Consider the following 115069-nt stretch of genomic DNA (forward strand, 5'->3'; position numbering starts at 1 on the left):
ATGACAGCGCCCCGCGTTTATGTTTTGGCGCCAGTTCAGATAAATAAAGCGGCACGATTGTCGTCGATGTTCCGACTGCAAGTCCCAAAATGATGCGAAACAGCACCATGACTCCCGTATTTGGGGCCAGTGCCACACCAAGACCGCCTATACAAAACAGCAGCGCGGCCGCCATAATTGCTTTTTTTCTTCCGAAACGGTCAGTCAGCTTACCAGCCGCTCCTGAGCCTAATATCGCCCCAACCAGTAAGGAGCTGACAACAAGACCTTCTGTAAACGCGTTTAAGCCTAACTCCTTTTTCATAAATAAAATAGCTCCGGAAATCACTCCGGTATCATAGCCATATAACGCGCCTCCAAGAGCTCCGAAAAAATAAAGCCATATATTTGACTGCTTTTTCATAAAGATGACTCCCTTTCTCCATCAGCTGCAATGACATTGTCTGTGGGATTTTTTTAGAAATCTTTTAGCCTCTTTTTCCGGCCATTAAACCTTTTTATTTTGCTGATCATAAGTTTTCCAATCATTTACTTGTATTTTTTTCAATGTCGCCGAAACATTTTACCTGCTGTGGCGTCCAATATAAGGTGATTCAGCACATCATCGTTATCAATTTTCAAAAACAAGAACTTATAAATATAGGAATATTTATCGAAAAATGTCTTTCGGGGAGTTGCCCCATGGCAAATAGAATGGTACGCTTCAAATATTAAAGAAACGTGAGGTATTGATATATGGAAGAACGATCACAGCGCAGAAAGAAAAAAAGAAAACTAAAAAAATGGGTGAAAGTCGTTGCCGGATTAATGGCTTTTTTAGTCATTGCGGCAGGCTCTGTCGGCGCCTATGCTTTTGTAAAGCTGAACAATGCTTCTAAAGAAGCTCATGTCAGCCTTGCACGCGGAGAACAATCTGTAAAACGGATCAAAGAATTTGATCCTGGAAAAGATTCTTTTTCTGTATTGCTCTTAGGAATTGATGCCAGGGAGAAAAACGGCGAGACCGTCGATCAGGCAAGAAGTGACGCGAATGTGCTGGTTACATTTAATCGGAAAGAAAAAACAGCTAAAATGCTGAGCATTCCGCGTGACGCCTATGTAAACATCCCAGGCCACGGGTATGATAAATTCACACATGCTCACGCTTACGGCGGCGTTGACTTGACTGTGAAAACAGTTGAAGAAATGCTGGATATTCCCGTCGATTATGTCGTAGAAAGCAATTTCACGGCTTTTGAAGACGTCGTAAACGAGTTAAATGGCGTCAAAGTAACTGTAAAAAGCGATAAAGTCATTCAGCAAATCAAAAAAGATACAAAAGGTAAAGTCGTCCTTCAAAAAGGAACACATACGCTTGATGGGGAAGAAGCGCTCGCTTACGTAAGAACACGTAAAGCGGACAGTGACCTTTTACGCGGGCAAAGACAAATGGAAGTGCTGAGCGCCATTATAGATAAATCAAAATCATTGAGCTCAATTCCGGCTTATGATGATATTGTGGATACGATGGGGCAAAATTTAAAAATGAACTTATCTCTTAAAGATGCCATCGGCCTGTTCCCGTTCATCACTTCATTGAAATCAGTTGAGTCTATTCAGCTGACGGGTTATGATTATGAACCTGCCGGAGTTTATTATTTCAAATTGAATCAGCAAAAGCTGCAGGAAGTTAAAGAAGAGCTGCAAAACGATTTAGGTGTATAATGAACGGGATGGCGATTACGCCATCCCGTTTTACATATTTCCTTATTGAAAATTATCAAAGTAACGATTAGCCTTAATTTATATGGATTATGTTTCACAGGCAAGCTGAACATACTACACGAAGCAGCTTCATTTTTAAGGAGGTTCCCCTACATATGAAATGTATTGCGATTGATCTAGACGGAACATTACTGAATAAAGAAAGCGTCATTTCTGCGGAAAACAGAGAGGCGATCAAGCGGGCCGTTGATGCCGGCATTCTCGTCACCATTTGCACGGGAAGAGCGACATTTGATGTAAAAGCGCTGCTGGATGACTTAGACATCCCTATCATTGCAGCTAATGGCGGTACGATCCATGACACGGGTTACCGTTTGATCAGCCGGACATTAATGGATCAGGAAGCCGGTAAAGCGATTGCTGATTACTTACTTTCAAAAAACATTTACTTTGAGGTATATACAGATGACCATCTGCTTTCTCCTTTTGACGGCGAAGCTAAGCTGCACGCGGAGCTTGACATTCTAAAGAGCGCAAACCCAAACGAGCAGACGGATGAATTGTGGCAAGGAGCCATGACTCAATTCAAACAGTTTGGCATTAAACCAATCCCTCATATCGAATCGGTTTTTGACGGCGGTGAAAACATTTATAAGCTTCTTTGCTTCTCCTTTGATATGGACAAGCTGAAACAAGCGAAGGAAGAACTGAAGCATCATAAAAAACTGGCGCAAACCTCTTCAGGAAAACATATTATCGAAATCCTGCCGGCCTCGTCAGGAAAAGGACGCGCGTTAACAAAGCTGGCTGATCTATACGGAATTGAAACACAGGATATCTATGCGATCGGCGATAGTCCAAACGATTTGTCCATGTTTGAAGTCGCCGGACACCGTATCGCCATGGAAAATGCGATTGATGAATTAAAAGAAAAAAGCACCTTTGTCACAAAAAGCAATGACGAAAATGGTGTGGCCTACTTTATAGACCAGCTTCTTTCAGGGCAATATGCATAAAGAAAAGACTCCAGAGATTGGAGTCTTTTTCTTTTATTGCACCCGTATACTTCCTGCGTATTTATCCTTCCAATATGTGCTCGTGTTCATATTGGTAATGGTCACGCCGTTTGATAATGTGACATGAACAACTTGTCCGTTTCCGATATAGATGGAGGGATTTAAACTTGTTGATTGAAAGAACACAATGTCTCCCGGCTTCAGGTCCGCCTTCTCAATCTTAGTTCCGGCATTGTACTGGCTTGTTGCGTATCGAGGCAGGGAAATGCCGGCTGCTTTCTGGTATACATATTGGACAAATCCAGCTGTATCAAATCCTGTCTCAGGTGTTACTCCGCCCTGTTTGTAAGGTACTTCACCGACATAAAGCGTCGCTTCGGAAACAATCGGATTTTCTTTCGGGATTGTCAGGTTGTCAAATCGGCGAATACCCGTCATCTTCGATTTCCAGTAATCTTCTGACAAATAGGAAATGGTTACTTTTTCTGACCGGCTCGCCTGAATGAACCTGCCTGCGCCCGCATAAATGCCTGCATGTGAAATTCCCGTTTTATACGTATTGCTGAAATAGATGACATCACCAGGCTTTATGTTCTGAGGGGCTACCTTCTCGCCCACTGCCCACTGCTGTTCGGCTGATCGCGGCAGATAAATGCCGAGTGCCTGTTGAAACACATATTGCACAAGCCCCGAGCAATCAAAGCCCTCTGACGGCGTGCTTCCGCCAAACACATATGGGACACCGATATATTTTTCGGCCTCCTGAACGACAGGAACATCAGCCGTTTCCGGATCGGCAGCGATTCGTCTCGCCCCGATATAAGTTCCGTTCCAATAGCTGCTTTTTTTGTAATTGGTGATGATAACCCCTTTTGACTGTGTACTGTGAACCATTTGGCCGTCTCCGATATAAAGGGCGTCATGTGTCGGAACAGTGCCGGTGCTTCCCTCTTTCTTGAAAAACAAAATATCACCCGGCTTCAGGTTTTCCGGTTTTACAGCTGTTCCGATTTTATACTGGTCGTTTACAGATCTCGGCAGATGAATATCAGCCTTACTGAACACATATTGTATCAATCCTGATGGATCGAAACCCGCTTTCGGCGTTTCCCCGCCATATTTATACTGATATCCAAGCAGTTTTTTTGCTTCACTGACAATCAATTCTGATGATGTATCAGCTTCCGCAATCTCCGCTTTTGTCATAATTGGAACCAAAAAACAAATGATAACCGCCACAAGCAAAAACTTCTTCCAGTTTGCCAGTGTGTTCACTTTTACTATCTCCTCCTCTTTTTGCAGTTTTAACATCGGTATTTTTTTGAATATGTTAAGAGACTTTTTAATATTTTTACAGAATGAATATGCTGGGCAAATAAAAAGAGAGTGTCTCATCAGACACTCTCTTTTTTGAATTATTTATTGGCGTTTACCGGTTCTTCCTGCTGTTGGATTTTATTCATTTCCATATCAATCTTCTGTTTTTCCTGATCTGTCAGCTGATCATTGAATTTAAAAGCTGACATAAACATGAACACGATGGCTACGGCAACAAACGGCCAGATGGCTTTGACAAATTTCATCTTTATCACTCCGTTTATTTAGATTTTAGTTTGTCACTATGATCAATATCAAACGTCAGTTTTCCGTCTTCTACTTTCCAAGCGAAATTAGAGTCTTTCGTCAGTTCGCGAATAATGGTTTTCTGTTTAAGGCTGTCTTTTTTCACAGGTGCAGGTGTCGCTTCATGGATATCGATCGGTGTCACTTCAAAGCGGCCTGTTCCATTTTTCTTCAGGTGATACTGAACCAGTGCACTGTCTCTTGTTCTCGTCCAGCCTTGGTCAAAGACAAAGTTGCCGAGGCTGTAGAAAATGACGGTTCCGTTATATACTTCAATCGGTTCTAAGACGTGCGGGTGATGGCCGACGATGATGTCAGCTCCCGCATCAGACATGGCTCTTGCAAGCTGGCGCTGGCGGTCGTTTGGATCATTGTCATACTCTTGGCCCCAGTGTGACTGCACAACAACGATGTCCGCATGTTTTTTCGCTTCTGAAATCATAGGGATGAAGATTTCAGGATCTGCGGGCAGCACGCCCGGCGTATTCTTTTTAGCCGCGAAACCTTTCCCGGACACATCGGTAAAGCCAAGCGTCGCAATCGTTACCCCGTTGACTTTCTGATACGAAATTTTCTTTTTCGCATCACTTAAGCTGTATCCCGCTCCAACGATATCAAGGTTTTGCTTCGCAAATTCTCCAAGCGTATCTTTCATGCCCTGAACGCCGTAATCCATTGCGTGGTTGTTTGCGCTGTTGAGAACCGTGAAATTCATATCCTTCAACACTTTCACTGATTCCTTATTCGTCTGCAGATGAATCTCTTTATCTGCTTGTTTATAATTCTTTTGATAGGTTACCGGGTTTTCAAAGTTTCCTGCTACATAATCCGAGGCTCTAAAGATCGGTTCAACATATTGAAAAATACTGTCTGCCCCTTTTTGCTCCGTTACTTTTTCAACATAGCGTCCCATCATAATATCGCCTACAAATGAGGCTGAGAGTACGTCGTCAGAATACGTTTTGACCTTCGGCGTTTCCGCTTTTCCCGCCCACATGAAAGCGAACATAAGGACAAAAACGATCGGAATGGCGATAAATACGTGCTTATTGGTTTTCTTTTTTTGCTGTTTTGTCAGCTTTAGCAGCTTTTCATGAAAGCTCAGTTCTTTTTTCATCGTTTGACACACCTTACATTAAATTAAGTAGTAAACAAACATGATAGCAAAGGTCGCTCCGCTCAATAGCAGCGTGCTTCCGAACGTAATGGTTAAACCTTGTTTCTGAATGGTATTGGCAATTAAACCTGGCACGATGATGCCGATTCCTCGAAATTCTGCGATTTCAAATGGTACAATCGGGTATAGAAAATCAAACGCGATTTTTAGGACGATCCCTGTTATCAGCATGGCAGCGAATTTTCTGCGTCCGTACAAAATCATAAATTTGGATAAACCGTATTTCACAATAACATAAGTGAGCAAGCTCACTAGCAAAACAAGTAAAATAAAGACCGGCTGATTAAACACAAGTCCTAAATATCCCGGTACAACAAGTCCTGCCGGCACGATCCCTGTTTTTTCCGCAAAAATTAAACTGAGTAGTACACCTAAAATTAGTGCGATGTATAAATCTGATCCGAACATGTCTGCATTTCCCCCTAGCTTACGAGCTGCTTAACCTTGTATTCGTGGATTTTTTCAATTAAAGGCTCTGCGGCACCATGAATATTGCCGACGCCATATATGACACGGTTGTGCATTCTTTTCTTTAACAATTCCATAATTTCATCTGTTGACTTATACTCTAGATCATGCAGTTTGTCTGCAGGAATTTTGCCTTCTTCGTAGGCTTTTACGATCGGTTCTGTTGTTTCACCGATTAAGATCAGTTCACTTGCTTCAATATAAGGCAATACGTCATTTGCGAATTGCTGTGTCCGATCGACACGGTCTGCGCGGCAGTTCATGATGATGATCGGATCATCGGTCGGGTAACCGATTTCTTTTACACGTTTCCATATATTCAAAGTAGAAGAAGCGTCGTTTGCGGCAAACCCATTAACAAAGTGCCCAGGCTCGCTCGGACTGATCAGCGGAAGAATTCTCATTGCTCCCGGATCTGGCGGCGCATTCAGCATTCCCTTAAATGCTGTTTCTTCGTCAATGCCGAGTGCTTGAGCCACACCCAGCGCCAGAGAAGCGTTATCAGGGAATACCATGTATTCAAATTTACGTAAATACTCATCTGTAATTTTTGAGTTATCAGCAATGATGACTTTTGTGTTTCGTTCTTTTGCTTTTTGTTTAAAGAACTCGGTATATTCACTATCTGTAATGACAAGATGGCCATTATAAGGAATTGTAGCGGTAAACGCTTCTGCAATTTCATCAAGCGTCGGCCCCATGACATCCATATGGTCTTCTAAAACATTCACAATGACGCCGATATTGGCCTGCAGAAGTTCTTCCTGAAAGATGATTTGATAATCTGGGTTAACAGCCATGCATTCGCTGACAATCGCGTTAGCCCCTCTATCTACTGTTTCTCTCATGACTTCTTTTTGCTCTCCGATATTCGGCCCCTGAGGTTTCCGTTTAATCGGCTTTTCCTCCGGTGTGTCCCAGTAAATCATTCTTGCATCTGTTCCTGTTGTTTTTCCAACAGTCTTGTAACCGGCTTCTATTAATATTCCGGTTGTCAGCCTTGTCACAGTCGATTTTCCTCGGATGCCGTTAATATTCACCCGAACAGGGAGGGCATCAATGTTTTTCTGATGTCGTCGTTTTTCTAATATTCCGATGACCAGTATGACAGCACAGGCTATAATGAGTAACCACATTGCTTTTCGACATCTCCTTCTATATTGTTGTAAATTCATTCATCAGTATATAGAATCACTATGAATTCTCAATCGGCATTATGTAACATAATCTTCCCTAATCGACTAAGCCAAACTTCTCGTTTGAAAGAGATTTTATACCTACAAACTGTTTTCTATTTTTGGAAAACAGCAGGACTTATACCTTATCACTTTTTTAAAAAATCGAAGAGAATGCGCTTTCATTTTTCTCCTGATATCCTTCTGGACGTATAGTCACATCCTGCTGTTTGTATTTAATATGCATTTCAAATCAATCTTTTTTTCAGCCTGTGTTATCAAGCATCTCCTGCTATCATGCGTGTTTCCGGTTCTTATGAACACAAAATAGTTTTATCCTGTTTCTTAAGGACAAGGTCATAATGTCATCCTTTCTGCATGGAATAAGCAATATTAGGCCCATTCCAAAATGACTAAGGAGGTTCGAGATGAAAACGCTAAACATACGAGTCCGAATTCTCTAACATAATTAAACATTTTCTGGGATGATAGTCTTTTCTGTTTCTCACCATTTACAGGTCTAAACGCATGACTTTGAAACAATTTTAATAAAACTTAATATTTGTTCATGAAATCTTCATCCATATTTGTGAAGACTTTGTCAAAAAAAGAGTGAAAACCTTAAATTTTTCAATTATATATACAATTTACAAGTAGATTTCTTTTGATATTTTTATTGCCAACTTCGGATTGTTCATGATAATCTATCTATGTAAACGGTTACATAAGCAAGGAGGAGCTGTTTTGGCTACAATTAAAGATGTCGCCGGAGCGGCGGGCGTTTCAGTTGCGACGGTTTCCCGCGTCCTGAATGATAACGGCTATGTACACGAAGAAACGCGAACGCGTGTCATAGCGGCGATGGCGAAGCTGAACTATTACCCGAACGAAGTCGCCAGATCTCTATATAAAAGAGAATCCCGACTGATCGGACTTTTGCTCCCGGATATCACAAACCCTTTCTTCCCCCAGCTTGCCCGCGGTGCGGAGGATGAATTGAACCGGGAAGGCTATCGCCTTATTTTCGGCAACAGTGACGAGGAATTGAAAAAAGAACTTGAATACCTTCAAACCTTTAAACAAAATCATGTCGCAGGCATTATTGCCGCAACGAATTACCCGGATCTCGAGGAATACAGCGGCATGAATTATCCAGTTGTTTTTCTGGACAGAACACTAGAAGGAGCCCCTTCTGTGTCCAGTGACGGTTATAAAGGAGGAAAGTTAGCCGCCAAGGCTATCATTCACGGAAAAAGCCAGCGCATTACACTCTTGAGAGGACCCGCTCACCTGCCGACCGCTCAAGACCGCTTTAACGGCGCTTTGGAAATCTTAAAGCAGGCTGAAGTTGAGTTTCAGGTCATTGAGACGGCTTCATTTTCAATTAAAGATGCACAATCGATGGCGAAGGAGCTGTTTGCCGCTTATCCAGCGACAGATGGTGTGATCGCGAGTAATGATATTCAAGCCGCTGCCGTTTTACATGAAGCATTGCGGCGCGGAAAAAACGTGCCGGAGGACATTCAAATTATCGGCTATGATGACATTCCGCAAAGCGGACTTCTGTTCCCGCCACTTTCTACAATTAGACAGCCTGCATATGATATGGGGAAAGAAGCTGCCAAACTGCTTTTGGGTATCATCAAAAAACAGCCGCTGGCAGAAACGGCAATTCAAATGCCTGTCACCTATATAGGAAGAAAGACGACAAGAAAGGAAGATTAAGATGCGTAATATTTGTGTGATTGGTAGCTGTTCTATGGATTTAGTGGTCACCTCGGACAAACGCCCAAAAGCCGGTGAAACGGTTCTTGGCACGTCCTTTCAGACTGTGCCGGGCGGCAAAGGAGCAAATCAGGCCGTTGCCGCAGCCAGACTTGGGGCTCAAGTGTTTATGGTCGGCAAGGTTGGAGACGATCATTATGGAACAGTTATTTTGAATAATCTAAAAGCTAACGGCGTTCGCACTGACTATATGGAACCGGTTACACATACGGAAAGCGGAACCGCTCATATTGTGCTTGCTGAAGGTGATAACAGCATTGTCGTTGTCAAAGGCGCGAACGATGACATCACCCCAGCGTATGCGTTAAACGCGCTCGAACAGATTGAAAAGGTCGATATGGTGCTGATTCAGCAGGAAATCCCAGAAGAGACGGTTGATGAGGTGTGCAAATACTGCCATTCTCACGATATCCCGATCATGCTAAACCCGGCACCGGCCCGCCCGCTCAAGCAGGAAACAATTGATCACGCCACCTATCTGACGCCGAATGAACACGAGGCATCGATTTTATTCCCTGAGCTTACCATTTCTGAAGCTCTGGCGCTTTATCCGGCAAAGCTCTTTATTACAGAAGGAAAACAAGGCGTCCGCTATTCGGCTGGCAGCAAAGAAGTGCTCATCCCGTCCTTTCCTGTTGAGCCCGTTGATACAACCGGAGCCGGTGATACGTTTAACGCAGCATTTGCCGTGGCCCTGGCTGAGGGAAAAGACATTGAAGCCGCATTGCGGTTTGCCAACCGTGCCGCTTCCCTTTCTGTCTGTTCCTTCGGTGCCCAAGGCGGAATGCCGACAAGAAATGAAGTAGAGGAGCTGCTGTCATGAAAAAACACGGTATGCTGAACAGCCATCTTGCCAAGATTTTAGCCGACCTTGGCCACACTGATAAAATTGTCATCGCGGATGCCGGACTGCCTGTTCCCGACGGCGTTTTGAAAATTGATCTTTCACTGAAGCCGGGCCTTCCGGCTTTCCAAGATACAGCGGCAGTACTGGCTGAGGAAATGGCGGTCGAAAAAGTCATTGCTGCAGCTGAAATAAAAGCATCCAATCAGGACAATGCGAGATTTCTAGAAAATCTTTTCTCTGAACAAGAGATTGAATACCTTTCTCATGAGGAGTTTAAGCTGCTGACAAATGAAGCAAAGGCAGTCATAAGAACAGGAGAATTCACACCATATGCCAACTGCATCCTGCAGGCGGGTGTGCTTTTCTAGAAAGGAGGATGAAACATGCAGATTGAAATGAAAGACATTCATAAAGCATTCGGAAAAAACCAGGTGCTGTCAGGCGTTTCCTTTCAGCTCGTGCCTGGCGAGGTACATGCATTGATGGGAGAAAACGGCGCCGGCAAGTCCACGCTTATGAACATTTTGACAGGCCTGCACAAAGCAGATAAAGGTCAAATCAGCATAAACGGAAACGAAACGTATTTTTCCAATCCAAAAGAAGCGGAACAGCATGGAATAGCCTTTATCCATCAGGAATTGAATATCTGGCCGGAAATGACCGTTCTTGAGAATCTATTTATCGGTAAAGAGATATCCTCCAAGCTGGGCGTTTTACAAACAAGAAAAATGAAAGCGCTAGCAAAAGAGCAATTTGACAAACTCTCCGTCTCTCTTTCTCTTGATCAAGAAGCCGGCGAATGTTCCGTCGGACAGCAGCAAATGATCGAAATCGCAAAAGCGCTTATGACAAATGCCGAGGTAATCATTATGGATGAACCGACCGCAGCGTTGACTGAACGCGAAATCAGCAAGCTTTTTGAGGTCATTACAGCGTTAAAAAAGAACGGCGTCTCCATTGTCTATATTTCGCACCGCATGGAAGAAATTTTTGCGATTTGCGACAGAATTACCATCATGCGTGACGGAAAAACGGTAGATACAACAAACATCTCAGAAACTGATTTTGATGAAGTCGTCAAAAAAATGGTCGGACGGGAGCTGACTGAACGATATCCAAAACGCACTCCTTCTCTCGGTGACAAAGTATTCGAGGTGAAAAATGCCTCCGTAAAAGGGAGTTTTGAAGATGTCAGCTTTTATGTTCGTTCCGGTGAGATCGTCGGTGTTTCAGGATTAATGGGAGCTGGCCGGACAGAAATGATGAGAGCGCTGTTCGGCGTTGACAGGCTGGACACGGGTGAGATATGGATCGCTGGGAAAAAAACGGCTATTAAGAACCCGCAGGAAGCCGTGAAAAAAGGTCTCGGCTTTATTACAGAGAATCGCAAGGATGAAGGGCTTCTGCTCGACACCTCGATCCGCGAAAATATTGCCCTGCCCAATCTGTCCAGCTTCTCACCAAAGGGTCTCATTGATTACAAGCGGGAGGCTGAATTTGTCGATCTGTTAATCAAACGCCTCACTATCAAAACAGCATCACCGGAAACGCACGCACGCCATTTATCAGGAGGAAACCAGCAAAAAGTGGTGATAGCCAAGTGGATCGGCATCGGACCGAAAGTGCTTATCTTGGATGAGCCAACCAGAGGTGTGGATGTTGGCGCCAAACGAGAGATTTATACGCTGATGAATGAGCTGACCGAACGCGGCGTCGCTATCATCATGGTGTCATCAGAGCTGCCTGAAATTCTGGGAATGAGCGATCGGATTATCGTTGTCCATGAAGGCAGAATCAGCGGAGAGATCCATGCACGAGAAGCAACACAAGAACGAATTATGACACTTGCCACGGGAGGGCGGTAATATGAAAACGGAGCAACTGCAAACAGAACAAAAACGGATTCACTTCGACGGAGTCATGCAAAAACTCGGCCCGTTTCTTGGTTTATTTATTCTCGTTATCATTGTATCTATTTTAAATCCCAGCTTTCTTGAACCGCTGAATATTTTAAACCTGCTTCGCCAGGTCGCCATTAACGGATTAATCGCGTTCGGGATGACCTTTGTCATTTTGACAGGCGGCATTGATCTTTCTGTCGGCGCTATTCTTGCCCTGTCCAGTGCTTTAGTTGCGGGGATGATTGTGTCCGGTGTCGATCCGGTTCTCGCGATCATCCTTGGCTGTATCATTGGTGCCGTACTAGGCATGATCAACGGATTATTGATTACTAAAGGAAAAATGGCGCCCTTTATCGCCACGCTTGCGACCATGACTGTGTTTCGCGGACTGACGCTAGTGTATACAGATGGAAATCCGATTACTGGACTTGGCACAAACTTCGCTTTTCAGATGTTCGGACGCGGTTACTTTTTAGGCATTCCTGTACCGGCGATTACGATGGTTCTTGCCTTTGTCATCCTTTGGGTGCTTCTTCATAAAACACCATTCGGACGCCGAACGTACGCTATCGGCGGCAACGAAAAAGCCGCGCTCATTTCAGGCATCAAAGTGACGCGCGTGAAAGTGATGATCTATTCTTTAGCCGGGCTTTTATCCGCTCTTGCAGGTGCCATATTGACTTCCCGCCTGCATTCGGCCCAGCCGACTGCGGGGGAATCGTACGAACTTGATGCTATCGCGGCAGTCGTCTTAGGCGGGACAAGTCTTTCCGGCGGCCGAGGACGCATTGTCGGCACGTTAATCGGGGTGCTGATCATCGGCACACTTAATAACGGACTTAATCTGCTTGGCGTCTCATCATTTTATCAGCTGGTTGTCAAAGGGATTGTTATCTTAATTGCGGTATTATTAGACCGCAAGAAGTCAGCTTAGGAGGGTTTTCACATGAAAAAGGCTGTATCCGTCATTTTAACGTTATCATTATTTTTGTTAACCGCCTGTTCGCTTGAGCCTCCCCAATGGGCAAAGCCGTCAAACTCGGGGAACAAAAAGGAATTCACCATTGGCTTGTCCGTCTCAACGCTTAATAATCCTTTTTTTGTCTCATTAAAAAAGGGTATCGAAAAAGAAGCTAAAAAACGGGGAATGAAAGTCATCATTGTTGATGCACAAAATGATTCATCGAAACAGACGAGTGACGTGGAAGATTTAATTCAGCAAGGTGTTGATGCATTATTAATCAACCCGACTGATTCTTCGGCGATCTCAACGGCAGTAGAATCTGCAAACGCAGTCGGTGTGCCCGTCGTAACAATCGATCGATCTGCCGAACAAGGAAAAGTTGAAACCCTCGTTGCTTCCGATAATGTAAAGGGCGGTGAAATGGCCGCGGCGTTTATTGCCGACAAACTTGGAAAAGGAGCAAAGGTGGCAGAGCTTGAAGGCGTCCCCGGCGCATCTGCCACACGGGAACGCGGCTCAGGATTCCATAACATCGCAGACCAAAAGCTCCAAGTTGTCACAAAACAATCAGCTGACTTTGACCGCACGAAAGGCCTGACTGTCATGGAAAACCTGCTGCAGGGACATCCTGATATCCAAGCTGTTTTTGCTCACAACGATGAAATGGCGCTCGGTGCTCTCGAGGCAATTAACAGTTCGGGGAAAGACATATTGGTGATCGGTTTTGACGGCAATAAAGATGCGCTCGCTTCCATTAAAGATGGAAAGCTGTCAGCCACCGTCGCTCAGCAGCCTGAGTTAATCGGTAAACTGGCTACAGAAGCAGCAGATGATATTTTGCACGGAAAAAAAGTGCAAAAAACAATATCCGCGCCTCTCAAACTAGAAACACAAAAATAATTGTCACGGGATCAGATTTTTATCTGATCCTTTTTCATGTTTAGGAACCTGCGATAACGTGAATAGGGATATAGAATGAATTATTTCTCTTACGTGAGGAGAGGAACGGCATGAACAAACCAACAAAAATATTTTCAACATTAGCACTTGCGGCTGGAATGACTGCGGCTACTGCAGGGGGCGCTGGAACGATCCATGCTCAACAGCCAGAAACAACGGTAAGCATTGATGATTTATACAGTTATCCGATTGATTCTTATTTGGTATCAGCAGAGGCTCTAAATGTCAGAACGAAGCCTTCCGCATCAAGCCAGAAAGCCGATACGCTGCACTTAGGAGATAGCCTAAAGCTGATTTCCTTCTCAAATGCTGACTGGGCAAAGGTTCAGTATAAAAACGGAAAGATAGGGTTTGTATCCACTCATTACATTGTAAAAGCAGCGACAACGGTAAAAACCAAAACAAAAACAAAAGTATATACATCCGCTGATGGAAAGTGCATTAAGACTCTTCCAGCAGACACAAGCGTTTCTTTTTTAGGCTGGAGTAAAACGAATAAAGGCGGTTTTGATTTTGATTGGGTATTCGTTGATTACGGCGGTGCGACAGGTTATATGAAAACAAAGGATTTACACATGACAAAATAACTGAGAGGGATTCCGTATTTATGCGGAATCCCTTTTATTATGAATGGATTTGTCACATTCCCAAGATATTTCTCAGGAAATATTGTCGTATGCTGTGTCGAAACCTTACATGATCATCGACATTTTTGTTCACGCTAAAAAGCGGAGGTGTAAATATGGATCAATTTGAAGCAGCATATGAATCGTATAAAGCCCGGCAAACAACTGTCGATCAAGAAAATGTTCCATCTGGAAAAGAAGAAATTATTGCGGTTAGAAGAAATGAGGAAGACAATATTATCGCAGTGAAAACCAATACAGGAAGAGAGCTCGACTACCCTACCGCGCTGTCAGAAGCAAAAGCAGGAAAACTCGCTCATGTTGATGTCTTCCATAAATACGGGCGTGACATTTTGCGAAGTGAACCGGACGGCATTAAGGAAAATAACCTGTCTGAGCTGCCGGATTTTTAAGCAAATACAGCCCTGCCGTATGTTGGACAGGGCTGTATTTTAAACAAAAGGCTGCTGGATGTATTCGGCTAACCGTTTTGCACTGAGAGAAATATCCTCTGCAGCTGCATAATTCACGCCATAGAACACATATGGAGGCAGATACTTCATGCCGATCAGATTACTCGTAGCCTGAAATGGTTTCAATAGCTCACTGATCGAGTAATGATTTGCTCCGCCCGCTTGATATTTTTCCGCTTCGCTCCCTGTTGATACAGCCAGCATCAGCTCCTTCCCATGCAAGGCATTTCCTTCTGAACCAAAAGCCCAGCCGTAAGTCAGCACAAGATCCTGCCATTTTTTCAAGAGCGGCGGAGAGCTGTACCAATATAGCGGGAATTGAAAGACAATCCGATCGTATTCCTCGCACAGCTGCTGTTCCTTCGCAACATCTATTTCTTCATCCGGGTATTCCTTATAAAGATCCCGTACTGTGATATTGTCATGTTTACTCAATTCCTCAGCCCACGCCTTATTAACAACTGAGGTCTCCATATGAGGATGCACTGCCAAAACCAATATTTTCATCAGACCACACCTTTACTGTTTTGATGTTATTTTATCTAAAATCAGGAAAAGAGCCAAATAAAAAGAAAGCCCTGCTAAAAGGGGCTTTCTTTTTTTCTTTTATTCAGGGCTTCCTTCAGTTGTTTCGATATCTTTCGCAAAATCAGGGTTATCCAGATTCGCATTAAAGAAATCCGCTGTGTTCGGAAGTCTGAGATTCATGTTCATTTTTTGAGAAATCGTAACCGTGCAATCCTCAAGCACATAGTCAAAAACGTGTCCGCCTGAATTGCGTCCTTCGTCAATGAAGTGCAGGTGATAGCCAGAAACGGCGATTCCGTTTGCATAAGCTGGTGTCAAGAAACCTACGATCGTTCCTCTCACGTTGTCGAAGTTGAAAATCGGCTGTGTTTTGACCGCTTCAACCATTGGCACGTAAGGTTTTTCTTGAATTTCTACCGTTCTTGTCTGCACCTTTTTAAACAATCCGTCAATACGAATTGCATAAAATAAGTTTCTGCTTGGCAGCATGCTGTTGATCTCTTTTTCAAAGTCTTCGCGTGTCATTTTCGCATCAATTTTGTGCGTCATGTCCGGTGTAAAGAACGTAAATGAACAGAACGGAGAACGATCCCCGTTTTGGACCGGTGTCGCAGTTCCATCTGAACGGAGACGGTAAAATTCGCCGTCAAACCCAATCAGCTCTCCGTCAAGCTTGTTAAAGGTTCCGATACCGAAGTCTCCATATTTCGGAATCTCTGACAGTTCAAAATCCCCGTCATATACTCCGTCTAATAGAGAAGTCATTGTTGATACTTGATAAATCTGGCTCACAGGCTGATCTTTTTGACCGCGGCTGAGCACTTGAATGTTGCTTTCTCGTTTCATATTCCCTTCACTCCTTTTATTTAGTGCTGTTCATAAAACAGTGTCGTGATGCGCAGAGTGCTAGAGAGCTTTCGTTTTCATGAGTTCACCGAATTCTTTCGGAAGCTTGTCACTTGCTAAATTAATGTTATCACTGTAGTCAACCGGGACATCAATGATGACAGGACCTTCAGCGTTCATGCCTTGACGCAGAACATCTGCCAGCTGGTCTGGTGATTCTACGCGCAAGCCAGTTGCTCCGAAGCTTTCCGCATACTTCACGATATCGATATTTCCGAAATCGACCGCAGATGTACGGTTATATTTTTTCAATTGCTGGAATGCAACCATGTCATATGTGCTGTCGTTCCATACAATGTGTACAATTGGTGCTTTTAGTCGAACCGCTGTCTCTAATTCCATTGCTGAGAATAAGAAACCGCCGTCACCAGAGACAGAAACCACTTTTTCTCCCGGTTTCACCAATGAAGCGCCGATTGCCCAAGGAAGCGCAACGCCGAGTGTTTGCATACCGTTACTGATCATTAATGTTAACGGCTCGTAGCTGCGGAAATAACGTGACATCCAAATGGCGTGCGAACCGATATCGCAAGTTACTGTAACATGATCATCGACTACATTACGCAACTCTTTAACGATTTCAAGAGGGTGCGCTCTGTCTGATTTCCAATCTGCAGGCACCTGCTCACCTTCATGCATATATTGTTTTAAATCAGAAAGGATTTTCTGCTCACGCTCTGCAAATTCCACTTTTACAGCATCGTGTTCGATATGATTGATCGTGGACGGAATGTCACCGATCAATTCAAGATCAGGCTGGTAAGCATGATCAATGTCAGCGATAATTTCGTCTAAATGGATAATTGTCCGGGCTCCATTGACATTCCAGAATTTCGGATCATATTCAATTGGGTCATAGCCGATCGTCAGAACGACATCTGCCTGCTCTAGCAGCAAATCGCCAGGCTGGTTGCGGAACAAACCGATACGGCCAAAATACTGATCCTCTAAATCTCTCGAAAGGGTACCGGCAGCTTGATATGTTTCAACAAATGGAAGCTGAACCTTTTTCAAAAGCTTGCGAACCGCTTTAATTGCTTCCGGTCTTCCGCCTTTCATGCCGACCAAAACGACAGGAAGTTTTGCTGTTTGGATCTTTGCAATGGCCGCACTGATTGCATCATCTGCTGCAGGACCGAGTTTTGGCGCTGCAACAGCACGCACGTTTTTCGTATTTGTGACTTCATTCACAACATCTTGCGGAAAGCTCACAAAAGCGGCCCCAGCCTGCCCTGCTGACGCTATCCTAAATGCATTTGTAACAGCTTCCGGTATATTTTTTACATCTTGAACTTCTACACTGTATTTTGTAATCGGCTGGAATAGCGCCGCATTATCCAAAGATTGATGTGTCCGTTTTAAACGATCTGCACGGATCACGTTTCCAGCAAGCGCAACGACAGGGTCTCCTTCAGTGTTCGCTGTCAGCAGACCTGTTGCCAAGTTCGAGGCACCCGGTCCTGATGTGACTAACACGACTCCCGGTTTTCCAGTTAAACGGCCGACTGCTTGGGCCATGAATGCTGCGTTTTGTTCGTGCCGGGCAACGATAATTTCAGGTCCTTTATCTTGTAAAGCGTCAAATACCGCATCAATTTTTGCACCTGGAATGCCAAATACATGTGTGACACCTTGCTCCACCAAGCAATCAACAACAAGCTCCGCCCCTCTGTTTTTCACAAGGGATTTTTGTTCTTTTGTTGCTTTTGTCAACACCCTCACTCCTTATTATGCATTTTAAACGTAAAATTTTAAATATCTTGTGATAAGTTTCACTATACACTCTTTGGAAATTGACCTCCAATATCGATTCGCCTTATGATTAATATGTAATACGAATTATTAACCTATGGAAAGGAATGCATATTGAATGGAGCTTCGCCATCTTCAATACTTTATCGCAGTAGCCGAAGAGCTTCATTTCGGAAAGGCTGCCCGGCGGCTGAACATGACGCAGCCTCCTCTCAGCCAGCAGATCAAACAGCTGGAGGAAGAAGTCGGAGTTACGCTTCTGAAAAGGACAAAACGATTTGTCGAGCTTACCGCAGCAGGAGAAATCTTTTTAAATCATTGCCGGATGGCATTGATGCAAATCGGACAAGGAATTGAACTGGCACAGCGGACGGCCCGCGGCGAGCAAGGCCTTCTCGTAATCGGTTTTGTCGGATCAGCTACATATGAATTTCTGCCGCCGATTGTCCGGGAATATCGTAAAAAATTCCCATCTGTGAAAATAGAACTGCGTGAAATATCCTCGTCTAGGCAGCAGGAGGAGCTACTAAAGGGCAACATTGATATTGGTATACTTCATCCTCCCTTACAGCATACAGCTTTACATATCGAAACCGCCCAAAGCAGCCCTTGTGTTTTAGCTTTGCCTAAGCAACACCCATTGACTTCTAAGGAATCAATTACGATTGAGGATTTAAGAGATGAACCAATTATTACTGTTGCTAAAGAAGCATGGCCTACTCTATACATGGATTTTATTCAGTTCTGTGAACAAGCGGGCTTCAGACCCAACATTGTCCAGGAAGCCACAGAATATCAAATGGTGATTGGTTTAGTCAGTGCCGGAATTGGTATGACATTTGTTCCTTCCTCAGCCAAAAAATTATTTAATTTGGATGTTACTTATCGAAAAATGGACCAAATACAGCTTAATGCAGAATGGGTTATTGCTTACCGCAAAGACAATCATAATCCGCTTATAAAGCATTTTATTCATATTTCAAATTGTCAGCAGACAAGAACTAAAGAGAGTGATGCAGGTACATGAACGATACTTGCAATCTCTTTTTTCTTTTGGGTTTCTTATGGAAATTTTATTAATTTAATATAATCGCTTAGTACAACTTTATATCAGTATACGTATACATACAGTACAAATAGTTGGCAAGGACATTAGTAAGCGCAGGACATTAGTTTGATTTTAAAAATGAAAGATAGAGAGGTGAAGTAAATTATTGAGTTCACCGGCATATTCACATTGCTCGCTTTTTTCGTAACAATGATTTTTATTTTCTGGAGACCAAAAGGACTAAATGAAGCTATCCCCGCCACATTTGGCGCTTTAATGGTTTTATTGTGCGGAAGTGTGTCATTGGCAGACTTAGGGGAAATCGGAACAAAAGTCACGGGTGCATCGGTTACAATCCTTGCCACTATGATTATGGCCATTGCACTAGAAAGCTTTGGTTTCTTTTATTGGGTGGCTGCAAAACTGCTCCAACAATCCAAGGGTTCAGGCATCAAGCTTTTTTGGCTAACCAATTTGCTCTGCTTTCTCATGACCATTTTCCTGAATAATGATGGGAGCATTTTGATCACAACTCCAATCCTTTTGCTTGTACTAAAATATTTAGGTTTAAAAAAACATCAAAAAGCCCCATATTTATTAAGCGGTGTTTTAATAGCCACAGCCTCTAGCGCACCGATTGGCGTAAGTAATATTGTTAATTTAATTTCTCTCAAAATAATTGGAATGGATCTATATCTTCACACTGCCATGATGTTTGTCCCTAGTATGATGGGACTCATTTTTATGACTTGTCTACTGTTTATGTTCTTTTATAAACGTCTTCCCAAGAACCTGCCAGATATACCGAGCCATTTTCAGTCTCTGCGGCATAGAAGGTACCATCCTCTTCATTCGCCATCAGCTCCTTTACCAGAACAAAATCAAACAAAAATCATGTTGTTTGTGCTTGCATTTGTTTTTCTCGTCAGAATGAGTCTATTTGCAGCATCATATACCGGTATTTCTGTTCCTCTAGTCGCTGTCATCGGATCTTTTATCCTGTTGAGCTGGAGATGGATTTATTTCAAAACCTCCCCAAGAGACTTGTTATATAAATCGCCTTGGCACATTTTTATATTCGCTTTTACTATGTATGTCTTAATTTATGGTCTGCATAATATTGGATTCACTGAGTTACTTGTGAATTATTTTGAACCCGTGGTTTCTGGAAGCCTCGCCCATGCAACTTTCGCATCAGGTATCTCTACTTCTGTTTTTTCTAATCTCTTTAACAATCATCCAGCGTTAATGATCAGTACTTTTACCTTAACTGAAATGACCCTGAATCCTTCAACAACAAAAATCATCTACTTGGCAAATATTATCGGCAGTGATATCGGTTCATTATTATTACCTATGGGAACCTTAGCAACGCTTATTTGGATGCATATATTAAAACAGCATGATGAAAGCATTTCATGGGGCGAATATATAAAAACGACCATTATCATCATTCCGCTGACTGTTCTTTTTACGTTAACATGTTTATATTTTTGGATCAGTTGGTTATTTCTTTAGCACAGTATGAAACGAAAAACTGCCTTCTGCTATTCAAGAGGGCAGTTTTGCATACACTAGGGAAGATGCATTGTCTTTAGATGATTTAACTTCCAAATGATTGGCTCTCCATTTGCGTTAATAAGCTCAATGATATTATTAGAGACATCCTTTAATAGACCAACTTTTTCTGGCACCTCTCCCATATCAAATATGACCAATTCACCAATATTTTTTTTGATCTGCTCCTCAAAATTACGCACAAGAGGAACTTTGGAAGGCACGACAGGCAATTGTGAGTTGTCAAGAGTGTACGGTGTTTGTTCAGTTGAATAAGGGGTAAACCATTTTAAATGATGCATAGATATAAAAAGTATTTTAAATACAGGTGAGAAAAATACAATATAATCGTTTAAAACATTTGTAACATACCCATGGATCGATCGACCCCCAGTTACATAAACTTCAATAAACTGGCCTTTGACCTTGTTTAATGTATTTCTATATGAAAAAGCTTGAGTTTCTGCCTCTATCATTGGATCTTCCGGATTGATCAAAAATGGCTTCTCAGTACTGGTCACTATTTTCGCCTTGTTCATTTGATGAAGATGCAACAAGGGAATATAAAGATAATTGCAGCCATCAAAAATAACAAAAATATCCTGTCCGATATCTATAAGGGTGCCGACAAACCTTGTATCTCCTGAAATGACAACCTCAACATCTGTGTTAAGGAATTGATTCAAACCTTTCACGATTCTCCTCCTTTAACTGAAAAAGGGCATCACTTAATCTGATGCTCCTCCATTATCTATTAATATTTACGTTTCCAGTGATAGTCTATCGTTCTGACAATCGTTTCATAGCTATAATCTTCCTTTTGTTTTCCTGAACTTTTTAAGGAACTTGAATAACCTGGTGATCTTGATGATTGATAATCTGAAGATCTTGGTGATCGTTTAGATGATTTTGATGAACTCTTTGAACCTGATGAGCTGTAAGATTTTGATGATTGATAATCTGATGATCTTGGCGATCGTTTAGATGATTTTGATGAACTCTTTGAACCTGATGAGCTGTAAGATTTTGATGATTGATGATCTGAAGATTTTGATGATCGTTTAGATGATTTTGATGAACTCCTTGAACCTGATGAGCTGTATGATTTTGATGACTGATAATCTGAAGATTTTAGTGATCGTTTGGATGATTTTGATGAACTTGATGAGCTATATGGCTTTGAAGAAATTAACGAACTGCTGTACACTTCTTCTTTTTGATCTGTATCATCGCTGTCTTCCTGATTTTGATGCTCATTCTTTTCATCCTCTTTTTTGTACGACCCTTTTGGGCCTAAGCTGATGCTTTTTATGTGAAAAGGATAGATGCGAAGCACCTCTTGATTTTTCACTATAGTATAATGGCCGTCGGCATTATCTACAAGGATACCCTCAATGGCTTCCGGACCTCCACGATTAATTGAAACCCATTTATGAGTCAGACTCTTAAAAACCTCGCTTAAATAATCAGCTTCCAAGACACCTGATGGCGTCTGTCCTTCTATTTTCAAATCGGGCTCATGTTTACTTATACTCTTTATGTGATGGATATTAAAATACACTACCCCATCCTCATTTGTGTTTAACGCAGCGTAATCATCTCCCAGCCAGACCAACCTTCCTTTTTTAGATTCCGGACCCCCTTGATTAAATTGAACTGATTGGTTCATTAATTGTCCGATTAAGCTATGAAAATCGTCAGCGTCGGGCATTTCCCCAGTCTCAATTGTTGTGGTGCTATTATTGGTATCCTCAGTAATACTTTTCACATGCTCCAACTGATAATAAATTATTTTTTTTTCAGCTTGTAAAGCAATATAATCTGATTTTACAGCAGTTAATTTTCCTTTTTTAGATTCCGGACCTCCACGATATACAGTAACAATTTTATCTTTCATTGAATGCAAAAAGTTATAATAAGATATTTCATCATTTGAATGATACTTCATTCTCCTCTTGCTCATTCAAGTTCCTCCTAGTCACTTATACATAGATGATAAACATATTGCATATATACGTGTCACGTTTATTTGTTGAACTAATTCAATAGCCTAATTGTCGCTTTTTCAGCAGAATACCTATTTTCACACATTCATAAAATACTTAAATTATTTTTGAGGTATTGTGAACGGTTTTTAATATATTCACAAATCACATCCGGCTCACGGTCAAAACGCTCAACATCATTCTTTTTATATGGGTCCATCAAGATAAAAGGCCTAATCCGCTCATACATAGCCATTATTTTCGGTTCCATATATTCTATCGTAAAAAGAGATTGAAGCGTTTTTTCTAACAGCCGCTTGTAGGACTTGCGAAAATCGGATTCATCCAATATCCGGGCGGTTAGTGTATTAAATCCTTGAATTCTTACATAATCGGCAGCCATCCGCTCTCCATGGATATCCCTGCCCCAGGTCGCATCATAATCCCAAGGAATCACCTCAAATAATCCGGTTTCCCCGCTTCTGTATAATGCGTAGTTGTGGACAAACCCGTCATAGTTCGAGGTGAATACAATACCGGCAAGCCAGCGCAAATACTTATCGACATCCACGTGTTTTGTCACTTCTGACTTAAACTGAGCTTTAGGGACAGTATTAATTTTAAAAATCATATCCTGTAAATAAAAATCATCTTCCACAGTCCCTGTCTTCTTTTCATATCCAAGCTCCAGCGACGTCTTCGTTTCCTTTTCCAAATCGCTCATCAGAGAAAAGTTAGCATCATCATCCACCGCGTAAAAAATCGCGCCATCAGCCAGCTTCCTTTTCGCCAAATAATATTCATCAACGGATTCAAGTTCAAGATAAACCCCTTCATTCTTCCCATTCACCTTTACAAACACAAACTCTGCTTTTGGTGACAGTGTCCCTAGCTCCGAGAAAAAATCCAGAGACAATTTGTTTCTCATCAAGGAAGGGTCTTTGTACTCCGCATTTAAGTGAATCTCTCGCGCGCCGCGGAATGTTTTCGGCTGATAAAAGGAAATATGGTATGACTTCTTTTTGAAGTCTCTGATATGTGATCCCCGATAAGCGATATCAATATCCAGCCTTTTTTGATTTACCTTCATCACAGCTGGCACCGGATCATCGTCCCATATATCCTTTTTTAATTCACGCAAATCTTTTGGATGAACAAACAGCTGATAAAGCGGTAAATTGGATTGATTCTTCATCCATAATCCTCCTTACAAATTTTAGGCTTTTATTTTTATAAGATCTCAGCGGAACACTTATACACTTTTTAAAACCGCGCGTACTATGAGGGTAGTAAGGATCTTCATCCTTAACATCATTTTTAAAAGGAGGATTTCAAATTGGGCCACTATTCCCATTCTGACATCAAAGAAGCGGTGAAATCCGCAAAAAAAGAAGGTTTAAAGGATTATTTATACCAAGAGCCTCATGGAAAAAAACGCAGTCATAAAAAGTCGCACCGCACTCACAAAAAATCTCGCAGCCACAAAAAATCATTCTGTTCTCACAAAAGATCTCGCAGCCACAAAAAATCGTTCTGTTCTCACAAAAGATCTCGCAGCCACAAAAGATCGTTCTGTTCTCACAAAAGATCTCGCAGCCACAAAAAATCATTCTGTTCTCACAAAAGATCCCGCAGCCACAAAAAATCTCGCAGTCACAAAAGATCTCGCAGCTTTAAAAAGTCATGCCGCACTCACAAAAGATCTCGCAGCTTTAAAAAGTCATGCCGCACTCACAAAAGATCTCGCAGCTTTAAAAAGTCATGTCGCTCACACAAAAGATCTCGCAGCTTTAAAAAATCATGCCGCACTCACAAAAAATCATATCGTTCCCATAAGAAACACTACAAAAAACACGATGATTATGACAGCAAAAAAGAATACTGGAAAGACGGCAATTGCTGGGTAGTCAAAAAGAAATACAAATAATCTAAGTTTTCATTGTTTCAATAGGCTGCCGGCGGAGGTACGGAAGCCTATTTTTTTATTTGCCCTGTATTAGATATATGTCATGACATAACATATGCAACCCGCATCATTTGGTTTCCTTTAAACCATTTCGTTATAATCAAGGTATCCTAACGATAAAGGCGGTTGTTGCTATGTACATATTTCAAGCTGATCAGCTTAGTGCCAAAGACACATACAAGCTATTGTCAGGTACCGTTATTCCCCGTCCCATTGCATTTGTAACAACACTTTCTTCAGGAGGAGCGGTCAATGCCGCGCCTTTCAGTTTTTATAACGTCGTCAGCTCAGATCCTCCGCTTCTCAGTATTTCTGTTAACAGGACGGAAGGACGCCAAAAAGATACAGCGCGAAACGCAGTGGAGAACGGAGAATTTGTTGTTCATGTCAGTGATGAAGCCATCATTGAAGATATCAATGAAACAGCTGCAAGCTTAAGGCCGGATGAAAGCGAGCTTACACGCACCTCGCTTCATCCTGTTGAAAGCAAAGCTGTTTCAGTTCCCGGCATTAAGGAAGCCCGCGTTCGCTTTGAGTGCAAATTAGAGCGGCATATTACCTTTGACAATGATCATGGCGTCACTACAGCAGATCTGCTCATCGGAAGAGTTGTCTGCTTCCACCTAGATGAAAAGGTGTATGATGCAGAAAAGGGATATATTTTAACGGACGAATTAAAGCCTGCCTCACGATTGGCGGGAAATCACTATGCCAAGCTCGGAGAAGAATTCACACTGATTCGTCCCAGCTGAAGAGAAGGACTATTTAAATAGAAGAAACTAGTCAAAAAGACCTTATGATTACAAAATATCGCCTGTAAAAAACTGAAAAAATATCAAAAAAAAGAACACCCAGAGTAAGCTCGGGTTGTTCTTTTGTGAAACGTTTTTCCTTTTTCTTCGTATAAAGGTAGATTAGGAGGAATTGGAATGACAAACTTTTGGATTTTAATGCTGATCGCTATTACCATCAGTCTCGTCTCTCAATTTTTTATAAAGAAAAAATACGGTATTGATAAATCCGGCTGGCGATATAAGCATGTCAGCAATACACACAAATGGATCGTAATCACTTTACTTATTTTGTTTGTGTTTTCACTCTCCTTTTTTCCAGTTGAATATTTGCTTCTTTTATTTTTTATTGTGATTGACTCAATACGAATTTTTATGGAGTGGCATTATAGACCTGAAGATAAACAGTATATGTACCACTTTGTAGAGGTCTCCCTTATGTTTGCGCTTTTGATTTATATTTGTATCCTCTAGTTATTTAAATCCCCACAGCCGCTCCGTCTCCCCGAGGATCGGCTCCGCCTTGGAGAAAGCCTTCTTCATCAACTTTGATTGCAGCCGCGTGTCCCATCAGCGGATCATAGTCACCGACAACCTCCACGAGATGTCCGCTGTCTTTCAGTTTTTGGATTGTTTTGTCTGTGAATCTGCCCTCAACTCTGAGACCTTCGTATTCCTCTCCCCACGTTCTGCCCCATACCCAGCGCGGTTCGCTGATTGCCTGCTGTGGATGCATTCCGTAGTCCAGCATTCGGGTAATGATGGCCGTCTGGGTCTGCGGCTGGCCTTCGCCGCCTTGTGTACCGTACAGAATTTTCGGCTTTCCGCCTTTACAGACCATAGCCGGCATCAGCGTATGGAAGGTACGCTTTCTCGGTTCAAGCATGTTGACATGATTTTCATCCAGTGAGAAAAATGATCCGCGGTTTTGCAGTAATATGCCTGTATCACCGGCAGTGATTGCCGAGCCAAATTCAAAGTACAGGCTTTGGATGAATGACACTGCGTTGCCATCCGCATCGATTACGGCCGCATATGCCGTATCACTTCCCACCGGCCTGCTTTCTGCCGGTACTGCGAGATAGCCGATTTCTTCTGCCAATTGTTTTGCATAACGTTTGTCCAAAAGCCTTTCAAGCGGAATGTCTGCAAACGCCGGATCAGTCAGGACGGCATCCCGATCTAGAAAACTCTTTTTCAATGCCTCCACAAGCACATGATAATACTTAAATGAACCGTGTTCGATTTGGGTGAAATCATAGTTTTCCAAAATGTTCAGTGTTAATAAACCGGTAAATCCCTGAGAATTCGGCGGCGCCTGATACACACTGTATCCTCGATAATCACTTGATACAGGCGCTGCCCACTCACCCCGATGCGCTTTAAAATCATCGATTGTCATGTAACTGCCGTTATTCTGTAAATGTGAGACAATCCGCTGAGCGAGATCTCCTTCATAAAATGCGCTTCTTCCTTTTTTAGCAATCAAGTTCAGACTGTCTGCAAGCTCTTTTTGCACAAACCGCTCTCCCGGGACAGGTGCTTTGCCCCTTCTCGTGAAGATGTCAGCCGTGTAAGGCGTGGAGGCCAGCAATTCAATATTCTTTTCTGTGTGACGACACTGATCAGCTGATACAGGAAACCCATTTTGGGCATAATCGCGTGCGGGTTCCAATACATCTGCAAGAGACAGACGCCCGTACTCCTTCAGGACCGCATCCCAGCTATCAACCATTCCCGGCACGGTAATGGCACTGTCAATTCCCCGCAGCGGAATCGCGCTTTTTCCCTTATATACATCTCTCGTTACGTTTTTTCCTGAACGGCCGCTGCCATTGTAGACTTTTACTGCCTTTGTTTGCTGGTGAAAGGTCAGCCAAAAGGAATCCCCGCCAAGTCCGGTCATATGCGGGTACACAACCGCAAGACAAGCACTCACCGCAACAGCGGCGTCAAACGCGTTGCCTCCCTTATCCAGTATGCGGTTTCCGGCTTGAGAAGCGAGGTAATGCGGACTGACGACCATTTGCTTTGTACCGATGACAGATTTGTTCATCACAAGTCCCCTTTTTTAAGAAATTTTCTTCAGTATAGGGAGCCTGATTTTTTACATCTACTGATCCGGCAGAAAAACTGACGAACTTTCTTCCTTTCGCAAATGATAAGATGTTTTTACATTCATTTCGAAAACAAATGAAAAATTATAATTTCGAAACGTAATTTTTATGGTAAAATGATGTCTAAAAGGCTACGAAAGCAGGTGGAGCAATTGAGTCATGAATATCAAATCCCCAACCTTGTACTTGATGAGACTGATAAACAAATTCTCACGATTTTGCATGAAGAAGGCAGAATTTCTTATACGGATCTTGGCAAAAGAGTCGATTTGTCACGGGTCGCCGTCCAGGCCCGTATCAACCAATTAATTGAAGCCGGTGTTATTGAAAAATTCACCGCTGTCATCAATCCCGCTAAAATCGGCATTCATGTTTCCGTGTTTTTCAATGTCGAGGTAGAACCGCAATTTTTAGAAGAGGTCGCTCTTAAGCTTGAGGAAGAGCCTGCGGTCACCAGCCTTTATCACATGACAGGCCCAAGCAAGCTGCATATGCATGGGATCTTTGCCAACGATCAAGAAATGGAAGAATTTTTAACAAAACGGCTGTATCCATTGCGAGGCGTCGTCAGTGTTGATTGCCAGATGCTGATCAAACGATACAAAAGCCGTATGGGAATGAAGCTGTAAAGGAGAGAAACGAATGAAAAACCATCCTTATCGGGATATGACGGCCGCAATGGTTCGCACCGGCATATTAGGGTTCGGCGGCGGACCTTCCGTGATTCCACTGATCCGCCATGAAGCGGTCAATAAGTATAAATGGATTGACGATGATGAATTCGGAGAAATATTAGCAATCGCTAATGCGCTTCCCGGACCGATTGCCACCAAAATGGCTGCTTATCTGGGCTTTAAGCTAAAAGGCACATTAGGTGCAATTGTGGCGACCCTCGCCCACATTCTGCCTACATGTCTTGCGATGGTGGGCTTGTTTGCGGCTGTAAATGTGTTAAGCCATTCAGCAATTGTTGCAGGCATGATTGGTGCCGTCACGCCGGTAATTGCGGTAATGCTCGGAATCATGGCGTACGAGTTTGGCCAAAAAGCGCTTAAAGGTTTCGGCTGGGTCACCGGCATCTTGTTTTTTATCATCGCTTTTATCGGCCTGCAAACTTTACAGATTAATCCCGGCCTTGTCATTATCATTTTCTTAGCGTACGGGGCGTTTCATTTTAAACTGAAAGACAAAATCACAAATAAACATTCAAAAGATAAAGGAATGTCAGCCTCATGATATCGATCTATTTATTTATGGCGTTTTTTATCGCAAACCTACTGGGATATGGCGGCGGACCTGCGTCTATTCCGCTAATGTTTGAAGAAGTCGTAAACAGATACAGCTGGCTCTCAAACGATCAATTCTCAAATATGCTCGCACTTGCGAACGCTTTGCCGGGCCCGATCGCCACGAAAATCGCTGCGTATGTCGGCTACAGCGCAGGCGGGTGGCCCGGCTTCCTAATTGCCCTGATCGCAACCGTCGTACCGTCGGCGCTCGCATTGATCGTCCTGCTGCGCATCATCCAGCGCTTCCGCCAATCACCTGTCATCAAAGGCATGACGCTGTCCGTCCAGCCTGTCATCGCGGTCATGATGCTCATTCTTACCTGGCAAATCGGCGCAGACGGCATCAAAGCGATTGGCTGGGTCCAATCGATCGTGATTGCGGGAATTTCGCTCCTTGCCATGACAAAATTCAAAATGCATCCGGCATTTTTGATTATCGCGGCGTTTTTATATGGGGGCCTTGTGATCCCTCATTTATAGAAAAAAGCACCTGGACAGGTGCTTTTTTATTTTGGCCCAGAAATGTCGTTTGATATATGGTTCCTCTCATTCACAGATTGTCCTGTATATAGAAATCATTAAAAAAACTTGCAGATTCCGGCCTGCAAGTTTTACACGTGATTTTTCTGATAAAACGTTCGCAAAACATGTGTTTCAAGGTCAGCCAGGCGGACAGGAATCGGCAGTCTGCTTTCTTGATTAAGCAGGCTCAACGTAATTTGATAACTGCTTTCTAAATCAATGTTATTTCCGCAAGACAAGAAAATAGGCTTCACATCCCGCCGCGTTCGCAGCGCCCGTCCATATACCTCGCCGTCAATGATAATATCAGTGTATTCACCTACTTCATTTTCAGGCGTCACGAAATCGCAGCCTTTGATTTTGAGATAGGTTTTCGCTATCCCAATCGTCGGCTTATTGAGAAAAAAAGCCGCATGGGTGGCAACGCCCATATGGTTGTAATGCAGATATCCGTTGCCATCAAACAAGAAGACATCCGGCTCCGTCTCCAGCTTTTTCGCCGCCTCGATGATCAAAGGCAGCTCGCGAAACGCAAGAAAACCCGAAACGTACGGCACGCTGATTCTCCCCATGCTGTGCACTTTTTCAATGACTTCTTTTGTATCAGCATCAATCACGATAATACTGCACACCCCGTACGGTTCTCCATCCTGCTCCCAATAGGCCAGGTCGACGCCTGCGCAGGTGTTGATGGAGTCTGGATGGATCGTGGGGGATAGGTTGATTTTATGGATAAGGGATTGTTGTGTTTTTACAAATTTTTCTCTGTTTAGGTTGAAAGAATGTATTTGTTTAACATGCATCTAAAATCAATCCTACCTCCTGTTAACTAGTGTCTGTTTTTCTTTGTATTCATTTTCACTTTGAAAATTGTTTGAAAACTTACAACTCCAGGTTCTACAAACTTTATTAATAGTTTTAATTAAATGTTTAACTACATTTCATTATTCGTAACTTTGTTTAATATAAATTCTATATTTTTAACTATTTCAATATGGCTATTTGTCTGAAATTCATACATGGGTTGATCCCAATCCTCATTTTGCATCATAACTAGTTGATAAAATCCATTAGCATCCGCATCTGGATACCAACCTAAATCAAGTAAGTAATTTTTACGAGAGTATGTTAATTGCATTAAATCTTGTGAAAAAAACAACCATTTTTCATCGTCTGGTGCTAGTTTTTTCGGATCAATTTCTCTAAAACTGTTTTGATTTATGGTCCATCCTTTTGGAATCCTTAAGGGTTGTAAACTTATTTCTGGCATTTTTTTTATCTTTCTCATAAAAGCCTCCTATTACTTATCAATACCAAGTTGCTTTAAATACTTATCTAATCGACTTCCAGCAATCGGATGACCATGATATTCACCACCAGAAAACTCCGCTCTAATCCAGCTTGTTGGTGTACCTAGATCATAACCGACTGTTTTTCCTGCATCATAAATGAAATAATAGTTGTTATTTCCATTATCAATAATATGACCTTTTAGAAGTGCCTCTTTTTCTAAAGCTTTATTATTCACATCTGGTAAGTACTGAGCAGCTTTTTTACCTGTCATACTAAAACGTTTTGCTTCTTCAGGTGTTTTAGCCTTAACATGTTTATGGCCATGCGGAGTAAACGAAGCATTATTAAGCATCGTTCTAAATTCTTTACGACCATAATATCCATCGTGCGCTACTTTATCGTATTTTCAGAAATGTTAGGACTATGAGATCTTCCCTTACGACTGCCATCACTAACCATCTTCACAATCCCAAGATCCTTAACAGCCGTCTTTTCCACATCTACACGAACTGTCGGAATTCCGAAAGTGAAGCCATCCGGAGTTACTGGGCGTTCTGCGTACACGCGGACGTTTGTTGGGACTTTGAATTGTTTTACTTTTTCTAGTGTCTTGTTAGCTGTTTGAACTTTTGAATGGGTTGCAAGCGGGATGCCTTTATCAATGTGTTTCGCCAATGCATTGGCTCCAACCAAGCTCAATGCCGCTTCGAGCGCCCCTTGCTTCCGCTTCTCCTCAGACACTTTGTTTCCAAACATATCCCGTCCCGTGACGGCTTCTGAGAATCCGTTTGACGCAACAAGGCCGTATGCGCCCATTTCTGTCATTTTGAGAATGTCTAAGGATTTGCCTGTTTTGTAGGCGTCTAATGCGTGTTCAGCAGCGATAGCTGCTTTTCCGGTTTTGTAGATGGCTTTTCCGCCTTTGAAGGCCCGGCCTGCCCAACCGACGACTGGTATAAACCCGGCTGCCATGGTGCCGACTGTGACGCGTTCAAAGCCTATACTTATTTACGCTATATAAAACAGTGGACAACAAACTAATAAAAAAACCTTGAAAGGCTTCAGTGCCAATCAAGGTAGAAAATCAAACCAACTCGAAGCGTTTATTTGTTTTTAATAATGCCTTAAGTTTTTTTAACAATACTATTAATTCCTTCAAATATAATATCTCTCATAACTTCATTATTACTGTTATAATTTCTTTCATTTCTAATTTTATTAAAAACCTGCTTTATAACCCCATCAATCATTATTGTTAATCCTTCTATATCTTCTTCACTACCCTCCTTTTTAAAACTTTCATTTATTATTACCAAGCTATCATCTTTTGACATTTTATTTTCTCCTTTACTCTCTTTCTTTCTCATTAAAAACTTTGTCTATATAATTTACATCATCAAAAATCCAGTATCTATCCTCTTCAGGAATATAACTAGTAAAGTCTTCCCGAACCCCTGTCCAATTATTAGGAACATAATTTTCAAAAGGTAATAACTCAGGATACAGCGAAAGAAGCATTTTTTGATTAAAGTCTATATATAATGATGGCCTTAATTCTAGAATAGTACTTTCATAATCCTGATGTTCAACTAACTTCTTTAATTCTGAAGACGGGATAATATAGTCAGTATATTCTTTTAAATAAAGACGATAATTATCTTCATTTACAACTGAAATGTTATTTCTTAGAGAAAGAGCAAAGTCCATATCAAAACTAAACCCGTTTTTTTCATAGGCTTCTTTATATTTTATGATATCTAGTATCCAAACATCTCTTTCTGTTAGATACCATGAGAATTGAGAAGAAGTCTTTACCCCGACTATTATATTTTGGGCATACTCCGGTTTTAATAACAACGAAAACACCACTTTCTCATTCTATTTTTTTGGCTGAATGCCCATATTCCTCTAACCACTCTATCCATGGTTCCGCCGGAAGTTCATAACTAACTCCCGGTGTCGTAGGATCAACAAGCTTTGGAGCAGTTCTCCCCTGGTTACGAGGGTTTTTAGTATATCCATACTGATCAATTACTGTCTCCTTGATTAAATCATCAACCTCTTTAGGTACCTTAAATTCTACAATTTCTCCGCCTGGTCTTGCTACATCTCGATAATATTTAGCGTGTTCTAAATTGTAAGCACTTATGTTTAAATCAGCATTTTTAATAGGAATAGCAATGCTTCCATCACTATTTACTTTAATTCTATACTGACTTGTTTTATTTCCCGCTCCTCCTCCTTGAACTCTGTAATAACTTACTGATTGTTCGACAGGATCGACAGATTTTTTACTTGATTGTAACTTATCATTATTTACTTTCTTCGTATATAATTGTTTCTTCTCTGGCTTTAAGTCAAATGTATGGCCAGTCGAAGTAACAATCTGTTCTTTATTTATATGACCACTTTGCTTAATTTTAGAAAAAGAATAACTCTTATCAAGATTTCTTCCCATCGATAGCGTATTGTCAACCGACTTCGCCAATGCACCAGCACCAACCAAACTCAATGCCGCTTCCAGCGCACCCGTTTTCCGCTTCTCCTCAGACACTTTGTTTCCAAACATATCCCGTCCCGTGACGGCTTCTGTGAATCCATTTGACGTAACAAGGCCGTATGCGCCCATTTCTGTCATTTTGAGAATGTCTAAGGATTTGCCTGTTTTGTAGGCGTCTAATGCGTGTTCAGCAGCGATAGCTGCTTTTCCGGTTTTGTAGATGGCTTTTCCGCCTTTGAAAGCACGGCCTGCCCAGCCGACGACTGGTATAAATCCGGCTGCGGCCATAGCTCCTGCTGTCACACGTTCTGCGGTGGAGAGTTTTTCTCCGGTAACCGGATCAACGCCTTCGGTTGCTCTTTTATAATCATAATAGCCAGTGACTTCTCCAGTAAAGTTGCAAACTCCATCCCATGTTTTTTCGTACCACGGTTTGTTTGCTTCTTCCTCGGCTTTTTCCTGGAGCCGTCTTGCTTCTGCTTGCTGGGTTTTTGCATCGATATAGGTTGTTCCTTGATTTTCTACTTCAATGACGCTTTTGTAGACTTCATTGTTGTGGAAGGCTTTTTTGTCATAGTACATAGGAGAAGCGCTCTTCCCGTTGCTGGTGGCCTGCATGAGAACGGAATATTTGGTGAGCACTGCGTTGTCCAGAGATTCTAAATTTTGATATTCAGTTGTCAGGGATTCATCAAGCTTATCGACTGCCGTAATCGTGTCACGTCTGATTTTTTGGGCATCGCCCATCTTATCTGCATAGTCGTCAAGCGTATACCTGTCGAGGTCAATAATATCGCTGATGCCTGACAAAATAGAATCGATTTCTTCTTTATGGGCGGAGACTATCTCTGAGGCTTTCAGGTCTCCATTGGGCAGCTCATGATCTAAAAAAGAAGTTTCTACATATGAATCATTCAGTTCTTGATCTTTAATATCTCCTGAAATGCCGTTTAAAAACGCAATTTGAGCAGAGACAAGCGTCAGCCAGCTGTCTACGATTTCCGCCTGCCCCTGAAAGAAATCTTTAATATTGTCCGCGCCTTTGCCTTTAAAATTATCGCCTAAATCGGCAACTCCCTGAAACGCTTTTTTCAGCGTATTCAGCTGCTCCTCAAGCGTCTCATATTGCTTTTTTCTGCTCTTCGCTTCATTGATTAACGACTGTGATTCAAATACTTTGCTCATCGCACTGCCCTTTCTTTTCTATTTTACCGCTATCGCCTCGTCCTGCTCTTTAAGTGAATCTACATTATCCTTTGTATCCTCGATATTTTTCTGTACCGCTTTTTTATAATCTCCGAGCATGGTTTTGATGTTCTCCTCACGCTCATGATATTTTTTCGTATAATCGAGTTTGTTTTTTCCATTGGACCCCGCGGCGCCGATTGATACGTCAGCAAGCGCATCTTTGACAGACTCTAATGTTTTGATTACAGCATCGTATTTCAATTTAATTTCTGACATAAAAAAGATCACCACAATTTAATAGATTTAATTTGATTAACAGCATCCTCCAAGAATTCTTCACCCTTAGCAAGAGTATGACCAGCAAAATTCGCTAGCTTTAATTCTTTGTCATAGAAAAATTTCATAGATTCCAACTGAATAATCTCCATCTGAATCGAAGCCATATACTCGTTATATTTATCATTCACAATCTTAGATGCTTCCGATTTCGCCTCTTCTCTTCCCTTGTCGAAATCATCGGCTTTTGTTCCCGTCCAATGCTTGCCCAATTCTGGTTTTACAATTTCTTTGATTTCAGTGATTGCCTCTTCTTGCAGCGTGTCTATGTCCTTTTTTGCTTTTTTCAGCTTTTCGATCTTGTCTTCCACGTCGGAAATTTTTCCGTTGAGCGAACTTTTGATATCCGCCAGCATACTTTCATAACCCATCTGAATCACCTCTTAATACTCAAAAAGTCGTATGGAGGGGCTGATGAAGATAGACTTTTCCATACTTTATTTCCATATATTATATTTTAAAATAGCCAGAAGGCGGCTTAAATAGGGTAAATGGCTTAATTTAGGCATATAACGCTCTTGAAATGTAGGTATTTGATCTTGTTTTTGTTCGTTATACAGTTAATGCAAACGTTTTATAAAATAAAATCACCTAAAGTCATAGTTAAAAAGGCACTTGAAAGAGACAGATGCTGTTGATCTGCCTCTGTTCTTGTTTATGTTCTTCATCGGTTCGGCCACGTCTGATTTTGTCATTTGGCTTATTTCATTTCCGCTTCTGATCAGGTGTGACCCTTTGGATCAAAAGCTTGTATTAGCTGCAGTCCCAGTTGTACAGAACGTTTGAAAAATCTTTTTCCCTTAGATCTTCAGGTGTGATGAAAAAATTGGCGATGCCGACGTCTCCCCACATTGAATCGATATCATCGTCTGAATCAATTTGTAAAAGCATGATAGTGTGTTCTTTATATGCGTATTCCCGCGGATCATGCTGGGTAAAAGAAGCGTATCCGCCGATCTTATGGCCAAATCCGTTTTCAGCCAGTTCATTATAAATGTCTTCTTCATCCTCGCCGAACTGACCAAAGAACTCCATTGTTTCCATGTCCGTATACTGCTCAAATTGAAAATCTGTAGGCAGCACCCATTCCGAAGATTTCACAGGCTCGACTGCCGCTTCTGATAAAATCGGAAAATCATATTCGCCTGTGCCAATAAATGAAAAATCTGAAACAAGCTCGTCTTCGTTTTCTATGATATTTTCAAAATAGATCACTCTGAAATTCTTTTGTTCACATCGATCGTCAAAATTCAGTCCATAGACGTCATCATGAAGAGAAATGTAGAACTGCAGGATACCTGAAGAAGGGTAGCCGTCAAGCTGGGGAATTTGCGAGAAATTAATCTGCGCCAGAAGCTTCATCGGCTGTCCATTTTCGTCAGTCGGATATGTTTCATGCTTGGGAAAATAGGGATCACCCGCAATTTTGCTGTCATATCGTCCTGTTTTCCCTGTTCGGACATTCAATTTCACGTATTCTTTCGCTGATTTCTCCAGCAAGTCGCGGTACGGTCTCATTTTTTCGGGCAGATGATTCATCAGATTCTCTCCTTTTCCGGCATCTCCAATTGACTTTAGCAGATCTTGTTCTCTAGTTTTTCTTTTATTCTTTAATGTTTTTTTCCACTTTCTCAAGCTATTGTTTACGGAAGCCCTACTTCTGTATAATTTTCCAAACAATAGTTAAATAGTAGCAAATGTATTCAGCACCCCGCAATAGATGAAAAAAAGACTGGTGCGCAACCAGCCTTTCTTGTTCAACTATTGAATTGCACCTGACGGAACAACTGCCTTCCGTCCGACAGAATAATACTCCACTCCTGCAGCCAAAGCCTCATCCAATGTGTAGCAGTTTCTGCCGTCAAATATGAGCGGCGTTTCCATCAAATCCTGATAAGCCGCTAACGGAAATTGTTTAATGTCAGCCCAGTCGGTTAAAATCATGACGGCGTCAGACCCTTTGACAGCTTCCTCGATCGTCTCTTTATATTCAACAGCTTTCGGGAGAACTTGCTTTGCATGACCAACTGCAATGGGATCGTAGGCTCTGATACGGGCGTCGAGCGCAGCGAGACGGTCTGCAATAACAATTGACGGCGCTTCCCTCATATCGTCCGTATTCGGTTTAAATGACAGGCCTAAAAGGGCAATCGTTTTTCCCGTCACCCCGCCGAGCCTGTTCAGCGCTTTATCAACCAGCATCGCCTGCTGATTGTTGTTGACTTTGATAACCGATTTCAGCAGTTCAAAATCATGCTCGACATTGCCGGCAATTTGCACGAGGGCGTTTGTGTCCTTTGGAAAACAAGAGCCGCCGTAGCCTATGCCCGCTTTTAAAAACTGGCTCCCGATCCGCTTATCCTGTCCCATCCCGTATGCGACTGCTTCAATATCGGCGCCGACCTTTTCACATATATTCGAAATTTCGTTTATAAAACTGATCTTAGTGGCCAGAAAAGCATTCGAGGCATATTTGATCATCTCGGCGCTTCTGATATCCGTTTGGTAAATCGGGATTTGAAACGGACGGAAGAGCTCCTCCAGCGTATTTGCTGTTTTCTCATCGGCCGTCCCGATCACGATCCTGTCACCATGAAAGGTATCATAGATCGCCGACCCCTCACGCAAAAATTCCGGATTGGATGCGACCGAAATACTGACAGGCTCCGCTAGATGTTCAGTGATCAGTCCATTAATCAAATCGTTTGTCCCAACGGGCACTGTGCTTTTCGTTACCACGACTGTATCTCGTTTGACATGCTTTGCGATGCGTTTGGCCGCATCTGTAATTTGCTCCAGATTGGCGTGCCCGTCGCTTTTCTGCGGTGTGCCGACCGCTATAAAAATGATGTCTGCCTGTGCCAAGCCTTTCTCATAGCTCGTTTCAAAGTTCAGCCGTCCATCAGCTGTATTTTTTCTCATCAGCTCTTCAAGACCTGGTTCAAATATGGGGGAAATGCCCTTTCTCATTTCATCAATCTTGTGAGCGTCAATATCAATGCAGGTTACATGATGTCCAATCTCAGAAAGAGAAACACCTGTCACAAGACCGACATAGCCTGTTCCGATGACTGTTATATTCATTGTTTCCCTCCAACAGTTAAATTGCTGCTTTGCAGCTTCCGTAATATCGTATGAGAACATCCTATCATGAATGCGAATGATCTCCCGCATAGCCTGTCGGGTACAGCCTGTACAGATTTCTGAAATGTGATTCAACCATACAATACACTATTATATCGCTCTCAAAAAGAAAGTGGTGAAATGAGAATCGGCTGTTAAAAAAGACCAAACAATTTTCTTCTTTTGACCGGTTGCGGAGGCTGTCTGAAGATGGTCTGATTCCGCAGGAGAAGCTCTGCATTTTCCGTCAGCATATAAGGAAGTTCCGAGCCGAATTCTTTCTCTAGAACATAAAGAGCCTCTTGAGTGTGAAAATTTCTCGTTTTCACATTATGGGCATCTGAGGCTACGAAATGGATCAAATTGGCTTCAACCAGCCGGAGAGAAAATGCTTTCAGCTGCTTGCCGAAGGTCCCCGCAAGACTTCCTGAAGTAATCTGAGATGCTGCTCCTTTTTCCACAAGATGATACAGCAAGGACGGGTTTTCGCGAATTTCCCTGTTGCGTTCAGGATGGGCGATAACCGGAATATATCCTTTCAGCTGCAAATCATAAAAAAGCTGCTCCGCATATCGGGGAACGTGATCAAACGGAAACTCAATCAAGATGTATTTTGTATCATTCAGCGAAAGCAGCTGCTGTTTGGCAAGGTCTTGTTCCACCTCGCCGTAGATTCTGATTTCCTGTCCCGCAAGCACATGTAAAGGAATGTTTTCTTTGATTAAACGTTTGTTTAACTGATCTGCTGCTTCTCTGACTGCGGCTGGCTCGTTTTTATACACACCGTTGTTATGATGAGGTGTCGCAATGATCGTCCGGATTCCCTGACGAACAGCGGCTCTTGCCATTTCTATGCTGTCGGCCGAATCACCTGCCCCGTCATCCATTGCAGGAAGAATGTGACAGTGAATATCGATCATGTCCTAGCCCCCCTTTTTTCGCAAAAATAAATAACGGGCACGATGCACGTTATTTATTTTGCATGAAATTGTCCTTGTTTCCGTAATATCCGTATTCAGAGTGCTTCGAAAGCTTTTTGCCGTTCATAATCGCCCCAAGGAGCTTGCTTTTGCACGTTTCAAGCGCCTCTTTCGCTTTTGCGGCTTGTTCTTTTTCTGTTTTCCCGCTTGAAATAACCAGAACAGAACCGTCTGCCACGTTGCCTAAAATCTGTGCATCTGCTACGGCAAGAATAGGCGGCGTATCAAAAATGACCATATCATATGCCGCACACGCTTCGTATGCAAGCTCCTTCATCCACTTCGAGGAGAGAAGCTCGGCCGGGTTTGGCGGGATCGGGCCGCTCGTCAGCACGTCAAGATGTTTTTCATTCGATGCTTGTACAGCCTGCTCCATAGAGCTTTTCTTTAATAAAACAGATGTTAAGCCAACCGTATTTTCAAGAAAAAAGGCTGTATGTACTGTTGGTTTTCGCAAATCAGCATCAATCAGGAGCACTTTTTTTCCCTGTTGGGCGAATACGACAGCCAGGTTGGCGGCCGTTGTCGATTTTCCTTCCCCCGGACAAGCCGATGTAATCATGACTGATTTCATTTGCCGGTCCACTGAAGCAAATTCTATATTCGTGCGAATCGTCCGATATTGTTCAGAGTTCAAGGATTTCGGCTCTGTCATTGCAATGACATTTCTCCGCATCCACGAGTCTCTGCTTTTTCTAAGCGCCAAAATGTCCACTCCCCGTTTTTTCAGATTGGAAACCCTGTAAGGTCTTTGTTGTTTTCTGCTCATTCGCAATGGTGGAAACTGTCCCTAAAACAGGTATGTCCAGCAAGGATTCGAGCTGCTCTTCCGATTTGATCGTATTATCCAAATGCTCAAGCAGGAAGGCCAGTCCGATGCTTCCCGCCAATCCGGCTGCAAACGCGATGGCAATGTTTAGAAGCGGCTTTGGCGATACAGGGGACGGATGTTCTGAAACCTCGGCTTTTGACAGAATGCTGACATTGTCAACATTCATAATGGATGTGATTTTGTCTTGAAAAACAGATGCTATAGTATTGGCAATATGAGCCGCTGTTTCCGCGTTTTCATCCCTGACTGATATGTTGACCACTTGGGAGTCCTGTTCGCTGGATACGGTAATTTTGTCATTCAGTTCTTGGGATGTCATCGACAGGCCCATTTCTTTAATGACTTCATCTAAGATGGCAGGGCTCTTAATGATGACATTGTACGTATTGATTAACTGAAGATTGGTTTGGACATCGTTAAATTGGACTTCTTTTCGTTCATTTTTCGATTGGTTGACCAGAATCTGAGTTGAATTTTCATAGATGGGTGTAAGTGCGAAGAAACTAATGAGTCCGCCGGCAGCAGTGGCAGCTGCGGTTACAATCATAATCAAAAGTATGCGTTTTGTTAACGTTGATAATATCTCTTTTAAGCTTGTAGATTCTCCCATGATACCTCCAAATCTCTTATAACATCCTTTTCCATCTACGATTATACAACGTTGAAACCGCATTTCTCCAGCTTTTCACGTGACATAATTCGACATTTTTTTACAATACGTTATGTTAGTACTTTTTATGTAAGCGCTATATTCACCGTGTTGACAGCGCTGTCTCATTTTCTCTTATTCGTGCAGTCACGTAATCTCGCATAAAAAAATCCCGCTAAAGGCGTGCGGGATTTTTATGTTGCATATCCATTTTTAATATGAGAAATCAAATTTTCAAGCATTTCCTTCGTCGTCATCTCAGATGACTGCTCACCAATTTCATGTGCATGCATCAAAATTTTCAGAAATTCTTCTTGATTCAATTTCTTTTCACTCATCTTTTTTTTCCTTTCAGCTTCCATTAAGTTGAAAACACGATTATTATATGATGCTGGTTATCAATTTGCAATCTCTAATACATCATTCGACACATTCCATTTTTTATGTCCTTTTTTAGGAAAAACTTTTTAAGGCCGATGTGTTGCGATATAATAGAGAAATTGGATCTTTTTATTACGTGACTCGGTTAGGAGCGATAATCATGCTTCAGAATATGATTTCCAAAGACGATGTGCTGGCGTCTGCTGAACAGCTAAAAGAACTTCTTCCTTACAATGAGGAAAATGTTCAGCTGATCAAAAAAGCCCTTATTTTATATCGGCAGGATTCAGTCTATCGTTTACAAGCAGTGAGTCCGACGGAAGTTACGGCTTACGTGCAGGATGTTGTGCCTGTGCGGGTCACATTGAACTTGTTTGTCATAGTCAAAAGCGGCTGTTCATGTCCGTCCGGAAGAATCTGCCGCCATATGCTGGCTGTGTTTTTATATGTATATGCAATGTTCGAGCGAGTGGGTACTTTTACAGAGTATTGGCTGGAGAGGGAAAAGCTTGAGGAAAGCAAAGAGCTCGTCCGCCGCCAGTTTCAGGAAAAGGTGCTGCCTAATGAAGAATCGCTTTCAAGCTGGCTTGCTTTTTTTGATTCAGAGTTTTCTCTCTGGCAGGCACGTACGCCAGAAGGCAGCCAAAACATGCAGGGCCTCTATTACGGCTACCTGTCCGCATTAAAAAAACATGCGCCGAACAAGCCGGAGCTGAAAAGCCTATACCAGATTCATTCCGCGATTGCGGTTTGGCTTCGCATGTTCACATTGATTGAAGCGGGCAAGCTGAACCCCGAGCAAGATTTTTATTCCCTCAATCCGTACGTTGAACAGCTGATGGATACAATCTACAGCTCTATTGATAAATTAAAAACATACGCGCTGTCTTTTGCGCTTGATCCGTTTTTGGATAAAACACCGGATGTTATCCGAAACTTGCTGTTGAAAGAAGAAATTTTTCAATATGAACGCATCCGCATCTTCGGTGAAATTTGGAGTGCACTTCTGCCACGACCAAAATGGGTGGCGCGCGAACAGGAGATTTTGAAAAAAGAAGCCGGACGGCGTTTTTCTCCTGAATTACAATTCGGCCGCCTGCATTTGGAATTCCTGCAAAAGAATGATGACGTTATTTTTGCGGAAGCAGATCAATTCCCGCCAGAAGCGCTCCCTTATACATTCCAATGGCTGAGTGAAATGACTGCCAAGAAGGACTGGAAACGGCTTAAAACATGGTACCAGCAAATTGAGCCAATTGCGATGGGTTATACGAAGCTGGATAAGCCGTTTAAAGAGATTCGCGATGTGATCGGCGAGCTGTTCCTTCTGTTGAATGCCTATGTGAAGCAAACCAATGATCAAGCGCTGTTTGAGCGCTTTGCCGCGGGCTGTCTGCCGTATACGTTCACAGAATACAGCCATCATTTATATGAAAAAAAACGCTATGCCGAGTGGATTGAAATTCATAGCCTTGTCGGCTTTTCCATCAATGAAATGGATAAAATGATGCTCAAGGAAATTGCAGCGAGCGACCCTGAGGCGCTTATACCGGCTTACCATAGAGAAGTGGCTTTTTTCATTGATCAGAAGAACCGCAGCTCGTACAAGGAAGCCGCCCGGTATTTGAAAAAATTGCGCACCCTGTACAAAAAAGCGAAAAAGCAGAAGGTGTGGGAGCGGTATATTCAGCTGCTGAGCTCGCATTACAAGCGCCTGCGTGCGCTTCAAGAAGAACTGCAGAAAGGAAAGTTGATTGATGGCGAGTCTTAAAGAAATTCTCATCCACGTCGAACAAATGGAAGAAGGGTCATTTACGCTCTCAGCCTTTGATGAAAATGAGCAGCCTCTTCCCTACAGCCATATGAAAAAGCATTTGTTCCAATGGCATGAATCCTCATTTTACGGAACCTTTCTAGAGGATGTCAGCTTCATCGGGACGACTGCTGTCCTGCTATCTCCATGGATGACTGTAGAGCTTCTCGGCAAAAACTCGTTCAACTCATTCAGCTCCGTGCAGCTTACAGAAGAAACGGAGCCGCTGATCGAGGCGGCATCGACCATCTATGAATTTATCGCGGACGGCGATTTTCTGCCTGACTATGACGCATGGACAAACGGTGTTTTTCGCTGGAAGGACCGCGATAATATACTGGAAGGCTTTACTGCGGAATGGTTTTCCGCTGCCGTACAGGATTACATCCAATACGACGATGACCTGCGGGAGAAATGGGAACATATCAAGGAGAAATCGCCTGCGGTTACGTCATTCCGCGGCCATTTTCTTGATGAAGAGGATTTTCTGGAAGGCATTGGCTGGATTGACGACCAATCTCCATTTACTGTCGGCTTGCGCTTAAATGAACCAGACTTTGACGGAGACGAATGGAAGATCGAGATGTTTTTACGCGATAAAAAGAGCGGCGCTGTAGAATTCTTTGACGGACTGAAAAGCCTCAAAAAATCGTGGCAGGCGTACAGCGATAAAATCGCGCGTGAGCAGGACCGCTTTCACAGAACGGTTCCGTGGCTGTCGTTTGATTCTGGGACAACGCTGATCTCGGAGGAAGAAGCCTGGATCTTCCTGTCAGAAGCAAGTGAGACGCTTGTCGATATGGGGGTAGAAATCCTCCTGCCGTCCTGGTGGCAGATTGTCAGAGACAGCAACATGATGCTGAAAGCAAAGGTGTCTTCCTCCCCGCGCGGCGAGTCATTTGTCGGCATGAATGCACTGCTTGATTTCAACTGGCGGTTTGCGACAAATGGAATTGAACTGACTGAGGCTGAATTTAATGAGCTTGTCGCCAGCAACAGGCGCCTTGTTAATATCCGCGGGCAATGGGTTAAAATCGATCCGCAGTTTATCAAACAGATGAAACGCCTGATGGAAAAAGCAGAATCAGAGGGACTCCACATGTCTGATATTCTGGCGCGCGAGCTAATGGATCAGCAAGAGGGCGGACTTGAGGATTCGGATCTGATTGATACATCCGCTTTCGCCGGCATTCAGTTTGATCTGTCTAAACAGCTCAGGTCACTGATTCGAAAGCTCACTGCCGCGGAAAACCTGCCGGAACACGAAGTCAGTCCTTCTTTCAAAGGAACGCTCCGCCCTTATCAGAAATACGGCATGAACTGGCTGTTGTTTCTGCGGGAAAGCGGTTTTGGCGCCTGTCTGGCTGACGATATGGGGCTTGGGAAAACGATTCAAATGATCGCCTATTTCCTTCACGTGAAGGAAAGCGGCCGGCAAAAAACGCCTCATTTGATTATTGCGCCGACATCCGTACTTGGCAACTGGCAGCGGGAGCTTCAAACCTTTGCCCCTGATCTGTCTGTCGCGCTCCATTATGGGCCGCGCCGGCTAAAGGGTGATGATTTCGCCGCGCATTATGAAAACGCAGACGTGGTGCTCACTTCATATGGACTGTCACATGCCGATACTGAAGAGCTTTCTTCTGTGACATGGAACACGATCTGCCTTGATGAAGCGCAAAATATTAAAAACGCGCATACGAAGCAATCACGCGCAATCAGGAAGCTGAAGGGGCTTCACCATATCGCGCTGAGCGGCACGCCGATGGAAAACCGACTGACTGAGCTGTGGTCCATTTTTGACTTTATGAATAAAGGCTACCTCGGCAGTTTGACCGGCTTCCATAAACGCTATGTGCTGCCGATCGAAAAAGACCGGGACGAAAAGAGAATCGGACAGCTTCAGCAATTAATCCGGCCATTCCTTCTCCGCCGGACGAAACGGGATGAAGAGGTCGCGCTTAATCTTCCTGAGAAGCTGGAAGAAAAAGAATTTATCCCGCTGTCAGCCGAGCAGGCATCCCTTTATGAGCAGCTCGTTAAAGACACTTTTGACCATATGACATCCCTGACCGGCATGCAGCGAAAAGCGCTGATCCTCAGCATGCTTGGACGGCTCAAGCAAATATGCGATCATCCCGCGCTTTATTTAAAGGAAGAGCAAACCGAGCTGCTTGCCGGCAGATCAGTCAAGCTCGAAAAATTGCTGGAACTGATGACAGCGATCCGCGCCCAAAACGAAAGCTGCCTAATTTTCACGCAATACATTCAGATGGGGAACATGATGAAGCGGCTGCTTGAAAAAACGTTCGGGGAACCTGTGCAATTTTTAAATGGGAGTCTCTCCAAGCAAGAGCGGGATACACTTGTTGAGAAATTTCAGAGGAAAGAATATCCGACACTGATTCTTTCACTCAAAGCTGGAGGCACCGGACTTAATTTGACCGCCGCCAATCACGTCATCCATTATGACAGATGGTGGAACCCGGCGGTTGAAAATCAAGCGACTGACCGTGCATACCGCATAGGCCAGGAGCGCTTTGTCCACGTTCATAAAATGATTACGACGGGAACAATCGAAGAAAAAATTGATGTCATGCTTGAATCCAAGCAAACCCTGAACGATCAAATTATCCAAAGTGAAAACTGGATTACCGAGCTTTCCACACAGGAGCTCGAAGAACTGTTTACATTAAGCGCTACAGCGCAATAATCATGACTAAAAAAGCTGGCTCTAAAAGAGCTAGCTTTTTTCCGTACATAGCCGTCACGCCGAATTTCCAAAAAATCCGTTACGCCGGTTATCAACAGGATGCGCTTTTGTGGCAGCACATATACTTACAACAAATGTTTCATCATATGTGCGACACCATGTTCGTCATTGGTTAAGGTGACAGCATCGGCTATCGATTTGATGTCTTCCCGGGCATTGCCCATCGCTACACCTTTTCCCGCAGCCTCCAGCATCGATTTGTCATTTAAACTATCACCTACAGCAGCGGTTTCCTCGAGCGGAATATTCAGCTGTTTTGCAAGCCTCTTCAGCGCCTGCCCCTTGGAAGCTTTGCGGGAAGAAAGCTCAAAGTTGTGCTCAGCCGAACTGACAAGCGTCAAATCTTCGGCATGCTCATATCTTTTCCAGCCTGCCTCAAGCTTTTCTTTAAAGAAAGAAAAGCCGAGAATATTATAAAAATCGATTGGCTGATCGGCTTCAAACAGCTCTTGAAAGGAGTTAATGTAAGCAAAGCCCGATTGGCTGTATTGCACCTCGGCCGCCTGCTTAAGGACAGAAAGATCCGCTTCCGGATTTGCGCTTCTGAATCTGTCCAGCTCAACATCAAGAAGTTCTCTGCCGTTTTGCGGAGTATAAATCGCTGAACCTGTGAATACCTCATAATAATAGTTTTCCGACTCAAGCCATGAGAGAATATCATACGCCCGTTTCTTATCAATCGTTTCGTGATGATAAAGCCTGCCGTCGGGATCGTGAATGACGGCGCCGTTTGCACTGATGACCCATGTTTTGATCCCCAGCGGTTCAAAAATTGACTTGACGTCAAAATGAGCGCGCCCAGTTGACACCACCACTTCAATGCCATCCCGCTGCGCCTGCCGCAGTGCGTTTTCATTTTCCAAGCTTACCTGATGCTTGCTGTTGAGTAAGGTTCCATCTAAGTCAATCGCAATTAATTTCACGTTTGTCAGTCCTTTCCTTCATCCTGCTCTGTCACGAGAAGCTCAACGCCGTTTCGGTCAAGCAAGTCACAAAATGCCTGATTCGGCAGCCTGTCTGTAATCAAGAGGTCGATTTCATTCAGTTCCGCATACTGATAAAAACTGGTGCTGCCCAGCTTCGAATGGTCTGCAAGCGCGATGACCTGCTTTGCCTGCTGTATCATTTTCCGCTTCACCATGCCATCCTCTTCATGCGCAATTGTAATGCCATGTTCGGAAATACCGACCACACCAATCAGCGCTTTATCAACATGGTAGCTTGAGAGTTTTTCAATCACAGAGGACCCGTACAGAAAGCGGTGCTCCTTTTCCAGCTTGCCTCCCAGCAGATAAATTTCAATTCCCTCTTTATCGGACAGCACATCCGCAAGATTAATCGAATTGGTGATTACCGTACAATCAACCGCATTCAAATGCTTTGCACATGCCTGAACAGTTGTAGAGGCGTCTAAAATCACCCGGTCACCATCATGAATAAGCGATGCTGCAAGCCTGCCGATCTTATTTTTTTCCTCAGACACTGTTTTCAGGCGGCCGGAATAGCTTTGAATTTTCTGATGCGCAGTCGGCAAAATGGCGCCGCCTCTTGTGCGGATGATGGCATTCTGTTCCTCAAGTTTCACAAGATCTCGTCGCGCTGTATCCCTTGACACTTGCAGGAGCGTACAGATCTGCTCCGTTGTAATTCGGTTATGCTGTTTTAAAAAATCCAAAATCGCTACTAATCTTTCTTCTTGGTACACGCCCTCATTCCTTTTCTCAGCAATCATTTATAAGCAATTATAAGTTTTTATCTAAATTTATTCAACATTAATAAGTGATTTTAAGTAAAAATGCGTCGAGAGAACCAATTTTTCCTAAGTGGACAAAAAGAAAGAACCAGTCTGGTCGACTGGTCAATTTTGAGGGGATGATGCGGAGATCCGGATAATAGTGAATGGATAGAAAACGGGAGGAGCAGGGGGTGTCAATCGGCAGCTTTTTCCCGGGGTTTAGGGTCCATAAAACGAACAGTGTCAGCCAACACTTCTGTTACATACACGTTAACGCCTTCCGCGTTTTCATAGCTTCTTGTCTGAATCCGTCCGCTTACGCCGATGAGAGAACCTTTTTGGCAATACAACGCCGTGTTTTCAGCTGTTTTTCTCCAAAGTCTGCAATTGACGTAATCAGCTTCAATTTCACCTGAAGCATTCTTGAAGCTGCGGTTCACCGCGAGCGTAACATGTGCAACTGCCGCACCGGCGGAAGTGTAGCGAAGATCAGGATCTTTTGTAAGACGTCCGACAAGCATGACCTGATTGAACATGCGATTCCTCCTCTCCTTGCGGTTGTATGTATTGTAAATGATGCAACAAGAAAAGAAAAACGCATAAAAATGGCTTTCAGCCTCTGTTTTTATCTTTCGTTTTCATTTTTCCTTCAGCTAAAAACATCTTTTGCTTTTTTCCTTTGAAGAAATATGTACTTTTTAAAAAACGGAAAAAGATTTGCTTTGTCAGCCAGTTTTGCGTATTCATGCGCACATAGGAAGAGCCATCCCACGCAAACCACTGAAAGCTCAATTTTTTTTCCGGCATTGACAGCTTGATTTTATACTGCTCCATGCCATCTTGTGTTTCGTATAAAAAACTTATTCTTCCTTTTTTGTTTAGATGAACCTCAAACACTTCTTTACGGCTTAACATGTATGTTACTTCCTTTTGAATCAAATGGCTTTCAGAAGGAGCGCCGTCAATATAAATTTCTTTTAAACGAAATTGATTCATACCACATCTCTCCGTAATCCATAGTCAGTTACAGTATAATGAAAAAATAGAAATTATTAAATGTTTCGCTCATACAAAATTCTTTAGCCCCAGCATTGCAGGATTTTTTCCTCGAAAACGTTTATGTTATAATGGAAGGCAAGAAAACTTTGGAAGTAATCGGGGTGAGAAGAAATGAAAACCTTTAAACTGGTTGACCTGAATGTGGAACGAGTGGACAAGGAAGAACAATCAATTGAACAGTTTCCCCTTATTGACGGACTGATTATAAATAAAGAAGACGGTGAAAATCACTGGCTGATTGAGGCGCTTGTACAGAAAGAACATATGTCTTTTTTTGAACAGCTTCAAAACAGCCAATCTGAAGCCAAAGTATTTGTAACGATCACGAAAAAAAGCAATCGCCCCGCCCAGCTGACAGCAGCAGTGAAAAATATCGTCAAGCTGGAAGAAAGCATCCAGGTTTTACTCTACGGACAAATGGTCACAAGAAAACAGCAGGGCACTGAAACCATTCTCGAGTCCCTTGTAAAAGAGGGCTATACAGGAACAAAACTCATTGAGGCATTTAAGCAAAAATTATAAGTATGAGGGGGCATGTTCCCCAAAACAGACACAGAACCGAAGAACATCACAATAGACATTTTGAATAGATATGTTCTGCATGAAAAAAGCTGCCGTTTTGAACGGCAGCTTTTCTCTTCGTGCTTTCACTCTTGCATATTTAATTTGTATGGCCAAAAGAATCAACCAATTCCCCTTTCACAACAAGGCGCCCTTCAGTTTTGACAGCCTTGTCACAGGTGATTAACGTAATCTCTTTTTTGTTTGTCTCCTCAATTACATCTGCATCCATTTCCGATATGATGTCTTTAGATGTTACAGAATAGATATAATCCTTTTTAAAATCCGTGATGACAATTTGGGCACCTGTTTTTATGTTTTCCAGAGGTCCGAACAGAAGACTCTTTTGCTTCAAATGATGGCCCGCCAACGGATAATTTCCCTCGCCCATTTTTTGATCCGGGCGCATTGTTGCCGCCCCTATTAAAAGATTTTCATTGGTTGTGCCTTTTACGATCGGAAGCTCCAGATCGACACTTTTAATTGTTATCCGACCGATAACCGCTTTTTGATCGTGATCAAAGCCGGCCTTTACAGCATCCATTAACTCAGGCGGCTCGATTGAATCAAATTCAAATTCCGCTTCTCTCTCATTATTTTTTTTCAGCTGCTCCACAGTTAAGGCCGATTCACTCTGGCTTTTGCTAAGATAAGCTATAATTCCACCTTTGATATAAGGAGAAGAGAGCAGCAGCAGTCCGAAAAGGATGAACACCGTAATGATCATTTTCTTGTACATGCAAAAAACCCTTTCTTATGCATCCTTCTAAAAACGCTTCGTGTCACTTTTCAAAAAAGCACCTGATCGATTCTTCGATGATCAGGTGCCTTCAACTTTATCCTTTTCTTTGTTTCTTTCTTGAGGCAACAGCTAAGCCTCCGCCTGCCATAAGGAGCAGGATACCGATCATTGCTGTCAGCATGCTGTCTGTATCTCCGGTTTTTGGGAGGGTTTTGTCTGTGTTCGACTGACCATCCGAGCTGCCATTTGTACCATTGGTATTCGGATGATCTCCATCGTCTTTTCCATTTCCACCCGGTGCAGGTTTATCAGGATGATCATGCTTATCAGGCGTTGGTGTTTTCACTTTTTGATTAGAAACAACGATCTCAACAGCTTTTGACTGTCCTTTTTCAATTGTGAATTCAATCGGTGTTTCGTCAAGTTGGTAACCTTCGGGTGCCTTCGTTTCAATCAACTGGTAGCTTCCCGGCACAAGGCCTTTTACAGTGAACTGCCCATTTTGATCTGTTTTCCAGAGTTTAGAAAGCTCTTTTCCATACCCGTCAGTTTTTACAGGCTTGCCGCTTTCGTCCAATAACTTGAATTCAGCGCCCTCCAAAACGGTATTTTTATCGTCTTGATCCACTTTTTTCACATTTACGTCACCTGGTGCCAATATGTTTTCCGCAGTGATTTCGACTGGTTTCGTGTCTGTATTTGTGATCTTGAACGATATAGGAGTTTGGTCCAACTCATAATCCTTAGGCGCTTTTGTTTCGACAAACTGATAATCGCCAGCTTTGAGGCCATGCACTGTGATTTGTCCTTTGTCATCGGTAACCAAACCGGACTTCAGCACTTTGCCGTTGGCGTCTGTCAAATTGAACTCTGCGCCTTGCAGAACTTTATGTTGATCATGCTGATCCACTTTTGTGAGGACAACCCGGTTCTTCGTATTAACCGCTGTTACTTCAACTTGTTTAGGTTTGCCGCCGTTTTCTGCCTTAATGGTGAATGGCACAGGGATGGCGGATAATAGATATCCGGCTGGCGCCTGTTTTTCGATAAATTGATAGCTTCCCGGCGCTAACCCGTCAACTTCAATTTTGCCGCCTTCTTTTGAGACTAGATCGTCTCTCACTGTTTTCCCATTGCTGTCCGTTATTTTGAATACCGCGCCTGCTAAGCCTTTTCCATCCTGATCTTCCTTCGTCAGCTGAACCGATCCTTGATAGTTCACGACGATCCCGGCATCCGCGGATTTTGGCTTTCCTGCTGCTGATTCAGAAATGGTAAACTCTTTTTTCTCCGTGTTTAGCACATAACCGGCTGGCGCTTTCGTTTCAACAAAGGCGTAACGTCCCGGCGCAAGGCCCGAAGCCTTTACTTTTCCATCTTTATCGGAAGTCAGCTCTTCTTGAACCGTATTTCCTTCCTCGTCGACAATGTTGAATACTGCACCTTCAAGCTTCTGCCCTTCAGCATTTTCCTTCGTCAACTCAACAGAGCCTTTATGATTAATGGCGATCCCGGCATCTGTAGCTTCAGGCTTTCCTTCAGAGGAATCAGAAATCTCAAACTCTATTTTCTCAGTGTTCAGCACATAACCGGCTGGCGCTTTTGTTTCCACAAAAGCGTATTGTCCCGGTGCAAGGCCTGAAGCTGTGACTTTCCCGTTTTTATCTGAGGTCAGTCCTTCTTGAACCGTATTACCTTCCTTGTCGATAATCTTAAAGACGGCTCCTTCAAGCTTCTGGCCATCTGCATCTTCCTTCGTCAGCTCAACAGAGCCTTTATCGTTAACGGCGATTCCGGCATCTGCGGCTTCAGGCTTTCCTGCTGCTGATTCTGAGATGGTAAATTCTTTTTTCTTTGTATTCAGCACATAGCCGGCTGGCGCCTTTGTTTCCACAAAGGCGTAATGGCCCGGTGCAAGGCCCGAAGCCTCAATTTTTCCGTCTTTATCTGAAGTCAGCTTCTCTTGAACGATCTTTCCATCTTGATCGACAATGTTGAATACTGCGCCTTCAAGTTTCTGGCCTTCAGCATTTTCCTTCGTCAGAGAGACTTTTCCTTGATAATTGGTCATTGCCCCCAAATTGACGTCAGACACTTGATTCTTTTCATTCTTTGCGATTGAGAAGTGAATCGCTTTTGTATTTACGATAAAGCCTTCAGGAGCTTGTGTTTCTGTCAAGCGATAGTAGCCCGCCGGCAAACCGTTCATTTCTACTTTTCCGTCTTTATCAGATTTTATATCTGTTCGTATGAGAGTATAGGTGCCGTCATTTGACTTTTTCTCCAGCTTGAAAACAGCACCCGCCAAAGGATTGTTTTGTTCGTCTTGTTTGATAAGCGTCACCTTGTTCTGTTGATTTACGACTTTGTACAGCGCTCCTGGCTTGGAGGAGTTGCTGTCTATCTTTACAGAGACTCCTTTTGCATAAGCATCACTGATGGTATATCCGTCAGGCGCTTTTACTTCTTTTAATACATAGGAACCGTAGCGAATATTTCCGAATGTAAGCTTCCCGCTGGCATCCGTCGTACCAGTGCGGAGGAGCTGTTTGGAGTCCTCAGACCATAACTGGAATTCTGCTCCGTCAAGAGCTTTATCGTCCACTCCAGTCTTAAAAATCGTCAGGCTTCCTTTTTCTCCGGATCCGGAACCGTCGCCGCTTGAAATGGCAACAAAGATCGAGCTGCTGTTTTCTTGAGTCTGCTCCTTCACATTTGTTCCTGAAATGGACACCTTATTTTTAACATGGCCGCTCGTGCCGGCTATGTTAATCAGAGACCGGTATTTGATTACATAGGCGCGGTCAATTTGCTTATAGCTGCCTATGAATCTCAGGACAAACGATTGTTCACCTGTTGTATTGTCCGTTTTGATGTCTAACGTGTAATCTTTGTCTTTTTGAAGCTCGAGATCGCCCGCGGTCAGATTTCCGCTGCTGTCTTTGACCACTCCGTTTTCATCATACTTTGCTTGATATACTTTAAAAGAATCTGCATCTAGTATTTGATTTTCATCCGGCGTATCAGTAACTTTTACGTCATCCAGCGTTGATTGGCTGGAGTTGACATTGATGTTCCAATCGATGTAGCTTCCATTTTGTTTGCCGCCTTTAAAAACCAGGCTTCCTCCGTTCGTAACTGAAACAGAGCCTGTCAACGTGCGGTCTGCATAACCGTCATTATAGTATGTTGCCTTGTTTGTATACTGATTCTGATCAATGACCTGTCCTTTGAATGATGTCTTAAACTCAATCAGATATGGTACAGAATCGCCTGTTTTAAGGTGTACCGTCAGCGTGCGTTCATTTTTCGCAGAAGGCTCTTCGACATCATACTTGGAAGGATCAAGCGCGTCTCCTTCTGTGATCGAGCCGTTTTTATTGATCGTATAACTCTTAACGACAACGGAACCTGGCACAAATTGCTGAGGATCTGTTATGGCATCTTTGATATAAGGGTTTTTCGTCGGCTCGCCGTTATAGTTGACACCGATTTTCCACGTGATTTCCTTTGAAACCGCGTTGTATGAGCCGTTTTTGAAACCATTATTTGAAGTCTGATGATTCGGCGTAAAACCGCTTGATACCTTATTCGTGCGCTCAGTGCCGTTTTGATCAGTCCATGTCGACTGAGCTGTATTCTTAACGCTTTCGTTAGAATAATCGGCATTGAATGTTGTCGTATAAGTGATCTTAAATTGACTGTCTGTTTTTGCATAATCTCCGATCAATGCCAAAGTAAAGCCTTTATGATCAGGTTTTTTTGTTAACGTGTAGTCTTTGTCTTTCTGTAATGTTTTGTTGTTCGTTGTGTCTTGAAGCTTGAACGATTCATCAAGCAGAACCATTCCGCCGCTTTCAAATTGGTCATCTAAAGTCCAATTGTTCATCAAGTATTTATTTTTATTAACTGTAATCGTCCAATCAACCGTCTTCTTCTCATAATCAACGTTTGAATATCCTTTGATGAGATTCTGCTGAATGGCTATTCCAGAAGCCTCTTTCGAATCCCCTGTTCCGGTCACAACGCTATTGGTGTATGTTGTAGATTTATCAATGATCACTCCGCTGTTGACCTTTGTTTGATATATGATTTTGTAAGCGCTCGTTACGTTTTTATTAAATTTGACTTCAAATCCGCTTCCATTATCGATGAGCGTGTAGTCCTCGCCTTCCTTTAAAGGCGTGCCCGCTTGCTCACTGCCATTCTGACCAAAGGTAATAGGAATAACCTTCAAAGAATCTTTCACAAGATGCAAATCACCAGTTCCAAAAGAATCTTTAATACTGGCCTTGGATTGGTCGATCTGTTTCTCACCGTAGTTGTATGCAAGAGCCCAGCTGAATGTTTGAGATTCTCCATCATAGCCGGTCGATGATTTCGCGATCATTTTTCCATACTTGGCTGCAACAGTGGCTTCTGCAGAAATGGGTTCCAGGTTGTCTCCGCTGAATGCCGCCTTATTCGTCAGCGTTATATTTCCGCCTTCACTCGGCTTCGCACTATTGTCAATGTCGGTTTCGTATACAAGGCGGTAGGCTGAATCAATTGTCCCGTCAAATGTGACATTTCCTTTTGAATCAACACTGTAGCCGGAAGAAACTTCATTTCCTCTGCTGACAGAACCATCAATGTTCACATTGAGTTCATACACTTTAACTGAACGGTAGATTACGCCATCTGGAAGGCTTTCCGTGAGTTTGGCATTTTTGACTTGATCCAACTTTTTATTGACATCGACCGTCCATGTTACTTTACCAGGGTTGATGCCTTTATCCAGCACACCTGATTTATCAATGGTTTTACTCACATTGGGTTTAAAATAAACTGTTGTTTCAGGAGTATCGGAATTTACAGGGAATGGAATCTTTTGTGTTGTCGAACCCGTTATTTTTTTCTCGTTGAACTGCGTATTGATAACCAATGTGCCTTTGACATTAGAACTGTCTTTTACCTCGCCGTTAAATGTCATCACCACATGTCCGTTCGTATTAATAGAAAATGTCCCGTAGGTGGTGTCTCCGGCGCCTAACGGCAGGTTCACAATGTCATTATGCATAATAAATTCTTTAGGCAAATCAAATTCATATTTATCGCCGGCATTGATCGTTTTTCCTAAATCGTCAGGAATAGCCCAATCAATTGAAATTTTCACCGGAGAATTCGTATTGGCGCGATTGCCCTTGTCATATGGCTTTCCGTTTTCGTCCGTCAATGTCACGCCGGTTAAAATGTTTTGCGTGATTTGTTTTTCTTCAGTTTGCAAGCTTTTGAAAGCTGATTGACTTGAGGATGACACTTTTTTTGAATCATCACTCTTAGAGGATTCGCCGCTCTTAGAGTCTGACGGTTGCTGTTCTTCCTCTTTTTGATCCTTGCTGACTGAAGGTGCAGGTTTGTCATCTGTCCCTTCCTGATCACCCGCAGTATCAGAAGAGTCATTTTTTGGATCTTCCGCCTCGGCATCTGGTGTCTCCTCTTTCTTAACAGGGATGATCACCTGCTGGGTTTTGCCTCCCCCTAGCTGAAAAAGGGCTGTTGCTGTATGTTCATCGTCTTTTACATCTGCAGTAAATTTAGCTGACAATGTAATGGTCCCCTTGGCATCAGGAGAATCCGCAGATGCAGTTGTTAATTTTACCTTCATGGTGCTGCTGCCCGCCGGCACTTGATAGCTGCCGATGACCTGATCAGCAGATTTGATCTCACCTTCTGCACCTTTATCAAATGTAAAACTTTTAGGTATCTCCACATTGATATCCTGTTCGCTATCTGCTTTTTTGTCTTTTTTCAATGACCATTCATATGTCAGTTTCACTTCGTCCCCCGGTGTTAGTGCCGGTTTGTTTCCTTTTGATCCGTCAACAATCTGGCCCTTGGCGTCCTTAACTGTTACCGAATCGAAGAATTGGCTGTCACTTGACGTTACGTCCACAGCCTGTGCTGTAAGAGTATAGCTGGCGATCTGGCTGAAGAAGAAAAAGATGGCAAGGCTTATGATCATAACGATCCGCCCGCTTTTTTTCAGCCCTAAGGGAAAACTCCTCGTTCTCAACTTTTCATTCCTCCCTTTCTTATCTATCTTTCACTTGCCGATTGATCCGCGAGACCATAACATCATGTCTCATCCCCCAAAAAGAACTGCTAATACCGAATGAGTTTCAAAACTAAGATTTGCCATCCGAACCAAACTACATTGTATGAAATGGAACTATACAATTTCTGTACAACTCAGAAATCATGTATGATTGAAGTGAATTGGAGAGAGTTGAAGTTTCACCCAGGAGACATATGGCGAGGGCCTTCCCTTTAAGTGCACAAAAAAACCAGTGTGCATCGAAAGGCAATCGACACATACTGGTTTGGAGTTCTTTAATTAATTTGATCCTTCATTTGTTTATAACGCTGATATTCTTTTATCGCCTCTTCTACCTTCCCGTTTTTGTTGAATAGCTGCAGCTTGTATTGCATAATTTTATGATCGCAAGGCTCAATTTTCTCCGCTTGCAGGCAAATGTCCATCGCTTGATGATCGTTCATTTCATGAATATGATAATCGATCAGTTCATAGGCCTTTCCAAGCCAAAGCTGGGAAAGACGCGTCTTTTCCGGTTCTGCCCAAAGATAACCGTGCTCCATTAGGTAATGATTTTGATAGGACATGAAAATATCCATGTGCAGAAGTAATGTAGCCGTATTGAGCGGCGGCGCCCCTTTTAGTGATTTTTCCCATTCGACAACATCGATTTTTGCGCCTGAAAGCCGAAGAATATATCCAGTATCAGTCTTCTCGATAGTTTGGCTGAAAGGGATCTGGCTGAATAATTTTCGTATTTGATAAATGGTTGAGTAAAGTTGGGTGCTTGCTTTTGAAACATCGTAATGAGGCCAAAAAAGATCGATTAGCATGTCTTTACTGACCACATGGCCTTGATTGTGAAGCAAAAATAAGTATATTTCACGTGCTTTCGACGTTCTCCACTTGACTGGAATGCTTGTTTTGACATCCTTTAAGGTTTGATGAAACTGCAAGCTCCCAAAACATTGGATGGAAAAATGCGCCTCGGTATTTTCTGCATTTTGTCTGAGCATATTATTCGTTTTGATTCGTTCAACAGTTGTCTCAAGCCGCTTGTATATGACAGGCTTCAGCAAATAATCAATGGCATTCAGCTCAAACGCTTTGATAGCAAACTCATTATAAGCCGTGATGAAAACGACTTGGATGTTTTCATTCATCGATTGAATCGCCTCAGCAAGCTCAATGCCGTTTACCCCCGGCATTTCAATATCAAGAAACACCGCATCTACAGCAGGAGTCTCAGGATGCTCTAAGGCCTCAACCGGATCTTGATACGCCATAATAGATTGAAAGGCGTTTGTTCGTTCAAGCATTTTCTTAAAATGAAGCAATGCCAAGTGCTCATCATCAACAATTAACGCTTTCACAAAACATCCCACCCTATATGTAAAATCGAGATATCAGTAAATAACTTCTATTATATCATGACAAATAACCCCTTTATCTGGATTCTTTTTCTTTCTATTGTAGTTTTTGAAATTTTACACTTACAATATTTATAAAAAAGTAGGAATTTAGAATGATCCTATTTGAATAAAGGAGCCATGATATGAAAGAGAAATTGATCTTCACTTCGATTATTTTCGGTTATGCTGCATTCTTTATGGGCTTCATAGCCATTGACCATTTTTCCGGATCAACGCTTCCTGCGGCAAGGCATGGGGTCATGAACTTGGAGAATTGGGATTTTCAGAAGGATGGGAATGTACAGCTGAACGGAAAATGGACATTGTATCCAAATCAGATTCTGTCACCAAAAGAGATTGCTTCAGCAAAAGGAAAAGATTCTCTCTTCGTTGATGTCCCCAGCAATGTGAAGCTAGCCAAGCAGGGTATCAATGTGGATTACGGAACGTACAAGCTGACCATCAGATCAAAGCAAAACAATCAGGTTTTTGGGATCAGCACGTCGTTTATTTACAGTGCCAATCGCATCTATTTTAATGGACAATTCATTGGCCAAAGCGGCAGCCCTTCAGATAAACCTGATTTTGCGGCACAAAACCGCCCATATACGAGCTTTTTTACGCTTCACAAGGGTGACAATGAACTTGTCGTACAATTTTCGAACTTCGGAAAAACGCCGGGATGGGGAATCGCAAAGCCAATTACTATTGGCACCCAGGAGCAAATAGTCCGGGAAAACAAAATTTCCTTTCTTAATGATACAATCATGATTACAGCTTTTTTCATTACCGGATTATATTTTCTGGGCTTTTTTCTGCAAAGAAAAAAAGATAAACATTTGTTGTTTTTTTCTGTTATGTGTCTTCTGTTTTCGTTCATTATTCTGATGATCGGAAAAGAGCGGATTATATTTCTCCTTTATCCGTCAATTTCATTTTCATTGCTAAATTCATTGAGGGCCATCTCTACAGTGCTTGTCAGCATTGCGGTTTTTCTTTATCTCTATTTTGCTTACAGAGAGATTGTTTCAAAGCGTTTTATTCGCATAGCCACCGTTTCTTCCGGGCTGGTCTTAGTCACAGATTTTTTAACTGTCGGTTTTATCGGCCATGCCTCGTACATCTTACATTCTGTGCTAGCCGTCTCGACCTTGGTTTATATTACATATATTTTTACGATTGCTGCGATCCGCAAAATGGAAGGAAGTCTGTATCTGACCATCGCCTCTATATCAATGAGTGCTTTTGTCATTTTAACCACCATTTCAGCTTACAGCGGCAAAACAGCCTTTTCTTTTAATTCGATTTATTCATTGCCAACAGTTATCGCTTTGCTGGCGATCGTTCTGCTGATGGCGCAGCAATTTGCCGGAGCATTCCGTGAAAATGAAGTGCTGTCGTGGAAATTGCTCAGAATTGACCGGCTAAAGGATGAATTTATTGCCAAAACATCACATGAATTTAAAACACCGCTGAACAGCATCATTAATATATGCCAGACCCTGCTGGCCGGCAAGGGAAAAAGAACGATAGAAGAAGAGAAAGAAAATATGCAGCTCGTCATCCGCATGGGCTACAGGCTGTCCAATCTGGTAAATGACATCCTGGATTTAGAAAAAATAAAGCAAGGCATGCTTCAAATCCACCCGGTTCCTGTTGATATTTATACTTTAGTTTGTTCGGAAATGAATTTCTACAACCTCTTATCGAGACATAAAAACTTAAATATCATGAACCATATCCCAGACGATCTTCCTTTGGTGCTCACAGATGAAAACCGCTTCCGCCAAATATTAACCAATTTAGTAGACAATGCAATCAAATATACAACAGAGGGCCAAATCACACTTTCTGCTTCAAGACTGAACGATAACATGATCAAAGTGACAGTAGCAGATACAGGAAGCGGCATTTCAGAAGCCGATCGCCAAACCATCTTTGAGTCTTTTCAGCAAGCCGAAAAGAATAAAGACGATGGTGCCGGTCTTGGCCTCAGCATTGTCAAACAGCTGGTTCAGCTCCAAAACGGAGATATTTGGGTCGAATCAGAAGAAGGAAAAGGTTCGGCATTCCATTTCACCTTCCCGATCGCCCAAAATGAATCACTCTCTGAAACAAAGAAACGTCTTCCTGAATTACAATCCGAGAGAGATCTATCAGATATCTCATTTAGCACGCCTTATTACTCTGAGAGTATTGACGCTCCAACCATTCTGATTGTCGATGATAACATTGACAGTTTAAAAATTTTAAACGATATGCTTGAAGGTGTGCCCTACAATGTGATTGCTGCGAAGAACGGAAAGGAAGCATTAGAAATCATCTCTTGCACGAAGCTTGATTTGGTTATTTTGGACTTGATGATGCCGGATATGACTGGTTTCGAAGTCTGTATGAAAATTCGCGAACGATTCAGCATGGTTGATCTTCCGGTTCTGATCATTACAGCTGCCATTATCGGCCATGACAAATACAAGGCTTTTCATGCCGGAGCGAATGACATTTTGCAAAAACCTTATCATTACTCTGAATTTATGGCGCGTATTCAAAATCTGATCATGATGAAACATACAGCAAATCAAGCCACAAGAATGGAAATGGCATTTCTCCAGTCGCAAATCAAGCCTCATTTTCTTTATAATGTATTAAACACAATTATTTCTCTCACTCATTTGGATATTGAAAAGGCCCGGGAGGTAACAGAGGAATTTACCAACTATTTAAGAATGAGTTTTGACTTTCAAAATACATCAGCCATCAGTTCCTTCAGACATGAGCTTTCGATTATCAATTCCTATCTTTCTATAGAAAAGACGCGATTCGGTAATCGGCTTGAGGTTCTTTTCGATATAGATGAAGATATTGACTTTATCCTTCCGCCTTTAATGATTCAGCCCTTGGTGGAAAATGCCGTTCTTCACGGTGTCAGCAAGAAAAGAGGCGGAGGATGGATCAAACTGACAGCTAAAAAACAATGCAAAAATGAGTATCACATCAAAGTAGAGGATAACGGTGCCGGGATGACTCCGGAAAAACAAAAAGACCTCTTATCAACGGATTTTGATCGCAGCGTCGGATTGAAAAATATCAATCAGCGGCTGAAACATTTTTGCGGCAGCGAGTTGATGATCAGCAGCACTCCGGATGCAGGCACCTCTGTCTCAATGCTCATTCATCTCGCTGAAACAACGGAAAGCCCCGCGGGACTGAAGGACATAGAACGAACTTAAACGAAAATTGAGATAAAAAAAGACGCCGTTTCTAACGGCATCTTTTTTATTCCGGCGACTTTGCTTGCTGCTTCAGCAGGTCTCTGATTTCTTTCAGCAGCTCCTCCTGCGCATCCACCGCTTCCTCCGCAGCCTCTTCTTCTGCTGCTTCTTTTTTGCGCCTTAACCCATTCAAAGTCCGAATGACGATAAAAATGGAGAACGATATAATTAAGAAGTTCACAATCGTCTGTATAAAGCTGCCATACTTCACTACAGCATCGCCAAACGTAAACGACAGGCCTGAAAAGTCAAGCCCTCCCAGCAGCAAACCGACCAAAGGCATAATGATATCATTTACTAGAGATGTGACGATCTTTCCGAAAGCGCCGCCTATCACAACACCAATCGCAAGGTCTACGATATTCCCCCGCATGGCAAAGGCTTTAAATTCATTCCACATACAATCACCTGCTTTTCTATATTTGTAAAGAAAAAAAGACAAATGTGCCGCTGGCCATCTGCCTTTTTTCAATTATTCTCCGAGGGCAAAAGTCAGTTCTACTTCGCAAACGACTTCGCCATCAACTGTGGCAACGCCTTTTCCGCGCCCGATTGTGCCGCGGGCACGAATGATTTCAACCTCAAGGTGAAGCTGGTCACCAGGCTTGACTTGTTTTTTAAAGCGGCAGTTATCAATTCCTGCAAAAAAAGCCAGTCTGCCGCGGTTTTCTTCTTTAATCAACATCGCAACAGCTCCGACTTGAGCGAGTGCTTCTACGATTAATACGCCGGGCATAACCGGGTACTGAGGAAAATGTCCGTTAAAGAACTCTTCATTAGCGGTTACATTTTTATAGCCTTTTGCCCGTTTGCCCTCTTCAACTTCCGTAATCCGATCCACAAGTAAAAACGGATAACGGTGAGGAATAATTTCTTTAATTTGCTGAGTATCAAGCATTGTCTTGACATCTCCTTCATCTGCATTAGTATGTATAGCAATCATCAAAGATCCAATCTGTACATTTGAAAAGTATATTATGAATTAATCTCTTTTTCAACCGCGCTAAAATGTAACCAACTGTCAATGAGAGCCGTCAAAAGTTATGATATGATAATTATAGATTTTACCAATAGCAAAGAGGTAGGAAAATGATTTCGAAGTTTATTGAAAAAAGAATGCTAAACATGTTAGACGAGTGGTATTCCGCAATGAGCAAACGCAAAATGAATCACGTTTGCACACTGAAAGAGAAAATTGATCAGCACCTTCCGAAGATCAAAAAGAACACAAAACTTTGGATGCGTTATCAATTGTTTCAGGCCCGCCATCAGCTGCTTTTTGAAAACCAGAACGGACTCGATTCATTGTTCGATGACCTATATGGCCTGGAAGACAAAATGGATGATGAATTGAAATATTATCTGTATTTTTTCTCTGGGTTATATGAGATGGTAAAAACAGCTCCGAAACATGCAGTACATCATTTTAAAAAAGCTGAACAGTACCTGGCCGCCATTCAAAATACGTTTGAAGCCGCTGATTTATATTATCAAACCGCCGGCGCCTATTACTTGATGAAATCACCGCCGCTTTCCATCCAATACGTCAAAAAAGCATTACACATCTATTTGCACCAATTCGGCTATATCAAAAAGGTAATCACCTGTAAGCTTTTGCTCGCCGTGAATTATATTGATCAAGAACGCTATGAAAAAGCTGAACAGCTTTTCAAAGAAATCATTAAGAAAACCCAGCAACTACATGACGAAAACCTGCTATGCCACGCTTTTTATAACCTTGGCTTTTTAAAAGCGACCGAGAAAAAAGACCAGGAAGCGCTTCTTTACTTTAGAAAAGTATTAAAGAATCAAGAATTTGAAATGAATTCACCAGTCTCATATCTTCATTGTGTGTACGAGTCTGTCAGAGCGCTTTTTAAAACAGGAAACATCACAGAAGCTAAAGCCGTCCTTCAAAAAGGAAAAGAATTATCTGAAAAGGTAGACATTCAAACCATTTATTTAAAATTAAAAACGCTTGAAGCCCTCTACACATCAGCCGAAGACCCCTATGAGCAGCTGCTCGAATATGTGCTTGAATTAGAAAATATCGAGGCGTGGGTGGATTTAGAAGTGCTGTTAGAAGATATTACGGAATACTACAAAAAAAAGGACGATTTCGAAAAAGCCGCTTTTTTTATCATGCGCGGCTGATTGAAAAACGCCCATTTTCTTATTATCTGACTGAATTGATTAAACCGAGCATTTGATCTCCCATTGTGATCGTTCTGCTGTTCAGCTGATATGAACGCTGGGACGTGATCAAATCTGTCATTTGTTCTGAAATATCGACATTGGACATCTCAAGTGAGCCCTGCTGCATGCCGATGTTTTGTCTATTAGCGCCGTTCAGCTCTTCAAAAGCTGCCGCATTATCAATAGAGAAAAGGTTATTCCCTTCGGATTTCAGCTCTTGAGGGTTATTCACTTGGACAACGCCAAGATTAAACCGCTGAACCGCGTTTCCGTCAGATGCGGTTAAGGTGCCGTTCTTATTGATGGTGATATTCTTCATTGAGCTGTTGATGTTCACTGTATTGCCGTTCTCATCAAGTACGGGATACCCATTTCCAGTGACGAGCTGCAGCTGGTTGGCATTCGCAGCGGACGGCGTTACATACAGCGCCCCGTCCCTCGTATACTGGCGGTTTCCATTTACATTTACCTGAAGATATTGGTATGGAGACGTAAATGCGATGTCCAGATCGCGATCCGTCTTCTGAATGCTCCCTTGATCAGAGACAAGGCGTGAATTCATCATCGCCCCGACGCCAAGGCGCAAGCCGGGCGGCGTTTTTCGGGCTTTTGCCACTTCCTCGTTTTTTTCATCAACCTGATCGAATTGCTGTCTGACAAGCTCAGAAAAATTCGTATCTTTTGCCTTATAGCCGGTTGTGTTGCTGTTTGAAAGGTTGCTGCTGATTGTGTCAATCTGCTGCTGCAGCTGGTTTAAGGTTGTTGATGCCGTTAGCATTGACCTGAGCATAGTTGATGTCCCCCATTTTTTCTTCCGTTATCTTAAATTTTCCCAATTTCATTTGCTGCTTTATCCATACTTTTATCGTAAGCCTGAATAACCTTCTGATTCGCCTCAAACGATCTGTACGCTTCAGTCATTTCTGTATAGGCGCTTGTCACATCCACGTTTGAAAGCTCTGAGACGCCTTGTTTTAATGAATAGGACACCTGATTGTTTCCGGCTGCGCTTGGCAGATCATTACCGTCCGCCGTGCTGTACAAATCATTTCCGTCCCGTTTGAGATTGCGGACATCTTCCGCCATTCTGACATCAATCTGGCCGGCTGTGCGTCCGTTCGTTGTCACAGTACCGTTTTCAGACACAGTGAAATTCTCATTATCAACAGTGATTGGCTGGCGATCCGTCGATAAAATAGGGCGTCCGTTGATCGTCAGCTGATTGTTCTCATTTAGTGAAAATGTGCTGCTTTTTGAATAACGGATTCCATCCGCTGTTTGAACCGGATAAAAAAGAGCAGCTTTTTCATTGGTTTCCGCATTCATCGGAACTTGATTTTCGATCAATGCAATGTCTGTAGGCTGGTCTGTGGACTTCAGGCTTCCCTGTGTAAAGAGAGGCTTGAGCTCCTGCATATATACTCCGGTATTCACGGAACCTATTTCCGTCCTTGATGTCCCGGCCGGAGATTTTGATTCTATTCTGCTGAGCAGCATCTCAGGGAACGCGCGCATAGAGCCTTGATCAGCTTTATATCCTGATGTATTTGCGTTAGCAATATTATATGAAAGCATTTCCGTTCTTCGCTGCTGGGCAATCATTGCGGATGTTGCTGTATATAATCCTTTTAACAAATTTCCCACCTCTAAAAATGGCATTTTTTCCAGTTGTCATATAGGAACGTTCGTTCTATAATAAAAACTCAGTATTTTATCCTATTATCGTCATTTAACATCTTTTCGTGAAGGCTTTTTCATAAAAAAACCTCATTCTTTTTCAGAATGAGGTTTGTGAAATCAGCTTAGTTTGCGTTTAGGAAGCTTGTCCATATTATCAAGCATGACACCTGTGCCGATGGCTACGCAATCCATAGGATTTTCAGCAACGAGGACCGGTACCTTAAGCTCTTCGGCAAGCAGCTGGTCAAGGCCGTTTAAGAGTGCGCCTCCGCCGGTAATAATAACGCCGCGGTCAATAATATCAGCAGAAAGTTCAGGCGGTGTTCTTTCAAGCACTTGTTTCGCAGCCTGAACAATAACAGCGACAGATTCACGAAGGGCTTCTTCAACTTCTTTACTGTTGACTGTAATTGTTCTTGGAAGACCGGAAACCATGTCCCGTCCGCGAATGGAAATTTCCTCGTGACGTGCGTCTGGGAAAACAGTTGCGACTTTAATCTTAATATCCTCCGCAGTACGTTCGCCGATCAGCAGCTTGTACTCGCGTTTGATATAATTTAAGATTTCCATGTCAAACTTGTCCCCAGCCATTTTAATAGAAGAGGAGGTGACAATATCGCCCATTGAAATAACCGCGATATCCGTCGTCCCGCCTCCGATGTCTACAACCATGTTACCGCTTGGCTGGAATATTTCCATACCCGCGCCGATAGCGGCAACTTTAGGTTCTTCTTCAAGGTACACATGTTTCCCGCCGCTTTTTTCTGCAGCTTCTTTAATTGCTTTTTGCTCAACGGATGTAATATTCGTCGGGCAGCAAATGAGCATGCGCGGCTTTGAGAACAGGCCTTTTACATTCAGCTTGTTAATAAAATGTTTCAGCATTGCTTCTGTTACTTCAAAGTCAGCAATAACTCCGTCTTTCAGCGGGCGAATCGCAACAATATTCCCAGGTGTACGTCCAACCATTCGTCTTGCCTCTTCGCCAACCGCCAGCACTTTGCCGCTGTTTTTATCAAGTGCAACAACGGAAGGTTCATTCAGAACAATTCCTTTACCTTTAACATGGATCAGTACATTTGCAGTACCGAGGTCAATACCAATATCCCTTGCAAACATCTATTTATATCCTCCTTGAAAATCTGTTTCACAGTAAATATCCACATTGTGCCCTAATTATATATATTATCATAAAATATAGAAAAAAAGTTGGAAGCACAATAAGTTCTTTACAAATTTTTGCGGATGTTTTATGAACGATTTCAAGAAGGCAATGCCAGGTGATTACGATTGCTGAACAGGCTCTCCTTCGAGAATTTCATCTTTTTTATATTTGAGCTTTGTCGCTTCTCCTCCTCTTAAATGCCTGATGGATTTATGATAATCGAGTATTTCTTTCACTTCGTTTGCCAAGTCGGGGTTAATTTCAGGCAGACGCTCTGTTAAATCCTTGTGTACTGTACTTTTGGAAACACCAAATTCCTTCGCAATGACACGAACGGTTTTCTTTGTCTCCACGATGTACTTCCCTATCTTGATTGTTCGCTCTTTGATGTAATCGTGCACACCACTCGACCTCCCTAAAATGGATGTGAGAAGTGTGAAATGAGATCCGTATTCTGTAAAGAGTCGTTCATTATGCCGCTTCTTCGTTGTATGGTTTTAAAAGTAAGTTTGTGAAATATGCCCACGATCCCTCACCTCAAACACTCTCTTTGTTAGGTTTGTAACAGTGTATTAGCATTCTTTTGGGAATATGCTAAAAACTCAATAAGGACAAGGGGTGAAACGAACTTTTTCAGATTCAGCAAACTATTTCGCGTCACTAAATTTTCATCTTTACAACTATTGATCGCTCCTGTAAAATGAAATAAGCAATTAGTTACTTAGGTAAGTTTTTTAGAAGGAGACCGACATGTCCTACGTCAACAGACACCTCATTCATCAAATCAACCAAAGCGCCCGCCTGATTGCCAAGAAAGCCAATGAACAGCTAGAGCCATTCGGCCTTTATTCATCTCAATGGTCAGTTTTATATTGTTTGCGTACGATCGGACCAATGACTCAAAAAGAGATTTGGTCCTATTTAAATGTGGAAGCGCCGACTGTGACTCGGACGATCAAACGCCTGGAGGAGAACGGCTGGGTTCAGAGACGGCAAGGTGAAGACAAACGGGAAAAACTTGTTGTCCTCACAAAAGAAGCCGAGAAAAAATACGAAGAAATCAATGTGAAAATGCTGAAATTCGAGGAAGAGCTGCTTGCAGATTTCCGAGATGAAGATAAAGAAGCTTTTTCTCATTTATTCCGCATGTTTTTACAACAATGAAAATAAGGAAGTGACATACATTTGAAAAAAGCGGATGCGATATGGACCAAGGATTTTATTATGGTCCTGCTTGTCAATTTATTTGTGTTTGTGTTCTTTTATACATTTTTAACTGTATTGCCGATCTATACACTGCAAGAACTTGGCGGCACAGAATCACAAGGCGGGCTTTTAATCAGCCTGTTCCTTCTGTCTGCGATCATTACACGGCCTTTCTCCGGAGCCATCGTTGAGCGTTTCGGGAAGAAAAGAATGGCGATTGTATCAATGGCGCTCTTCGCCCTATCATCTTTTCTGTATATGCCGATTCATAACTTTTCCCTGCTGCTCGGATTGCGGTTCTTCCAAGGGATTTGGTTCAGCATTTTAACGACTGTTACAGGTGCAATTGCCGCTGATATTATTCCAGCCAAACGGCGCGGTGAAGGGCTTGGATACTTTGCCATGTCTATGAACCTCGCTATGGCGATCGGGCCTTTCCTTGGTCTGAATTTGATGAGAGTGGTAAGCTTTCCTGTATTCTTTACAGCCTTTGCGCTGTTTATGGTTGCGGGCTTACTTGTTTCGTTCTTGATAAAAGTGCCGCAAAGTAAGGACAGCGGCACGACTGTATTCCGTTTTGCGTTCTCGGATATGTTTGAAAAGGGCGCACTCAAAATTGCGACGGTCGGTTTGTTTATTTCTTTCTGTTATTCAACTGTCACATCATATCTGTCTGTATTCGCCAAATCAGTTGACCTTTCGGATATCAGCGGATATTTCTTTGTTTGCTTTGCGGTGACAATGATGATTGCACGCCCGTTCACAGGGAAATTGTTCGACAAAGTCGGACCGGGCATTGTCATTTACCCATCAATCCTGATTTTCTCTGTGGGACTCTGTATGCTGTCCTTTACACATAGCGGCTTAATGCTTCTGCTTTCAGGTGCGGTTATCGGTCTTGGCTACGGATCAATCGTTCCTTGCATGCAAACATTGGCGATTCAGAAATCTCCGGCTCACCGCTCCGGCTTTGCAACGGCAACGTTCTTTACCTTCTTTGACAGCGGAATTGCTGTAGGATCGTATGTATTCGGATTGTTTGTAGCATCTGCCGGCTTCTCTGCCATTTATTTAACAGCGGGGCTGTTCGTTTTAATTGCCCTGCTTCTCTACACGTGGAGCCAGAAAAAACCTGCAGAGGCTGAAGGAAAAGTGTCTATTGCAGAATAAATTTCAGGCTGCCGGGAAATCCCGGCAGTCTTTTTTACATATAAAAAACGGCGCCCCTCTCGGTTGAACGAGCGAACGCCGCTTATGGCATATTATTCAATGACTTTCCGCGCAGGTGAATCAGGATCTAACGAAAAATCATAGGACGCTTCATCACGAAACATCGGATCGGCATAAATGGATTGCTGATCGTTTTTTGTTGCTTTTCGATACGAAGAAAATGAATCATATTCTTTCTTTTTCCACATCCATATGCCGTCTTGATCCGCTTCCTTGTGGTACACGTTATGATTGACCGTATTTCCTTCATTTTCTGTAAAATCGTTTCCGATAAATAATCTGGAATCACCGGCCGTCAATATATTCTTTTCAATTGTGTTGTTTTTCGTATCGTACTGCAGCAGCAGCTGTCCGCCGTACAGTCCCTTTGTGTCATTCCGGTACATAATATTGCGGGCAATCAGAGAATTGCTGGTGCCGCCCCGCTTTTTGTCATATCCTCCGATTGAAATACCGGTGTAAGCATTGTTGTACACTTTGTTGTCTGTGATCTGAATGGCATTTGCATACTTTCCTTTGTGTTCAGACGTTGCTTCAATCCCAATATCGTTATCGTAAACTGTGTTGTTCTTAATTTCGATATCGTGTCCTCCATCGACATAAATCCCGCCCGCTGAGTATTCATCTCCATAAGCAGGATTGCCGTAAGTCGAGTTTTGATAAACTGTATTGTTTTCTACGACTCCGTTTCGCACATAATCGTTTTTATCCGCGGTTCCCTCATAACCAATAAGATCGATCCCGATGTTGTTATTGTTGCGGACCAGATTGCCTGCAACAGTGAACCCGTCGATATTACCGTTTAGCACAACTGCTTCACTCGCTCCAAGCGTCAGATTCTCAACTGTATTGTCCTCGATTTGGATGTCTTTCATGCTGCCAGTCCCATAAACTGCGATTCCGTGAGCATTTCCTTCATCCGCTGTTGTCTTAATACCCCGGATGTGATTATCCTTAATGGCGATATGACTGCTGGACCCTGATACATAAATCCCTATAGCAGTTGCTTCCTCAGATGAAACAGAAAGATCTTGAATTGTTAAACCGCTGATGGCAATGTCATGTTTATCGTGAATACGAATAAGAGGTGTTTCATATTCAGCGCCCGTAAGGGATTCACCGCTAATCACGACGTTTTCATTTTCATAGTTTCGGAATGTGATAGGCTTTCCGTCCGTACCGCTGTGCTTTACATCAAGGATTTCATGATACGTGCCCTCCCGAATCATGACAGTTGTGCCGGCAGCAGCCTTCTCAGATGCGTGTGCCAATGTACGAAACGGTTTTTCTTTTGTTCCTTCATTTTGATCACTGCCATTTGGAGAAACATATAAGCATTCTTCGCATCCTTCCTCATTTGCCTTTGTCTTATCAAAAACACAAGCGAGGATGCCCAACGTTACAATACCTGCCAAAAGGATAAAATACCATTTTCTCATTTTCGATTCCCATTTCGTTTTAGAATAGATTTCTAAAACCATTATAAATGCTCTATTTATGGAAAACCATTTCAAAAATATGAAAATATACCGGCAGATACCTTATTCAGCCTGGCGGACCTGCGCGTGTTCAACCGTTTCAATCGCCGACGATGCAGGCGGGTGAACACGCATCAGAACAATATAGAAAAGAAAGGAAATCAGCACACCTACAAACCAAGAAATATCGTATAAACTCTTCAATACAGGAACATACATGCCAATCAGCGAAATCAGCGCTCCTAACATTGTGGCTGCAAACGCACGGTAATTGTAGCCCTTCCAATACACATACCGTCCTGTTTCGGAATACAGGTCATCTACCGAGAGCTCACGTTTGCGAATGATAAAATAGTCGGCCATCATCACGCCTGCCACCGGTCCAAGCATGCCGCCTATTAAGCCAAGAAACGCATACACGCTTGTCGCGCTCTCCATCAGCTTCCATGGAACCGTAAATAAAGCGAGCAACGCTGTGATAAAGCTGCCACGTTTGAAATTGATATATTTCGGAAGGGCATTCGCTATATCATAAGCGGGCGATACGATGTTCGCCGCGACATTTACAGAGATCGTGGCGATGCAGAGCGTGATCACGGACAAGACGATGACATAAGGATTATCAAACCGCGCCAAAATATCGACAACATCCCAAATCGGCTCTCCGAACGCGACCTGCGAGCCGGAGGTCACCGTAATACTTGCGAAGGCGAACAGCGCAAATGTTCCCGGCAAACCGTAAAATTGCCCTTTGATTTGCTCTTTTTGTGTTTCAGCAAACCGTGTAAAATCAGGTATATTTAAGATCAATGTCGCCCAGATGCCGATGATGCCAGTAACTCCGGCAGCAAACGGCCAGAATGTTTCTGAAAACGTATGAAACTTTCCTGGTTGAGAGTATATCGGGCCCAATCCTCCGGCAATATCAACGGCCCACCATACCATGCCGCCAAATACCAGATACACTAAAGGCCCTGCCCACACCTCAAAACGTTTAATCGACTCCATGCCGTGATGCAATACGAGTAAATGAATGGCCCAAAAGAATACAAAGGAAAGCAAACCAGATAAGTGAATGCCGAGAATGTTCCACTCGCCGCCAATTTCTCCCCAGCCCGGCCACATATTCAAAAGCAAAATGTTCAATGCCGTGCTACCCGCAAAGGTCTGGATGCCAAGCCACATGATAGCTGTAAACGCCCTTAGAAGCGCGGGGATATTCGCACCGTATATCCCGTAAGAAGCCCGAATGATCACTGGAAACGGCAGCCCGTATTTTGTCCCCGCATGGCCGTTTAAGGCTAGAGCGCCAAATAGGATAAGCGATGCCGTAATAATGATCGCCAGCACCTGCCAAGGCGAAAGGCCGATCGCAATTAATCCTCCCACCGTCGCGTAGGTCGGTATGTTATGTATACATCCCATCCAAATGGAGGCAAAGTTCATTGCTTTCCACGTCCGTTTTTCCTGTCCCAAAGGCACCAGATCTTCATTGCTCAGCCTGTTGGATTGCTGCTGACTCTCTTTTAATTTCATAGCCGGCTCCCCTTTCCATATTGTCTATATGTCGTCACACGTTATGTTTTTTGACATTAGATGTCACTTAATATAACTGAAGAGTCAGACAATAACACTGGCTATGATATACAATTTTCCCATTTGTATTTGAACAGCTTAAACAAGAAAAAGAGACAGACCTCAGAGTCTGTCTCTTTCTCAAGTTGCAGCTTTCATTAATGCAGCAAATCTAACAGCCATTAACAGGCTTGCTCCGCCCGCTATGATCATAATGATTCCCATCATATCAAAATGGGCTGCCGTGATTTCTTTACCAAAAAGAACGCCAAGGATCACCGAAGACAAAATCGATCCTAGGTAACGGCAGGTTTGAAACAGGCCTGAAGTCGTTCCTACCATGTTGGAAGGACTCGTTTTCAGCATCGCTGCCTGAAGCGCGACATTGCCCAGTCCGTAGCCTATACCCAAGAGCGACAGAATGAGCCCTTTACCGATGGTCTGGACATTGATAAAAAAGATGGTTAAGAGCACGGCTCCAGCCGTCATCAAAAGCGCTCCCGCAAAGATCGGCTTGACGACACCAGATCGGTCGATCCATTTGCCGGTTAGAGGTGACACAACGATGCTCATTCCAGACATAAACAACATAAACAGGCCGCTCGTTTGAACAGAAAGATGCATTTCATCCTGAAAGTAACTTGGCAGACCAAAAAATAAACAATAGAAGAAAACATTCAATAAAATAAACTGAACATACACGGCTGACAGGTTTCGCTGTGTTTTAAACAGACGGACATCAATAAACGGCTTATCCGTTTTCAGCTCGCGCCAGACAAACGCACAGAGCAGAAGCAAGCCAAGCACACCTTCAACCGCATGCGGCGACGTGCTGAACGACAGCAAAAAGGATAGAAGGAAAATGATTCCCCCGGCAAATAAAACAATTCCAAGAATGTCGAGCTGCCGAATAATGGTTTTGATTCCTGCCCCTTTTTTCTGATCTTTCGGGAACATATACAGGCCCAATAAGAAGCTGAAGATAATAAACGGCAAATTAACGATAAAGATCGCCGGCCAGCCTCCCCATACAATCAAAAACCCGCCGACTGTCGGCCCTAGCGCCGTCATGGCGGACGCAAAAATAGAGAGTACAGCCAAGGCTGAAGCTTGGCGCTCATGAATATGATTCCGAATCAAGCCAACACCTGACGGATAAATCGCACTGCTCCCCACCGATTGAAACAGCCGCATGACCAATAATGTCATAAACGTCGGCGCAAACGGCGCCCCGATGGCAGAAACCGCAACAAGAATAAGCCCGAATAAAAACAAGCGTTTCCGCCCAATCAAATCACCGAGCTTTCCCGTAACCGGCTGTGCCACGGCACTCGCCAAGTAAAACGAGGAAATCAGCCAGGAAACCGTTGTAAACGAGAGGTGAAACTCATGCTGGATGCTATGGAGCGCAAGAGAGATCATAGACGAGTTCAGCGGATTCAGCATTGTTCCCGAAGCCACCGCTGTTAAAAAAATAGCCCGGCTTTTTTTCGATAACATCATTTCACTTGTTCCAGAAATTCTTCCGTTGTCCGCGATTTACCGATTCTCGGGAAAATAAAGCGCAGTGTGGCTTCATGCTCTTCATCGCTAAATGTGGACATGGCATCTGTAATAAAAATCTGCTGATAGCCAAGCTGAAATGCCTCCCGTGCTGTGCTTTCCACCCCGATATTCGTTGCGATGCCGCACAATACAATCGTATCAATGCCGCGGCGTCTCAGCTGCAAGTCTAAATCTGTGCCAAAAAAAGCACCCCATTGCCGTTTTGTCACAGTATAATCGCCATCCTTCACACCGATTTCCGGAACAAATTCGGCCCAGTCCGCCGGCATTTCCCCTGAACCTCCCTGCGCAGGCTCATCCGTTTGCGGCTTCAGGGCGTCCGCTCCATCATGAAAGGCTACATTTACAAAGCTGATGAACCCGTTATGTTTCCGAAATTCATCTACGAGCTTTTTCGCGTTCGGGACAACCTGGCCGCTTTGATCAATCGGCACAATTCCCTTTTGTAAATCAATGATAATCAATGCTGTTTTTTGAAAATCAATGTTGAGTGTATTCATCATACGTCTCCTCCTGATACTGTTAGTGTTTCTCACATTGCATATTTTACTCTTCACACTGCCTAGGTTCTTTTATGATGCTTGTGAAATTCTCAGAAGGAGCGTTTTCTCATGATTTTTCTTTTATGTAGTAGTAACAGGTTGTGCATACGAACAAACCGGCCAGCACTGTAATCATAAGGGGCGTCATCGCTTCATCACCTGCCTGCTGTCTATCGGTTCCTGCCTGAAAATGCCTATGAATTTGCGGCGGTCCATCCAAAGCAGGATGAGACACATAACCATTAATATCGTGCTAAGATCCTGCACGCCAATATCAAAACAATAGTTAATCAAGACGATGTTCACAATAATGGGCATAAAAATAACCGCCCCTAATGCAGCTGTTCGCGGAATCAGTAATAAAACAGCTGCCAGGATTTCACCAAAACCTATAAACAGTTCATAGACATGAGAATAACCGAAAAATGTCCACGCGATCGTAAACCCCTTCCCGGCAGCCGCCTCGATTTCAGGCGTCACCTCGCCAAACTGGCCAATCACCACTTTCGCCAGACCGTACACGAAAAAATTAAAGGCTAAAAACAATCGGAACGTCGCAGGAATCGACTTGCGTACCGCTTTCCTCAGCCTGCCGCCTTTATTCATCTTACATCCCCCTCAGTGTATCATTTGATATAGTACACTTAATACAGTATAGAGTATTCTAATTAATGTCAATTCCCTTTTCCGCTCATATGAATAGCTTCTTTTATAGATATAAAGTCTTATATCGTAAAAAATGCCGTTCTCCTTTCTTTCTATCCCCCGATAACACTCCTTAAAAACCATGTTAGGAAATCTTACATGAAAATGTTTTATCATTCTTTTTTCTCTATAATGAAGAAATATAATAATTGCTTTTTATTCTGAAAGATACGGAGGAATGAGACATGCAAATGGGCGATACAGTTTTTATGTTCTTTTGCGCTTTACTCGTGTGGCTGATGACCCCGGGATTAGCGTTATTTTATGGAGGAATGGTAAAGAGCAAAAATGTGCTGAGCACTGCCATGCACAGTTTCTCTTCCATTGCCATCGTTTCCATCGTTTGGGTGCTGTTCGGATATACACTTGCCTTCGCACCAGGCAATTCAATCATCGGCGGACTGGAGTGGGCCGGCCTCAAAGGGGTCGGATTTGATCCGGGAGATTACAGCGATACCATCCCCCACTCGTTATTTATGATGTTCCAAATGACGTTTGCCGTTCTGACTACAGCGATTATTTCCGGGGCTTTCGCAGAGCGGATGCGATTCGGCGCTTTTCTTTTATTCTCGGTTTTATGGGCCTCTTTGGTTTACACACCCGTAGCGCACTGGGTATGGGGCGGCGGCTGGATCGGCCAGCTTGGAGCGCTCGATTTCGCTGGCGGCAATGTTGTTCATATTTCCTCCGGTGTGGCAGGACTTGTTCTTGCTATTGTGCTTGGCAAACGGAAAGACGGCACAGCGTCTTCTCCGCATAACCTCATTTACACCTTCTTAGGAGGAGCTTTGATTTGGTTCGGCTGGTTCGGTTTTAACGTCGGCAGCGCTTTGACTTTAGATGGTGTAGCCATGTACGCCTTCATCAACACAAACACCGCGGCGGCAGCCGGGATCGCCGGATGGATCTTAGTAGAATGGATCATTAACAAAAAACCGACAATGCTCGGAGCGGTATCTGGAGCAATCGCCGGGCTTGTCGCAATTACGCCTGCTGCCGGATTTGTCACACCGTTCGCTTCCATTATTATTGGCATCATCGGCGGGGCAGTTTGTTTCTGGGGAGTATTCTCGCTTAAAAAGAAATTCGGATACGACGACGCGCTTGACGCCTTTGGCCTGCACGGGATCGGAGGCACATGGGGCGGAATCGCAACAGGATTATTCGCAACAACCTCTGTTAACTCAGCGGGCGCAGATGGGTTATTTTACGGTGATGCAAGCTTAATCTGGAAACAAATCGTCGCCATCGCCGCCACTTATGTTTTTGTATTTATTGTCACTTTCGTTATTATTAAAATTGTAAGCCTCTTCCTTCCCCTTCGCGCAACTGAAGAAGAAGAGTCACTTGGGCTTGACTTAACGATGCACGGGGAAAAAGCATATCAAGATTCTATGTGAGGAGTGACGCTATGAGCGGTCAAATGTTCAAGGTAGAAATTGTAACGCGTCCGGCAAATTTTGAAAAGCTGAAGCAGGAACTCGGAAAAATCGGAGTGACCTCTCTGACTTTCTCCAATGTACACGGCTGCGGCCTTCAAAAAGCACATACGGAGCTCTATCGAGGGGTAAAAATAGAAAGCAATGTATACGAGCGTTTAAAAATAGAAATTGTGGTCAGCAAGGTTCCTGTTGATCAAGTGACTGAGACCGCTAAAAGGGTGCTGAAAACGGGATCACCGGGTGACGGTAAAATATTTGTCTATGAAATCAGCAATACGATCAACATCCGCACAGGCGAAGAAGGACCTGAAGCACTTTAATATCGGTACGAGATTCGGACACTCCGGATCTCTTTTTTTGTGCACAGAATCCCCCCAGAAACCGCGATTCCTCTTCGAATTCTCTTCAAGCGCCGTTATTTCAGACAATCTCTATTTTTATTTGAAACTTTTCATGAGTAAGATTAGTCTATTAAATATAAAAATGTAAAAGGTGATTATTTGAACTACGAAATTTTTAAAGCAATCCATGGACTATCTCATCACAATTCGATTCTCGATTCCATTATGGTCTTCATCACGGAATATGCCATTGTCGCCTATGCCCTTATCCTATTGGCAATCTGGCTGTTCGGGAACACACAAAGCAGAAAACATGTGCTATACGCAGGCATCACAGGAATTGCAGGCCTTGTGATCAACTATTTGATTACGCTTGTTTATTTCGAACCGCGCCCGTTCGTTGCGCATACAGTGCATACACTGATTCCGCATGCTGCGGATGCTTCATTTCCAAGTGACCATACGACAGGTGCATTAGCGATTTCTATTGCGATGCTTTTCAGAAACCGCAAAATCGGCTGGCCGCTTGTCATTTTTGGGCTTTTGACAGGCTTTTCGAGAATTTGGGTGGGACATCACTATCCGGTAGATGTATTGGGCAGCCTCGTTGTCGCCATCATTATCGGGTTCCTTTTCTTTAGATTTTCAGATCTGCTTCGCCCGTTCGTCGATTTGGTCGTGAGGATCTATGAAGCCATTATCAATAAACTGACGAAAAAACCAACCGATCAAAATTTCTAAGAAAGACAAAAGCCGGCGTCTTTAACCAAGACAGCCGGCTTTAATATTTCTCATACATCTCTTGTTTTCTTCGCTTCGCCAACACATATAAACCATAAAACAACCCAATTCCAACAGCATCGATGAGCACATCCCGGATACAACCATTCCTGCTGAAGAAGAGCTGAAGAACTTCTGTGAAAAAAGCAAACGCAAATGAGCCGGCTGCAGCTGATCTTATGCTGCCCCGCTGTTTCCACAGCAAATATGTCAGCACAAAGAAGGAAAACGCGTGTCCGATTTTTTGAATAAACGCTTCAGGTACAGTAAGCTCAGTAAAATCCATAACTAAAAATTGAGACAGATCAGGGTGCGGCTGAAAATGAAAAGCCACCGTTTGCGATACGACCATGCCGCTGAAGCTTTCCGTACAGACAGAAAGCAGGATAAAAAAGATCCAGCCTGCGAGCAATAGGCGGTTCATGACATAACCTCCTTTATAGCGTACGTGTTTACATGTAACTACATAGACGGTAAAACAAAGCAAAAAGCAACAGAAAAAAACGCCCATCACAAGGATAGACGTTTTCTTCATTAAGACTGTTCAGTGTCTTCTGTTGTGCTGCTTTCTTTGGAACCAGATTTGTCAGTTGAATCATCCTTTTTCTCACCGGATTTTTCTTCTGTTCCTTTTTCAGTTGATCCGTCCTTTTTCTCGGAAGATTGCTGAATGGATTCTTCTGTTTCTTGGGTGGCAGCTTTTTCTTCAGCAGCTGCTGCTTTTTCAATAGAAGAAACTGGTTTGTCCATAAAGTTTAACGGATTCATTGCGACCCCATCTTTACGGATTTCAAAGTGCACGTGGTTTCCGCTGTCTTCACTGTAAAGGTTCTTGCCAGATTTTCCGATCACTTGATTTTGTTTTACTTTGTCACCTTGCTCAACGCTTACTTCGGAAAGAGATTGATACACAGTCGATAAACCGTCGGCATGTTCTACTTCCACAACATATCCCAGCACTGGATCTTTTTCAGCTTTAACAACCGTACCGCTCAGAGAAGCAGAGACATCGAAATCTTTTCCGTCTTTCTCAGCTAAGTCAATTCCTTTGCTTAGGCTGTACGTGTTATTATAGGTAACGAGTGCTGCTTCTTTCTCTTCTTTTGCGGCATCGGTTTCATAGAACTTTTTCACAACAGAAACGTTTTCAGAATCAACAACCGGCATTGCGACATTTTCCATTGACTTTCCTACTTCAACTGCATCGTCGTTGTTGTCATATGCGGCGTTTCCGCCGTTATCAGCCAACTGATCCTTTACCTCATCATTTGATACTGATTGATACCAAAGGACAGCTGTTAAAATGACGGCCGCACTGACTAAGTAAATTGCAGGGAACACCCAGCGTTTACGAAAAAACTGCTGAAGTTTTTTGACTTGAGAAGTTTTCTTTTCTTCCTCTCTCATTGTTTCATCACCTCAGCAACATTCTGAACACTTTTCTGAAAATATATACACCTATCCAAAAAACTTTTTTAGATGTAGTTTGCGCAGACTGTTACGAAAATATGTCATTTTTTTTTGAGAGGAGTGCCAAAAACGTATGAACATGACATTGCGCCTTGCTGAAAATAAAGATCTGGAGGCTGTTGTTGCGATTTATAATTCAACGATTGCCTCTCGAATGGTAACAGCCGATACCGAACCGGTAACTCCTGAAGACCGGATAGAATGGTTTTTAGGACATACAGAGGCACGTCCGCTCTATGTGGCCGAGGACGAAAATGGAAACGTCGCTGCCTGGATCAGCTTTGAAACATTTTATGGAAGGCCAGCCTATAATAAAACAGCGGAGGTCAGCATATACATTGACGAAGCATGCCGCGGCAAAGGTGTTGGATCATATTTGCTTCAAGAAGCGCTCCGCATTGCCCCGAATCTTGGCATCCGCTCACTTATGGCCTTCATTTTCGGGCATAATAAACCAAGCCTGAAGCTGTTTGAAAAGCACGGGTTTGCAGAATGGGGACTATTCCCCGGCATCGCCGAAATGGACGGGAAAAGATACGATTTAAAAATTTTAGGGAGAGAGCTTTCATGATTAGTCTGGATAAAGATGAAAACGAAATTGAAAATCATAATGAAGAAAATAGCCTCGTTGAAGAGGAGACTGCACCTGTTGAGGAGACCCGCCAGCTGAGTGCCTCTGCTGTCAAGTCGCTATCCGACATTGCCAAGTGGGGCAAAATTTCTGGCATCTTGTTAATCATTATGGGATCGCTTGTCACTCTGTCTGTTTTGATGACAGTGATTGGCGCCATCCCGGGCGTACTGCTCATTATATCAGGCGTATTTTTGATGCGCTCAGCAAAAGCAGCCGCGGAAGCCGAAGGAAATCTAGCCGGCAGCGCTGGCGAAAGCATGCTTGAAAATTACGGGACATTTATAAAAATGCAGCTGTTTTATGCAGCATCTAGTATCGTTACTGTCCTGATCGGGATCATTGTAGCCATTTTCGTGCTGGTGGTAATCGGCATTGCTGCTTTTGAGAACACGCCTTCGTATGATGATCCGGATTCTTATTATTATGAGGATGATCCGGTGTTTGAATAATGATGAAACAGGACAGGGCATGAGTTCGGGATCAAACGGAACCATGCCTTTTTTATTTGTCTATTTTCCGTAAAATTATCAGTCAAAACAGGCTGGCATAAACACCAAGTCTTGAAGCAAGCATACAATAGACATCTCTAGTAGAGGAAATCAACAAAGCAACGCTGTTACCCAGAAATGAATATCAAAAAAACGGATGAAGTCGGAATCAATCCGAAACCGCACTTTTTATTTCGGGTGTCTGCATGCAAAAAAACACACCCGGATCGTCTGGAAAATCTCAACAATCCGGGTGCAGATCTTCTTTAATACATTTTTTTGCGTCTGTCTTCCTCAGTCAAAAATTCAACAAAACTCCGCATCGCAAAAGGCTCTTCCTTTATTTGTCGTGCGTAGGAGCTTTTCCGCTCTTCTGAAAGGATTTCGCTCTTTTTGATCCTGTTCAGCATATAGATGTGAACCGTTTTTTGGATTTGTTTATGCTGATAGCCTGCCTCTTTAAAAAATGCGAGCCCGAACGCCGCCAAAAGGGCGAATATGCCTGCACTGATCAGGGACTCCCTGTCAGCTGAAGCATGAAATAGAAAAGCAGCTAAATTAAAGAGAGAGAATGCAGCAAGCGGAATAGCAAGAAAACGGTAAATGACGGTTTTTTTCATGAAAGGCTGTACGGCCTTTTGAATTTTTTGCATTTCTGTTTTGATGAACCCCGGCATTTGTTCGATTCTGTAAAAGTTCATATAATCCTCCCCCTTTATTTGATGTTTCAAGCTTCACGAACGTTATCATATGTGTTTATTTTAACGCAGGTGCAAGCTGGTTTTAAAGAAATCTGCCCGTATTTTTCACGAAGAATCTGGATCGCCGCTCTTTATTCTTTTAAAATGTGAGTGTTATAATTTGTAATGGGAATCAGATCACTGTTATTCATGGAATACTAATGGCAATCTTCTTGATAAATATGAATGAGCGGGGTTACAAAGTGAGTATTTCTTCCATCCTTTTATCACTTTTTTTCATTTTAAATATTCTTTTGGCCATCATTGTCATCTTCAAAGAACGGCGCGATGCCAGTGCATCTTGGGCGTGGCTGCTTGTTCTTTTCTTTATTCCCGTTTTAGGCTTTATTTTATACTTATTATTCGGCCATAATCTCAGACGCAAGCATTTGTTTCAATGGGAAGACCGGAAAAAGATTGGAATTGAAAGGCTGCTGAAGCATCAGCTTGAAGATTTAGAAACCAAGCAATTCCAGTTTAACAACCGGGCAACCTTTGATAACAAAGATTTAATTTATATGCTGATTATGAATAACCATGCTGTGTTTACAGAGGATAATTCAGTTGACGTCATTACAGATGGACGGGATAAATTTCAGCGGCTGCTGAGTGACATTTCAAAGGCTAAGGATCATATCCATTTACAGTATTATATTTATAAAGGCGATGAATTAGGCAAAAAATTGCGCGACGCTCTCATCCAAAAGGCGAAAGAAGGTGTTCAGGTCAGAGTGCTTTATGATGAACTCGGGTCCAGAACGCTGAGAAAAAAGTTTTTTAAAGAGCTTCGCGAGGCTGGCGGGCATGTGGAGGTCTTTTTCCCGTCAAAGCTCAGGCCGATTAACCTGCGGCTGAATTACCGGAACCACCGAAAGCTTGTGATCATAGACGGTATGACCGGTTATGTCGGAGGTTTTAACGTCGGAGATGAGTATCTAGGGCTTAATCCGAAATTCGGTTATTGGCGGGATACGCATATCCGGCTGCAAGGAACGGCCGTGCACGCCATCCAAACACGGTTCATCCTTGACTGGAACCAAGCTTCTCATCACCATACGCTGACATATATTCCAAATCACTTTCCTGATTACGGCCCAAAAGGCAACGTCGGGATGCAGATTGTCACAAGCGGCCCTGATTCGGAATGGGAACAAATTAAAAATGGCTACATCAAAATGATTTCAAACGCCAAGCGTTCCATTTTGATACAAACACCTTATTTTATCCCAGATGCAAGCCTGCTGGATGCTTTAAGGATCGCTTGCCTTTCGGGCATTGACGTTAACATTATGATTCCGAACAAGCCCGATCATGCCTTTGTATACTGGGCGACACTTTCGTATATCGGCGATCTGCTGAAAGCCGGAGCCACTGTCTATATTTACGATAACGGCTTTATTCACGCGAAAACCATCGTGGTGGATGACGAAATCGCTTCAGTCGGTACAGCGAACATTGATGTCCGAAGCTTCAGGCTGAATTTTGAGGTTAATGCATTTATTTACGATATCACCATTGCTAAAAAACTGGTTTCAACTTTTAAAGAAGATTTGCTAGTATCCAGAAAATTCACCTATGAGGAGTATCTGCAGCGCCCGTTGTGGATTCGAATAAAAGAATCCGTCTCGCGGCTGTTGTCGCCGATCTTATAAGATGCGCCAAAAACCCCCAGCCTTTACGGCCGGGGGTTTTCCTGATGGTCACAGTAAATGATGATTGCCTCCCGCAAAAAAGCGGCAAGACCTTCTCCATATTGATTGATTGAATCGGTAAATCGCTCGTCAGTGATATACACTTCCCCGAGTCCTCTGAAAATGTCGAGTGTGCAATCGTAATGATATTGGCAAATATGATCGCGAAATGCCCCCACTGCGGCCTGAACCTCTGCATCATCGGGCCCATGCTTCATTCGCGCCGCAATTCGTCTGTAAATCGAATCAAATTCAGCCATGATCGTGCGCCAATCATCTGCCGAGTATGCAGATGTCCTTTTCTCTGTTTCTTCTGCGATTTCCTTTCCATACAGCTTTCTGACTTCATCAGCGTATGTCTGCTGGTGCTCTTCAATGTCTTTCATGCTTAATCCGGCAAATAAATCCCTCTTATTCATCGTTTCCCCTCCATCAACGGACAAAAGCGTCCTGTCAATTGTTTGAATCATCTCATCCATTCTTTGTTTTTTCTTCATCAATATCTCCTTTTGCGACTGAAGTGCCGCTTTCCGGTCAAAATTCGGATGATCCAGCATCTCCTTAATTTCATCCAAACGAAACCCGATTTCCTTGAAAAATAAAATCTGCTGCAGTCTTTCCAGGTCTGCGTCACTGTACAAACGATACCCAGCATCAGTAAGCGCTGAAGGATTCAGAAGCTCAATATTGTCATAGTGATGAAGCGTCCGAATGCTGACGCCTGATATCTCCGCCACTTGTTTAACTTGATATTTCATACATAACACCTCCTCTTTTTTATCGTAAACAATCACGCAACGTTAGGGTCAATCCCCAAAATGTTATTTTCTATATACAAAACTTCTCACAAATAGTGTATAAAAGAAAAGTGAGTATTTTTTTGTAAAGGGGAGCCAGTATACATGAATCCTGAAACAATGAACAAAACCCTCATCAGCATTTCGAAATGGGGAAAAGCTACAGGCATTTTATTTATTATTATGGGCGCAATTACCGCGCTTTCAGGCGCGTTCTTTTTTCTAATCGGTGCCGTGCCAGGCGTACTGCAAATTATTTCCGGTATCTTTTTGATGAGGTCAGCTAGGGAAGCAGGCCAAATGGCTGAACACAATAGCGGACAGTCTGAAGACTTAATGCTGGAGAATTACGCGAAATTCGTAAAGATGCAAGGGATTTATTTGATTGTAAGCATTGCTGTATCCATTCTTGCGATTATCGCCTTCTTCATCTTTTTAATGCTTGGGATTGCTGATGGCCTTTTCAGCGATACGTACAGCACTTATTAATGAGAAAAACCCGGAGCTGGCTCCGGGTTTTTTATTATTCCGCTTCGCTTACCACTGTGAAGCGTTCATTTTTGTGTTCAGGATGTTCAAGCTCATCCAACACGGCAATGGCATAATCTGCATAGCTGATATAGCTGTCGCCTTTTGCATTTACGATGACATTGTCTTTTCCTTTTTGGTAAGAGCCAGTCCGTTTTCCTGCTGGATCAAAAAATGCCGCAGGACTGAGGAACGTCCAGGAAATGGAGTCTGTCTGCTGCAAATCTTTCAGATTCTCGCCTTGATTTGATGCAGTTGGCAAATATTCTTTCGGAAATTCCGGCGTATCCATTAAACGGGTTGTTTTGGCTTCATCAACAAACAGGCTTCCCGCTCCGCCAACAACAAGCAATCTTGTGTGCTTCGCGTCCTTTAAGATGCTGATGAGTGCTCTTCCTGCTTCAACATGAAGATGTTCTTGGCCGGGTGCTGCTCCAAAAGCGTTTACGACTGCGTCGAAAGGCTTGATGTCTTCCGCAGTCAGTTCAAACACATCTTTTTCCAAAACCGCTACGTCCTGCTCCTGCACTTTTGAAGCGTTTCTGACGATGGCTGTCACTTCATGGCCTCTTGTTTTCGCTTCTTTCAAAATCTCGTTTCCCGCTTTCCCGCTTGCGCCTATAATACCAATTTTCATTTTTCATTTCCTCCTCATTTGTAACAATTTTAGTTACATGTTAACGGTGAGAAGTCATCCCTTTTGATTAAAAGAGATGATTCATAACATCTTTTAATGACTTGCTCGCCAGTTCATTTTCCATCGCTCTTTGCACACTTTCAAACGTTTCATCCAGAGCGTTCTGAATTTTTTTCCCTACCGGACATTTCGGATTCGGGTTTTCATGAACCGCAAAGAGTTCTTCTTGCTTTTGGACAGCCCGATACACTTCTAAAAGAGAAATATCAGCAGGATCTTTTTTGAGGCTTGCACCCGGCACCCCGGCGCGTGATGTGAGAATATCAGCTTTTTTCAGCAGGCTGATCATTCTTCGCACAACTACCGGATTTGTGTTGACACTGTCAGCAATGATTTCTGAAGATGTTTTTTCATCCATCGAGATGAGGGATAAAATATGAATGGCAACAGCAAGACGGCTGTTAATCATGTTTTTTCACCACCGTTGTAACTATAATAGTTACATTTGATTCGTTTGTCAACATCTAATATACACTAAATACACGGGTTTTGTGCACCGTTTTTAGTCAATAGATCGGCCGGATGCACTCCGGCCGCGTCTTATCAGAATAAGAAATATCTTTGTCCAAGGGGGACATAATCGACAGGCTGGCAAGACAACTCCTCCCCGTCAGCAAAGACCTGATAGGTTTTTGGATCAATCTCAATCTTCGGCAAAGCCGAGTTCAGCTTCATATCCAGCTTGCTCAGCTTTCTGATATTTTTGACTGGAGAAATCCTTTTTTCCAGCCCTAAGCTTTCCGCTACACCACGCTCTATGCTTGCCTGAGACATAAATGTAATCGATGTTGAGCGGTTGGCTTTTCCGTAAGACGCATACATTTGGCGCATGAAAACCGGTTCAGGAGTCGGGATGGACGCGTTCGGATCTCCCATTTGTGCACGTGCAATCATGCCGCCCTTTAAGACCAGTTCCGGTTTTACGCCGAAAAATACCGGGTCCCACAGAACGAGATCAGCAAGCTTCCCTTTTTCCACCGAGCCGACTTCATGGCTGAGCCCGTGCGTAATTGCCGGATTAATCGTGTATTTGGCAATGTACCGTTTTGCGCGCACATTGTCATTCCCGTTTTCGCCGGCAAGAGCGCCGCGCTGTTTTTTCATTTTATCGGCTACCTGCCATGTTCGGATGATCACTTCACCGACCCGCCCCATCGCTTGGGAATCCGATGATGTCATGCTGATCGCACCGATATCATGGAGAATATCCTCCGCGGCAATCGTCGCCGCCCTGATTCTGGAATGGCTGAACGCCACATCTTCAGGCACTTTCGCATCTAAATGGTGGCAGACCATCATCATGTCAAGATGCTCATCCATCGTATTAACGGTATAAGGAATGGTTGGCGTTGTAGATGACGGCAGAATGTTCGCGTAAGAGGCGAGCTTCATAATATCCGGGGCATGGCCGCCGCCTGCCCCTTCTATGTGATAAGTATGAATGACCCGGTCCCCGATCGCGTCGAGCGTGTTTTCCAAAAAGCCCGCTTCGTTAATCGTATCGGTATGGATGGCAACTTGAATATCAGCCTCGTCCACAACTTCCATACACGTTTTAATGGCGCTTGGCGTCGTGCCCCAGTCTTCATGAAGCTTAAGGCCGATGGCGCCCGCTTCCACCTGCTCGATCAGCGGCGCTTTATCGGATGCATTCCCTTTTCCTAAGAAGCCGACATTGATCGGAAACTCCTCGGCCGCTTCCAGCATCCTCGCCATATACCACGCCCCGGACGTACATGTTGTCGCTTTGCTTCCTGTAGCAGGTCCTGTTCCGCCTCCCAAAAGGGTCGTCACACCTGAAGAAAGCGCAACTTCCATCTGCTGAGGACAAATAAAATGAATGTGCGTGTCCACTCCCCCGGCTGTTAAAATTTTGCCTTCACCGGAAATTACCTCTGTCCCCGCTCCGATGACCATGTGCGGATCGACTCCATCCATGATATCAGGATTTCCGCTTTTTCCGACACCGACAATCCGGCCGTCTTTCACACCGACATCCGCTTTGACAATGCCTGTGTAATCCAATAGCACGACGTTGGTGATAACCAAATCCAAAGCGCCGTCCTTCCCTGTGATTCTGCCGTTTTGGCCCATGCCGTCGCGGATTGTTTTTCCGCCGCCAAAGATCATTTCTTCACCATATACTGTGAAATCCTTTTCGACTTCGATCCATAAATCCGTGTCGCCCAATCTGATTTTATCGCCCGTTGTCGGGCCAAACAGTTCCGCATATTCCTCCCGTGACATTTTCATCGGATTACACCCTCCATCCAGCCGGCTTGTTTTAAGTTGGCCAACGTTTTTTCTTTGCCGCGTTCATCGATAAACGTGTCGGCCATTCCGTTCAGCCCTCTAATTGTCTTGCGCCCTCTGATTTCCACTAGTGAGACCGTTTTCTGCTCACCCGGCTCAAAACGGACCGACGTGCCTGATGGAACATCAAGACGCATGCCGATCGCCAGCTCACGGTCAAATAATAAAGCCCCGTTGGCCTCCGCAAAATGAAAATGCGAGCCGACTTGAATGGAGCGTGATCCGGTGTTTTTTACCGTTACCTCCCGTATCTCACGGCCTTCATTAATCGTAATGGTTCCCTCAGCAATTTGAAATGCTCCCGGCTTCATGACTTCACCTCCGCAGAAATTGGCTGATGTACCGTAACAAGCTTTACTCCATCCGGAAATGTGGCCTCCACCTGAATGCTGTCCAGCATCTCAGGCACACCCTCCATCACATCTTTTTCCGTTAATACATGGCGACCGGCTTCCATCAGCTCTGCTACTCCCTTCCCATCACGTGCGCCTTCCATAATAAAGCAGGTGATATAAGCAGCAGCCTCAGGATAGTTCAGCAGAACGCCCCGCGCCTTTCGCTGTTTGGCTAATTCCCCCGCTGCAAAAATGAGCAATTTTTCTTGTTCAACCGGTGTCAGTTTCATCTGTAATCCTCCTTCTTTTGTCATATAAAGCGGATGCGGTTACTACGAATTTGTGGAGCATGCAGGCGGGACATCACCTCCCTTTCTTCGAGAATGGGGGTCATACGGTAGGGTGCCTTTCAAAGCGGCATGCCGATTCTTCATCAGCCTTGCCATGGTCAACAACCGTTCCCCTGTCGATTACAGAAAGATAGTCAGCACAGATTAACGCGTTTTCCAGACTGTGCTCGACTAAGATAACAAATGTCTTTTTTTCTGGAAATTTCTATAATAACTTGTCTGACTAGTTCGACAATTGAAATCTGAATTCCTTCCAATGGTTAATCAAGTAAAATATTTTTCGGATTTACCATCAGCGCTCTGGCGATTGCAAGCTGCTGCTGTTGACCGCCTTTTCGTTTTGAACAAACGTTTGATTAAAACAAATAGCCCCCCTGTTTAGCCGGAAGCAGGCCTATGAAGTGGATTGGCCGACTCCATTTCGGCCTAATACAGCGACAATCTGCCCCGGGTGAACCTCCATGCTGAGGCTGTGCTAAACCATCGATTGATCATAACCAGACGTTACATTCCTGATGGCAGCCCGTTGTTTTGCTCCGCAACCGGAAGCATGGCATGGAGGCCAGTCTGAGGCGCCGTCCTCTACGATACCGAGAACCCGACTATTGCCATTTACTCCGTATCATGGACGGTCACTTCGCTGATCGCCACCGTTCCTCTTAACGAGTGAAGAATTCCGGCCTTCATTGAATGAATCCCCGCTTGTGTCGATATCAACTGTTTTTTCGCACTCCCGTGGCTTCCGACACTTTCTTCGGTCCAGTACATTCCGTCATCAAAACCCCTTTGTTTGATTTCTCCAAATGATGTTATAAAACTTTACAACTTATGTCATTATTATATAGAAGAGGCCTATTAATTCAAAGAATATTTAAAAAATTTAGTTACCTTGACCAAATCAGTTTCTTTTTTTGTTATATTTATTCACATCAGAAAAAGCGAACAAAAAAAGACAAGAAACATTTCGTTTCCTGCCTCTTCCGTACGATTAATCTTTATCTGAAAATTTATCCTTGGCTTTCCCGATACCCTTTTGGATTTCGCCTTTCGCCTTATCTTTTTTGCCTTCAGCCTGCATGTCCGTTCTGTCAGCCATATCTCCGACTTTATCCTTCACTTCTCCTTTGGCTTTATTGAAGCCGCCCTTCATTTTGTCTTTTACACTATCGTTACCCATGTTAATTCTCCCCTCTCAATTATGTGTGTACTTGTTACCTTCCCGATCTGAGAGGCAATAAACATTCTAATGTTATTTATCGATTTCGTAGCGCTCTCCGTAACGGAGCACCTTGTATATCGCCAACCCGTCTGATGACTTTTTCTCCGAATATCGGACCGGCAGCAGGGCAAAAAACACATAATACGTAGAAAAATAGACAAACTGATAGAAAAACACATTCGGCTTTAATACACTGTGTAAAATCAGCAGATTGATTGCAAAAATCGTGATGAGGTTAAACAAGCAGCCCCCTGCATACACGAGTGCATGTGAGAATCGATTGTCAATTTTCAACTCCCCGTACCGGCAAAAAGAATCGATAAAATAAATCGTTCTGAACCGTATGGGTCCAATTTTAAGCAGCGTTTTTCCCATGCCTATATCCAACGATCCTTTTCCGCCAAAAATAAAAGCCATAAAGCTGTGCCCTGAAACATGTATAATCTGTACAAGCGGCAGAACAATGAGGAAAGACCACAGAAACTTCACCATATCATTAAAACCAAACATTGAATTCCCCCTCACGTGCAGATCTGCATCCCAAAACGGCTTTTGTTCAAAAAACAGTGCTGTACCGATTTTTCCTGTTCTCTCCGGAAATAAACGTTCCGATGCTCCCCTTTTTTTGCATAAAAAAAAACCATCTGCCAGCAGATGGTTTTGTCTCATACTTCATATAAGCAATCGTTCCTTTGAATCATCTCTCTCATGCTGACCGCTTTTTCATAAAAATACACCGCTTCTTTATATTGTTCGCGATGACTGAAATAGGAGGCAGCATCTAAAGCAAATTCTTCAATATATACATACAGGCCCTTTTCTTCCATATAATTAAATACTTCTTGAATCATATCCAAATTGACAGATTCCACATATAATGCCTGCAGAAATTTGTATTTTGCCAGACTGAAGAAGTCGTTTCGTTTTTGGGCAATGGCAATCCCTTTTTCATAGTACCGCATCGCGGCTTCGCTATCTTGTTTTTTGAAAAGAACGCGAGTCAGGCTGAAGAGCGCTTTTGGAAGCTGTTCCAGCTGATAATCCTCGAAGACAGGAAGCGCTTTTTCAAAGTATTCGGCGGCCTGATCCAGCTTCCCCTTGTCATCATAGCAATTCCCAATATTATAAAGGGCTGATCCGATCAAGCGGGGCTGTCCTTCCAATAAAGCAAGACGATACGCGTCATCTAAATGTTCAAGCGCTTTTTCATAATTTCTGTAGTCAATGTAGTTTCCTGATATGACGAAATGGCATTGAATTCTTCTGACTCTGTAAAAATCATTAGCCTTATACGTCTCCAGCGCCTGTACGGCATGGTTCATGGAAAAGTGCGTCTGCTTCATAATATAAAAGACTTCCGCCACTTTAAAATGAAATTCCGCTCTTTCAATTTCATCTTCTACAAACGCAAGCATCTTCTCAGCTTTCCGATAAAAGGATATAGCCGAGATGTAATTGTTCTGTTCAAATTCGTACATTCCTCTAAACAAGTGAAAATAATACTCAGATAATCCGGAGATGCTGTCCTGATTGCTTTCCAGCGTTTTGATCAATTCACGATATTGAAGCTGAGATTCCTCGTGCAGGTCAGGCTTTACATAATCCAGCATAATTTGGTGACGGTAGCTGATCAGCTGATAATACAGGAGAAGCAGCTGATCCTCTTCCATCTGTTCGATATCTAGATCAATTTCTTCTTTCAGCTTTACGGCATCAGCCACTTGAAATGCTAAAATGTGCTTATACCACTTATTGATTTTCACTCCTACTTGAGATGACGGGATCTCGTACGCGGCCATGCCCCTCCAACCCTTTCTATTTTCTAATTGGTTATATTTTATCATAATGTATGGCTTTGGAATTAAATTTTCTTACAATGATTCCTTCTTTATGCCTATCCTTATATATTTCGGTTTTTATACGTATTTTTTGCACTCGGATTCTAATAAAAAAAGCTTATCGGACAGTGCCGATAAGCTTTTGACTTCAAATTAACCGCCAATATAAGACATTTCCACTTTCTTTTTGCCAGATGCTTTTGATAGCGTACGATCGACTGAATACTGATCGATCCGATTTTTCCATACTGTCCCGATCATTTCTGATAGTTCGTCATCACTTAATTCCTGGCGAACCGGAGCTCTGAGGTCAAATCCGCTTGAAGCGAATAAGCAGGTAAACAGCTCTCCTCTCGCAGAAAGACGGGCTCTGTTGCAAGATCCGCAGAACGCATCAGATACAGATGATATGACGCCGATTTCTCCGGAGCCGTCCAAGTAGCGGAATCTGGAAGCCACTTCGCCTATATAATTAGGCGCTATCGGCTCAACCGGCATGTGTTCATTGATCAAATCTATGATTTCCGCCTTTGTCATGACGTCTTTCTTTTCCCATTGGTTGGTGTTGCCTACGTCCATAAATTCTATGAATCTCAGGATATGCCCTTTTTCTTTAAAATAACGGGCCATAGGCAGTATATCTTTTTCATTGACGCCCTTTTGAACGACCATATTGATTTTAACACCGAGCCCCGCTTGCTTCGCCGCTTCAATGCCTTCCAGCACCTTGCTGACAGAAACACCGCGCCCGTTTATCTTCTTAAAACGCTCGTCTTCTAAAGAATCAAGGCTGATCGTAACCCTTTTCAGCCCAGCCTCCTTGAGCCTCTTTGCATAAACAGGCAGCAGTGATCCGTTTGTCGTCATCGCGATGTCACGAATACCCGGTATGCGGGCCAGTTTTTTGATTAACTCCGGCATATCCTTTCTCATGAGGGGCTCTCCGCCGGTCAGGCGGATTTTTTCAACGCCAAATCTTGTGACAAACAATGTCGCAAGCCGTTCCAGCTCCTCAAATGAAAGCAGCTCCTCTTTCTTTAAAAAAGGATAATCCGGACCGAATAATTCGGCGGGCATACAGTACGTGCATCGGAAGTTGCAGCGGTCTGTAACAGAAATGCGAAGGTCTCTCAGCGGTCTGTTTCTTTTATCCAACATCTGACGCGACTCTGTAATCATAGCTACAGCCCCTTCCTATCCCCTGATTCTCTCAGGGTGTGTATATACATTAAATGATCCGTTTCTGACAAATCCAATCGCTGTGATATTCAATTCTTCAGCCATTTGAACCGCAAGCTCCGTCGGGGCCGATTTGGAAATGACAATCGACACGCCGATTTTGGCCGCTTTTAACAGGACCTCTGATGAGATTCTGCCGCTGAACACAATCAGTTTGTCACGTACGGACATCCCGTTTAGAAGGCAGTGTCCGTATAGTTTATCAAGTGCGTTGTGCCGACCGATATCTGTGCGCATCAACAGAAGCTTCTCTGTGTCGCAAAGCGCCGCATTATGGACGCCTCCCGTATCCTGAAACGTCCCGCTCCCTTGCTGCATGTCTTTCATAAGCGCCAAACATGCCTCAGGCGATATCTTGATTTGGCTGACAGCCGTCTTGGCTGTTTTGACATCCTGCTGAAAATAAAAATGACGGCCCTTTCCGCAACATGAGCCGATCACCCGTTTCGTATAATCCTTTTGATCCAATGTCTCAGGGTGAACGAGGTCGACATATACAAAACCGAGACTTTCATCTATTGTAAACCTTTTAATTTCTTTTTGAAATCGTATAACACCCTCTGATGCGAGAAATCCGATGACAAGCTCTTCGATATGCTCAGGCGTACAAACGAGCGTCACAAATTCACTGCCATTCAGTATCACTGTCAAAGGGAATTCCGTCACCATCCGGTCTTCTACTTTGCTTATTTCCCCTTGTTCATAGCGCCATACATCCCTGACCGCAGTTACTTTATCGTTCAATGTCTCTTCCCCTCCGCAATGTTCCTGCCTTTATATTTTTTCACACTCCTCGGATTTTGTCGAATTCTGAGACACAAAAAGAGCCCTCTATATAAAGGGCTTTCACAGGATGTGATGACGGCGGTGTTTAGGCAGGGCGCCTAAGCATTTAGCCGCCGTTCCTTTTATAACACGTGAGCACCAATGTGCATTGACAACGAACGCGGGGTTTGTCGACACGCTGAGACACCTCTGTATAAAGGACTCTATGTTTGATTATGCTGATTCTTTTTCAGAACCGTAAACAGCACAATAGCTGCGATCAAGGTGAGAATGCTGACAAAAAAGAAGGCTGCCAGTTTTAGAAGAACACCAAGCAATATGAATGCAACGGTGGCTATAAGAAAAATCATTCCGAATAATTTCATATGTTCAACCCCTTTTTAGGGTATCATTCCCGCCCAAACTGTTTTTAAACCAATAAAAAAAGGCGCCTGGGGGAGCGCCTGATCTTTAGGTTCCTTACTCAGTAAATTTTTGTGCTTCTTTTTCCCAAGCCTGTTCGAACTCATCCGCACTGTTCGCTGAAATATATTCTCCGCCGCCAGCGACAGCTGCTTGTTTCATCTCTTCATTACCCTTGACATCAAAGTTGAAGCCAATGATGTTTACAATCGTATCCACATTTGATGCACGGAGCTTTTCGATTTCTGCCGCAGGGTCTCCGCCGCACGTTTCTTCACCGTCAGTGATTAAATACACCACGTTTTTCCCGTCTGCGTCAAATGCTTCAAATTCTTTTCTTGTGTCTGCAAGTGCTTTGGCAATCGGTGTCCATCCAGTCGGCTTGAGCTCACTCAATGAATTGTCAAACAGAGACTCTTCATATGGATGAAGGCCGTAAATGGTTTCCGTCGTACTGCACGAAAGGGCTTTACCGGACAGTTTATTATTCCCTGCATGCCCGAAAACGCGAAGCATAAGATTTGTATCCTTCGGAAGAAGTTCGGCAAAAGATTTTACTGATTTTTTGGCAATGTCTATTTTGCGCTCTCCTCCTGTTTTTTGAACCATGCTTCCGCTTCCGTCAAACAAAACAGCTACATTTGTATCAGCCTGTTTCTCAGCGGCAAAAGACGGGGAGGCAATGGAAACAGTCAACAATCCAATGATACCGGCAGCCAGCAACTTTTTCATATGATTACTTCCTTTCTTTTTCATATTTTCCAACTATATGTTGGATTCTTCTTTATGCTAGAATACGAAAATGCAAAAAGATATAGGACATGCTGCCTTTTGTGCTGCTTTCACGATCTGTCCAAAATCGCTTGAAATGCCGTTCATTTTTAGCCATTTCCACCCAGAAAGCATAAACAGATTGTGTGATCATTCATTCTTTTTTCGCCTTGATTATGACAGAAAAACGGAAATCTGCTACTATGCTACAGGCAGACAGCTAATTAGTTTTGAAGTTTTTGTTACATACAAAAAGAGGCTGACCATCACCAGCCTCTTTTTTCTTATTTAGATAACATTAGTGATTGCTGAGTGAAAATTTTCTCAACATCTTTTTGGGTATAAGCCGGGAAGTATTCACCGCCGCCTACTTTCGCAATTGCGTTCAGCTGGCCTTTGTATCCCTCTTTATAATCAAAGCCGATCACATTAACAGTGATATTGTCTTTTTGCAGTTCCTTTGCTGTTTTAATCGGGTTTCCTCCGCACGTTTCCTCACCGTCTGTCAACAGATACACCACTTTTTCCCCTTTTGCATCAAGCTGGTCAAAAGAAGATTTCGCCTCGTTCAGCGCTTTGGCAATTGGCGTCCAGCCAGTCGGCCCAATTGTATTGAGAGAATTGAGGAAGCTTTGCTCGTTAAAGCTTTGGAAGCCGTATACGTTGCGAATGGCTTCACATGACTGAACTTTTCCGGAATTTTTATTGTTTCCTTCAGAGCCAAACACGCTCATTTTCACCTGAGTTCCTTCTGGCAGTGAGCTCGCAAACTTTGAAATTTCTTTTTTGGCTGAATTAAATTTAGATACACCGTCTATTCTTTTCGCCATACTTCCGCTGGCATCAAGCAAGACCGCCACGTTCGCCGGCGCTTTAGCCTCCGTTTCTGTCTTTTCAGCTGCAAAAGCAGGTGAAGTTAATCCAAAAAGCAATCCTGTCATCATGATCAGTGAAAATCTTTTCTTCATGTTCGTACCCCTTTACCAATTTGTTTCTGCGTGCAGATGTTCAACGCTGAACATAATCTATCGTAATCAACAAAAACCGAGAAATAAATAGGGCGGGCTTCCCCATTGCTGTTGTTTACTTTTGCATAGAAACCTATATTTTTATTAGTGATTTCCACCTAACGCCCCTATGAAAAGAGAAGATTGTCCGCCTTTCGGCTTTCGTTATATGAGTCTGTCGAAGTCTGTCGACAAATGTGGATGACTTTACCACAATCTCAAAGCCTGAAATCAGGAAAAAAGGACTGATCCTTAAAGACGGTCAGAAGCTCCTCTAAACCGTTTCAGCTGCTCTTAGATTAAAAGATATTCAGGAACAGAAAAAGACGCCCAATGAGCGTCTTTTTCTACTTTTTCGCCATATATTTATTCAAAAACGCATCTGCCTCAGAAATTTGTGTGCCTTGGTAATAGTACTTTACAATGTCATCAACCGTTTTGCCTTCTTTGGCCATAAAATTCGCTCCGTATTGGCTCATCCCCACACCGTGGCCAAATCCTCTCGTCGTGACTGTAATTGTGTCTCCATTCCGCTTCCATTCAAAATCGGCGGAGTTGAGACCCAGCTTTTCACGTATGTCTCTTCCTTTCAGCGTCTTGCCGTTAATGACGGCAGTTGCGACCTGGTGGCCCGGTGTCTCGCCGGTAATCTTCCCTACTGCGCTAGATCCATCCAGCTTGACGCCAAGCTTTTGCTGAAATTCTGCCGCTGTAAAGGTTTTCGTTGCCATATATTTCGGAGACTTTTTATCCCAAGGGCTTTTGACGCTTTTTAAATATGGGATAGCACTTGTCCAATAAGCTTCTGCATTCTCTGTGTAGCCGTTGCTTGTGGAGAAAAAGGAGGCTTCAATCGGCTGGTTGTTGTACGTTAAGATTTTGCCTTGCGTACTGGCTACCGCAGCTGTGATTTTCTTCAGTTTTGTCTCATAGCTTGTGCCCCACTGTTTTTTCAGCTCCGCTTTGTTTTTATACACCTGGAACATCTGTGTATCATCCACCAATGAGCCTTTAGGAGCCTCAACCGCTGAATTCGATACCATCAGTCTGACAATAAATGTTCTGGCGGCGAGGGCCTGGGCTTTCAGTGCTTCAGATTCAAAGGTTGCCGGCATTTCGGAGGCGACGACTCCAATCACATACTCTTCAAGCGGAATGTCTTCTACGGATTGATTTGCGGTTCGATAGACGGGAATAGAAACAGGTGATGCTTTCAATGTTTCTGCTCCTTTCGATGCTGGTTTCGTGCTGACTGCTGTCTTTTCTGATTCTACGCTGGCCCCCGCTTCCTTATTATGCTGGAATGGTATAACCAAGAGTGTGGGAACCAAGAGAATCAATGCACATAGTACGGATAGTGTGATTGCGAATTGTTTCATATTCAGCTGCCTCCTGCTCGGGATTCGACTCTAGTCTAGTCTATGGGCAGGGACAAGCTAATATGACTCTCGTTTTGGACAGAAACTTTATTTGTCATTTACGTATTCTTTTTTGCTATTTTGCGCATAATGATGATAATACACAAAAAATAAAAAACCAGTATGCCAGAGTGACATACTGATTTTCAAGTAAGTTTATGCATTTAAGTCAGAAACGACTTCTTTATTCTCTTGCTCAGAAGCAGACTCATCATTTACACGTTCGATGTCTGCGCCCAGAGCTGCAAGCTTCTGATGGAAATCAACGTAACCGCGGTCTAAGTGCTTCAATTCAGTAACACGTGTGTGACCTTCAGCCACTAACCCCGCAAGAATCAGCGCTGCACCTGCACGCAAATCAGTCGCTGCAACTTCAGCTCCCTGAAGCTGTACAGGACCGTTAATGATGACAGAACGTCCTTCAATCTTGATATCACCATTCATACGGCGGAATTCTTCCGCATGCATAAAACGGTTTTCAAAAACGGTTTCTGTAATCATGCTTGTGCCGCTTGCACGAAGCAGAAGCGCCATCATTTGTGATTGCATATCAGTCGGGAAGCCCGGGTGAGGCATTGTTTTGATGTCAATCGGTTTAAGTTCTTTCGGGCCGATGACACGCAGACCTTCACCTTCATCCTTAATCGTTACACCCATCTCTTCCATTTTTGCAATTAAAGAGGTGAGGTGTTCAGGAACCGCTCCTTTTACTAATACGTTTCCTTCAGTGATTGCAGCAGCAACCATAAATGTGCCCGCTTCAATGCGATCAGGAATAATATGGTGTTTTACGCCGTGAAGCTTTTCGACTCCTTCAATTTTGATGGTGCCGGTGCCAGCTCCGCGGATTTTTCCGCCCATGCCGTTGATATAGTTTGCTAAATCAACGATTTCGGGTTCTTTTGCCACGTTTTCCAGCGTTGTTGTTCCTTCAGCTAGAGCGGCTGCCATAATCAGGTTCTCTGTAGCTCCTACACTTGGGAAGTCCAGATAAATTTTTGCGCCTTGCAGTCGGCCTTTTACTTCAGCTTCAATGAAGCCATTACCGACTTTGATTTCTGCGCCCATTGCTTCAAAACCTTTTAAATGCTGATCAATCGGTCTGGAACCAATTGCGCATCCGCCCGGAAGTGCAACTCTTGCATGACCTGTACGCGCAAGAAGCGGCCCCATGACAAGCACAGACGCACGCATTTTACGAACATATTCAAAAGGTGCTTCAGTTTGCAAAGCGTATGAAGCATTTACAGTCACTTCATTATTTTCAAAATGCACATCTGCTCCTAAATGACGCAACACTTCGTTAATTGTATATACATCGGAGAGCGTAGGTACATCACAAATTACGCTTTTTTCTTCACTTGCTAATAAAGATGCAGCGATAACAGGTAAAACGGCATTTTTAGCGCCTTCAACTTTGACTGTGCCGTTTAACTTCTGACCGCCGCGGACGATGATTTTTTCCAAGGTATTCCCCTCCGCGTCCCTAAATTCTCTATATTAATATTCAGTCGTAACGATTGGTGTGCCAACCGTAACGGTATGTTTTCCGCCCATTCCTGCACTTCTAAGTGCAATTTGCAAATTCATTTTATGTTTCGAGGTCATAATGTACTCTTCCCACTCATCTGTAAACGCAGAAATAGAAACGAAATTTGGCTCAACTACATGTTCTACTGATCTTGCTTGAAATTCATTTAATAACTGATTTGCTTTTTTTTGCAAAACAATATTCATATTATCATCTAAGTGACCATTTAGACAAGTAAAAATAACTACTTTTTCTTGGAATATCCCAAGTGTCTCCCGTTCAAACTGTTCATATGTATCATTCCAGCTATCCGGTGTCTCTAGACTCATTTGCTCATATAATAAATACGAAGTTGGATTGTGTTTTTTGAGGGTTGTGACAAGCTGCAGTCTAAAAGAAGTACGATTTTTTTTGTCAGTATATGTGCCAATTGCCTTTATCATTTTATCTTCCCGTGCAATCACCCAATCATATTGACGATACTCTGATTTTAAACGTTGCACTTTTTGATAAAATTCTTTTTCGGTCAGTGACATGTTTTGTTTTGCATGCAATGTCCACTTATCTATTGACACATCTTGGCGTTCCATCCCCTCTGCCATTTGTGCTAACGGCGTTAATTCACTCGCATGAATGGTATGGAAAACAGCAATGACGAAGCTTAACATGACGGAAATGATAATAGCGTGGCTTACTTGTTTTTTCTTCATGTTCATCTCTCCCCCTTATCCCCAGTTTTACCGGAGGCAAGAGGCGCCATACGTAAAAATCTTCGTCAAAACTCGAGCTATTCGCTTCAACCCGCTTCTCCCAACCATTTAATGATAATAATGTTCAAAACCTATTAAAATAGATAGGGAAGCTGCTGTGAATAATTGAGATAATCTAAAAAGAAATTGGCAACGGCCGTTCCAATGGCAATTGTCAGCAAAATCATCAGGAGTCTTGCCTGCACGACTTTGCCTTTTTTGATTAACGGATCTATATTGACGGCTTGCAACGCCCACCAAGTCACTGCTATAAAAATCAGGTGAACGACAATGCCGATTGCAGCCTGCTGTCCCAATACACTCATCTATTACACTCCTTTCTCTGCGTTCATACCCTTTCTTATTATATAAGAAGCACAGATAAAGATGATACATTTTATACAGAACGGAATAATCACCCAAATCTAGGGCTAATCCCCGCTTAAAGTGCGATTCTTTTACATGGTATACTTTATTGGAAAGGAGCTGGCAAATGTGAATCATTCTTTTTTTCAGCCTGAAAAGCAATATGGTGAGGACCTGCCAATTTTTGATCAGGAATGGGAAGCAATTGCATTCTATTATGATTATAGACAGTCACAGATTGAAGAACTGAATGAATTGTGTCAGTTTTTTAACATTTCTCTTACCTATACGAGAGAAAGCCTTGAAGAGCTTGAAAACCTTTATTTTCAAAGTATACAAGAGCTTTTGCTTGCTGATTGGAATCTTCCTATTGAAGAATTCGAGAAAATGATCAGTGTTTATCTTATAGATTGCGTGATTGCCCGCCATGAAGATGCTGAATGGGTTGTAAAACCTTATCCCTATAAAGACGGCGCTTATACACTTGGCTTTAGAAGACATCGCAAATCGTGGCATACAATGAATACCTGTGATGGTTTATACCTGCGCCAAAAAGAGGATCGCCCGCTGTTGTCGCTGTTTGATTCTCTTGTGCGTTCATAAAAAAAATCCTTCTCATAAAGAGAAGGATTTTTTCTTATTTCCCTGCTACATCCAATCTGTTCAAAGCCCGCTGTAACGCAAGCTCAGCCCGACGAATGTCAGTATCATCTGATTGAGTATTCAAACGCTCCTGCGCCCGCTGGCGTGCAGCTTCAGCGCGCTCTTTATCGATGCCTTCTGCTGTCTCGGCAGCCTGGGCAAGGATGGTGACATGATCAGGACGGACTTCGACAAATCCGCCGCTGACGGCAACCATTTCAGTCTGCCCGTCTTTTTTCAGACGGACAGCGCCGATTTTAAGAGGAGCCACGGTTGGAATATGGCCTGGCAAAATACCGAGATCGCCGCTTTCGGCTCTCACACTCACCATTTCGATATCCGCATCGTATACTGGGCCGTCGGGAGTAACGATATTGACTTTAACGGTCTTCATGCTTTTACCCTCCTAGGACCAGATTAAACTTCTACACCCATTTCTTTTGCTTTCTCAACAACTTCTTCGATACGGCCTACAAGACGGAACGCATCTTCTGGAAGATGGTCGTATTTACCGGCTAAGATTTCTTTGAAGCCTTGTACCGTCTCTTTTACAGGCACGTAAGAACCTTTTTGTCCAGTGAACTGTTCAGCCACGTGGAAGTTCTGAGAAAGGAAGAACTGGATACGGCGTGCGCGGTGAACGACAAGTTTGTCTTCCTCGCCTAATTCATCCATACCGAGAATCGCAATGATATCTTGAAGCTCTTTGTAACGCTGAAGCGTTGATTGTACTTCACGTGCAACCGCATAATGCTCTTCTCCGACAATTTCAGGAGCAAGGGCGCGTGATGTAGATGCCAACGGATCAACCGCAGGGTAAATACCCATTTCAGTTAATTTACGCTCAAGGTTTGTTGTCGCATCCAAGTGAGCGAACGTTGTCGCTGGCGCCGGGTCAGTGTAGTCATCGGCAGGCACGTAGATCGCCTGGATAGATGTAACTGATCCAACGTTCGTAGACGTGATACGCTCTTGGAGCTGACCCATCTCAGTTGCAAGCGTCGGCTGATAACCAACCGCTGAAGGCATACGGCCAAGAAGGGCTGAAACCTCTGAACCCGCTTGTGTGAAACGGAAAATGTTATCGATGAAGAACAGTACGTCCTGTCCTTGTACATCACGGAAGTGCTCAGCCATTGTAAGGCCTGTCAAAGCAACACGCATACGTGCGCCCGGCGGCTCGTTCATTTGTCCGAATACCATGGCTGTTTTGTTGATTACGCCAGAGTCACTCATTTCGTAGAAAAGGTCGTTCCCTTCACGAGTACGCTCTCCTACGCCGGCGAATACAGAGATACCGCCGTGCTCTTGCGCGATGTTGTTGATTAATTCCTGGATTAATACGGTTTTACCTACACCGGCACCACCGAACAATCCGATTTTACCGCCCTTAATGTAAGGAGCAAGCAAATCAACAACTTTAATACCTGTTTCAAGAATTTCAACTTCTGTTGAAAGCTGATCGAATGAAGGCGCCTGTCTGTGAATCGGATCCTTTTTCGCATCCGCAGGAACCGGCTCATTCAAATCAATATTTTCTCCGAGAACGTTAAATACACGTCCAAGTGTTACATCACCAACCGGTACTGAGATTGGCGCTCCTGTATCTACAGCTTCCATACCGCGCTGAACACCATCCGTAGATGCCATTGCGATTGTACGGACTGTATCATCACCTAAATGAAGAGCGACCTCAAGCGTCAAATCAATACCTACTTCGTTTTCACTTGCAGCTGGCTGTGAAATTTTAATCGCATTATAAATTTCAGGCAAGTGACCGTCTTCAAAACGCACGTCGACGACCGGTCCTAATACCTGGCTAACGCGTCCTTTCTTCATCGCTATCCCTCCTGACAAAATCTTTCTATTCTAAAGCGGCTGCTCCGCCGACAATTTCCGTAATTTCTTGTGTGATGGCTGCTTGGCGAGCGCGGTTGTAAGAAAGCGAAAGTGAATCGATAAGTTCCTTCGCGTTGTCTGTCGCATTTTTCATCGCCGTCATTCTTGCAGCGTGCTCACTTGCTTTACTGTCAAGAAGCGCACCGAAGATTAAGCTTTCTGCATATTGAGGAAGCAAAACCTCCAGAACCTCCTCTTCAGATGGTTCAAATTCATAAGACGCCGTTCTTTTTCCGCCGCCGCTGCCCAAATCAGATAACGGCAGAAGTTTTTTCTCCGTTACTTCTTGAGTTATGGCGCTGACAAAATGGTTATAAACAAGGTGCAATTCATCAAACGCACCGTCTATAAACATTTGGATCGTTTGACGGGCAAGATCTTTAATTTCTGTAAACGTTACTTCATCCCCAAGTCCTGTTAACTCGGAAATGATCGGAATCTCACGTTTCTTAAAGAAATCACGGCCCACTCTTCCGATGGCAATCACCGCATACTCGTCCTTAGACTGATGACGTTCTTGCATGGCCTGATAAGCACTCCGTAAAACCGAACTGTTAAAAGCGCCGGCAAGACCGCGGTCAGACGTAATGACAAGGTATGCCGTTTTTTTCACTTCTCTGCTGAGAAGCATCGGGTGCTTCACGTTGCCGGAAACTCTTCCGACGTTTGACACAACCTCTTGGATTTTATCCATATATGGCACAAATGATTTTGCATTGTTTTCAGCACGATTCAGCTTAGCCGCAGATACCATCTGCATGGCTTTTGTAATCTGACTTGTTTTTTTCGTTGACGTGATCCTTGACTTAATATCGCGTAATGAGGCCAAAGATTTCACCACCTTTTCTCTTCATCTGCGTAAAAAGAGAGAAAAAGAGAACCTTTTTCTCTCATCAGCATTCGAGTTAGTTGCTTGGTGCAAATGTGCGTTTGAAGCCTTCGAGTGCAGCTTTGAAGTCTTCATCAGCAGGAAGGTTTCCTGTTTTCGCAATTCCGTCAAGCAGGTCTTTATGGTTTTGGTCAAGGTACATGTAGTACTCTTCTTCAAAACGTCTGATATCCGCCACAGGAATATCATCGAGATATCCTTTTGTCAGCGCATAAAGAATGGCTACTTGCTTTTCAACCGGAAGCGGCTTGTTCAGATCCTGCTTCAGCACTTCAACTGTACGCGCACCGCGGTTCAGTTTTGCCTGAGTCGCTTGGTCGAGGTCAGAACCGAATTGAGCGAATGCTTCCAGCTCACGGTATGACGCAAGGTCAAGACGCAAAGTACCTGATACTTTTTTCATCGCTTTGATTTGCGCTGAGCCGCCGACACGGGATACAGACAATCCGGCGTTGATCGCTGGACGTACGCCTGAGAAGAACAAATCAGATTGCAGGAAGATCTGTCCGTCAGTGATGGAAATGACGTTCGTCGGAATATAAGCAGAGATATCTCCGGCTTGTGTTTCTACGAACGGCAGAGCTGTAATTGATCCTGCGCCTTTCGCGTCGCTAAGCTTTGCTGCACGCTCAAGCAGACGGGAATGAAGATAGAATACATCCCCAGGGAACGCTTCACGGCCTGGCGGACGGCGAAGAAGCAAGGACAGCTCACGGTAAGCAGCCGCTTGTTTAGAAAGATCATCGTATACAACAAGAACGTGCTTGCCGCTGTACATAAATTCTTCTGCCATTGTAACCCCAGCATACGGTGCCAGGTACAGAAGCGGTGCCGGCTGTGACGCAGACGCCGTTACAACAATTGTATAATCAAGCGCGCCGTGTTTACGCAATGTTTCTACTACGCCGCGGACTGTTGATTCTTTTTGACCGATCGCAACATATACGCAGATCATGTCTTGGTCTTTTTGGTTCAGGATCGCATCGATCGCAACAGATGTTTTACCTGTTTGACGGTCACCGATGATCAGCTCACGCTGGCCGCGGCCGATTGGAATCAGTGCATCAATTGCTTTGATACCGGTTTGAAGCGGTTCATGAACGGATTTACGGTCCATAACGCCTGGTGCAGGGCTTTCAATCGGGCGAGTTTTGCTTGTAAGGATCGGGCCAAGTCCGTCTACCGGCTGGCCTAACGGATTTACAATACGGCCGATTAACTCTTCACCAACAGGAACCTCCATGATGCGGCCTGTTCTTTTTACTTCGTCTCCCTCACGGATCTCACTGAAAGGTCCTAAGATGACGATACCTACGTTTGATTCTTCAAGGTTTTGAGCCATACCCAAAACACCGTTTGAAAATTCGACAAGTTCACCGGCCATACAGTTGTCAAGGCCGTGCACACGAGCAATACCGTCACCGACTTGGATGACTGTACCTACGTCTTGAACTTCAATATCAGATTGATAATTTTGTATTTGCTGTTTTATCAGCGTGCTAATCTCTTCAGCTTTGATGCTCACTTAGGTTTCACCCCTTCTATCGATTTTCCCCGGCTAATTGACGTTCAATGCGCTGAAGCTTCCCGCTTACGCTGCCGTCATAAATCCGGTTTCCAATGCGGACTTTAATGCCGCCTATTAAATCCGTCTGCACTTCATTTCTGATTCTCAGCGAAGCGACTCCGGCTTTTTTTGCAAACACTTGTGATAATGGTAAAATTTCCGCATCCGTCAGCGGTTTCACTGAATATACGATTGCGTCTTCTGTTTGACGGGCCTCGTTTGCGAGTTTGATAAACTCATCTGTGAGCTCAGGCACAATCGCGGCACGATGGCGGTCAATCAAAAGAAAAATCGTATTAAGCACGGGCTGTGACAAAGAGCCAAATGCATTTTGAATCAGCTCTTTTTTCTTCGCAGCCGGCACCTTCGGATGGTTCAACACATCATTAAGCGCTTTTTCATTTTGAAATACTTGTTTTACAACAGTTAGCTCTTCTTCTACTTGATTCAGCTGAGCGGAATCATTGGCTATATCAAAAAGAGCTGATGCATATCGTTTAGAGACAGCTGATCCACTCATCGGCTTTCTCCTACCTCTTTAAGATAGTCCTGGATCAATTTCTCTTGAGCTTGTTCATCCAGTTCTTTTTCGATCACTTTCGACGCAATCATGACAGAAAGAGACGCTACTTGCTCACGGAGAGCAGAAACCGCCTGTTCTTTTTCCTTCACGATTTCAGTTCTTGCTGCTTCTTTCAGACGTTCAGATTCTGCACGTGCAGCCTGAATAATCTCTTCTTTTTGCTTCTCTCCCAGTTTCTTTGCGTTTTCGATAAGAGTTTGGGATTCCTGTCTTGCTTCTTTTAAAAGAACGCGCTGCTCTTCAATCAGCTGCTGCGCTTCTTTATTTTTTTCTTCAGCAGACGTAATTTCTCCAGCGATGTGGTCTTCACGCTGTTTCATTATGTTTAATAGCGGCCCTAAAGCGTATTTCTTCAGAAGCGCTAATAAGATTAACATAGCTAACAGTTGGAACAGGATATCTCCGCCGTTAAACGACAATCCTAGTTCAAGTGGTAATTGAGACATCTACTACGGCAACTCCCTTCTGCAGGTTTTTCTTTGCTGATCCAGCAGCCGCACTTGTCTCTTTTCAGCCGGCAAGGCGGGGTGCTTATCAGACATAAAGCAATGGCGAAGGTTCTCTTGGAATGATCTTCGCCATTTTTAGTTCATATAAGGCTTTTATGCTTAGCCAAAGAACGCTAAGAATGCGATAACGACAGCGATAATAGGAAGGGCTTCAACTAATGCGATACCCATGAACATAAGAGTTCTCAGTTCTTTACCTGCTTCCGGCTGACGGGCAATCCCCTCTACCGTACGTGAAACAATCAAACCGTTACCAATACCTGCACCAAGTGCGCCTAAACCAATTGCAATCGCAGCTGCTATTAAATTCATGAAAAAGTTCCTCCTTTAAAATGTTATCCGTTTGGATATAATGTTTTAATGATCATGACTGATTTTATGAGACATGTACACCATCGTCAGCATTGTAAAGATAAATGCCTGGATAGCACCAATAAATAAACTGAATGCTTGCCATGCCAGCATCGGCAGAATGGCACCGATTGTACCGACAAGACCGAGAGCCACGCTTTGCGAATAATGGCTTGTTGCTAATCCCGCAAGCAGGCCGAGAAGAATCTCACCGGCGAAGATGTTACCATACAGCCGCAAACCTAGAGTCAGCGTATTCGCAAACTCTTCGATGATTTTCATCGGGAGCATGAATGGAACAGGTCTTAAATAGTCTTTGGAATATTCCTTGAGCCCTTTCATCTTCACACCATAGTAGTGGGTTAAAGCAACAACCATCACGGCTAGCGTTAATGTAATGGCAGGATCGGCTGTCGGAGACTTCCACCAGAGCTCATGTCCGATTGTAATAGAGAACGGCAGCCCCAGCATATTCGACACAAATATGTACATCAGCAATGTGACACCAAGTGCCAAGAAGTTAGCCCCTGTTTTTAAATCCATTGTACTGCCAATAATATTGCGGACGAAATCAACAATCCATTCCATAAAGTTCTGGGCTTTTCCGGGACGGATCGAAAGCGTTCTTGTCGTCAATATAGCAATCAATAAAACAATCACACTCGCCACAGTAATCATCAGAATGTTTGTCAGATTAAAAGTAAGACCTAGAAATTCTATAGTTCTGTAACCATGATTCAAAGGGTTTTCACCTCTCTTCCATTGATGAACGTTTAAGCTGGATAAAGGAATCTATCATAATGACAGGGTATATTGTCATTAATCCAATAACTGTACTTGCCATATGAAAATATTCGGGATTTTTATAGGCAACAGCCACAGCAAGAATCGCATTGCACCACCGCGCTGCGCTCCCGAGAGATCGTATGGACTTTCCTTTCTCAACAGCTCTGTCAAAAGCATTCATTCTCCTGACGAGCAGTAAAAAATTAAACAAACTGAAAACAGTTCCCAGAATAAGGCCTAAAAAAACGGTTTTATACGCTGTTAAACCATAACCCAGTACATACACTGCCAAAATGAACAATAAATATTTGCGTTGTCTGCTAAATGTAAGCTTGGGATCGTCCATCAATTATCTGTCTCCTGATGAAAAAATAATGTATAGCTTGGATACGGCAAAAATCAGCGGTTAACCCTTAGTAGAAGACCTTTTTTGACCGGCAAAACGGGCCTGTTCGAAAAAATCATTCATCCGCAAGCCTTGCAGGGATGCTGTTTCATTCGCTTAAATAAATCCTCATAATACGGGTTTGCTGAGAGGATTTACATTGAGGATGAGGACTATAATGAAAGCTATGAAAACCTTCTCATAATACCCTCGTTTAGCATACAATAGCCCCTAACATGTGTCAATCTGTTTAAAGTTAAAAAACTTTTTATACTTTACGTCTCCACAGAATGTTCACATTTTCACCTATAATTGTATACAGATTCACCGAATAGCAAAAAACTGGATAAAAAAATGAAACCCCCTTTTGGGGATTTCATTTTTTATTTTGTTCCAAACATGCGGTCACCCGCATCTCCGAGACCTGGAACAATATAACCTTTTTCGTTTAATTTTTCATCTAACGCCGCAATGTAAATATCAACGTCCGAATGATGCTTCTGCAATTCTTCCACACCCTCCGGCGCTGCTACAAGACACATGAAACGGATATTTTTCGCACCGCGTTTTTTAAGGCTGTGAATGGCTTCAACTGCGGAACCGCCTGTAGCGAGCATCGGGTCAACCACGATGAATTCACGCTCTTCCACATCAGAAGGAAGCTTGACATAGTATTCCACGGGTTTTAAGGTTTCTGGATCACGGTAAAGGCCGACATGTCCCACTTTTGCCGCAGGAATCAGCTTTAAAATGCCGTCAACCATTCCCAATCCTGCTCTGAGGATAGGAACCACTCCGAGTTTTTTCCCTGAGATGACTTTCGATTTCGCAGCCTGAACCGGTGTATTGATATCCACCTCTTCCAGAGGAAGATCGCGGGTAATTTCAAATGCCATGAGTGTAGCCACTTCATCTACTAGCTCTCTAAAATCCTTCGTACCTGTATTTTCATTCCGTATATATGTCAGCTTGTGCTGAATTAAAGGATGATCAAATACATAAACCTTTCCCATACTGTGTTTCAGCTCCTTTTTTATTGTCCCATCAACAATTACACACTTCTATTGATTCTACAAAAAAAGACATTGAGTTTCAAGAACATCGTCAAAAAACCCGCCGGGCATAAGCCCAAGCGGGTTTTAGGATCTTAATAATCTAATTCTTTATATAAAGGAAACTTATCAGTCAGAGCAGCTACACGCTGTCTTGCTTCTTCAAGTTTTCCTTCATCTTCGTGGTTTTTCAATGCAAGCGCAATGATAGCACCGACTTCTTCTAATGCGTCTCCGTCAAAACCGCGGCTAGTTACAGCAGCTGTACCAAGACGGATGCCGCTTGTTACGAAAGGTTTTTCAGGATCATATGGAATCGCGTTTTTGTTAGACGTAATACCGATTTCATCAAGTACATGCTCCGCAACCTTACCAGTCAGTCCGAGCGAACGAAGGTCAACAAGGATAAGGTGGTTGTCTGTTCCGCCTGAAACGAGCTGGATACCCTCTTTCGTTAAGGCTTCAGCCAGACGCTTCGCATTTGAAATGACGTTTTGTGCATATGTTTTGAAATCGTCCTGCAATACTTCACCGAATGAAACAGCTTTTGCGGCAATAACGTGCATTAGCGGACCGCCTTGAATTCCAGGGAAGATCGATTTATCAATTTTCTTGCCAAACTCTTCACGGCAAAGGATCATACCGCCGCGAGGACCGCGAAGTGTTTTATGTGTTGTTGTTGTAACGAAATCAGCGTAAGGAACCGGGTTTGGATGAAGGCCTGCCGCAACAAGTCCTGCGATATGTGCCATATCCACCATGAAGTAAGCGCCGACTTCATCAGCAATTTCACGGAATTTCTTAAAGTCGATTGTACGAGGATACGCACTTGCTCCTGCTACGATAAGCTTCGGTTTATGAGCGAGGGCTTTTTCACGCACGTCATCGTAATCAATATATTGAGTTTCTTTATCTACGCCGTACTCAACAAAGTTATATTGAACACCGCTGAAGTTGACTGGGCTTCCGTGTGTTAAATGGCCGCCGTGGGAGAGGTTCATCCCAAGTACAGTATCGCCTTGCTCCAAAATCGTGAAGTACACTGCCATGTTTGCTTGTGCGCCTGAATGAGGCTGAACGTTTACATGCTCCGCTCCAAAGATTTCCTTCGCGCGGTCACGGGCGATATCTTCAACGACATCGACGTGCTCGCATCCGCCGTAGTAGCGTTTGCCCGGATATCCTTCTGCGTATTTATTTGTCAAAACAGATCCTTGTGCTTCCATAACCGCTTCACTTACAAAGTTCTCAGAAGCAATCAATTCGATCTTAGTCTGTTGGCGTTCACGCTCATTTTTAATGGCGTTAAACACTTGTTCGTCTTGCGCAGGTAAATGTTTCATCAGCGAGATCCTCTCCTATCCGTATCCTGTTCTTTGTTTTTACCATCACTATTGTACATGGTTTTTAAGCTCGATGTAAAAGATTATTTTTAAAAAATCTAAATTTTTATTGGTAAAAACGAATATTAATAACTTAAATTTAATTTAAAGTTCGGAATTTATTCCACTGTCTTAAAATAAAAGAAAAGACTGGCTATGCAGTCCTTTCATTCGCACTCATAAACCGCCCGCACTCCGCCGATTAGTTTCGGACGTGTACGCGCCAATGTCACATGAGCTGAACCGAGGCTGTTTTGAGAGACACGCACAGGGACAGCCACCGGCTTCAGATGCATGCCGATAAACGTATCGCCTATATCAATTCCGGCGTCAGCCTGAATGGTTTCAACAAGAACAGGAGACTTCATCTGCTTAAACGCATAAGACGCCATCGCGCCGCCCGCTTTTGGAACGGGCACGGCAGAAACGGTTGGAAGCCTGAACAGCTTGGCTGTTTCTTCTTCGACGACAAGCGCTCTGTTCAAATGCTCGCAGCATTGAAACGCCAGATGGATTCCCGTTTTTTCCCGAAGCTCAGCAAGTCCGCTGTAGATGCTTTCAGCGATATCTACACTGCCCGATGTTCCGATCCGGCTGCCGGCCACTTCGCTCGTGCTGCATCCAAGGACGAAGAGATGATCTTGTTTCAATTCCGCTTGGTCCTGAAACTCAGACAGCATCGTCTTCCACGTTTGTTTCAACTCATTCATTAAACAGCACCCCTACAGGTTTTTCTCTTCATAATCTGAGATTTTTCCAATACGCGTTTGGTGTCTTCCCCCGGTAAACTCAGTGGTCAGCCAGATTTTTGCGATTTCCCGAGCCAAACCAGGTCCGATCACCCGTTCACCCATCGCAAGGATGTTTGTGTCATTATGCTCCCTCGTCGCCTTCGCGCTGAAGGTATCGTGCGCCAGCGCGCAGCGAATCCCTTTTACTTTATTAGCGGAAATGCTCATGCCGATGCCTGTCCCGCAAATTAAAATGCCTCTGTCAACTTCGCCGCTAACCACTTTTTCGGCCACCGGAAAAGCATAATCCGGATAATCGACAGAGCCGCTGCCGCAGTCACAGCCCATATCAATATATTCAATTTGCAATTCGTCCATTAACTCTTTGATTTCATTTCGAATGTGAACGCCGCCATGATCCGATGCAATGGCTACTTTCATCTGCTTTTCCTCCCAGCGTGTGTGATGCGGCCCGCCCGCTTTATTGACCGCGCAGCCTGTCCGCTCTTTGATTCACACCATATGATGTGCTTTTCACTATATTCTACTCCTTCACGCAGGATTTGCAAATGACCTGTTTGCAGATTTTCTGACAACTTATCTGCGGTCTTTTTTCAGCTGTTTTGCCAGCTGACGAAGAAGCTCTTCAAGCTCATCTCGCGTTTGTTTATAGATGTCAATTGAGCCGCCGAACGGATCGATGACATCACCATGGCTGCCTGTGACATATTCTTTTAACGTAAACACTTTATCACGATAACGTCCAAATTGGCTGGCAATGATCTGTTTGTGCTGATGGGTCATAGCCAGAACCAAATCAGCGGATTCCATATGTTCTTCAGTTAATGGAGAAGACACATGATTAAGGGCAATGTGTTTTTCAAACAGCGCTTCGACTGCATGAGGCGTCGCTTTCCCATTTGGCGAAGCAAACACGCCTGCCGAGCGGACATTGACATTCAGCCCTTCCATTTCTGCAATTGATTTAAAAAGCGCCTCAGCCATTGGGCTGCGGCACGTATTTCCAGTACAGACAAAAATAATATCCATGTCAGTCACCCCTTATTTTTCTCTATTATATATGAAGAAAAAAGAAACGGCGACTTCGTTTCTTTTATTGGTATATTAAATTGGCAAAAGCAACTTTAGTCCAAACACGATTAATATGATGCCCCCGAGCGCTTCGCTGTATGTGCCAAGCCAAGACTGCACTTGTTTTCCGACCAGCAGGCCCAGCCATGTCAACATCATGCTGAACAGCCCGAACAGGGTAATTGTGAGGAGTGGATGCGAGCCGTATATCCCCAAGCTCAAGCCGACGGAAAAGCTGTCAAGGCTGACGCCGATGGCAAACAGCAATAAGCCCGGCCCTGCCGGTGACATAAATCGTTCTTCTGACTGTTTAAAAGAGGCCATAAGCATTTGAACCCCAAGAACAAAAAGCAGCGCCCCACCGATATAAACCGCTAACACGCCGAGGAGCCCTGACAGCATGTTACCGGCCGCCATCCCTGCGAGAGGCATGATGACGTGAAAGAGGCCGATGATGAAACCAATATAGAATATCTGCTTCTTTCTAAGTTTGACCATGCCCATTCCAAGGCCGACAGAAAAAGCATCCATCCCTAAAGCAAACGCCATGATGCTTAATGTAATCAGTTCGCCTATAAACAAATCCGACATACATAAATAACCCCCTTGGACACGCCCGCTTTTTTAGCCTATGCGTGTCCAAAAAGGGTTAGAACATCTGACTGCTTTCAGCGAATCACTCTTCCTCCGGCGGCTTTCATCAGCCTGTTCATAATGGCGAGGCCGACACCTGTGTCCGGAAAGGATTCCGAGATAATGAAATCCACCTGATTCTCATCAAAACTGCGCAAAGCATCATACAGCCCTGCCGCAACAGTCTCAAGCTGAGCACGTCTTCCGCAGCTCTTCACATAATCAGCGGAATAAACGCCCGCGTTTTCTTCTGTCGTCAGGACGCCGACCCGTCTTCCGCCCTGTTGATATTCTTGAATGAGGTGCTGAATGCGCTCTGGGCTGCCTTCGCAAATGGCAAGCGGGGCTGTCGGCGCATAATGTGTATATTTCATCCCTGGAGAAATCGGCTTCTCGTTTTGGTCGCTGAGCCCTTTATCCACATGGATCGGCCCGATCACCGCTTCAATTTGTTCCTTCGTAATGCCGCCCGGACGCAGAAGAACAGGGATGTCGTCCGCACATGAAAGCACAGTTGATTCGACCCCGATTCCGGTAGGGCCTCCATTCATAATGCCGGCTATGCGGCCATCCAAGTCGTGAGCCACATGCTCCGCTTTTGTGGGACTTGGCTTGCCTGAAAGATTGGCGCTCGGTGCTGCAATCGGCAGTCCCGATTCGCGAATCAATGCAAGGGCAAGCGGATGATCCGGCATTCTAATGGCAACCGTTTCAAGACCTGCCGTTACACGAGGTGAAAGCGCACCAGGTTTACAAGGCAGAATGAGCGTAAGTGCTCCCGGCCAAAACCGTTTCATCAATGTTTTCGCCTTTTCCGGCGCCGGGCCCGTTAAATCCTCAAGCTGGCTGATATCCGCAATGTGGACAATCAGGGGATTATCGCTCGGCCGCCCTTTCGCCTCATATATTTTTTTGACGGCATCCGTATTTTTTGCGTTTGCGCCTAGGCCATATACTGTTTCTGTCGGAAAGGCAATGACCTCATTTTCTCGGAGCAAAGCGGCTGCTTGTGCAATTTGTGGATCATTTGTGGATAACTCGTCAGTTACATCCACAAACCATCTTTTCGTTTTCATTTCTGACCAAACTCCTTATTCACAACAATAAAACGATTGTTTTACGCGTGTAATCCTTTTGAAAGTATAAAAGATGTCCTGTAATAAAACAAGCGTTATCCACAAATTGTGGACAACGCTAATAAAGAAGTGGATAAGTATGTGTATAAACTGCACTTATCCAGACGCTTTTTTCATCAAAACGGCTCCTTCTGTTTGCCGCGATTCACAGAAGTGATCAGAAGAAAACAGCTCCTCCGGTACACTCTCAGCTCTTTCAAAACCCATGGCCGTCAGAAAGTCCGCAGAGGAATGCTGATTTGCTACTAGGTACACGGTTTTGATCTGATGCTTTTCGCACAGCACCTCCATGCTTTGAAAAAGCGTGACGATATGGCCTTGGTGAAGCTTGTCCGATATGACAAGTGATCGCAGCAGCCCCTGGTCACAGCTTATTTTTTCAATACCGAGGCATCCGGCAATGTTTTTCTCACTGTCCTCCAGCATAAGAAATTGAGTGAAGCCTTCTTTCACACCTTCATAGCTGGTTTTCGCCTGTTTTAAAAATGCCTCGAGCACATCTCCGTCTTTTTCCCTTGCCACCCGCAGTTGATAAAACATCCGTTCACCCCGTTTTTGCGTTCTTTCTTCCAATCTATGAGGCAAATCTATTTTTAGACCAGATGATTAGGAAAAAAGGTCGGAAATCCATTCGACTAAAAAGAATTTCACTTCTGTGCCGTCTTCTTTCTCTTCGTTCTCTTCTTTTTTGGCTTTTTCCGCTTTAGCGGTTACCTCCTCAAGCACTTTTTCAGTCTGCTTTTTTGAGGCTTCTTTATCTTCTTGTTCTTTGACGGCTTCCCCGTTAGAAAAATCGAGAAAGCAGAGGGGCGGGAACAGCACACACCACCAGTTGGCGCCGTCTCCGTTTCCAAGCGTAATCAAAATCGCTTCATACTCACCGGCAGGATATACCATGTTGCCGTAAAGCTTTGTCGGAAATGAAATTTTGTCAAAATCAACGGATATCGACTGATTCGCTCCTTCTTTCTCCATTGTTTCCTTTGCAATTGCTTTGATTTCAGGCAGCTTTGAACGAATCACGCGACGCGCTTCTTCAATAGAAGTAATATCCTTTACCCAAGTTGTGATTTCTTTATTCACCGCGTCTCTTATATGACGTTTTAATTGCTGATCTTGGTCACTATCGCTGTTTGCCAATATTCTCAAACGAATCGCCTGATCCGGTATGACCACCGGCTGATTTTCCGATTTCTGTGCCGTCTCTTCTTTTGCCAGCCCTACGAGCGCTCCAGATAGTAAAAGAAAGATATATATACAAATGATTACTGTTTTTTTCATCGGTCCCCACCGTTCCTCTCCGTGCTTTGTTTCTAGACCTATTATGGACAAGGAGAGCCGGGGGTAAACGTGCAGGGTGAAAAAAATCTAGCAAGCTGTTAATCTTATTTATGGTACGATAGTGTTTTAGGAGGTTTAAGATGAAATACAATTATACAGTGCTTTTATCAGCATTCACGATGTCCGTTCTTTATTCAGTAATTTATATTCATTCATTTATCATTGCCGCTCTCATCACAATGGCATTTTATTTTCTGTTTCCTTATTTGATCTTCGCACTGCCGCTTCAAATCATGATGAATAAAAAGCCGAAACGGTTCAGCCCTTTGTATCTGCTGTATTACCTTGCCGCTGCTTTTATTGCCAACGCGATCATTTTCGGCGTGCTTCAGCCTTCGGGACAATCTTTGTTTCAAAATACAGCCTTCTATCTTTTTGCTGTATTAACAGCTCTTATCTATTGGATATGGGACTCTGTTTTACTGCAAAAAAAGGAAGCCTAAGAGGCTTCCTTTTTTATTAAAACAAAATCGTCAGCAAATAACATAGAATGGAAGGTATCGCCGCAACAAAGAAAGCGGCCGCCATTTTCATGCGAGATGTACGGCCTTCTTTGGTTTCTGAATGGTAGTTTGCCCGCTGATCGCTTCCGCTTACAGCCAAACCCGATGTAATGATCGCGAGCCCCACTAAAACGAGAGACGCAACGCCAAAAATCGCTTCATATGAAAGAGACTGCGGAAAAATGGTGCCAATCATACTCTCAATCGCAATGAGCAGGATTCCTGCTGTCAGGGCCTTTTTCATGTTTACATCCCCTTTGCTGGTGTTAAACAGCTTGATCCATCCACTCGCCAGCAAGCTGCTTATTTATTTTTATGAATCAGAGCGCATATGGTTCTGTCTTTTCCATTAATATCTTTCAGCACTTCCACTTCCGCTCCCTTAAACGCCTTGAGGATCAGGTCTTTGACCGCCGCTCCCTGTTTCCATCCGATTTCAAAAACGACAAATACTTTATCCTTCATGACAAGCGGAATGTCTTCCATAAACCGCTTATAAAATTTCAGCCCGTCTCCGCCATCGGTGAGAGCGTGCAGCGGCTCATGAAAACGGACAATTTCCGATAGATCAGCCATTTCTTCCTCTGAAATATATGGCGGGTTTGAGACAATGATATCCGCTTTTTTTCCCGCCTTAATAAAAGGCTCAAGCAGATCGCCCTGATAAAAGCGTACATTCGCTCCGAGTTTTTCTGCATTGGCAGAGGCGACTTGCAGCGCCTCTTTTGAAATATCGACCGCCGACACAGAAAAGCTTTGGTTTTCAAGCGCAAGCGTGACGGCTATTGCGCCGCTCCCTGTACCAACGTCAACAACTTCGAGCTTGCCGTCTTCAGAAAAGACACTCCGATATTTTTCAAGCAAATGAAAGACAACTTCTTCAGTTTCCGGCCGCGGGATCAGCACATCATCATTCACCATAAATTCCCGTCCATAAAAAAACTCTTTTCCTATAATGTATTGAACCGGCACGCCCTCTTTATGCATCTCAACGTGACGCTTAAAGCGATACAGTTCGTCTTCACCAATCGGTTCCTGTAAGCTTGCGAGCAGTTTGCTTCTCTCCATTCCGGTATCATAAAGCAATAGGAGCTCGGCAGCATTTTCTTCTCTTCCCGCTTCGGTTAAATAAGAAGAAGCCCATTTCAGGGCTTCGAATATCGTCTTCATCTTAACCTTCCGACTGCTGAAGCTTGCTTGCCTGATCTTCAACAATCAGCGCTTCAACCACTTCGTCAAGTTTTCCTTCAAGAATCTGATCAAGCTTTTGAATCGTCAAACCGATTCTGTGATCCGTCACACGGTTTTGCGGGAAGTTGTATGTGCGGATACGTTCAGAGCGGTCACCAGATCCGACTGCTGATTTCCGTGTTTGATCATATTCAGCCTGGGCTTCCTGCTGAAATTTATCATAGATTCTGGCACGGAGAACCTTCATTGCTTTTTCTTTGTTCTTAATTTGAGATTTTTCATCCTGGCATGATACAACAACACCTGTCGGCAAGTGAGTCAGACGAACCGCAGACATTGTTGTGTTAACGCTTTGTCCGCCCGGTCCGCTTGAAGCAAACGTATCGACACGGATATCCTTCTCATGGATGTCAACCTCTACCTCTTCTGCCTCAGGAAGACATGCTACTGTTGCAGTGGATGTATGGATGCGTCCGCCTGATTCTGTTTCCGGAACACGCTGTACGCGGTGGGCGCCGTTTTCATATTTGAGTTTAGAATACGCGCCGCTTCCCGTAATCATAAAGATGATCTCTTTGTAGCCGCCTGTTCCGGTTACATTCGCTTCCATGACCTCTGTCTTCCAGCCCTGAAGCTCGGCATAACGGGAATACATTCTGTACAGGTTGCCCGCGAATAAAGCGGCTTCCTCGCCTCCCGCGGCTCCGCGGATCTCCATAATAACGTTTTTATCATCATTAGGATCTTTCGGGATCAAGAGCACTTTCAGGCGTTCGGACAGTGTTTCCGTTTCCTTCTGAAGTTCAGAAATCTCTTCCTTCACCATGTCGCGCATCTCAGCATCCAGCTTCTCTTCAAGCATCGCTTTTGCATCAGCCAGCTGTTCTGACGCATCTCTGTATTGTCTATATACGTCAACTGTTTCTTGTATATCAGATTGCTCTTTTGAATATTCTCTTAGCTTTTTCGGATCGTTGACTACTTCTGGATCGCTTAAAAGCTCATTTAATTTCTCGTATCGTTCTTCAATTGATTTTAAACGGTCTAACACGGTCTTCACCTCTGTTTTCCTGTGCGTAACATTCTCATTATAGTATAGTGATTAACCCCAGTCAAAAGCATTTCAATCCCAGCTGGAAAAGCTCCCTCTGCTATACTGGAATTCGAGGAGGGATGATGTTGCTGAAATCCATACATCATATTGCAATCATATGTTC

The 115069-nt window shown here is 43.5% G+C and carries 128 protein-coding genes and 3 pseudogenes (2 of these 131 cut by a window edge); 37 read left to right on the top strand and 94 right to left on the bottom strand.

The annotated features are described in order from the left end of the window. On the bottom strand, positions 1–403 hold the 5' end (the start) of the coding sequence (locus tag MHH79_RS18430; protein ID WP_100505902.1) for a sugar porter family MFS transporter. 971 nt of this gene lie to the left of the window's left edge; 403 of the gene's 1374 nt are visible here — the first part of the coding sequence; the start codon lies at positions 401–403; the stop codon falls past the left edge of the window. 332 nt (positions 404–735) lie between these two features. Here MHH79_RS18430 and tagT point away from each other — a divergent pair, with 332 nt between their 5' ends. Further along, positions 736–1704, top strand: a complete 969-nt coding sequence (gene tagT, locus MHH79_RS18435) for a polyisoprenyl-teichoic acid--peptidoglycan teichoic acid transferase TagT (RefSeq protein ID WP_014478157.1) — start codon at positions 736–738, stop codon at positions 1702–1704. Positions 1705–1859: 155 nt separating this feature from the next. Next, on the top strand, positions 1860–2720 hold the full coding sequence (gene ywtE / locus MHH79_RS18440) for a 5-amino-6-(5-phospho-D-ribitylamino)uracil phosphatase YwtE (RefSeq protein ID WP_015384822.1): 861 nt from the start codon (positions 1860–1862) through the stop codon (positions 2718–2720). A 33-nt stretch (positions 2721–2753) separates the two neighbouring features. Here the strand turns inward: ywtE and pgdS are convergent, their stop codons facing one another. The 5 genes from pgdS to pgsB all read right to left on the bottom strand — a co-directional run bounded on the left by pgdS (position 2754) and on the right by pgsB (position 7124). Continuing rightward, positions 2754–3995 (bottom strand): gamma-DL-glutamyl hydrolase, encoded by a 1242-nt coding sequence (pgdS, locus tag MHH79_RS18445; RefSeq protein ID WP_251217476.1) that lies wholly within the window; start codon positions 3993–3995, stop codon positions 2754–2756. 140 nt (positions 3996–4135) lie between these two features. Then, entirely contained in the window at positions 4136–4303 is a 168-nt protein-coding gene (edmS, locus tag MHH79_RS18450; RefSeq protein ID WP_003227896.1) for an extrachromosomal elements maintenance protein EdmS, read from the bottom strand. 14 nt (positions 4304–4317) lie between these two features. After that, on the bottom strand, positions 4318–5460 hold the full coding sequence (gene pgsA, locus MHH79_RS18455) for a capsular polyglutamate synthetase PgsA (RefSeq protein ID WP_003243306.1): 1143 nt from the start codon (positions 5458–5460) through the stop codon (positions 4318–4320). 18 nt (positions 5461–5478) lie between these two features. Continuing rightward, positions 5479–5928, bottom strand: a complete 450-nt coding sequence (gene pgsC / locus MHH79_RS18460) for a poly-gamma-glutamate biosynthesis protein PgsC (protein WP_003227889.1) — start codon at positions 5926–5928, stop codon at positions 5479–5481. Positions 5929–5942: 14 nt separating this feature from the next. After that, a complete protein-coding gene (gene pgsB, locus MHH79_RS18465; RefSeq protein WP_014478160.1) occupies positions 5943–7124 on the bottom strand; it encodes a poly-gamma-glutamate synthase PgsB in 1182 nt (393 codons plus the stop codon). Positions 7125–7907: 783 nt separating this feature from the next. On the opposite strand from pgsB, the gene MHH79_RS18470 reads away from it, so the two are divergent. The 8 genes from MHH79_RS18470 to MHH79_RS18505 all read left to right on the top strand — a co-directional run bounded on the left by MHH79_RS18470 (position 7908) and on the right by MHH79_RS18505 (position 14659). After that, positions 7908–8888 (top strand): LacI family DNA-binding transcriptional regulator, encoded by a 981-nt coding sequence (locus MHH79_RS18470; RefSeq protein WP_015483783.1) that lies wholly within the window; start codon positions 7908–7910, stop codon positions 8886–8888. Position 8889: 1 nt separating this feature from the next. Then, entirely contained in the window at positions 8890–9771 is an 882-nt protein-coding gene (rbsK, locus tag MHH79_RS18475) for a ribokinase (protein ID WP_340034801.1), read from the top strand. Further along, complete coding sequence (gene rbsD / locus MHH79_RS18480; protein WP_015384827.1) at positions 9768–10163, top strand: D-ribose pyranase; 396 nt, start codon at positions 9768–9770, stop codon at positions 10161–10163. The genes rbsK and rbsD overlap by 4 nt, the downstream gene beginning before the upstream one ends. 15 nt (positions 10164–10178) lie before the next feature. Continuing rightward, a complete protein-coding gene (gene rbsA / locus MHH79_RS18485) occupies positions 10179–11660 on the top strand; it encodes a ribose ABC transporter ATP-binding protein RbsA (protein ID WP_015384828.1) in 1482 nt (493 codons plus the stop codon). A gap of 1 nt (position 11661) precedes the next feature. Continuing rightward, on the top strand, positions 11662–12630 hold the full coding sequence (gene rbsC, locus MHH79_RS18490) for a ribose ABC transporter permease RbsC (protein ID WP_015483786.1): 969 nt from the start codon (positions 11662–11664) through the stop codon (positions 12628–12630). A gap of 12 nt (positions 12631–12642) precedes the next feature. Beyond that, entirely contained in the window at positions 12643–13560 is a 918-nt protein-coding gene (gene rbsB, locus MHH79_RS18495) for a ribose ABC transporter substrate-binding protein RbsB (protein ID WP_024572245.1), read from the top strand. Positions 13561–13670: 110 nt separating this feature from the next. Then, positions 13671–14207: an SH3 domain-containing protein gene (locus MHH79_RS18500; protein ID WP_100505904.1), complete on the top strand. Its 537-nt coding sequence runs from the start codon at positions 13671–13673 to the stop codon at positions 14205–14207. Between the two features lie 155 nt (positions 14208–14362). After that, the gene (locus MHH79_RS18505; RefSeq protein WP_015384831.1) at positions 14363–14659 is read left to right on the top strand and encodes a DUF3892 domain-containing protein; all 297 of its coding nucleotides are present in this window, start codon (positions 14363–14365) and stop codon (positions 14657–14659) included. A gap of 39 nt (positions 14660–14698) precedes the next feature. On the opposite strand, the gene MHH79_RS18510 is transcribed toward MHH79_RS18505, so the two are convergent. The 3 genes from MHH79_RS18510 to alsS all read right to left on the bottom strand — a co-directional run bounded on the left by MHH79_RS18510 (position 14699) and on the right by alsS (position 17866). After that, positions 14699–15226, bottom strand: coding sequence for an NAD(P)H-dependent oxidoreductase (locus MHH79_RS18510; protein WP_063334775.1), 528 nt, complete (start codon positions 15224–15226; stop codon positions 14699–14701). A 99-nt stretch (positions 15227–15325) separates the two neighbouring features. Further along, complete coding sequence (gene budA, locus MHH79_RS18515) at positions 15326–16093, bottom strand: acetolactate decarboxylase (protein ID WP_340034803.1); 768 nt, start codon at positions 16091–16093, stop codon at positions 15326–15328. Positions 16094–16153: 60 nt separating this feature from the next. Beyond that, entirely contained in the window at positions 16154–17866 is a 1713-nt protein-coding gene (gene alsS / locus MHH79_RS18520; RefSeq protein ID WP_047183300.1) for an acetolactate synthase AlsS, read from the bottom strand. A 157-nt stretch (positions 17867–18023) separates the two neighbouring features. Here alsS and alsR point away from each other — a divergent pair, with 157 nt between their 5' ends. Together alsR and MHH79_RS18530 are read left to right on the top strand one after the other, a co-directional pair. Next, positions 18024–18932, top strand: a complete 909-nt coding sequence (gene alsR / locus MHH79_RS18525; RefSeq protein WP_003227859.1) for an acetoin biosynthesis transcriptional regulator AlsR — start codon at positions 18024–18026, stop codon at positions 18930–18932. 210 nt (positions 18933–19142) lie between these two features. Then, a complete protein-coding gene (locus MHH79_RS18530; RefSeq protein WP_080344233.1) occupies positions 19143–20471 on the top strand; it encodes an arsenic transporter in 1329 nt (442 codons plus the stop codon). Between the two features lie 56 nt (positions 20472–20527). Here MHH79_RS18530 and MHH79_RS18535 read toward each other — a convergent pair whose 3' ends face one another. The 3 genes from MHH79_RS18535 to cotH form a co-directional block, all read right to left on the bottom strand. Then, positions 20528–21205 carry a DUF2642 domain-containing protein gene (locus MHH79_RS18535; protein WP_100505908.1) on the bottom strand — a complete coding sequence of 226 codons (678 nt, stop codon included), beginning with the start codon at positions 21203–21205 and terminating at the stop codon, positions 20528–20530. A gap of 59 nt (positions 21206–21264) precedes the next feature. Then, positions 21265–22473, bottom strand: coding sequence for a hypothetical protein (locus MHH79_RS18540; protein ID WP_063334778.1), 1209 nt, complete (start codon positions 22471–22473; stop codon positions 21265–21267). A gap of 128 nt (positions 22474–22601) precedes the next feature. After that, entirely contained in the window at positions 22602–23690 is a 1089-nt protein-coding gene (gene cotH, locus MHH79_RS18545) for a spore coat protein CotH (RefSeq protein WP_047183303.1), read from the bottom strand. A gap of 141 nt (positions 23691–23831) precedes the next feature. On the opposite strand from cotH, the gene MHH79_RS18550 reads away from it, so the two are divergent. From MHH79_RS18550 to MHH79_RS18560, 3 genes are all read left to right on the top strand, one after another. Beyond that, the gene (locus MHH79_RS18550; RefSeq protein WP_251217752.1) at positions 23832–24422 is read left to right on the top strand and encodes a spore gernimation protein GerQ; all 591 of its coding nucleotides are present in this window, start codon (positions 23832–23834) and stop codon (positions 24420–24422) included. A gap of 173 nt (positions 24423–24595) precedes the next feature. Further along, positions 24596–25213, top strand: a complete 618-nt coding sequence (locus MHH79_RS18555) for a flavin reductase family protein (protein ID WP_015384839.1) — start codon at positions 24596–24598, stop codon at positions 25211–25213. 177 nt (positions 25214–25390) lie between these two features. Continuing rightward, positions 25391–25726: a DUF4181 domain-containing protein gene (locus MHH79_RS18560; protein WP_322839807.1), complete on the top strand. Its 336-nt coding sequence runs from the start codon at positions 25391–25393 to the stop codon at positions 25724–25726. A 4-nt stretch (positions 25727–25730) separates the two neighbouring features. Here MHH79_RS18560 and ggt read toward each other — a convergent pair whose 3' ends face one another. After that, the gene (ggt, locus tag MHH79_RS18565; RefSeq protein ID WP_322839806.1) at positions 25731–27308 is read right to left on the bottom strand and encodes a gamma-glutamyltransferase; all 1578 of its coding nucleotides are present in this window, start codon (positions 27306–27308) and stop codon (positions 25731–25733) included. 213 nt (positions 27309–27521) lie between these two features. Between ggt and chrS the strand changes: the two genes are divergently transcribed. The 3 genes from chrS to chrA are packed head-to-tail and all read left to right on the top strand — an operon-like array spanning position 27522 to position 29138. Next, positions 27522–27998, top strand: coding sequence for a chromate efflux transcriptional regulator ChrS (chrS, locus tag MHH79_RS18570; RefSeq protein WP_014478181.1), 477 nt, complete (start codon positions 27522–27524; stop codon positions 27996–27998). A gap of 13 nt (positions 27999–28011) precedes the next feature. Continuing rightward, positions 28012–28605, top strand: coding sequence for a chromate efflux transporter subunit ChrB (chrB, locus tag MHH79_RS18575; protein ID WP_047183308.1), 594 nt, complete (start codon positions 28012–28014; stop codon positions 28603–28605). After that, positions 28602–29138 carry a chromate resistance efflux protein ChrA gene (gene chrA / locus MHH79_RS18580; protein WP_021480764.1) on the top strand — a complete coding sequence of 179 codons (537 nt, stop codon included), beginning with the start codon at positions 28602–28604 and terminating at the stop codon, positions 29136–29138. The genes chrB and chrA overlap by 4 nt, the downstream gene beginning before the upstream one ends. Before the next feature lie 131 nt (positions 29139–29269). On the opposite strand, the gene MHH79_RS18585 is transcribed toward chrA, so the two are convergent. The 16 genes and pseudogenes from MHH79_RS18585 to MHH79_RS18660 form a co-directional block, all read right to left on the bottom strand. Further along, positions 29270–29983, bottom strand: coding sequence for an endonuclease V (locus MHH79_RS18585; protein WP_309530038.1), 714 nt, complete (start codon positions 29981–29983; stop codon positions 29270–29272). Between the two features lie 131 nt (positions 29984–30114). Continuing rightward, positions 30115–30468 (bottom strand): hypothetical protein, encoded by a 354-nt coding sequence (locus MHH79_RS18590; RefSeq protein WP_015483790.1) that lies wholly within the window; start codon positions 30466–30468, stop codon positions 30115–30117. 12 nt (positions 30469–30480) lie between these two features. Beyond that, positions 30481–30825, bottom strand: a complete 345-nt coding sequence (locus MHH79_RS18595; RefSeq protein WP_031601064.1) for a hypothetical protein — start codon at positions 30823–30825, stop codon at positions 30481–30483. Positions 30826–31157: 332 nt separating this feature from the next. Next, positions 31158–31466, bottom strand: a pseudogene (locus MHH79_RS18600) (transposase); the annotation flags it as partial. Between the two features lie 131 nt (positions 31467–31597). Next, positions 31598–31807: a hypothetical protein gene (locus tag MHH79_RS18605; RefSeq protein ID WP_309530037.1), complete on the bottom strand. Its 210-nt coding sequence runs from the start codon at positions 31805–31807 to the stop codon at positions 31598–31600. A gap of 13 nt (positions 31808–31820) precedes the next feature. Continuing rightward, positions 31821–32339 carry a hypothetical protein gene (locus tag MHH79_RS18610; protein ID WP_046340273.1) on the bottom strand — a complete coding sequence of 173 codons (519 nt, stop codon included), beginning with the start codon at positions 32337–32339 and terminating at the stop codon, positions 31821–31823. 7 nt (positions 32340–32346) lie between these two features. Further along, a complete protein-coding gene (locus tag MHH79_RS18615) occupies positions 32347–34158 on the bottom strand; it encodes a T7SS effector LXG polymorphic toxin (RefSeq protein ID WP_340034804.1) in 1812 nt (603 codons plus the stop codon). Between the two features lie 18 nt (positions 34159–34176). Further along, positions 34177–34437, bottom strand: a complete 261-nt coding sequence (locus MHH79_RS18620) for a YwqI/YxiC family protein (protein ID WP_024572843.1) — start codon at positions 34435–34437, stop codon at positions 34177–34179. Between the two features lie 8 nt (positions 34438–34445). Beyond that, positions 34446–34868, bottom strand: coding sequence for a DUF5082 family protein (locus tag MHH79_RS18625; protein ID WP_024572844.1), 423 nt, complete (start codon positions 34866–34868; stop codon positions 34446–34448). Between the two features lie 216 nt (positions 34869–35084). Next, positions 35085–35192, bottom strand: coding sequence for a hypothetical protein (locus tag MHH79_RS18630; RefSeq protein ID WP_157799621.1), 108 nt, complete (start codon positions 35190–35192; stop codon positions 35085–35087). 58 nt (positions 35193–35250) lie between these two features. Continuing rightward, positions 35251–36036 (bottom strand): YwqG family protein, encoded by a 786-nt coding sequence (locus MHH79_RS18635; protein ID WP_340034806.1) that lies wholly within the window; start codon positions 36034–36036, stop codon positions 35251–35253. Positions 36037–36258: 222 nt separating this feature from the next. Continuing rightward, entirely contained in the window at positions 36259–37581 is a 1323-nt protein-coding gene (gene uglF, locus MHH79_RS18640; protein WP_124072657.1) for a UDP-glucose 6-dehydrogenase UglF, read from the bottom strand. Between the two features lie 194 nt (positions 37582–37775). After that, on the bottom strand, positions 37776–38540 hold the full coding sequence (locus tag MHH79_RS18645) for a tyrosine-protein phosphatase (protein ID WP_251217757.1): 765 nt from the start codon (positions 38538–38540) through the stop codon (positions 37776–37778). Between the two features lie 49 nt (positions 38541–38589). Beyond that, positions 38590–39306: a tyrosine-protein kinase PtkA gene (gene ptkA, locus MHH79_RS18650; protein ID WP_042975530.1), complete on the bottom strand. Its 717-nt coding sequence runs from the start codon at positions 39304–39306 to the stop codon at positions 38590–38592. After that, the gene (gene tkmA / locus MHH79_RS18655) at positions 39296–40042 is read right to left on the bottom strand and encodes a protein-tyrosine kinase activator TkmA (protein WP_015384852.1); all 747 of its coding nucleotides are present in this window, start codon (positions 40040–40042) and stop codon (positions 39296–39298) included. Before tkmA ends, ptkA begins: the two co-directional genes overlap by 11 nt. A 233-nt stretch (positions 40043–40275) precedes the next feature. Then, positions 40276–40419 (bottom strand): hypothetical protein, encoded by a 144-nt coding sequence (locus MHH79_RS18660; protein WP_003242876.1) that lies wholly within the window; start codon positions 40417–40419, stop codon positions 40276–40278. Between the two features lie 203 nt (positions 40420–40622). Between MHH79_RS18660 and MHH79_RS18665 the strand changes: the two genes are divergently transcribed. Together MHH79_RS18665 and MHH79_RS18670 are read left to right on the top strand one after the other, a co-directional pair. Next, positions 40623–42233, top strand: a complete 1611-nt coding sequence (locus MHH79_RS18665) for an SWIM zinc finger family protein (RefSeq protein ID WP_123373678.1) — start codon at positions 40623–40625, stop codon at positions 42231–42233. Next, a complete protein-coding gene (locus tag MHH79_RS18670) occupies positions 42220–44988 on the top strand; it encodes a DEAD/DEAH box helicase (protein ID WP_340034807.1) in 2769 nt (922 codons plus the stop codon). Before MHH79_RS18665 ends, MHH79_RS18670 begins: the two co-directional genes overlap by 14 nt. Positions 44989–45113: 125 nt before the next feature. On the opposite strand, the gene ywpJ is transcribed toward MHH79_RS18670, so the two are convergent. The 4 genes from ywpJ to ywpG all read right to left on the bottom strand — a co-directional run bounded on the left by ywpJ (position 45114) and on the right by ywpG (position 47779). Continuing rightward, positions 45114–45971: a phosphatase YwpJ gene (gene ywpJ / locus MHH79_RS18675; RefSeq protein ID WP_015384856.1), complete on the bottom strand. Its 858-nt coding sequence runs from the start codon at positions 45969–45971 to the stop codon at positions 45114–45116. A gap of 5 nt (positions 45972–45976) precedes the next feature. After that, entirely contained in the window at positions 45977–46753 is a 777-nt protein-coding gene (gene glcR / locus MHH79_RS18680) for a transcriptional regulator GlcR (protein ID WP_251217759.1), read from the bottom strand. A gap of 224 nt (positions 46754–46977) precedes the next feature. Further along, the gene (ssbB, locus tag MHH79_RS18685) at positions 46978–47319 is read right to left on the bottom strand and encodes a single-stranded DNA-binding protein SsbB (RefSeq protein ID WP_340034808.1); all 342 of its coding nucleotides are present in this window, start codon (positions 47317–47319) and stop codon (positions 46978–46980) included. 76 nt (positions 47320–47395) lie between these two features. Continuing rightward, positions 47396–47779 carry a DynA interaction protein YwpG gene (gene ywpG / locus MHH79_RS18690; RefSeq protein ID WP_014478204.1) on the bottom strand — a complete coding sequence of 128 codons (384 nt, stop codon included), beginning with the start codon at positions 47777–47779 and terminating at the stop codon, positions 47396–47398. Between the two features lie 174 nt (positions 47780–47953). On the opposite strand from ywpG, the gene MHH79_RS18695 reads away from it, so the two are divergent. Then, on the top strand, positions 47954–48364 hold the full coding sequence (locus MHH79_RS18695; RefSeq protein WP_015251046.1) for a YwpF-like family protein: 411 nt from the start codon (positions 47954–47956) through the stop codon (positions 48362–48364). A 139-nt stretch (positions 48365–48503) separates the two neighbouring features. Here the strand turns inward: MHH79_RS18695 and MHH79_RS18700 are convergent, their stop codons facing one another. The 3 genes from MHH79_RS18700 to MHH79_RS18710 all read right to left on the bottom strand — a co-directional run bounded on the left by MHH79_RS18700 (position 48504) and on the right by MHH79_RS18710 (position 56594). Further along, positions 48504–49142, bottom strand: a complete 639-nt coding sequence (locus MHH79_RS18700) for a class A sortase (RefSeq protein WP_015483797.1) — start codon at positions 49140–49142, stop codon at positions 48504–48506. Between the two features lie 97 nt (positions 49143–49239). Continuing rightward, a complete protein-coding gene (locus tag MHH79_RS18705; protein ID WP_340034809.1) occupies positions 49240–55200 on the bottom strand; it encodes a SpaA isopeptide-forming pilin-related protein in 5961 nt (1986 codons plus the stop codon). 317 nt (positions 55201–55517) lie between these two features. Continuing rightward, a complete protein-coding gene (locus tag MHH79_RS18710) occupies positions 55518–56594 on the bottom strand; it encodes a response regulator (RefSeq protein ID WP_047183320.1) in 1077 nt (358 codons plus the stop codon). An 806-nt stretch (positions 56595–57400) separates the two neighbouring features. Here MHH79_RS18710 and MHH79_RS18715 point away from each other — a divergent pair. Both MHH79_RS18715 and MHH79_RS18720 read left to right on the top strand, forming a co-directional pair. Beyond that, a pseudogene (locus tag MHH79_RS18715) lies at positions 57401–58714 on the top strand (sensor histidine kinase); the annotation flags it as partial. Between the two features lie 177 nt (positions 58715–58891). Continuing rightward, positions 58892–59863 (top strand): histidine kinase, encoded by a 972-nt coding sequence (locus tag MHH79_RS18720; protein ID WP_236822454.1) that lies wholly within the window; start codon positions 58892–58894, stop codon positions 59861–59863. 46 nt (positions 59864–59909) lie between these two features. Here the strand turns inward: MHH79_RS18720 and mscL are convergent, their stop codons facing one another. After that, positions 59910–60305, bottom strand: a complete 396-nt coding sequence (gene mscL / locus MHH79_RS18725; RefSeq protein WP_021445844.1) for a large conductance mechanosensitive channel protein MscL — start codon at positions 60303–60305, stop codon at positions 59910–59912. Between the two features lie 72 nt (positions 60306–60377). Then, positions 60378–60803, bottom strand: coding sequence for a 3-hydroxyacyl-ACP dehydratase FabZ (gene fabZ / locus MHH79_RS18730; protein ID WP_003221796.1), 426 nt, complete (start codon positions 60801–60803; stop codon positions 60378–60380). A gap of 191 nt (positions 60804–60994) precedes the next feature. Here fabZ and rapD point away from each other — a divergent pair, with 191 nt between their 5' ends. Next, complete coding sequence (rapD, locus tag MHH79_RS18735) at positions 60995–62059, top strand: aspartate phosphatase RapD (protein WP_063334794.1); 1065 nt, start codon at positions 60995–60997, stop codon at positions 62057–62059. Between the two features lie 22 nt (positions 62060–62081). Here the strand turns inward: rapD and flhP are convergent, their stop codons facing one another. From flhP to MHH79_RS18760, 5 genes are all read right to left on the bottom strand, one after another. Then, positions 62082–62891, bottom strand: coding sequence for a flagellar hook-basal body complex protein FlhP (gene flhP, locus MHH79_RS18740; protein ID WP_047183322.1), 810 nt, complete (start codon positions 62889–62891; stop codon positions 62082–62084). A 32-nt stretch (positions 62892–62923) separates the two neighbouring features. Beyond that, a complete protein-coding gene (gene flhO / locus MHH79_RS18745; RefSeq protein WP_340034810.1) occupies positions 62924–63736 on the bottom strand; it encodes a flagellar hook-basal body complex protein FlhO in 813 nt (270 codons plus the stop codon). 162 nt (positions 63737–63898) lie between these two features. Continuing rightward, a complete protein-coding gene (gene mbl / locus MHH79_RS18750) occupies positions 63899–64900 on the bottom strand; it encodes a cell shape-determining protein Mbl (protein ID WP_003227776.1) in 1002 nt (333 codons plus the stop codon). A 165-nt stretch (positions 64901–65065) separates the two neighbouring features. Next, positions 65066–65347, bottom strand: a complete 282-nt coding sequence (gene spoIIID / locus MHH79_RS18755; protein WP_003221804.1) for a sporulation transcriptional regulator SpoIIID — start codon at positions 65345–65347, stop codon at positions 65066–65068. A 14-nt stretch (positions 65348–65361) separates the two neighbouring features. Continuing rightward, positions 65362–65472 (bottom strand): protein usd, encoded by a 111-nt coding sequence (locus MHH79_RS18760; RefSeq protein WP_010886628.1) that lies wholly within the window; start codon positions 65470–65472, stop codon positions 65362–65364. A gap of 224 nt (positions 65473–65696) precedes the next feature. On the opposite strand from MHH79_RS18760, the gene MHH79_RS18765 reads away from it, so the two are divergent. Next, positions 65697–66110 (top strand): MarR family transcriptional regulator, encoded by a 414-nt coding sequence (locus MHH79_RS18765; RefSeq protein ID WP_003227771.1) that lies wholly within the window; start codon positions 65697–65699, stop codon positions 66108–66110. Positions 66111–66131: 21 nt separating this feature from the next. Then, on the top strand, positions 66132–67322 hold the full coding sequence (locus tag MHH79_RS18770; RefSeq protein WP_003227769.1) for an MFS transporter: 1191 nt from the start codon (positions 66132–66134) through the stop codon (positions 67320–67322). 92 nt (positions 67323–67414) lie between these two features. Here MHH79_RS18770 and MHH79_RS18775 read toward each other — a convergent pair whose 3' ends face one another. The 5 genes from MHH79_RS18775 to MHH79_RS18795 form a co-directional block, all read right to left on the bottom strand. Beyond that, the gene (locus tag MHH79_RS18775) at positions 67415–68821 is read right to left on the bottom strand and encodes a right-handed parallel beta-helix repeat-containing protein (RefSeq protein ID WP_340035175.1); all 1407 of its coding nucleotides are present in this window, start codon (positions 68819–68821) and stop codon (positions 67415–67417) included. Positions 68822–68923: 102 nt separating this feature from the next. After that, complete coding sequence (gene pucI, locus MHH79_RS18780; RefSeq protein WP_015384867.1) at positions 68924–70396, bottom strand: allantoin permease; 1473 nt, start codon at positions 70394–70396, stop codon at positions 68924–68926. A 180-nt stretch (positions 70397–70576) separates the two neighbouring features. Then, positions 70577–71935, bottom strand: coding sequence for an MFS transporter (locus MHH79_RS18785; protein ID WP_251247781.1), 1359 nt, complete (start codon positions 71933–71935; stop codon positions 70577–70579). Continuing rightward, on the bottom strand, positions 71935–72504 hold the full coding sequence (locus tag MHH79_RS18790; RefSeq protein ID WP_015384869.1) for an isochorismatase family protein: 570 nt from the start codon (positions 72502–72504) through the stop codon (positions 71935–71937). The genes MHH79_RS18785 and MHH79_RS18790 overlap by 1 nt, the downstream gene beginning before the upstream one ends. Before the next feature lie 183 nt (positions 72505–72687). Then, complete coding sequence (locus MHH79_RS18795; protein WP_046160942.1) at positions 72688–73149, bottom strand: hypothetical protein; 462 nt, start codon at positions 73147–73149, stop codon at positions 72688–72690. Positions 73150–73433: 284 nt separating this feature from the next. Between MHH79_RS18795 and amtB the strand changes: the two genes are divergently transcribed. The 3 genes from amtB to bcrC all read left to right on the top strand — a co-directional run bounded on the left by amtB (position 73434) and on the right by bcrC (position 75772). Further along, complete coding sequence (gene amtB, locus MHH79_RS18800) at positions 73434–74648, top strand: ammonium transporter AmtB (protein WP_003227757.1); 1215 nt, start codon at positions 73434–73436, stop codon at positions 74646–74648. 11 nt (positions 74649–74659) lie between these two features. Next, on the top strand, positions 74660–75010 hold the full coding sequence (locus tag MHH79_RS18805; protein WP_003221829.1) for a P-II family nitrogen regulator: 351 nt from the start codon (positions 74660–74662) through the stop codon (positions 75008–75010). 180 nt (positions 75011–75190) lie between these two features. Continuing rightward, entirely contained in the window at positions 75191–75772 is a 582-nt protein-coding gene (bcrC, locus tag MHH79_RS18810; RefSeq protein WP_251217763.1) for an undecaprenyl-diphosphate phosphatase BcrC, read from the top strand. Between the two features lie 40 nt (positions 75773–75812). Here bcrC and MHH79_RS18815 read toward each other — a convergent pair whose 3' ends face one another. Together MHH79_RS18815 and spoIIQ are read right to left on the bottom strand one after the other, a co-directional pair. Continuing rightward, entirely contained in the window at positions 75813–76235 is a 423-nt protein-coding gene (locus MHH79_RS18815) for a VanZ family protein (RefSeq protein WP_003227753.1), read from the bottom strand. Between the two features lie 110 nt (positions 76236–76345). Next, positions 76346–77218, bottom strand: a complete 873-nt coding sequence (spoIIQ, locus tag MHH79_RS18820) for a stage II sporulation protein spoIIQ (RefSeq protein ID WP_047183325.1) — start codon at positions 77216–77218, stop codon at positions 76346–76348. A gap of 142 nt (positions 77219–77360) precedes the next feature. Between spoIIQ and MHH79_RS18825 the strand changes: the two genes are divergently transcribed. The 3 genes from MHH79_RS18825 to MHH79_RS18835 all read left to right on the top strand — a co-directional run bounded on the left by MHH79_RS18825 (position 77361) and on the right by MHH79_RS18835 (position 78673). After that, positions 77361–77852 carry an N-acetyltransferase family protein gene (locus tag MHH79_RS18825; RefSeq protein ID WP_340035176.1) on the top strand — a complete coding sequence of 164 codons (492 nt, stop codon included), beginning with the start codon at positions 77361–77363 and terminating at the stop codon, positions 77850–77852. Further along, positions 77849–78364: a DUF5362 family protein gene (locus MHH79_RS18830; protein WP_015384876.1), complete on the top strand. Its 516-nt coding sequence runs from the start codon at positions 77849–77851 to the stop codon at positions 78362–78364. The genes MHH79_RS18825 and MHH79_RS18830 overlap by 4 nt, the downstream gene beginning before the upstream one ends. Before the next feature lie 177 nt (positions 78365–78541). After that, positions 78542–78673, top strand: a complete 132-nt coding sequence (locus MHH79_RS18835) for a hypothetical protein (RefSeq protein WP_003227748.1) — start codon at positions 78542–78544, stop codon at positions 78671–78673. On the opposite strand, the gene MHH79_RS18840 is transcribed toward MHH79_RS18835, so the two are convergent. Then, positions 78670–79104: a YwnF family protein gene (locus MHH79_RS18840; protein ID WP_340034811.1), complete on the bottom strand. Its 435-nt coding sequence runs from the start codon at positions 79102–79104 to the stop codon at positions 78670–78672. The genes MHH79_RS18835 and MHH79_RS18840 overlap by 4 nt on opposite strands. 242 nt (positions 79105–79346) lie before the next feature. Here MHH79_RS18840 and cls point away from each other — a divergent pair, with 242 nt between their 5' ends. After that, positions 79347–80795, top strand: a complete 1449-nt coding sequence (gene cls, locus MHH79_RS18845) for a cardiolipin synthase (RefSeq protein WP_003243311.1) — start codon at positions 79347–79349, stop codon at positions 80793–80795. A gap of 23 nt (positions 80796–80818) precedes the next feature. Here the strand turns inward: cls and mta are convergent, their stop codons facing one another. Further along, positions 80819–81592: a transcriptional activator Mta gene (mta, locus tag MHH79_RS18850; RefSeq protein ID WP_015483809.1), complete on the bottom strand. Its 774-nt coding sequence runs from the start codon at positions 81590–81592 to the stop codon at positions 80819–80821. Positions 81593–81736: 144 nt separating this feature from the next. Between mta and MHH79_RS18855 the strand changes: the two genes are divergently transcribed. After that, the gene (locus MHH79_RS18855; RefSeq protein WP_003227738.1) at positions 81737–82120 is read left to right on the top strand and encodes a DUF5362 family protein; all 384 of its coding nucleotides are present in this window, start codon (positions 81737–81739) and stop codon (positions 82118–82120) included. Between the two features lie 34 nt (positions 82121–82154). Here the strand turns inward: MHH79_RS18855 and MHH79_RS18860 are convergent, their stop codons facing one another. From MHH79_RS18860 to MHH79_RS18960, 21 genes and pseudogenes are all read right to left on the bottom strand, one after another. Continuing rightward, entirely contained in the window at positions 82155–82796 is a 642-nt protein-coding gene (locus MHH79_RS18860) for an NAD(P)-dependent oxidoreductase (RefSeq protein ID WP_015714860.1), read from the bottom strand. A 67-nt stretch (positions 82797–82863) separates the two neighbouring features. Then, positions 82864–83265 (bottom strand): Rrf2 family transcriptional regulator, encoded by a 402-nt coding sequence (locus MHH79_RS18865; protein WP_003227734.1) that lies wholly within the window; start codon positions 83263–83265, stop codon positions 82864–82866. Positions 83266–83399: 134 nt separating this feature from the next. Further along, positions 83400–85109 (bottom strand): urease subunit alpha, encoded by a 1710-nt coding sequence (gene ureC, locus MHH79_RS18870; RefSeq protein WP_003243090.1) that lies wholly within the window; start codon positions 85107–85109, stop codon positions 83400–83402. After that, positions 85106–85480 carry an urease subunit beta gene (gene ureB, locus MHH79_RS18875; RefSeq protein ID WP_003227726.1) on the bottom strand — a complete coding sequence of 125 codons (375 nt, stop codon included), beginning with the start codon at positions 85478–85480 and terminating at the stop codon, positions 85106–85108. Before ureB ends, ureC begins: the two co-directional genes overlap by 4 nt. After that, positions 85477–85794 carry an urease subunit gamma gene (gene ureA, locus MHH79_RS18880; protein ID WP_003227724.1) on the bottom strand — a complete coding sequence of 106 codons (318 nt, stop codon included), beginning with the start codon at positions 85792–85794 and terminating at the stop codon, positions 85477–85479. The genes ureB and ureA overlap by 4 nt, the downstream gene beginning before the upstream one ends. A 194-nt stretch (positions 85795–85988) precedes the next feature. Further along, entirely contained in the window at positions 85989–86111 is a 123-nt protein-coding gene (locus tag MHH79_RS18885) for a hypothetical protein (RefSeq protein WP_250540415.1), read from the bottom strand. Between the two features lie 137 nt (positions 86112–86248). After that, on the bottom strand, positions 86249–86317 hold the full coding sequence (locus MHH79_RS18890) for a hypothetical protein (RefSeq protein ID WP_144486809.1): 69 nt from the start codon (positions 86315–86317) through the stop codon (positions 86249–86251). Between the two features lie 152 nt (positions 86318–86469). Beyond that, positions 86470–86630, bottom strand: a pseudogene (locus tag MHH79_RS18895) (urea ABC transporter substrate-binding protein); the annotation flags it as partial. A 212-nt stretch (positions 86631–86842) separates the two neighbouring features. Then, entirely contained in the window at positions 86843–87031 is a 189-nt protein-coding gene (gene csbD, locus MHH79_RS18900; RefSeq protein ID WP_251217766.1) for a stress response protein CsbD, read from the bottom strand. Between the two features lie 72 nt (positions 87032–87103). Then, positions 87104–87583: a hypothetical protein gene (locus MHH79_RS18905; RefSeq protein ID WP_015483813.1), complete on the bottom strand. Its 480-nt coding sequence runs from the start codon at positions 87581–87583 to the stop codon at positions 87104–87106. A gap of 155 nt (positions 87584–87738) precedes the next feature. Continuing rightward, a complete protein-coding gene (rapB, locus tag MHH79_RS18910; protein ID WP_251217767.1) occupies positions 87739–88872 on the bottom strand; it encodes a response regulator aspartate phosphatase RapB in 1134 nt (377 codons plus the stop codon). Positions 88873–89064: 192 nt separating this feature from the next. Next, complete coding sequence (moaA, locus tag MHH79_RS18915; protein ID WP_015483814.1) at positions 89065–90090, bottom strand: GTP 3',8-cyclase MoaA; 1026 nt, start codon at positions 90088–90090, stop codon at positions 89065–89067. Between the two features lie 15 nt (positions 90091–90105). Then, a complete protein-coding gene (gene fdhD / locus MHH79_RS18920) occupies positions 90106–90894 on the bottom strand; it encodes a formate dehydrogenase accessory sulfurtransferase FdhD (protein ID WP_047183330.1) in 789 nt (262 codons plus the stop codon). 245 nt (positions 90895–91139) lie between these two features. After that, complete coding sequence (locus tag MHH79_RS18925) at positions 91140–91301, bottom strand: hypothetical protein (protein ID WP_003227706.1); 162 nt, start codon at positions 91299–91301, stop codon at positions 91140–91142. A gap of 94 nt (positions 91302–91395) precedes the next feature. After that, the gene (locus MHH79_RS18930; RefSeq protein ID WP_340034814.1) at positions 91396–92070 is read right to left on the bottom strand and encodes a VWA domain-containing protein; all 675 of its coding nucleotides are present in this window, start codon (positions 92068–92070) and stop codon (positions 91396–91398) included. 52 nt (positions 92071–92122) lie between these two features. Beyond that, entirely contained in the window at positions 92123–92263 is a 141-nt protein-coding gene (locus tag MHH79_RS18935; RefSeq protein WP_015384887.1) for a hypothetical protein, read from the bottom strand. 130 nt (positions 92264–92393) lie between these two features. Then, positions 92394–93077 (bottom strand): VWA domain-containing protein, encoded by a 684-nt coding sequence (locus MHH79_RS18940; protein ID WP_003227700.1) that lies wholly within the window; start codon positions 93075–93077, stop codon positions 92394–92396. 386 nt (positions 93078–93463) lie between these two features. After that, entirely contained in the window at positions 93464–94495 is a 1032-nt protein-coding gene (spoIID, locus tag MHH79_RS18945) for a stage II sporulation protein D (protein ID WP_015384888.1), read from the bottom strand. 195 nt (positions 94496–94690) lie between these two features. After that, positions 94691–96001 (bottom strand): UDP-N-acetylglucosamine 1-carboxyvinyltransferase, encoded by a 1311-nt coding sequence (gene murA, locus MHH79_RS18950; protein ID WP_003227695.1) that lies wholly within the window; start codon positions 95999–96001, stop codon positions 94691–94693. 33 nt (positions 96002–96034) lie between these two features. Beyond that, positions 96035–96775, bottom strand: a complete 741-nt coding sequence (locus tag MHH79_RS18955) for a YwmB family TATA-box binding protein (RefSeq protein ID WP_015483817.1) — start codon at positions 96773–96775, stop codon at positions 96035–96037. Between the two features lie 134 nt (positions 96776–96909). Then, positions 96910–97140 carry a DUF1146 family protein gene (locus MHH79_RS18960; protein WP_003227691.1) on the bottom strand — a complete coding sequence of 77 codons (231 nt, stop codon included), beginning with the start codon at positions 97138–97140 and terminating at the stop codon, positions 96910–96912. A gap of 169 nt (positions 97141–97309) precedes the next feature. Here MHH79_RS18960 and MHH79_RS18965 point away from each other — a divergent pair, with 169 nt between their 5' ends. Continuing rightward, positions 97310–97783 (top strand): hypothetical protein, encoded by a 474-nt coding sequence (locus MHH79_RS18965; RefSeq protein WP_015483818.1) that lies wholly within the window; start codon positions 97310–97312, stop codon positions 97781–97783. A 34-nt stretch (positions 97784–97817) separates the two neighbouring features. On the opposite strand, the gene MHH79_RS18970 is transcribed toward MHH79_RS18965, so the two are convergent. The 18 genes from MHH79_RS18970 to spoIIR form a co-directional block, all read right to left on the bottom strand. Continuing rightward, a complete protein-coding gene (locus tag MHH79_RS18970) occupies positions 97818–98216 on the bottom strand; it encodes a F0F1 ATP synthase subunit epsilon (RefSeq protein WP_015483819.1) in 399 nt (132 codons plus the stop codon). Positions 98217–98239: 23 nt separating this feature from the next. Next, positions 98240–99661 carry a F0F1 ATP synthase subunit beta gene (gene atpD / locus MHH79_RS18975; protein ID WP_003227686.1) on the bottom strand — a complete coding sequence of 474 codons (1422 nt, stop codon included), beginning with the start codon at positions 99659–99661 and terminating at the stop codon, positions 98240–98242. Between the two features lie 25 nt (positions 99662–99686). Further along, the gene (gene atpG / locus MHH79_RS18980; protein WP_003244388.1) at positions 99687–100550 is read right to left on the bottom strand and encodes an ATP synthase F1 subunit gamma; all 864 of its coding nucleotides are present in this window, start codon (positions 100548–100550) and stop codon (positions 99687–99689) included. 76 nt (positions 100551–100626) lie between these two features. Continuing rightward, the gene (gene atpA, locus MHH79_RS18985; RefSeq protein WP_015384895.1) at positions 100627–102135 is read right to left on the bottom strand and encodes a F0F1 ATP synthase subunit alpha; all 1509 of its coding nucleotides are present in this window, start codon (positions 102133–102135) and stop codon (positions 100627–100629) included. Positions 102136–102151: 16 nt separating this feature from the next. After that, on the bottom strand, positions 102152–102697 hold the full coding sequence (locus MHH79_RS18990) for a F0F1 ATP synthase subunit delta (RefSeq protein ID WP_251217768.1): 546 nt from the start codon (positions 102695–102697) through the stop codon (positions 102152–102154). After that, complete coding sequence (atpF, locus tag MHH79_RS18995) at positions 102694–103206, bottom strand: F0F1 ATP synthase subunit B (RefSeq protein ID WP_003244051.1); 513 nt, start codon at positions 103204–103206, stop codon at positions 102694–102696. The genes MHH79_RS18990 and atpF overlap by 4 nt, the downstream gene beginning before the upstream one ends. 162 nt (positions 103207–103368) lie before the next feature. Continuing rightward, positions 103369–103581, bottom strand: coding sequence for a F0F1 ATP synthase subunit C (gene atpE / locus MHH79_RS19000; protein ID WP_003151167.1), 213 nt, complete (start codon positions 103579–103581; stop codon positions 103369–103371). Positions 103582–103626: 45 nt separating this feature from the next. Next, positions 103627–104361 carry a F0F1 ATP synthase subunit A gene (gene atpB, locus MHH79_RS19005; RefSeq protein ID WP_003242621.1) on the bottom strand — a complete coding sequence of 245 codons (735 nt, stop codon included), beginning with the start codon at positions 104359–104361 and terminating at the stop codon, positions 103627–103629. A gap of 7 nt (positions 104362–104368) precedes the next feature. Continuing rightward, complete coding sequence (atpI, locus tag MHH79_RS19010; protein ID WP_003243159.1) at positions 104369–104752, bottom strand: ATP synthase subunit I; 384 nt, start codon at positions 104750–104752, stop codon at positions 104369–104371. A gap of 422 nt (positions 104753–105174) precedes the next feature. Further along, complete coding sequence (gene upp, locus MHH79_RS19015) at positions 105175–105804, bottom strand: uracil phosphoribosyltransferase (RefSeq protein ID WP_003227670.1); 630 nt, start codon at positions 105802–105804, stop codon at positions 105175–105177. A gap of 134 nt (positions 105805–105938) precedes the next feature. Continuing rightward, positions 105939–107186: a serine hydroxymethyltransferase gene (gene glyA / locus MHH79_RS19020; RefSeq protein ID WP_003227669.1), complete on the bottom strand. Its 1248-nt coding sequence runs from the start codon at positions 107184–107186 to the stop codon at positions 105939–105941. Between the two features lie 206 nt (positions 107187–107392). Continuing rightward, positions 107393–107935 carry a TIGR01440 family protein gene (locus MHH79_RS19025; RefSeq protein ID WP_063334808.1) on the bottom strand — a complete coding sequence of 181 codons (543 nt, stop codon included), beginning with the start codon at positions 107933–107935 and terminating at the stop codon, positions 107393–107395. Between the two features lie 12 nt (positions 107936–107947). Beyond that, on the bottom strand, positions 107948–108397 hold the full coding sequence (gene rpiB, locus MHH79_RS19030) for a ribose 5-phosphate isomerase B (RefSeq protein ID WP_003221910.1): 450 nt from the start codon (positions 108395–108397) through the stop codon (positions 107948–107950). 156 nt (positions 108398–108553) lie between these two features. Further along, positions 108554–109006, bottom strand: coding sequence for a protein arginine phosphatase PrpB (gene prpB, locus MHH79_RS19035; protein ID WP_015384897.1), 453 nt, complete (start codon positions 109004–109006; stop codon positions 108554–108556). A 75-nt stretch (positions 109007–109081) separates the two neighbouring features. Then, positions 109082–109639 carry a manganese efflux pump MntP family protein gene (locus tag MHH79_RS19040; protein ID WP_003227661.1) on the bottom strand — a complete coding sequence of 186 codons (558 nt, stop codon included), beginning with the start codon at positions 109637–109639 and terminating at the stop codon, positions 109082–109084. Positions 109640–109716: 77 nt separating this feature from the next. Beyond that, a complete protein-coding gene (locus MHH79_RS19045; protein WP_015384898.1) occupies positions 109717–110757 on the bottom strand; it encodes an L-threonylcarbamoyladenylate synthase in 1041 nt (346 codons plus the stop codon). Positions 110758–110913: 156 nt separating this feature from the next. After that, complete coding sequence (locus tag MHH79_RS19050; RefSeq protein ID WP_003244265.1) at positions 110914–111357, bottom strand: hypothetical protein; 444 nt, start codon at positions 111355–111357, stop codon at positions 110914–110916. Between the two features lie 66 nt (positions 111358–111423). Further along, entirely contained in the window at positions 111424–112098 is a 675-nt protein-coding gene (gene spoIIR / locus MHH79_RS19055) for a stage II sporulation protein R (protein WP_129092773.1), read from the bottom strand. Between the two features lie 140 nt (positions 112099–112238). On the opposite strand from spoIIR, the gene MHH79_RS19060 reads away from it, so the two are divergent. Next, positions 112239–112601 (top strand): UPF0715 family protein, encoded by a 363-nt coding sequence (locus tag MHH79_RS19060; protein ID WP_014478265.1) that lies wholly within the window; start codon positions 112239–112241, stop codon positions 112599–112601. Between the two features lie 16 nt (positions 112602–112617). Here the strand turns inward: MHH79_RS19060 and MHH79_RS19065 are convergent, their stop codons facing one another. From MHH79_RS19065 to prfA, 3 genes are read right to left on the bottom strand one after another with little or no spacing between them, the layout of a single operon-like run. After that, on the bottom strand, positions 112618–112905 hold the full coding sequence (locus tag MHH79_RS19065) for a DUF5316 family protein (protein ID WP_015483822.1): 288 nt from the start codon (positions 112903–112905) through the stop codon (positions 112618–112620). 59 nt (positions 112906–112964) lie between these two features. Then, entirely contained in the window at positions 112965–113831 is an 867-nt protein-coding gene (gene prmC, locus MHH79_RS19070; RefSeq protein WP_003227647.1) for a peptide chain release factor N(5)-glutamine methyltransferase, read from the bottom strand. Between the two features lies 1 nt (position 113832). Beyond that, entirely contained in the window at positions 113833–114903 is a 1071-nt protein-coding gene (prfA, locus tag MHH79_RS19075) for a peptide chain release factor 1 (protein WP_003227645.1), read from the bottom strand. Positions 114904–115028: 125 nt separating this feature from the next. Here prfA and MHH79_RS19080 point away from each other — a divergent pair, with 125 nt between their 5' ends. After that, positions 115029–115069, top strand: partial view of a VOC family protein gene (locus MHH79_RS19080; RefSeq protein WP_041520071.1) — the 5' end (the start) only. The gene runs 346 nt beyond the window's last position; the window shows 41 of its 387 coding nt (coding positions 1–41); its start codon is at positions 115029–115031; its stop codon lies beyond the right edge, outside the window.

It is taken from the genome of Bacillus sp. FSL K6-0993, assembly GCF_037977205.1.
GTDB classification, from domain to species: Bacteria; Bacillota; Bacilli; order Bacillales; family Bacillaceae; genus Bacillus; species Bacillus subtilis.

Coding starts and splice junctions, on each gene's coding strand:
- tagT (WP_014478157.1), top strand. CDS start 736: ATGGAAGAACGATCACAGCGCAGAAAGAAAAAAAGAAAACTAAAAAAA.
- ywtE (WP_015384822.1), top strand. CDS start 1,860: ATGAAATGTATTGCGATTGATCTAGACGGAACATTACTGAATAAAGAA.
- edmS (WP_003227896.1), bottom strand. CDS start 4,303: ATGAAATTTGTCAAAGCCATCTGGCCGTTTGTTGCCGTAGCCATCGTG.
- pgsA (WP_003243306.1), bottom strand. CDS start 5,460: ATGAAAAAAGAACTGAGCTTTCATGAAAAGCTGCTAAAGCTGACAAAA.
- pgsC (WP_003227889.1), bottom strand. CDS start 5,928: ATGTTCGGATCAGATTTATACATCGCACTAATTTTAGGTGTACTACTC.
- pgsB (WP_014478160.1), bottom strand. CDS start 7,124: ATGTGGTTACTCATTATAGCCTGTGCTGTCATACTGGTCATCGGAATA.
- rbsK (WP_340034801.1), top strand. CDS start 8,890: ATGCGTAATATTTGTGTGATTGGTAGCTGTTCTATGGATTTAGTGGTC.
- rbsD (WP_015384827.1), top strand. CDS start 9,768: ATGAAAAAACACGGTATGCTGAACAGCCATCTTGCCAAGATTTTAGCC.
- rbsA (WP_015384828.1), top strand. CDS start 10,179: ATGCAGATTGAAATGAAAGACATTCATAAAGCATTCGGAAAAAACCAG.
- rbsC (WP_015483786.1), top strand. CDS start 11,662: ATGAAAACGGAGCAACTGCAAACAGAACAAAAACGGATTCACTTCGAC.
- rbsB (WP_024572245.1), top strand. CDS start 12,643: ATGAAAAAGGCTGTATCCGTCATTTTAACGTTATCATTATTTTTGTTA.
- MHH79_RS18500 (WP_100505904.1), top strand. CDS start 13,671: ATGAACAAACCAACAAAAATATTTTCAACATTAGCACTTGCGGCTGGA.
- MHH79_RS18505 (WP_015384831.1), top strand. CDS start 14,363: ATGGATCAATTTGAAGCAGCATATGAATCGTATAAAGCCCGGCAAACA.
- MHH79_RS18510 (WP_063334775.1), bottom strand. CDS start 15,226: ATGAAAATATTGGTTTTGGCAGTGCATCCTCATATGGAGACCTCAGTT.
- budA (WP_340034803.1), bottom strand. CDS start 16,093: ATGAAACGAGAAAGCAACATTCAAGTGCTCAGCCGCGGTCAAAAAGAT.
- alsR (WP_003227859.1), top strand. CDS start 18,024: ATGGAGCTTCGCCATCTTCAATACTTTATCGCAGTAGCCGAAGAGCTT.
- MHH79_RS18540 (WP_063334778.1), bottom strand. CDS start 22,473: ATGAGCAAGAGGAGAATGAAGTATCATTCAAATGATGAAATATCTTAT.
- cotH (WP_047183303.1), bottom strand. CDS start 23,690: ATGAAGAATCAATCCAATTTACCGCTTTATCAGCTGTTTGTTCATCCA.
- MHH79_RS18555 (WP_015384839.1), top strand. CDS start 24,596: ATGTACATATTTCAAGCTGATCAGCTTAGTGCCAAAGACACATACAAG.
- MHH79_RS18560 (WP_322839807.1), top strand. CDS start 25,391: ATGACAAACTTTTGGATTTTAATGCTGATCGCTATTACCATCAGTCTC.
- ggt (WP_322839806.1), bottom strand. CDS start 27,308: ATGAACAAATCTGTCATCGGTACAAAGCAAATGGTCGTCAGTCCGCAT.
- chrB (WP_047183308.1), top strand. CDS start 28,012: ATGAAAAACCATCCTTATCGGGATATGACGGCCGCAATGGTTCGCACC.
- chrA (WP_021480764.1), top strand. CDS start 28,602: ATGATATCGATCTATTTATTTATGGCGTTTTTTATCGCAAACCTACTG.
- MHH79_RS18585 (WP_309530038.1), bottom strand. CDS start 29,983: ATGCATGTTAAACAAATACATTCTTTCAACCTAAACAGAGAAAAATTT.
- MHH79_RS18590 (WP_015483790.1), bottom strand. CDS start 30,468: ATGAGAAAGATAAAAAAAATGCCAGAAATAAGTTTACAACCCTTAAGG.
- MHH79_RS18595 (WP_031601064.1), bottom strand. CDS start 30,825: ATGCTTAATAATGCTTCGTTTACTCCGCATGGCCATAAACATGTTAAG.
- MHH79_RS18605 (WP_309530037.1), bottom strand. CDS start 31,807: ATGTCAAAAGATGATAGCTTGGTAATAATAAATGAAAGTTTTAAAAAG.
- MHH79_RS18615 (WP_340034804.1), bottom strand. CDS start 34,158: ATGAGCAAAGTATTTGAATCACAGTCGTTAATCAATGAAGCGAAGAGC.
- MHH79_RS18620 (WP_024572843.1), bottom strand. CDS start 34,437: ATGTCAGAAATTAAATTGAAATACGATGCTGTAATCAAAACATTAGAG.
- MHH79_RS18625 (WP_024572844.1), bottom strand. CDS start 34,868: ATGGGTTATGAAAGTATGCTGGCGGATATCAAAAGTTCGCTCAACGGA.
- MHH79_RS18630 (WP_157799621.1), bottom strand. CDS start 35,192: ATGACAAAATCAGACGTGGCCGAACCGATGAAGAACATAAACAAGAAC.
- MHH79_RS18635 (WP_340034806.1), bottom strand. CDS start 36,036: ATGAATCATCTGCCCGAAAAAATGAGACCGTACCGCGACTTGCTGGAG.
- uglF (WP_124072657.1), bottom strand. CDS start 37,581: ATGAATATAACAGTCATCGGAACAGGCTATGTCGGTCTTGTGACAGGT.
- MHH79_RS18645 (WP_251217757.1), bottom strand. CDS start 38,540: ATGATCGATATTCACTGTCACATTCTTCCTGCAATGGATGACGGGGCA.
- tkmA (WP_015384852.1), bottom strand. CDS start 40,042: ATGGGAGAATCTACAAGCTTAAAAGAGATATTATCAACGTTAACAAAA.
- MHH79_RS18660 (WP_003242876.1), bottom strand. CDS start 40,419: ATGAGTGAAAAGAAATTGAATCAAGAAGAATTTCTGAAAATTTTGATG.
- MHH79_RS18665 (WP_123373678.1), top strand. CDS start 40,623: ATGCTTCAGAATATGATTTCCAAAGACGATGTGCTGGCGTCTGCTGAA.
- MHH79_RS18670 (WP_340034807.1), top strand. CDS start 42,220: ATGGCGAGTCTTAAAGAAATTCTCATCCACGTCGAACAAATGGAAGAA.
- ssbB (WP_340034808.1), bottom strand. CDS start 47,319: ATGTTCAATCAGGTCATGCTTGTCGGACGTCTTACAAAAGATCCTGAT.
- ywpG (WP_014478204.1), bottom strand. CDS start 47,779: ATGAATCAATTTCGTTTAAAAGAAATTTATATTGACGGCGCTCCTTCT.
- MHH79_RS18695 (WP_015251046.1), top strand. CDS start 47,954: ATGAAAACCTTTAAACTGGTTGACCTGAATGTGGAACGAGTGGACAAG.
- MHH79_RS18700 (WP_015483797.1), bottom strand. CDS start 49,142: ATGTACAAGAAAATGATCATTACGGTGTTCATCCTTTTCGGACTGCTG.
- MHH79_RS18720 (WP_236822454.1), top strand. CDS start 58,892: ATGCTTGAAGGTGTGCCCTACAATGTGATTGCTGCGAAGAACGGAAAG.
- mscL (WP_021445844.1), bottom strand. CDS start 60,305: ATGTGGAATGAATTTAAAGCCTTTGCCATGCGGGGGAATATCGTAGAC.
- fabZ (WP_003221796.1), bottom strand. CDS start 60,803: ATGCTTGATACTCAGCAAATTAAAGAAATTATTCCTCACCGTTATCCG.
- rapD (WP_063334794.1), top strand. CDS start 60,995: ATGATTTCGAAGTTTATTGAAAAAAGAATGCTAAACATGTTAGACGAG.
- flhP (WP_047183322.1), bottom strand. CDS start 62,891: ATGCTCAGGTCAATGCTAACGGCATCAACAACCTTAAACCAGCTGCAG.
- mbl (WP_003227776.1), bottom strand. CDS start 64,900: ATGTTTGCAAGGGATATTGGTATTGACCTCGGTACTGCAAATGTACTG.
- MHH79_RS18765 (WP_003227771.1), top strand. CDS start 65,697: ATGTCCTACGTCAACAGACACCTCATTCATCAAATCAACCAAAGCGCC.
- MHH79_RS18775 (WP_340035175.1), bottom strand. CDS start 68,821: ATGAGAAAATGGTATTTTATCCTTTTGGCAGGTATTGTAACGTTGGGC.
- pucI (WP_015384867.1), bottom strand. CDS start 70,396: ATGAAATTAAAAGAGAGTCAGCAGCAATCCAACAGGCTGAGCAATGAA.
- MHH79_RS18785 (WP_251247781.1), bottom strand. CDS start 71,935: ATGTTATCGAAAAAAAGCCGGGCTATTTTTTTAACAGCGGTGGCTTCG.
- MHH79_RS18790 (WP_015384869.1), bottom strand. CDS start 72,504: ATGATGAATACACTCAACATTGATTTTCAAAAAACAGCATTGATTATC.
- MHH79_RS18795 (WP_046160942.1), bottom strand. CDS start 73,149: ATGAATAAAGGCGGCAGGCTGAGGAAAGCGGTACGCAAGTCGATTCCT.
- amtB (WP_003227757.1), top strand. CDS start 73,434: ATGCAAATGGGCGATACAGTTTTTATGTTCTTTTGCGCTTTACTCGTG.
- MHH79_RS18805 (WP_003221829.1), top strand. CDS start 74,660: ATGAGCGGTCAAATGTTCAAGGTAGAAATTGTAACGCGTCCGGCAAAT.
- MHH79_RS18815 (WP_003227753.1), bottom strand. CDS start 76,235: ATGAACCGCCTATTGCTCGCAGGCTGGATCTTTTTTATCCTGCTTTCT.
- spoIIQ (WP_047183325.1), bottom strand. CDS start 77,218: ATGAGAGAGGAAGAAAAGAAAACTTCTCAAGTCAAAAAACTTCAGCAG.
- MHH79_RS18825 (WP_340035176.1), top strand. CDS start 77,361: ATGACATTGCGCCTTGCTGAAAATAAAGATCTGGAGGCTGTTGTTGCG.
- MHH79_RS18830 (WP_015384876.1), top strand. CDS start 77,849: ATGATTAGTCTGGATAAAGATGAAAACGAAATTGAAAATCATAATGAA.
- MHH79_RS18835 (WP_003227748.1), top strand. CDS start 78,542: ATGAATATCAAAAAAACGGATGAAGTCGGAATCAATCCGAAACCGCAC.
- MHH79_RS18840 (WP_340034811.1), bottom strand. CDS start 79,104: ATGAACTTTTACAGAATCGAACAAATGCCGGGGTTCATCAAAACAGAA.
- mta (WP_015483809.1), bottom strand. CDS start 81,592: ATGAAATATCAAGTTAAACAAGTGGCGGAGATATCAGGCGTCAGCATT.
- MHH79_RS18855 (WP_003227738.1), top strand. CDS start 81,737: ATGAATCCTGAAACAATGAACAAAACCCTCATCAGCATTTCGAAATGG.
- MHH79_RS18860 (WP_015714860.1), bottom strand. CDS start 82,796: ATGAAAATTGGTATTATAGGCGCAAGCGGGAAAGCGGGAAACGAGATT.
- MHH79_RS18865 (WP_003227734.1), bottom strand. CDS start 83,265: ATGATTAACAGCCGTCTTGCTGTTGCCATTCATATTTTATCCCTCATC.
- ureC (WP_003243090.1), bottom strand. CDS start 85,109: ATGAAAATGTCACGGGAGGAATATGCGGAACTGTTTGGCCCGACAACG.
- ureB (WP_003227726.1), bottom strand. CDS start 85,480: ATGAAGCCGGGAGCATTTCAAATTGCTGAGGGAACCATTACGATTAAT.
- ureA (WP_003227724.1), bottom strand. CDS start 85,794: ATGAAACTGACACCGGTTGAACAAGAAAAATTGCTCATTTTTGCAGCG.
- csbD (WP_251217766.1), bottom strand. CDS start 87,031: ATGGGTAACGATAGTGTAAAAGACAAAATGAAGGGCGGCTTCAATAAA.
- MHH79_RS18905 (WP_015483813.1), bottom strand. CDS start 87,583: ATGTTTGGTTTTAATGATATGGTGAAGTTTCTGTGGTCTTTCCTCATT.
- rapB (WP_251217767.1), bottom strand. CDS start 88,872: ATGGCCGCGTACGAGATCCCGTCATCTCAAGTAGGAGTGAAAATCAAT.
- moaA (WP_015483814.1), bottom strand. CDS start 90,090: ATGATTACAGAGTCGCGTCAGATGTTGGATAAAAGAAACAGACCGCTG.
- MHH79_RS18925 (WP_003227706.1), bottom strand. CDS start 91,301: ATGAAATTATTCGGAATGATTTTTCTTATAGCCACCGTTGCATTCATA.
- MHH79_RS18930 (WP_340034814.1), bottom strand. CDS start 92,070: ATGAAAAAGTTGCTGGCTGCCGGTATCATTGGATTGTTGACTGTTTCC.
- MHH79_RS18935 (WP_015384887.1), bottom strand. CDS start 92,263: ATGATCACACAATCTGTTTATGCTTTCTGGGTGGAAATGGCTAAAAAT.
- MHH79_RS18940 (WP_003227700.1), bottom strand. CDS start 93,077: ATGAAGAAAAGATTTTCACTGATCATGATGACAGGATTGCTTTTTGGA.
- spoIID (WP_015384888.1), bottom strand. CDS start 94,495: ATGAAACAATTCGCAATCACACTATCCGTACTATGTGCATTGATTCTC.
- MHH79_RS18955 (WP_015483817.1), bottom strand. CDS start 96,775: ATGAAGAAAAAACAAGTAAGCCACGCTATTATCATTTCCGTCATGTTA.
- MHH79_RS18960 (WP_003227691.1), bottom strand. CDS start 97,140: ATGAGTGTATTGGGACAGCAGGCTGCAATCGGCATTGTCGTTCACCTG.
- MHH79_RS18970 (WP_015483819.1), bottom strand. CDS start 98,216: ATGAAGACCGTTAAAGTCAATATCGTTACTCCCGACGGCCCAGTATAC.
- atpD (WP_003227686.1), bottom strand. CDS start 99,661: ATGAAGAAAGGACGCGTTAGCCAGGTATTAGGACCGGTCGTCGACGTG.
- MHH79_RS18990 (WP_251217768.1), bottom strand. CDS start 102,697: ATGAGTGGATCAGCTGTCTCTAAACGATATGCATCAGCTCTTTTTGAT.
- atpF (WP_003244051.1), bottom strand. CDS start 103,206: ATGTCTCAATTACCACTTGAACTAGGATTGTCGTTTAACGGCGGAGAT.
- atpE (WP_003151167.1), bottom strand. CDS start 103,581: ATGAATTTAATAGCAGCTGCGATTGCAATTGGTTTAGGCGCACTTGGT.
- atpI (WP_003243159.1), bottom strand. CDS start 104,752: ATGGACGATCCCAAGCTTACATTTAGCAGACAACGCAAATATTTATTG.
- upp (WP_003227670.1), bottom strand. CDS start 105,804: ATGGGAAAGGTTTATGTATTTGATCATCCTTTAATTCAGCACAAGCTG.
- glyA (WP_003227669.1), bottom strand. CDS start 107,186: ATGAAACATTTACCTGCGCAAGACGAACAAGTGTTTAACGCCATTAAA.
- MHH79_RS19025 (WP_063334808.1), bottom strand. CDS start 107,935: ATGAATGAGTTGAAACAAACGTGGAAGACGATGCTGTCTGAGTTTCAG.
- rpiB (WP_003221910.1), bottom strand. CDS start 108,397: ATGAAAGTAGCCATTGCATCGGATCATGGCGGCGTTCACATTCGAAAT.
- prpB (WP_015384897.1), bottom strand. CDS start 109,006: ATGGATATTATTTTTGTCTGTACTGGAAATACGTGCCGCAGCCCAATG.
- MHH79_RS19040 (WP_003227661.1), bottom strand. CDS start 109,639: ATGTCGGATTTGTTTATAGGCGAACTGATTACATTAAGCATCATGGCG.
- MHH79_RS19045 (WP_015384898.1), bottom strand. CDS start 110,757: ATGAAAACGAAAAGATGGTTTGTGGATGTAACTGACGAGTTATCCACA.
- MHH79_RS19050 (WP_003244265.1), bottom strand. CDS start 111,357: ATGTTTTATCAACTGCGGGTGGCAAGGGAAAAAGACGGAGATGTGCTC.
- spoIIR (WP_129092773.1), bottom strand. CDS start 112,098: ATGAAAAAAACAGTAATCATTTGTATATATATCTTTCTTTTACTATCT.
- MHH79_RS19060 (WP_014478265.1), top strand. CDS start 112,239: ATGAAATACAATTATACAGTGCTTTTATCAGCATTCACGATGTCCGTT.
- MHH79_RS19065 (WP_015483822.1), bottom strand. CDS start 112,905: ATGAAAAAGGCCCTGACAGCAGGAATCCTGCTCATTGCGATTGAGAGT.
- prmC (WP_003227647.1), bottom strand. CDS start 113,831: ATGAAGACGATATTCGAAGCCCTGAAATGGGCTTCTTCTTATTTAACC.